Consider the following 99,923-nt stretch of genomic DNA (forward strand, 5'->3'; position numbering starts at 1 on the left):
CCAACCCCGCTGTCAAATCCGAGCTGTTGCATTATTTGGATCGTTTGAAACATGCGGCTTGATCAAAAATCAGTGAAATTTATGCAATGATTGGGTTTACCTTCGGCCTGAACCCCGCCAGTGGTCCCGGGTTGATTTTTGAAACCCTTCCCGTCGCCTTCTCGCAAATGCCAATCGGGCGCCTATTCAGCATTCTGTTCTTCTTCTCACTGTCGTGCGCGGCCATTACCACAATGATCGGCTTTGTGGAATCGCTTATTTCTTTCCTGATGGATGAGTGGAATATTTCCCGTCGCCGGGCAGCGATCATTGTTTTTTCTGCAATAGCCCTGTTAAGCATGCTATCTATTTTCTCATACAACACTTTCTCTCATTTTAAGGTTTATGGAAGGGACTTCAACGCCCTTACAGATGTGCTCGTCAACAACATTTTGCTGCCACTTGGCGGACTATTAATTGTGATTTTTTCAGCCTGGTTTATATCGCGCCGGACCTTGCTGGATCAAATCAAGCTGGGGCCTATTGGTTTTCGGTTGTGGCTTTTTGCGGCGCGCTTTGTAGCGCCTATAGCAATAATTATTATCGCTGCCTTCAGCCTGACCGAGTAAGGATGCTCGGCCGAGGAACAGAAACACAACCATAAAATATTTCGATGGCGCAAAAAAACAAGGAGGACATTCAATAAAACAATAATAAGCCTAAAGGGAATAAAATCGCGCAACAGATTTACATTGCGACTTCAGGAGGTTGCCTTGAATCAAAGGGGGAGAAGTTCAAAGCAGAATCGCAATTTCATTCGAAACTGAAAGCGCAGTCTCACAAAGCATTCGATCACGTCTATCTTCGGGAGAGCAAAGTAATGAAACACGTAAAATTTCCGCTGTTATTGACCACCGTCCCTATCTGGGCATTTGCCGCGGCCTACACCAATGCGGAGACGACAGAGACCAAACTGACAGACAGCGGGCCAACCACCATCGAAGAAATCGCGGTGGTAGGAAGCCGCCGCGACGGCCGCTCTGTCCTCGACGCGCCCGTACCGGTGGACGTTATCGGTGACGCCGAGATGAAGTCCCAGGGCAGCAGCGATATGCTGGACGTGCTCACCAACGTGGTGCCGTCCTACAACGTCAGCCGCGAACCCATCAGCGACGCCGGCACCCTGGTGCGGCCTGCCAACCTGCGCGGCATGCCCGCTGACAACACCCTGGTGCTGGTGAACGGCAAGCGCCGCCACCGCGGGGCGGTGATCGGCGAATTTGTTGCCGGTGTCAACAAGGGCGCCCAGGGTATGGATATCTCACCACTGCCCGGCATCGCCATGAAACAGGTCGAGGTCCTGCGCGACGGCGCCGCCGCCCAGTACGGCTCGGACGCCATCGCCGGCGTGCTGAATTTCGTGTTGGCAGACGACCCGGAAGCGCGGCAGATTCAGGTTCGGAGCGGCCAGTATTTCGAGGGCGATGGCGCAATCAGCGAAATCTCCGGACTGTTTGGCTCCCACCTGGGCCAAGACGGCTTCGCCACCCTCGCCTTTGAGATCAAGGATACCGAAGCTACCAGCCGCGGCATCCAGGATCCCGGCGCCCAGGCGCTGGTGCATGCAGGCAACACCAGCGTTCCCGACCCGGTTGTCGTCTGGGGCACTCCGGAAATTACCGACGACTACAAGATCTTCGTCAACTCCGCCATGGAGGTGGGGAACAGCAGTGAAATCTACGCCTTCGGCAACTTCGCCACCCGCGATACCGACGGCAGCTTCTTCTACCGCCATCCGCAAGGCCGGAGCGGCGTTTATACATTCACGGATGGCAAGGGAACCGCTACCCCCGATGACGACGAACCCGCTCTGCTGGTGGCCGACCTGACCCCGGACGACAGTGAGGGGTGCCCAACCATTCACTTGACCGGCGTGGATAATGTCCTCAACGACCCCGTCTACCAGGACCAGGTGGCCAACAACCCGAACTGCTTTGCCTTCAATGAGATATATCCCGGTGGGTTTACCCCACGTTTTGGCGGCACGGTAACCGACTCCAGCTTCGCCGCCGGTATTCGCGGTGAGTGGTCTAACGGCATGACCTATGACTTCAGTGCTTCCGCCGGTCGCAGCAAGCTCGATTACACGATCTACAACTCCGTCAATGCCTCCTATGGCCCCAACAGCCCCTCAAGCTTCGATCTCGGCAGCCAAATCCAGTTCGAACGTATGGCAAACGCCGATTTCAGCTACCCGGTGGCCATCAGCGGCCTGGCCTCGGATCTCAACGTGGCCTTCGGTTTGCAGTACCACAAGGAGCAGTTTGAAATCATCGCCGGCCAGACCGAATCCTTCGCGCCCGGTGGCTTTGAGGACCAGGGCTTCTCGATCGGTTCCAATGGCTTTCAGGGTTTCTCCGACGACGTCGCCGGCACCTTCAACCGCGACAGCTACGCCGGCTATCTGGATCTCGAAGCCGATATAACCGATAACTTCCTGCTGTCCGGCGCCATGCGCTTCGAAGAGTTCGACGATTTCGGCAGCACCTTTGACGGCAAGATCGCCGCTCGCCTGGACCTGACCGACTGGATGAGCCTGCGCGCAGCGGCCAGCACCGGCTTCAAGGCGCCCACGGTCGGCCAGAGCAGTTTGCGCCGCGCTTCGACCAGTTTCGCGGACGGCCAGCTCATCGAAGCACTGGTAGTACCGCCCACCAATGCGGTGGCGCAGTTCAAGGGCGGCGAGCAGCTGCAACCCGAGGAATCCACCAGCCTGAGCATCGGCACGGTGATCTCCGCCGGGTTCATGGACCTCACCATCGACTACTTCAATATCAAAGTGGATGACCGTATCGCACTGACCAATACCAGTATCACGGAAGATGACCGCGCCGCGCTGCTCGCCATGGGGAACGCCGAAGCCCAGACCATCAGCGAGATCCAGTTCTTTGTGAACGACTTCGATACCGAAACACAGGGCGTGGACATTGTCGCCTCGGCACCGTTTGAATCGAGCGCGGGCTTCACGGACTTCACCCTGGCTTACAACTGGACCGATACCAAGGTTGTCAACCGCGGCCAGACCGTCAGCGAGGCGCGCGCCGAGGAACTGGAGGACTTCCTGCCGGAGCATCGGGCCACCTTCACCATCAACCACAGCTTCGGTATGTGGAACGCGATGGTGCGCACCAACTACTACGGCGAAACCCTGGAGTTATTGTTCAACGATGAAACGCTGCCCGTGAGGACCGACCCGATCGTACTGGTGGACGCCGAGGTCAGTGCACAGCTCAACGATACCTTCCAGGTCGGTGTCGGTGCCAAAAACCTGTTTGACACCTATCCCGACAAGCACGAGTACGGCGATCAGCCCGGCTTCCTCGGCGCCGTCTACCCGCTGAATTCCCCCGCGGGCTTGAACGGCGGCTTCTACTACGTGCGCCTGGACGCGCAATTCTAACCAACCCCTGGGATTGACAGAGTGCCGAATAGCGCCCTGTCAATCCGCTCCAGCCCAAATACGGACTTTCCACCGCAAAGCCCATTTGGCTGTAATACATCCGATATGAGCACATATCCTTGTATGCGCAGCTCGTAGTTATCGATCAGAAAAATTGCAGATGCCTCAAGGGGACGAGGCCTAGACAAAAAGAATTCCCCACTACGCTCAATCAGTATTCGCTGGAGAAATATCGCAGGCTTTGATTTCCTTTTCCAACCAATCGTAAATTCTACTCAGCGCTGTCAAATAGCCTGTATCTCTAGACCAAACCAGATAATAGGCACCTTCGCTTTCAACACAGGTTTTGAAGGGGCATGCTAACGTGCCATTTGCAAGATAATCCGACAACAGGATTTCCGGGATCAATGCCAGTCCCATGCCACATTGTGCGGCCTTAATAGCGATTTCGAACCGGTCGATCATCATGCCTGTCAAATAATCAAATTCCACATCCTGGGACCTGAGCCAGCGCTCCCATGCGTCCGGCCTGATAGTGAGGTGTATGAGAGGAACATCCAAAACAGTTTCCGGGTTTCCTAACGGGTGTTTTTTTAGAAACTCCGCCGAGCATACTGGTATCAATTTTTCCCTCATCAAAAACCTGGTTTCGGCATTATTCCAGCGATCGCTGCCAAAATGTATGGCAACGTCGATGTTTTCCTTATGGAAGTCAAAGGGCTCTGTGTATGTAGTTAAATTAATCTTTATATCCGGGTTTTCCTCAAGAAATCCAGATAGCCTGGGTACCAGCCAGCTTCCTCCCAAGGAAGGCAAAATCGCCAAATTAAGTGTATTTCTTTCCGGACTGGCTCTTAGGTTTATGGATGCGTTAGCTATCAAGAGGAGCGCTTCCCGAATGGCTTTCGCATACCGCTCTCCCGCATCAGTAATGCGGACGGTTTTCCGGTCGCGGACAAATAACTCATGTTCCAACTGGGATTCAAGACATTTGATCTGCCTGCTTACGGCACTTTGACTCAAGCAGAGCTCTTCCGCGGCAGCAGAAAAACTGCCCCTCCTGGCGGCAGCCTCAAATATGCTGAGCATACTGAGAGAGGGCAGAAGTCGTTTGGGTGCAAGCATGTCTGGGTCCTGTAGTGGCCTATCAGTAGATATGCGCAGTAGATATGCAATTATTTCTAATATAATGTGTAACTGTTCACATTATAATCAAATGAAATTGGATTAAGGAAAAGCAATCTCGTCAAATGACCGATATTTATGATTAGTCACAATTTGCAAAAGTAATGCACTCTTTTACTTTACGTCATCAAATGATTGCAGTCGTGAACAGTTTCACTGATTTATTCATACCGCCAGCTCCCATAAAGCCATCGGCTTTAACCTTCCCGCTGGTTCGCTGCGCCATTTCTCGCCCCGAGCCGGCTCACTCCGAGGGTATTGCAATGATCGAACTCGAAATTAACGCCGAAAACTACGACCTTACCGACGATCTGAAAAAACACATCGAAGAGAAGTTCGGTGGACTGGACGAGTATTTGAACACCCTCGAGCGAGCGCGTATTGCCGTGTCCTGGGAGGGGGGCGAGAACGAACAGAGCAGGGTCAGCACCCAGGTATGGGGCCCCGGACACCAGTTCGATGCTTCCGACATCGACTGGCAGGCAATAACGGCAATTGACAAGGCCCACCACAAACTGCTGAAGCAGATACGCCGCGAGCACAGCAGGGAAATCTCCGAACGCAATCGCCGGTAAGGCCGGTCGTCCCACTGGCATAGAAGTCAGCGAGGGCCAAAGCCTTAAGGGATCACTTCAAGTGGAGCCCGCACAGGGAACATGGCTATTTTCTGCAACCCCGCCGCCGGTGAACAGAAAACAAAAAGGGCCGCCTGACGGCAGCCCTTTGCGAATATGGTGGGTCGTGCTGGACTCGAACCAGCGACCAATTGGTTAAAAGCCAACTGCTCTACCAACTGAGCTAACGACCCTTTGATCCCTCGATGTGAGGAGCTGCGTATCTTACGGATCTATTTCGAAAAAACAATACCTGGCAACAAAAAAATCTAAAGAATTTAATGGCTTAGCCCCGAGCTGATGCTGCGGGCCAAGCCGGCATTTTCAGCCGGCGTAGACCGTGGGGTCCGTCAGCCCCGCCTCCGCAAAACCGGCGGCGCGCAGGCGGCAGCTGTCGCAGCGGCCGCAGGCGGCGCCGTCTGCCCGCGCCTGGTAGCAGGACACCGTCAGACTGTAGTCCACGCCCAGTTCGGTACCCCGGCGCACGATATCCGCCTTGCTCATCTGCATCAGCGGCGCGCGTATGCGCAGCTTGTGGCCCTCAACACCGGCGCGGGTAGCCAGGTTGGCCATACGCTCGAAGGCCTCGATGTACTCCGGGCGGCAGTCCGGATAGCCGGAATAGTCCACCGCGTTGACTCCCACAAAGATATCCTGTGCCCCCAGCACTTCCGCCCACCCCAGGGCGATGGACAGGAATACGGTGTTGCGCGCAGGCACATAGGTCACCGGAATGCCGCCGGTCTCCTCTTCCGGTACGTCGATGCTGTCGTCGGTCAGTGCCGAACCGCCAATGGAGCGCAGATCCAGCGCGACCACCTTGTGTTCGCGAGCCTCCAGATCGGCGGCGACCCGCTGGGCCGCCAGCAACTCGGCGCTGTGGCGCTGGCCGTAATCGAAGCCCAGGGCATAGCATTCGTAGCCCTCGGCTTTGGCCATGGCCAGTATGGTGGCGGAGTCGAGGCCGCCGGACAGCAGGATTACGGCTTTTTTTGCGGTCATTTGCACGTCCAGTTTGAATCAGTCATTAGCGGGCCCGCAGCCCGCATGCGGAGCTGGAGCTTCGCGCACCCGGTCACACCCCGGGGATATCTCCCCACAGCAGCTTGTGCAGCTGCAGCTGCAGACGCACCGGCAGGCCGTCGTCCAGAATCCACTCCGCCAATTGCCGCGGCTGCAGCTGTCCATAGCTGGGGGAGAAGAGCACCTCACCGACCCGCTCGGGCAGGCGATACTGATCCAGGGTGAACTTGGCCCAGTCGTAGTCGGTGCGGTCGCAGATCACAAACTTGATCTGGTCGCGGCCGGTCAGCACGGCGAGGTTCTCCATGCGGTTGCGGTGCTGTTCGCCGGAGGCCGGGGTCTTCAAATCCACCACCCGCGAGACCCGCGGGTCCACCTGCTCCACCGGCATGGCGCCACTGGTCTCCAGGGAAACCTCGTAGCCGGCATCGCACAGGGCTTTCAGCAGTGGCAGGCAATTGGGCTGGGCCAGCGGCTCACCGCCGGTCACGCACACATGGCGCGCCGGATGGCCCTGTACCCTTTGCAATATTTCCGCCAGCGTCATCCGCTCGCCGCCGTAGAAAGCGTATTCCGAGTCGCAGTAGCTGCAGCGCAGTGGACAACCGGTCAGGCGCACGAATACCGTGGGCAGGCCGGACTCCCGAGCCTCTCCTTGCAGGGAATAGAAGATCTCGCTGATACGCAGTGACTCCGCGCGCTCTGATTCCGCACGAAAGTGCAATGACTCATTGCTCAGATCGGTCATATTCACCCAGCCATAAACAACAAAGCCCGGGCGACGAATGCCGTCCGGGCGCGGGATCATAGTTTTTTTCTGGCCAAAAAACCAGCGGCGACAGGGTTGGGGTAACTACCACACTGATCGCGGCCAGCGGCCGCTCCTACAGGGAAGCCGGGGTCTCGAGTATCAGAAATTATCTTCCAGATACTTCTTGGCCAGGCCGGCGGCGCGGGCGTCGCTGTCTGCCACCTGCTGCAGCAGTTCCTTGGCGCGACTGTTATCGCCCAATTGGTGGTAAACAGTACCCAGCTTATAGCGCCCGTCCCAGACTTTGCTGGATTTGGGATAGCTGTCCAGCAGGGCCACGAACCATTGGCGCGCCTCTTCCAGGTCTCCCTGTACCAGGGCGATCTCGCCCAGCCAGTAATTGGCATTGGGGGCGTAGCGCCCCTCGGGATAATCCTGCAGCAGGCGCTTGAATTCCGTACGGGCCCCATCGTAGTTGCCATCGCGGGCCAGGCCGAAACTGGCTTGGTAGCGGTCGCGCTCGTCCTCGCTGGCTTCCGGCGCGGCGGTGGCCGTAGCCGCGGCTGCGCCGCCGTTGCTATCTTCCGGTGCGTCGCTGCCCTCCTCCGGAGCCTTCTGTGAGGGTTCCGTTCCGGCCAGCCGGGCAATGCGCCGGTCCAGGTCCATATAGTCTTCGGTTCGCTGCTGGCGCAGACGCTTGACCTCGTGCCTCAGTTCCTCCACCGCGCCGCGGAGTTCCTGGACCTCCTGCTGCAGCACCTGCATCTGGTAGTAGGCGTCAGCCTGGGGATTCGTCTGCGCGCGCGGGCGCTGGACGGAAACCGGCGCGGCGCGCGCTGCCTGGTCGTCCCGATAAACAGGCGCCGATCTCTGCGAACTGTCGCTGGACAGGTCGACGATCGGCGCCTGGGAGAATACGGGCGATGCCGCAGCCAGGGCGGCTGCGGCAATCGCGATACGTCTAATGGTAAAAGCCATTGGCATCCATTTGAACGATTAGTTGATCACAACGCGACGGTTCATCGCGCGGGAACTCTCGCTGGAACCGGTCTGCGCCGGACGCTCTTCACCGTAGCTGATCACTTCCAGGGTGGAGGGATCGACACCCTGCAGTACCAGGAAGTCACGCACGGCGTTGGCGCGGCGCTCACCCAGAGCCAGGTTGTACTCGCGGGTGCCCAGTTCGTCAGCGTGACCTTCCAGGCGAACGGTGCCGCTGGTGTTGCCGCGCATACGGTCGGCGTGCTGAATCAGCAGCTCCCGGGTAGACGGCTTCAGCAGGGACTGGTCAAAGTCAAAGTAGACGACGTTGTCCAGGGGCACCGCTGTTTCCGCTGCGGGGGCTTCCTCCACCACCGGCGGCGGGGTCGGTTGTGCCACCTCTTGTGCAGTGTCCTCGGTGTCGGTGCTGGAACAGCCCGCCATTACCGCCAGAACGCAGGCCAAACCCAGGCCAGTTTTTACTGATTTCAACATAAGCAACTCCGCTTTTAGTGTTATCGAAAAATTCCGTAAGACTTTAATATTGTCTGATTTCCACACCCGCCGAAAGCACCGCCAGTGGTGGCATTGAACGGGCGCCCCTTACCAATCTAAAGAAAGTCAATCGAAGTAAGGCGACCACGCCGGTTCGCGAACATCTCCGCTCTGGGACGGGAGGCTGTACTTCACCCCGGCATCCAGCGACACCGCCGCCAGGATACCCTTGTCCCCCCGCTTGGTGGCGTACATCAGCATAGCGCCGTTGGGCGCGATGCTGGGGGATTCGTCCAGACGCGTCTCGGTGAGAACACGCATTCTGCCGGTATTGATATCCATTGTCGCAATGGTGAATACACCTCTGTTGCGATGGACCATTACCAGCGTTTTCCCATCCGGAGATACCCGCGGCCTTGCGTTGTAGTCGCCGTCGAAGGTTAAGCGGTCTACTTGACCGGTGGCAAGAGTCAATTGGTAAATTTGTGGCTTACCTCCCCTATCCGAGGTGAAAACCAGGGATTTTCCGTCCGGCATCCAGTTCGGCTCGGTGTCGATGGAGAAGTGTCGCGTCATCCGGGTGAACTTGCCACTGCTCAGATCCAGCACATAGATCTCCGGATTGCCGTCCTTGGAGAGCACCATGGCCAGCTTGCTTCCATCCGGCGACCAGGTGGGCGAGCTGTTGAGGCCCTTGAAGTTGGTCAACTGCTGGCGGGCTCCGGTACGCAGGTTCTCGCGGAAGATCGCCGGCCGGCCGGTCTCGAAGGACACATAGGCCACCTCCTGGCCATCCGGCGACCACATGGGCGACATCACCGGGGCACTGAAGCGGCGGACCTCCCGCGCACGGGCGCCGTCGATATCCGCCTGCATCAGCGCGTAACTGGGCTGGCCGCCGCGGGTGTTCTGCTGTACGTAGATCATCTGCGTGGAGAAGGCACCGCGGATACCGGTGATTGCCTCGAAAATCTCGTCCGCCGCGCGGTGGGCGATATCCCGCAGTTGGCGGCTGCCGCCGCTCACCTGCTTGGTGAACATCTTGTTCTGGCCGAAGATATTCACCAGATCGAAGGTCAGCAGGTAGCCGGCCGCCTGGGGCTCTATTCGGCCGGTCACCACGTATTCGGTACCCAGAACCCGCCAGTCACGGAAAGACACCTCATCCGCGGACTTGGGGAAGGAGAGCATGTCCTCTTTCGGTACCGGCGCAAACAGCCCGCTGCGGCGCAGGTCCGCGGCGACGATGTCGGAGATATCCTCCGGCAGCACGCCGGTACCGGACCAGCTGAACGGGGAAACGGCAATCGGCGTGGGGTCGTCGATACCGCTGGTGATATCCACCACCAGCTGGGCACGGGCGCCCAGGCTGAGCGATGCGGCGACCAGGGCGACGAGAACCGGGAGTAGCGTAGCGAGTTTTTTAATCATTGGCGCAGATCTTCGACTCTAAAGTTCAACAGGGTTGTACGCACTTCGCGTTCGAAAAGGGCGGGCTCCTTGCGGGCCAGTTCGGCCACCTCGGGAAACACCTCCACCTTACGGATGGCGGTGAGCACCGAGCGGTCCAGCGCCGCATTGCCGCTGCCTTCCACGATGTTGGCCGCCACCACGCGGCCGGTGGGTACAAAGTTTATTTGTACCACGGTGAGCATGCCATTGCGCGCACTGGGCGGGCGGCTCCACACAGATTCGATGCGCATCTGGATGGCCTGGGCCACAGACATGACCGCCTGGGTGTCCTCGGTGGCCTCCAGCAGCTCCTCTTCTTCCTCCAGCGCCTCGTCAAAGGCGCTCCGGCGCTCGCGCTCGATTTGCTCCTTGCGCTCTTTCTCGCGGCGGGCCTTTTCTTCCGCCTCCTTCTTCTTGCGCTCCTGCTCCGCTTTCTTCTTTTTCTCCGCCTCTTTCTTCTTTCTTTCGGTTTCCGCGCGGCGCTTTTTCTCCGCTTCCGCCTGTCGCTGGCGCTCCAGTTCGCGCTGGCGGCGCTTCTGTTCCAGATCCACCTTGGGCGGTGTCTTCTTCTGGGTGACCTTGGGCTCGATGGTCACCAGTTTCGCCTGCACGAACTGGGGCATGGGCTTGCGTTCGGGCCTGCTGGTCGCCTCCCAACCATAGGTGACCACGGCGATCAGCGTCCCGTGCAACAGGAGGCTGATCACAATCGCCAGCGAATAGGAGCCTCGCATATCCCGGCTTACTCCTGCGGCGGCTCGGTGACCAGGCCGACACTGGGCGCACCGGCCTGCTGCAATTGGGTCATGGTACCGACAATCAGGCCGTATTTGGCGTCGGTGTCGCCCCACACCAGCACCGGAGTCTTGGGCTTCTGGCGCAATACCTTGGCTACGGTGTCGCGGATCTCCGCCAGCGGTTTAGCCTCTTTTTCATCTTTGCCCAGATTCAGGTAATAGGTGCCATCGGCGCGCACCGAGACAATCAAAGGCTCGTCGTCGGTGTCCTCGATCGGCGCCGACGGGGCGTCGGGCAGGTCCACCTTGACCCCCTGCATCAGCAGCGGCGCGGTCACCATAAACACCACCAGCAGCACCAGCATTACGTCGATATAGGGAACGACGTTGATCTCGGAGACCAGTTTTTTCCTGGGTGCCTTGCGAGCAACACTCATAGATGCATCCCGTCTAGCTGGAGTGCACTTTGCGGTGCAGGATGGAGGAGAATTCCTCGGCGAAGGTCTCGTAACTGGACAGCAGCCACTCCGCTTTGGCGGCGTAGCGGTTGTAGGCCAGCACCGCGGGGATCGCCGCGAACAGACCCATGGCGGTGGCCACCAGGGCCTCACTGATGCCGGGCGCCACCGTGGCGATAGTGGCCTGGTGCATGGTGGCCAGGCCCCGGAAAGAATTCATGATGCCCCATACGGTGCCGAACAGGCCGATATAGGGGCTCACCGAGCCCACGCTGGCGAGAAACGGCAGGTTCATCTCCAGGCGCTCCTGCTCCCGGGACATCGCAACGCGCATGGCCCGCTCGGAGCCGTCCATCACCGCCTCCGGGCCGCTGCGGCCCTGTTGGCGCAGGCGGGTGAACTCGGTAAAGCCGGCGCGGAAAATCGACTCCAGGCCGTGCATCCGCCCTTTCTCCGCGCGGGCGTTGCCCTCGCGGAACAGCTGGTTGAGGTCCGCTCCGGACCAGAAACGCCGCTCGAAGCCGGACAAGGCGCTCTTGGCGCGGGACAGGTAGAGACCGCGCTGCACGATCATGACCCAGGAGACCACCGAGGCCAGCAGCAATAGCAACATCACCAGCTGTACCAGCGGACTGGCGGTTAGTATCAGTCCCCACAGGGAAAGTTGTTCACCGGCGTTCATCTTTTAACTAGCTGCCTTTAATGCTGAATAAATGGTTTCGGGTAATGCGCAAGGTTTGCGGTTGTCATCGGCCACGCAGGCGACTTTGACCACACCGGCGCAAATAATTTCATTCCCGCGGTAAATTTCTTGCTCGAAGGTCACCGCGGCGCGCCCCAGTTTGCCAATCGAGGCGGTGGCCCGCAACGCGTCGTCCAGCTGTGCTGAACGGCGGTACTGGATCTCCGCCGAGTGCACCACCAGCAACAGGCCCTGTTGCGGCATCGCGGGCTTATCATAGCCGAGCGAGCGCATGAATTCTGTGCGCGCGCGCTCCATATACTTCAAATAATTCACGTAGTAGACGATTCCACCCGCGTCTGTGTCTTCTATATAGACGCGGATGGGGATGCTGAATGGCTCTTTCACCCCTGCCCCTTTGCTGTTCTGAAACTCCGATCGCGGCCAGTGGCCGCGATCGATCTGTCCGACTAAACCCCTCGATCCGGCTTCGGCACGCCGAAATGCTCGTAGGCCAATGCGGTGACCACCCGCCCCCGCGGAGTACGGGTGATATAGCCCTGCTGGATCAGGAAGGGCTCCAGCACATCCTCGATGGTGTCCCGCTCCTCGCTGATCGCCGCCGCCAGGCTGTCCACTCCCACCGGGCCGCCGTCAAACTTCTCGATCATCGCCAGCAGCATGCGCCGGTCCAGGTGGTCGAAGCCGCGCGCATCCACGTTGAGCATGTTCAGCGCCAGGTCCGCGATCTCCACACCGACGCTGCCGTCGCCCTTCACCTCCGCGTAGTCGCGCACCCGGCGCAGCAGGCGGTTGGCAATCCGCGGCGTGCCGCGGGAACGGCGGGCCACTTCCAGCGCCCCGCCCTCATCCATTTCCACCCCCATCAGGCGCGCGGAGCGGCGCACGATGCTGGTGAGATCCTCCACGCTGTAGAACTCCAGCCGCTGCACTATGCCGAAGCGGTCGCGCAGTGGCGAGGTGAGCAAACCCGCGCGGGTGGTGGCGCCCACCAAGGTGAAAGGTGGCAGGTCCAGCTTGATCGAGCGCGCCGCCGGGCCCTCACCGATCATGATATCCAGCTGGTAGTCCTCCATTGCCGGGTAGAGCACCTCCTCCACATGGGGGCTGAGGCGGTGGATCTCGTCGATAAACAGCACATCCCCCGGCTCCAGGTTGGTCATCAGCGCGGCCAGGTCGCCGGCTTTCTCCAGTACCGGCCCGGAGGTGGTCTTGATGGCCACGCCCATCTCCGCGGCGATGATGTTCGCCAGGGTGGTCTTGCCCAGCCCCGGCGGACCGAATACCAGGGTGTGGTCCAGGGCCTCGCCGCGCAGTTTGGCGGCCTGGATAAAGATCTCCATCTGCTCGCGCACCACCGGCTGGCCCACGTAGTCGGCCAGGGATTTTGGGCGCACGGCGCGGTCGTGCTGGTCCTCTTGGCCAGTGGGGCCTATGGGTTCGGGGGCGATCAGGCGGTCGGCTTCAATCATTTTCCAGCTCCAAAAATCGATCGCGGCCAACGGCCGCTCCTACAATCCGATTGCCCTGCACTCGCCACTCTCCACTTATCACGCCGGCGCCATACTTTTGAGGGCCAGGCGGATCAGGGTGGCGCTGTCGGCGTCCGGCTGCTCCTTGCAGGCCCTGGCCACCATTTTTGTGGCCTCGGTGGGCTTGTAACCCAGTGCCGCCAGGGCGCTCTCAGCCTCGCCGGCACAATCGACTTTCGGTGCGCTGGCGGCCATCAGCGGGATATCGTTGGCGTCGCCGACCTGGGGCGCCAGCTTGTCGCGCAGCTCGATCACCAGTCGCTCCGCGGTTTTCCGGCCCACTCCGGGCACCTTGACCAGCGCGCCGATATTGTCCTCCGCCACGCAGCGCGCCAGGGCGTGGCCATCGAGACCGGACAAGATCGCCAGCGCCATCTTCGGGCCCACCCCGTTGACCTTGATCAGGGTGCGGAACAACTGGCGATCCCCTTCGCGGATAAAGCCGTACAGCTGCTGCGCGGTTTCCGATACCGCCAGGTGGGTGTGCAGTTGCACCGCCTGCCCAAGGGGCGGCAGTTCGAAAATCGTGGTCATGGGCGCAAGCACTTCGTAGCCCACTCCCTGCACGTCCACCAGCAACTGCGGCGGCTGCACTGCGGCGAGGGTGCCGCTCAGTCTTCCGATCATGGGTTGTCACTTCCTTAAGAAATCGTCAGGCGGCCGCGGCGAAAGCGCCCGCGGGTGCCGCCGGCGGCCTGAACCAGGGCCTGCGTGGTGTGCATATGGCAGAGGGCCACCGCCAGGGCGTCGGCGGCATCCTCCTGCGGCGAGGCCGGCAACTGCAGCAGGGTTTTCACCATATGCTGTACCTGCAGCTTGTCCGCGGCGCCGTTGCCGACGATCGCCTGCTTTACCTTGCGCGCCTCGTATTCCGCCACCGGCAGGTCCGCGCAGGTGGCGGCCACGATCGCCGCGCCGCGGGCCTGGCCCAGTTTGAGAGCGGAGCCGGCGCTCTTGGACATAAACACGTTTTCGATGGCCATCTGCGTCGGCGCGTACTGCTGCACTATCTGGCTCACGGCGTCGAAGATCAGCTTGAGCCGTTCCGGCAGCGGGCCATCCGGCAGGCGGATCACACCGCTGGCCACGTAGCAGCCGCGGCCGCGCTGGGTATCGATCAGGCCGTAGCCGGTTTTGCGCGAGCCGGGGTCTATGCCCAGAATTCGGGTCAAGCGGCTCTCCAGTTGGTATCTGTATGTTTATATAGTGGCGGGAGTTTCCCAAGGTGGGGGGAAGGCGTCAAGGATACAGAGGGAAGATAACAGAGGACGGAAGACAAAACGGGCCTGCGGCTCGGCCCCCTCCCCCAGCCCCTCCCCCGCGAGCGGGAGAGGGGAGCCAGGAAGTGGGAAGCTATTAAGCCAATTGCTCCATCACCTCGGCGGGGATATCGGCATTGGTATAGACGTTCTGCACATCGTCCAGATCCTCCAGCATATCCACCAGGGCCATTACCTTCTCCGCGCCTTCTTTGTCCATCGGCACGGTGGTAGAGGGAATCATGGCGATCTCGGCGTTGTCCGGCTTCAAGCCCGCCTCTGTGAGCGCGTCCTTCACCGGCATATAGTCCTGGAATTCGGTGGTGACTTCGATGCTGCCGTCGTCGTTGGTCTCGATATCCTCGGCACCGGCCTCCAGCGCAGCCTCCATCAGCGCGTCCTCATCGACGCCCGGCTCGTAGTACATCTGGCCCTTGCGCGAGAAAAGGTAGGCCACAGAGCCGTCGGTGCCCAGGTTGCCACCGCGCTTGGAGAAGGCGTGGCGCACTTCCGCCACAGTGCGGTTGCGATTGTCGGTCAGGCACTCCACCAGCACGGCGACGCCGCCGACGCCGTAACCTTCGTAGGTCACCGCCTCGTAATTGTCACCCTCGGCATTGCCGGCACCGCGGGCGATGGCCTTGTCGATGGTGTCGCGCTTCATGTTGTTACTGAGCGCCTTGTCGATGGTGGCGCGCAGGGTGGGGTTGTCTTCCGGGTTGCCGCCGGCCTTCGCGGCCACGGTCAGCTCGCGAATGATCTTGGTGAAAACCTTACCGCGCTTGGCGTCCTGGGCCGCTTTGCGGTGTTTGATGTTGGCCCATTTACTATGTCCCGCCATCTATCTCTCCGGTATTGCTCCGTTGTGACTCAATGTATTTTTGTCGTCACCCCGACACCGGAATGACGACAGTGCAGTTAACCGACCTGCTCTTCCTTCTGGCGCAGGCGGATGTTCAGCTCGCGCAGCTGCTTGGCTTCCACCGTGCCCGGGGCATCGGTCATCACGTCGGCCGCGCTCTGGGTTTTGGGGAAGGCGATGACGTCACGAATAGAGTCGCTTCCGGTCATCAGCATCACCAGTCGGTCGAGACCAAATGCCAGGCCGCCGTGGGGCGGTGCGCCGTACTTGAGGGCGTCGAGCAGGAAACCGAACTTCTCGCGCTGCTCTTTTTCGTCGATGCCCAGGGTGTCGAACACCGCCTGCTGCATGGACTGGTCGTGGATACGGATGGAGCCTCCGCCCAGCTCGGTGCCGTTGAGCACCATGTCGTAAGCGCGGGAAAGGGCGTCCAGCGGTGCTTTTTCCAACTCCTCCGGGGTGCACGAGGGTGCGGTGAAGGGATGGTGCAGGGAAGTGAGGCTACCGCCGTCCTCTTCCTCGAACATGGGGAAGTCCACCACCCACAGGGGCGCCCACTCGCGGGTGTACAGGTCCAGGTCTTCGCCCAGTTTGCAGCGCAGCGCGCCCAAGGCCTCGGAAACCACTTTGCGGCTGTCGGCGCCGAAGAAAATCAGGTCGCCGTTCTTCGCTTCGAGCCGCTCGAGGATCGCGGCGCGCACACTCTCCGGCAGGAACTTGACGATGGGCGACTGCAGGCCGTTCTCCAGGTCCGACTTGTCGTTGACCTTGATATAAGCCAGGCCCTTGGCACCGTAGATGCCGACGAACTTGCCGTAGTCGTCGATCTGCTTGCGGGTGAGTTTGTCGTTGCCGCCGGGCACCTTCAGGGCGGCCACACGGCCCTTGGGATCGTTGGCCGGGCCGGAGAACACCTTGAACTCCACCTCGGTCATCAGGTCCTTGATCTCCACCAGTTCCAGCGGGATGCGCAGGTCCGGCTTATCGGAGCCGTATTTAAGGATTGCCTCCCAGTGAGACATGCGCGGGAACTCGCCCAGGTCCACTTCTTTCAATTCCTTGAACAGGCTGCGGATCATGCCCTCGGTGATGGACATGATTTCGCCCTCGTCGAGGAAGGCGGTCTCGATATCGATCTGGGTGAATTCCGGCTGGCGGTCCGCGCGCAGGTCCTCGTCGCGGAAGCACTTGGCGATCTGGTAGTAGCGGTCGAAACCGGAAACCATCAGCAGCTGCTTGAACAGCTGCGGCGACTGCGGCAGGGCGAAGAACTTGCCCTCGTGGGTGCGGCTCGGCACCAGGTAATCCCGCGCGCCCTCGGGGGTGGCGCGGGTCAGGATCGGGGTTTCGATATCCAGGAAACCCTCGCCGTCCAGGTAGTTGCGCACGGCGGTGGTGAGCTTGGAGCGAAAACGCAGATTGCGCTGCATCTCATTGCGGCGCAGGTCCAGGTAGCGGTATTTGAGGCGCACGTCCTCGCCCACCGCGGTGTGCTCGTCCAACTGGAACGGCGGGGTCTCAGCGCTGTTGAGGATTTCCAGCGCGGTGCCATAGATCTCCACTTCGCCGGTATTCATATTCGGGTTTACCGTCTCCGGCGAGCGCGCGCGCACGCGGCCGGTCACCTTGAGCACGTACTCGCTGCGTACCCGGTCCGCCTGCTCGAAGTGGGCGCCCGCATCCGGGTCGAACACCACCTGCACTATGCCATCGCGGTCGCGCAGGTCGATAAAGATCACCCCGCCGTGGTCGCGGCGGCGGTCCACCCAACCACACAGGGTTACTTCGCGGTCTATATCCGCGGAACGAAGGGCGCCACAGTAGTCGGTGCGCATGGAGTCAAATTCCCGTAGTCGATTATTGGATTGTCAATTTAGCCCGGGGCTGGCTCAACTGGCCCCGGCGGCGGGTTTGTCCGCCTTTGCCCCGCTCTTTGCCCCACCCTCCTTGGGCTTGGCCGCGTCTCCGGCCAGGTTCTTCTTCTTTCCGCCGGTCTTGAAGTCGGTTTCGTACCAGCCGCCGCCCTTGAGGCGGAAGCCGGCCGCTGAGATCTTCTTGCGAAGCGTGGCCTCGCTGCAGGCGGGGCAGTCCGTCAGAGGGGCGTCACTCATGCGCTGCAGGGCCTCCATCTGGTGGCCGCAGGCGCTGCACTGGTATTCGTAGATCGGCATTGCTGGGTACCTGAAATACAAGGGGGCGCAGATTATACATGAGCGCCCCGGGGGGAAGAAGCTGTGCCGGCAGGCGCCTGCCCGGGGCCCAGGGGGCCAAACCGGGGGACAAAAACGTGAAAAAAGCACTGTTTTTCCCGCATTTTCCCGTGCGCGCAAAAAAAAACCATATATACTTCCCGGCAGTACCCCGCTGTACGAACACATTTTCACTGGAAAAACACCATAGAAGGAAGCTACTCATGGCCGCCAAGAAAAAAGCAGCTAAGAAAGCCCCCGCGAAGAAAACCGCAGCGAAAAAGGCACCCGCCAAGAAGGCCGCTCCGGCCAAGAAAGTCTCTGCGGTAAAGGAAAAGTACACCAAAACCCAGATCCTCAACCAGATCGCCGAGAACACCGAACTGACCCGCAAGCAGGTCCAGTCCGTTCTGGATGAGCTGACCAACGTGATCGAGGCCCACGTGAAGAAGCGCTCCGTGGGCGAGTTCGCCCTGCCCGGCCTGCTGAAAATCACCACCGTGAAGAAGCCGGCCAAGAAGGCCCGCAAGGGTATCAACCCCTTCACCGGCGAGGAGACCACGTTCAAGGCCAAGCCCGCCAGCATCCAGGTGAAGGTGCGGCCGCTGAAGAAGCTGAAGGAAATGGCCGAGTCCTGATGCCGTCAAAACCCCGCTCCAGCGGGGTTTTTTGTAGGGGCGCCCCCTGTATTCGCCCCTGTCGACGCCCCACCCTCGGCGAACACAAGGTTCGCCCCTACCAAGCTCCCCCCTCCCCGGCGTAAAATGGCCAGCCCGAAAAGCAATACAAACTGAATCATCTTATGCGCGCATCCCTCTACCTGATCGCCACCCAGAAAGAAACTCCCAACGACGCCGTGGTCATCAGCCACCAGCTGATGCTGCGCGCCGGTATGATCCGCCGCCTGTCCTCCGGTCTCTACACCTGGCTGCCCACCGGCCTGCGGGTGCTGCGCAAGGTGGAGCGCATCGTGCGCGAGGAGATGGACCGCGCCGGCGCGCTGGAGGTGGTGATGCCGGTGGTGCAGCCGGCGGAGCTGTGGGAGGAGTCCGGCCGCTGGCAGCAGTACGGCCCGGAATTGCTGCGCATCAAGGACCGCCACGACAATCCCTTCTGCCTGGGCCCGACCCACGAGGAGGTAATCACCGACGTGGTCCGCAACGAGATCAACAGCTACAAGCAGCTGCCGGTCAACTTCTACCAGGTGCAGACCAAGTTCCGCGACGAGATACGCCCGCGCTTCGGCGTGATGCGCGCGCGCGAGTTCACCATGAAGGATGCCTACTCCTTCCACCTGAACGTCGACTCCCTGCAGGAGACCTACGACGTGATGCACGCTGCCTACTGCCGCATCTTCGACCGTATCGGCCTCGACTACCGCCCCGTACTCGCGGACACCGGCTCCATCGGCGGCTCCCACTCCCACGAATTCCACGTGCTGGCCGAGAGCGGCGAGGACGATATCGCCTTCTCCACCGAGAGCCGCTACGCCGCCAATGTGGAACTGGCGGAGGCTACCGCACCCGCGGGCGAGCGCCCGACGGGGACCAGGAGCATGGAAGAAGTGCACACCCCGGGGCAGAAGACCATCGCCGCAGTGAGTGAATTCCTGCGGTCGGACCCGGCGCACTCGATCAAGACGCTGATAGTGCTGGGCGAATGCCCAGAGGGCCCGGAAGAAAGTGACAGAGCTCCCCTGGTAGCTCTGGTCCTCAGGGGCGATCACGCGCTGAATGAACTGAAAGCGGAAAAACTGCCGGGGGTCGCCGGCCCGCTGCAGTTTGCGCCGGAGGCACGCATCGCCGAGGAACTCGGCTGCGGCGTCGGCTCCCTGGGTCCGGTGGGAATGAAGATCGAAACCATCGTCGATCGCTCCGCCGCGCATCTGGCGGACTTCATCTGCGGCGCCAACAGAGACGACTATCACTACACTGGGGTCAACTGGGGCCGCGACGTGGAGCTCGGCCGTATCGAGGACCTGCGCAATGTGGTCGCCGGCGATCCCAGCCCGGATGGCCGGGGCCAGCTCGAGATCAAGCGCGGCATCGAGGTGGGCCACATCTTCCAGCTCGGCGACAAATACAGCCGCGCGATGAACGCCACGGTACTGGACGAGAACGGCAAGGAGCAAGTGCTAGTCATGGGCTGCTACGGCATCGGTGTATCCCGTATCGTGGCCGCAGCCATCGAGCAGAACCATGACGACGCCGGCATCATCTGGCCCGACGCCATCGCCCCCTTCCAACTGGCGATAGTGCCGATCAATATGCACAAGAGCGATGTGGTCAGAGAAAAGTGCGAACATCTGTACGAGTCCCTGCGCGATAAAGGTGTGGACGTGCTGCTGATGGATGAACCCAAGGCGCGCCTCGGCGCCATGCTCGCCGACGTGGAACTGCTGGGTATTCCGCATCGCATCGTCATCGGCGACCGCGGCCTGGAGAAGGGCGTGGTGGAGTACAAGGGTCGCCGCGACGCCGAGAGCCAGGAGTTTGCGGAATCGCAGTTGGAGGAAGTGCTGCTGAAACTGATAGGACACTAAGTCCCGCTCAATCGTCATCCCGGGCTTGGCCCGGGATCCAGTGCGAAGGTGCGGAAGAAGCATTGTGCCCAGACTCTGGATACCGGCCTGCGCCGGTACGACGATTGTCCCGGGACCGACCGGCAATCCGCAGTTGCCGCTGCCCTTCCTTCCCGCCTTTCCGTAAAATCTCCCGTCATGATAAGAAAAAGCCTGACCACACTGCTGCTCAGCCTCATATTTGCCGGCGCCCAGGCCCAGGTGAAGGTTCCGGAAATAGACCCGGAGCTGCGCCTCGCCCTGAAAGAGGCGATCACCCAGGCGGACAGCTTCACCGATCGCTTCGACGCGGAGGTCTGGCTGATGTCCAAGTCCCAACCGCTGGCCCGCTATATCAAAGACCCCAAGGAGCGCATGCACGTGCTCAAGGCGGTGCACCGCGAGGCCACCCTCGCCGGGCTGCGCCCGGAGATCGTGCTGGCGGTGATCCAGATCGAAAGCGCCTTCGATCCCTACGCGGTGTCGCGGGTGGGCGCCCAAGGCATGATGCAGGTGATGCCCTTCTGGAAAAAGGAAATCGGCCGCCCCGACGACAACCTGATCGATATGGACACCAACCTGCGCTACGGCTGCACCATCCTCAAGCACTATATCGGCAAGGCCAAGGGCAACCTGGCCAACGCCCTCGCCTATTACAACGGCAGCTACGGCCGCCACACCTATTCCAGCAAGGTGCTGGATGCCTGGGCGTCCAGATGGCGGTAGCCAGAGGACGGAAGACAGACTGATGACCGCCAGCTTTATTTTTTTTACCGGCAGCGCCTGCGCACTGCTGTTACTGGCGGCGGCAAAGCTGGCGATCAGCTACCGCCACCAGCCCGCGGGGCGCTGGCTGCTGGTCCTGATTATTGGAGTTTTCTTCTACCTGCTGCGCCCGGTGTTGCCGGACCGCGGGCCGCTGATGGACGTTCTGGTCGACCTCCCCACCGAACTGATCCCCGGCGCCTTCTGGCTGTTCGCCTTCGCACTGTGCAGCGAGTGCGAGCGCTTTCCGCGCTGGGGCTGGGCCCTGATCGCGATGAGTCTGGCGGTCGGCCTCGCCGCCGCCCACCTGGACGCCGGGCACTGGCCGGCGTTGCGCCACTGGCTGTACCTGCTCAAGCAGCCACTGCAACTCGGCCTGCTCGGCGCCGGCTTGGTTGCACTGTTGCGCCAGTACCAGTCGGACCTGGTGGAATCGCGGCGCAACCTGCGCGCGGTGCTGCTGATCACCATCGGCTGCTACATGCTGGTCGTGGTCTGCGCCGAATTCCTGTTCTCCTACCAGCCGATTCCCGCCGGTGTGCCAACACTGCACGCGGTGCTGGCGAGCGGACTTGCCCTGGCCGCCTGCCTGTGGCTGCTGGCGCTATCCCCAGGAGCCCTGAGCGAATCCCTGCCGCAAGCCGCAGAATCCGAAATAGAAGAGGAGCTACCCGAAAAGGAATCGCAACCGCTGGACGAGCAACAGCGCCAACTGCTGGAAAAACTGCAGTCCCATATGCGAAACGGCGGCTACCGACACACGGGCCTGACCATCCGCGAGCTGGCGGAACAACTCGGCACCCAGGAGTATATGCTTCGCGCACTGATCAACCGCCACCTGGGTCACCGCAATTTCAACGAGTATCTGAACCGGTTTCGCATCGACGAGGCGAGCCGGCGCCTGGCGGACCCGAAGCAGGCGCACCTCCCCGTCCTCACCATTGCATTGGATATCGGCTACCGCTCCCTGAGCCCGTTCAACGCCGCCTTCAAACGCCGCCACAACCAGACGCCGACCGAGTACCGGCGCCAGCAGCTGCCAATCTGAAAAACCCTGAACCTCTGAATATCGTCATTCCGGCGACTCGCAGCGACACTCACGCCGAAATCCGAAACACGTTGATTTCTCCAGGCTCCGGCCGTCACCGGAGTGACGAATTGAACTTGTTCAGAGGTTCCTTATTAACCCGGCAAACCTATTTGGTTGCCGGGTTAATAACAGGATTCGACAGAATTTAACAGAAAACAATCGTAGTTTTCTCGATCGTCTTTATTTATTGTTATCGGCAGCCATTGCACACCGCCATTTTCAATCAAGAAACATGTTACAGAGGCCGGCTCTGGAAGTAACCGGGACCTGGCCATCGAATATTTAAGATTCTGTAGAGTCAATCCAAAGGCTTTACGTGGATACTGGGTTAGGAGGGGGAAGTGAAATCGCGCACCTATCTTAAGCTTTGCTTGCTCTTCGTTTGTGTCTCATCGCTCGCTATTGAAGCAAGGGCCGTCGCGGAGTCGCCGAAAAGTATTCCCGGACGGCTCATAGGAAGCTTTTCTTCGACCGACAACGGCGCTGGCTCTTACCGCATCCCGATCAAAGTGCCGCCGGGTATTGCCGGAATGGCGCCTTCGGTTTCGATTGCCTATTCAAGCCAAAACGGAAATGATGTTGCAGGGATGGGATGGTCTGTCCGAGGCGTGTCAGCGATATCGCGCTGTCCGGCCAATAGGGAGGTCGATGGTTTTAAAGGTGCTATTAATTACGACGACAACGATCGGTATTGCCTTGACGGTCAGCGGCTGATCGCTGTGAAAGGCGCATATGGACAACACCTCTCCGAATACCGCACTGAACTTGAAACGTGGGAGCGTATCGTTGCCTACTACGATAAGGATGGAACGAAGGCATGTGGTTCCGGGCCATGCTACTTTGTGCTTACGGCAAAGAATGGAGTGCGGCATATCTACGGCCAAGCTTCTGCGCGAATTCTGGCGGTGGGGAAAAGCGATGTTCGTGTTTGGGCCCTGCATCGTAGCGTCGATCTAAACGGAAATGCCATTTCCTTTTCGTATGCCGCCGATCCGTTGGGCGGCAATAAGTCACGAGGGGCGTACTACATCAGTCGAATCGACTATACGGGAAACAAGCAAGCGAAGGTCGCGCCAAACAGAGCCGTCGTATTCGAGTATGAACGACGCCCTGACACGATCACGCACTATGTCGGCGGGGCGCCGATAACGAAGGCTGCGAGGCTTGCCTACATTCACACCTATCTTGGTTCCTCTCTCATCAAGGAATATCGCTTCGTTTATGACAAGCGCGATGCTGGTCGCAGCCTTTTGGTTAGTGTCAGCGAATGTAATGGGGCAGGAATCGCTGCCAGTTCCAGTTGTTTGACGCCTACGCGTTTCGGTTGGCAGCGCAGCGCGGCGCGCTTTGCCAGCAAGACGACGGCTTTGAGCGACGAGTTTGGTAAGAATCAAGGGTGGTCGTCTTCGCGCGGAATGCGCTTCCTGAGTGATGTCAACGGCGATGGGCGGACTGACATCGTTGGATTCAAAGATGGGGTTAAGGTCGCTCTGTCTGACGGAAAGCGTTACAAGAGTGCTACCACATGGTCGTCGGACTTCGATCAGCATACTAAATGGGATGTGAAGACGACCCCACGAATGTTGGCGGACGTCAATGGTGACGGGATGAGTGATGTCGTGGGGTTTGGATTGGACGGAGTACACGTTGCCCTCTCTACCCGAACCAGGTTCGATTCGACGCTTTGGCAACAAAAACCGTATCCGTATTTTTGCCGTGACTGCGGCAAAGGATGGCTCCCGAAAGACACGCCGCGAATGATCGCAGACGTCAATGGTGACGGACGCGGTGATCTCGTTGGGTTCGGAATCGACGGCGTCTACGTGGCATTGTCCCTGGGAAACAAGTTTCAGGATAAGCCGCAGCGCTGGACCACCCAATTCGGCCGCGACAGTGCACCGGGGTGGGGGGCGCAAACGCCGAGGTTGCTGGTAGACATAAACGGTGATCGAATGGCCGATATCGTCGGTTTTGGACAGAAAGGCGTTTACATTGCACTTTCAACCGGCGATCGCGGCAACAGCTTTGTGACCCCAAAGTGGGCGAGCCAGCCCATGGCGGCCTACGGCACAGATCAAGGTTGGTCCAATAATAACGTGCGGTCGTTGGCTGACGTAAATGGCGACGGACTGACAGATATCGTCGGCATCAATCATTCCGGTGTATTCGTCTCGTTGTCCACCGGTCAAAGCTTCCTTCCGCAACCGCAATCGCCGTGGCCCGAAAGCTTCAAGTTCCCCAGTGCATCCTGGTCGGTGGCGAGCACGCCCTTGCAGATGATCGATGTCAATGCTGACGGCCATGCCGATCTCGTGGGCTTCGGCGCCGATGCCGTGGTCGTGGCGCTCTCCAACGGTAGTGGGTTTTCAACCGCGAATTGGGATCGACACTCATTGCCTGGCTTTGGGGGGCCCGATTGGGGGGCGCAGACGCCACGGATGCTGGCTGATGTCAATGGGGACGGTTTGACCGACGTACTTGGGTTCGGGCTCAATGGCGTCCAAGTCGGCTTGGCTTCCGGACCCTACCCAGACCTGATGAATAGCGTTACGAACGGGTTTGGTTTGTCGCTCCAAATGACTTACAAACCGATCAGCGATCCCTCAGTGTATTCATTCGATGCCGAGCAACACCAAAGCGCCAACGCTCCTGGTGTGATCAACGCCTCGATGCATTCCGCGAATTTCTATCCGATAGCGGGTGTGGCTGCAAGCACGGTGGCGCCCCGTAACGTGTGGGGCGGGCGCAGTCAGGTCGTTGCCTTGTATCGTGAACGCAACGATGAAACTTTAAGTCAATTCCCCATAGACTACGCATACGACTACCACTACAGCCACGCGCGGGTCGATGTCGGCGGGCACGGCTGGTTGGGTTACAAGAAAGTAACGCATACCAATGAACAAACGGGCGCGGTCACGGTGCGCACCTACCATCAAGACTTTCCACTCACGCATCGGCTCATCGAGCGGCAAGAACTCTGCGGCCAGAGCGAGCACTACGATCCGAAATGCACGGCTTCGGCATCACCGCTCGGCGTAACCAACGCGGACTACGAGGTGGTTACTACCGCGACAGGCACTTCGCCAAGCAAGCCAAAGGTTTATGACGTTCGGTTGCAAACGTCGCGGGTCGACCATTTCAGCTACGGGAAGTACAACTTTTCGATCGGCGAACAGCATGAATACGACGACTTTGGCAATCGGATCCGGCACAGCTATCTTGGCTACGTTGATCAAACTGGAAAGGATCGCACCGCCGACGACAATGTATATACCCTGCTAAGCTACGTGCCGCCGGGTAAGGATTGGAAACTCAATTACGTCGAATACATCAAGAAGTCCAAGCAGTCCGAGTCGGATCCGATCGGCCGCTTCTCTGCCGAAGCAGATATCTCGTTGACGCGCTACCAATACAGCGACGATGGGCGGATGAATCTTACGAGCAAGGGACGCTGGGACGACACCAACGACGTATTTCTTGCCCACAGTTTTGGCTATGACGCATTTGGAAATCGAACCTCATCGATGGATCCGGCAGGCGGGCGTCACGACATTACATTCGAATCGAAATACCACACTTATCCGGCCACCATCAAGTGGCCGGTAGTAGAAAGCGGTGCCGGACTGTGTGATCAGAACACGCGGCTGTGCGAGCATTACGCATACGATGCCAGGATCGGAAAAAAGATCGGCGAAATCGATAGAAACGGCAATACGACTGTCACTTGCTACGACGATTTCGGCAGCCAGACGCTCATTCAGGGACCCATTCCAGAGAAACCGAATGGCATCCGGTCGGACGTGAATTGCCTGGCGGACTATCCCTACTTGGTAGCGGGCGCGCCGTTCGTCGAGCCGATTCGATCGGCCAAAGTGGTCTCGCTTCAGCGTGCAGATACACACCTGGTGGACGGCGGCATCGTGCGGCAACGCGATTCACTACAGCAATGGCCCACGGGCGACACCCGGAAGTGGTTATCTCAACAACAGTGGCTCGATCCCCTTGGCCGTACGTATCGAACCGGCACGCAGACCCCAGGCGGCCTGGTCTATGTCGATTACAAGCTGGATTCAGACGGGCGAAAGGTCAAACAGTCGCTCCCCTACTACAAGGACAATGCCCAGCCAACATGGGCACATAGCACCTACGACATTTATGGTCGTCCGTTGCAGCAGACGCGCCCCATCTACGCTGATGGCGCCGACCGTAACACCGTGATGAGCTATGAATACCAAGGCACGTCAGACGGTTTGCACACAACGGTGATACGAGCCGCCGAGCAGTCCGGTAAGTACGCCCAGCAGTTTGCGTATGCGTACTTTAACGGTAGCCGCAAGGTGGTTTCCATGGTGGTGCCCAGCGAAGATAACGCCCAGACGAGCTATTGGTACGATCGGCTCGGGCGTCCATTATCCGCAACCGACCCCAAGACGCGCGACAATCCCAAGGGATTGACCAGCACGACGAGCTACGACTCGCTTGGGCGTCACAAAACGACATCCAACCCGGCCCATGGACAGGCCACGTTTCGCTACGACACGCAAGGACGCCTGATTCACAAGATCGATGCCAACGGTCAATTCACCTTTACGCACGACGCTGTAGGGCGCATGACCTCGAAGCTTCGACCTGACGGTTATAAGGTCGCATTCACTTTCGATCGTTCGCAGGCCGAACGTGCCAATGCTTTGGGACGGCGTACGGCAGAAACGCTCATCTCGCCAAACGGGAAAGTGGTTAACCGCTACGATCACCAGTTCGACGTATACGGAAATAAGCGCCAGACAACAGTCACGATCTCCGGTGAAGCGAAAGCATACGACGTTGCGCGCGTCTACTCGCCAGCAGGCAAAGTGACCCATTACACCTACCCCGATGGCGCAATGCAGGTATTGTCGTATGACGTCGGTCAACTTGACAATCTTTCACTTGACGGCAAGCCCTTCGCTCGCTTTTCGGACTATACGGCTTCGGGCGTCCCAACCGCTGTGACCTATGGCAACGGCGTCGTCAACCGTTACCAGGTGTCCGATACGGCGCAATTGCTAAGACAGACGGTTGCGCAGGAAGATAGCTCTGCGCTGTTGGATGTGAAATACCAGTGGAATGGGTTGGCGCAATTGACGGCGATCGACGATTTGCTGGAAGACGATGTGAATCGTAGCGAGACGTTCGGATACACGGACCTGAGGCTGACCTCATCGAACGCACCAGGCACCTATGGCAGTAAAACGTTCCGCTACGACCCCTCGGGTAATCTCACTCTGAAGGACGGCGTGACCTTTCACTACAAGGGCTATGCGGTGCAAAGCGGCACCAAGGATGGAGAGAGCATCTTCAAAGCCGAATACGATCCGGTCGGCAACCTAACGACAAAGGAAGTTTCCGGTCGCACATGGCGCTACCAATACAACGCCGAGAACCGCCTGACGAAAGCCTGGCTGGAAGGCAAACCAGCATCCGTGCAAGTGCAACTTGGCTATGATTTCGCCGGGAACCGTGTGAACAAAATTGCCGAGGATGGCACGCGCTATGTGTACATCGACAACGCGTATGTGATTGAGCGCACCCCCGGAGGAGCCGTCCGAACCACCAAGTATGTCCGGGGACCGCAAGGTCCGATCGCCACGGTTATGACCGACAGCCTTGTCTACCACCACAGGAATCACCTTGACAGCACGGTGTTAACAAGCGATGAGACCGGAAGGGCCCTGAAGCGGTTCTCCTACCTGCCGTTCGGCGCATTGGTTGGTTCCACCGCACAAGCGGGATTCGACTTCACAGGCAAACGGCTTGATGCCGACACCGGTCTCTACTATTTCGGCGCGCGCTACTACGACGCGACCTTGGGTCGTTTCATTACCTCGGATTCCGGTTTGGGTGCCCCGAAGACACGGCCGGGCGCCTTCAATCGCTACGCCTACGTGTTGAACAGCCCAAGCAACTACAACGATCCAACCGGAAATTGGGCGTGCCCGAAACCTGTGGCGGGCGTCGTTGGTGGCGTATTGGGCGCAGGGACAGCGGTCGCCGGGGCCTTTGCGACGTGGGTGGACATCGGACAAACAGAGAAGAGCGGTGTGAATGGCGACTGGGCGAGCGTTTTCCTCGGTATCGGCGGTGTATTGTTTGAAACGGGTGGTGGGGCAGCATTGTTCTATGGTGGTTGCCACTGGCTGAACAAGCATTTGCTCAATCCGCCGACGGACGAAAACATCCAGCTCGAGAACCTGGGGGACGCGATCGAAAATATGTATCAGGGTGCCGGGCTTCGTATAACGCAGCTTGAGGAAGAGGTGCATAACCTTGGAAATGAGATCGACGACCTCAAAAATGAATTGCATACTCGTACTACGGAACTCGACGACGCGATTCGTGGAAAAAAACGCTACAGAAATAAATACAGGAAGTTAAACAAGGAGTTAGAAGAGTTCAAACGCAACAACCACACAGGGGACGATTGCAGTTGCTTTGCGGCCGGAACCCAAATTGCCACGGCGACAGGCTTACGTGCCATCGAGTCAATCCGCCCGGGCGATCAGGTGTGGTCATGGAATCGCGATACGCATCTGCGCGAACTGAAACCGGTCGTCAAGCTAGTCCGCGCCCCGCGGTCCAAGCCACTGATGCGGATCGGCGTCGGCAACGGTAGTGTCGAGGCAACGCCAAGCCATCCGTTTTGGAGCACCACGCAGAAAACATGGATCAGGGCAGAAAAACTCAGTGTGGGCGATCACTTGCTGAATGCCGACGGACGCGAAATTACGGTTTCGGAAATCGGCACCCGGGTCGGTGAGTTCAAAGTCTACAACTTCGAGGTTGCCGACAATCACAGCTATTTCGTGTCGGAAGCCGAGGTGCTGGTTCACAACAGCTCCTGTATCGGTGAGCACGACGGACTTGGCGGCAAAACCGACTACGGTACGGGCGAAACGGCCGAGGTTGGCGCCGATCAAATGACAGCTGATGCAACGCGCGAAGCAAGCAGTGCCGTTCAAACAGGTGTTAAGGCGTCAACGGCGACGACTGAAACGGCCGAGACCACCACTGAGGGGTCCACGGCAGTGGAGGAGACCCTCGAGTTGTTGTTGTTGATTGAACTGTAAACGATAGGAGGTGGACAATGAGTCACTTTATACACGAGTCAAGCTGGAAAGCCGTTGGCGGGAGTGATATTCCGCCAGGACGGCTGACGATATTTCTCGCCAATGGAACCGATGACACGCTTAATTTTGAAACAAACGAGGTGCAGGCGGGAGACGCGCGCTTTCCCGCAAACATCGAAGCCTCGTCGAGCGCGATCGCCAACGTTTGGTCGACAACCATGCCAGGCGCAACGAGCGGTGCCGCCACATGGGCGCTTGCGAACGGCGCCCGCCTCCAACTGCGTTGGGATCTTCCGCAGTACGGCAAGGATCGAGTAGAACTCAGCCTGGAAGGCAGCGATAGCTACGCCTGTGCGTGGCAGGTGGGCACCAATGAAACCAATCGTATAAGCGGCATAGCGGTCGCACTGAACAAATTGGGAGGATAAAAAGGTGACGCACAATGTAGTGTTGACGAATTCGGCGGACGTGGAAAGCGAATGGTGCGGGACGGACATTTGGGGGTGTCACGCGGGAATCACTTTGGTCAACAAGACCGGCAACCGGCTCAGCTTGGGAGATAACGGCTTTACCAACAAAAGTGCAGGCTGGTGTGAAAACCCGCCGTCGTCACTAGATAGTGGCGATCGCTATTACTTCAAGGCCACGCTGTATCCTCCGGGCTTTTGGGGGATCAAAGGCTATTTCACTTATCAAATGAACGATGCGAGCAACACCAAATACAATTTCCACTGGCATCAACCAACCATTGGCGGTTGGGGATATACCGAGAAGTTTGAAGGCGCTGCTTCAGGTAGCTATCGTTCTCACGTGAACTGGGATCCCGAACACAACATCACTCATTTTAATCTATATGTGACGATTACACTTGAGCGGGCTTGACACCGTCCCAATAGCCCTTTGATCGCCAATGAGCGGGGACGTGCTTTGTTAAGGATTTTAGCGTTTTCCACGGTGTTGGCGTCCATGGATGAGAAAGGCAGCGCCAGCGAAGGCAGGACCGGTTCAAACTGCTGGCTGTGATACAGCGATGATGCCACGGTGAAGTCCATCGGCCAGCGAATCGCCGATCGTACCGGGCTCCCGTTGGAGAACGCGGAGTCATTCCGGGTGATGCACTGCGGCAAGGAACGGGAATACCGCCCGCATTTCGACGCCTAGACCTGGGGGCCAGCGGTGTTGTAGGCGCGGCGGCCAGCGGCTGGTAACCGCACTGGTCTGCCTCAATGAAGCCCCTTCAGGCGGTGCAACTGCCTTTCCCAGACTGGGGTTGACGTTAAACCCAAACCGGAGCGCATGTTGGTGTTTCGGTGTACAACGACCGACACCAGCAAACCTTATCCCCTGAGCCTTCATGCCTGCCACTGAAGGTAAAAAATGGGCGTTCAATATGTGGTTTCGCGTAGAATCCATTTGACAGCTTTTCCGACGGGAGCGGCATCTAAGGTTTGCACCAGTGTCTTTCACCGCATCCTGCAAGGGGACTAACGGTCGCTGGCGCGCCTTACAATAGAGTCCGGTGTTTAATACCGTTACTTTAAGTGGTTTTGGGCTCCTGTAGGGCGGATAAGCGAAGCGCATCCGCAGCTCCAGCTAATCAGCCATTCTCAGCCACCAGGGATGGCGCCGGCAACAACACGGGGGATACCGGCAAGCGGATGGCGACCTGCAAGCCCTGTCCCGGTACGGAATGGGCTTGCAGGGTGCCGCCATGCGCTTCGGCCACGCGGCGGGTGAAATAATAGCCCAAGCCGCTGCCTTTTTTGCCGAGAGAAGTGCTGGCCCGGTAATAGGGTACTCCCAACTGTTTCAGTTCGTCGCTGCTCAGGCCCTCGCCTTGATCTTCGACCTGAATAAACAGTCCGCCATCATCCACCCTGGCCGACACCGTTACCTGGCTGTCCTGTGGCGTATAGCGCAAGGCATTGCCGACAAGATTGCCCACGGCCATTTCGATCATGTCTCTGTCCAGGGTATAAACGGCATCCTCCGGCAACACCAATAGTGTCACCCGTTCGCTCGTGGTTTCTCCCAGCATGTGTATCACACGTTCCAGCAGGGGGCGGAGGCGGCAGGGTACGGGTGCCAGGGCCAATGCCTTATGCTGGTCCAGCACTTCGGCGGCCAGGAAGTTATCCACCAGCCCGGAAAGCGTGCCGGTCCAGGTGCGGATTTTCTCCAGTCGAGCGCTATCGTCCGATCCGATATTTTGTAACTTGAACTGCAACATCTGCGCGGCGCGATCGATGGCCGCCAGGGGGTTGCGGAATTCGTGCGAGAGCATGGCGACAAAGCGGCGCTGTTCCTCCACCCGCTGGCTGGAAAAAAAAGCCTCCTTCTCGGCCCGGGCTTTGCCGCGTTGAATCTGGCGCAGCCGCAATGCCAAGCCCAGACTCATTACCAGCACATGCACGAAGGTTGCGTATTCATAGGCGTTGCTCGTCAGGGGATGGTAGGGAATCCAAGCCATAGTGGTGCCTATCGCCAACAGACTGCCGATGATGCTGGTGATAAAGGCAAAGAAGTAGAGCAGCAATTCAGCCTGTCGCTGCTGCCACCACAATACAACCAACAGCACCAGATTGAGGAGCGCAATGAATATGCCGATCTGCATCACCAGCGGCGCCACCAGCCGATAATAGGGTGTGGCGACAAAAGGTAGCGAACAACATCCGACCAGACCGGCGATCAGGTAAACACGGGCAATACGCGGGAAATGTTTTTTCAGGTCGAGCAGGTATACCCATAACAGCGTGATGGTGACCAGTACCCCCATGGTCCCAAAACCGGTCAACAGGTCGTTCAGCCAGGGCACGGACGAGGGAAACAGTACGGCTACATAACCATTGGTGCTCAGGAAGGCCAGGAAGAGTATGGCCACATAGCTGGCGTAAGCCAGCATGCCACCGTCCCGCAACCAGATGCCCAGCAGTAGATAGAGCACGATGGTAATGCAGAGAACCCCGAAATAGACACCGTGGTAAAGATTGGAACGGGTCTCCTGGGCGGTAAAAGCGTCCGGTCGCAGCAGTTCGGCCGTAAAATTGATCGAACTCGTGGACTGCACCCGGATATAAACCGTGACGACCGTGTCCGATAGTTCCAGCGGAACATTGAACAGACGGGTTTGCAACGGGCGATCGGCATACTTTGCATGATCACCCAGATGGTAACTGCGCAGGCTTCCATCCCGGTCGTTCACCCAGACGTCCACATTATTCAGATAGGGTTCGCCCAACGACAATATCCAGTGTCGCGCCGCGTCGGCATTACGGGCCAGACGGAAACGAAACCAGTGCGCGTCGCTGCTGTATCCGTCACTCAGGTGAATATCCTGTTTTGAAAACCCCACCTGCCCGACCTGCCTGACTTGCGCATAGGTAAGTTTTCCGGAGGCATCGACATAGCTGTCAATATAGCCGGACAGTGATGCATGCCGGGTGTCGGCGGTCAATTGCAAGGGTGCGGATTCTGCAGCGTAGCCTGCCGTTGCGCATAATAAGGACAGCACAAGTGGACAGGCGATAAAACGGAGTAGACGGATGGTGCCAGAATAAATCGACATGTCGCGGGTGCAACAGTCGAAGAAATGGCGAAGAAACACAGTGATCAACCCTTCACGCCGCATTCACCCGTGAAGGTATAGCCGCTGCCATAGCTGGAACGGATTGGAATTTCCAGCCCCAGTCGGGCCTGGAGTTTACGTCGCAAACGGCTGACGCAGTTATCCAGATTGCGCATGTTTGACAGCGTGTTGGGTTTGCCGAAGGCCTCCAGCAGCGCTTCGCGGCTGGTCGGAACACCCGGTGCCCGCATAACGCAACCCAGGAGTATCGACTCACTATGCGTTAACTCGATGTGCTCGCCACCCGGTACGGACAAGCGCCAGCTTTTCAAATTCAGCAGCCAGTCGGCCTGTATTGTTTCCTTTGCTTCAGCCTGTTGAGGCAAGCGGCGCAATACACTGCGGCAAGTGGCTTCAATGACCTCAAGCGATGCGGCTTTAACCAAATAGGCATCCGCCCCGCTTTCCAGCCCCGTTACCTGGGTGGCCTGGCTATCCAGGCCCGTCAACATAACGATGCCCGCCGTGCTGCGTGCCCGCAGCCACTGCAATGCCTGCAGGCCGTCCATTCCCGGAAGGCAGATATCCAGAATCACCAGATCGAAAGCCCTGGCGGACCAGGCCCGGAAAAGCGATTCCGCACTGGCAAAACCCTGGACCTGAAACGGGTGGAGCGTCAGGAATTCGACCAAGTCATCGCGCAGGTCATCTTCATCCTCAACGACGGCGATACGGGGTTGTGTGTATTGCACAAAGTGATTCATTGTCACGCTGAGCTTTTTATTTTCTATAACCCGTTAATAAGTTAACAGGATTTGACAGACTTTGACAGAAAACAATCGTAGCCCTGACTTATTGTCCTTATTTATTGTTACCGGCGACTAGCCTGGCGCCACAGCCCGCGCAGACCGCCATTCTCATAAAGAAGAAAGCCGAATGCGGTTGCAACGCCAGACGGGACGACGAGAAAAAAAACAGGCCACAACAATGAACCGCACCTACAAAGTCATATGGAATACAAGCCGCAACACCTGGATGGCCGCCGGCGAACTCGCCAAGGCGCAGGGTAAAAGCAAGAGCGCCATATCCAGCACATCATCCCCGTCCGCCCCCCGCATCGGCACGCTGTTGCTGGCGGCCGGGCTGTCCGTCCCCGCGCTGCCGGCCCTGGCCGAAGAACTGCCCGGCAGCGGCACCATCAGCGCCGGCAGCGGCAGCATCAGCAGCGACGGCACCGACATGATGGTGACCCAGTCCAGCGAGCGCATGTCGGTCAACTGGCTGAGCTTTTCCATCGGCGAGGGCAACTCGGTCACCTTCGACCAGCCCTCCACCTCGTCAATCGCCCTCAACCGCGTGACCGGCTCCGATGTCTCCACTATCCAGGGCGCGCTGAACGCCAACGGCCGGGTATTCCTGATCAACCCCAACGGCGTGTTATTCAACCCCACGGCACAGGTCAATGTCGGCGGCCTGGTGGCCTCCACCCTCGAGTTGAGTGACGAGGACTTTCTCGCCGGGCACCACACTTTCGAGGGCGACAGCACGGCCGCGATCACCAACGAAGGCACCATCCGCGCCGCCCAGGGTGGGGCGGTGGCACTGGTGGCCGCGCGCATCGTCAACGAGGGCGCTATCGAGGCCCCCGGCGGCACCGTGGCGCTGGGTTCCGGCAGCCGCGTTACCCTCGATCTGGGCGGCCCGGTCAAGCTGCAGGTGGAAAAGGGTGCACTGGATGGCCTGATCGAACAGGGCGGCGCCATCCGGGCCGGCGGCGGCCAGGTCTACCTGACCGCCAAGGCAGCAGATGGCCTGGCTTCCAGCGTGATCAACCACACCGGCGTCACCGAGGCGCGTACCCTGGCCAGTGGTGAGAACGGCGAGATCGTTCTGCTTGGCGATATGGACAATGGCGAAGTCAATGTGGCGGGCACCCTCGACGCCTCCGCCCCGGATGGCGGCGACGGCGGCTTTATCGAAACCTCCGCGGCCAAGGTGCGCGTGGCCGACGGCACCGCCATCACCACCCTGGCGGCGGACGGCGCCACCGGCACCTGGCTGATCGACCCCAAGGACTACACCATCGCCGCATCGGGCGGCGATATCACCGGCGCAACGCTGTCCAGCCAGCTCGGCAGCAGCGGCGTCATGATCGAAAGCGTGAACGGCGCCGCCGACGGCAACGGCGATATTTTCGTCAACGATACCGTCAGTTGGTCGGCCAACGCCCTGGTCCTGCGGGCTGATCGCAATATCGAAATCAACGCGGAAATGAACGCCTCCGACAGCGCCGGGCTGGCACTGGAATACAACCGGGCCGGCGGTGGCGGCGATTATTTCGTTAACGCGCCCGTCAATCTCGCCTCGAGCGGGAATTTCTCCACCAAGGACGGCAGCGCGGACAGCGTCCAGTACATCATTATCACCGACCTGGGGGAGCAGGGCAGCACCGAGGCCGACCTGCAGGGGATGAGCAACAATCCTTCCTTCAATTATGTGCTGGGTGCGGATATCGACGCCGGCGATACCGCAGGCTGGAATGCCGGCGCGGGGTTCGAGCCGGTGGGCACGGGCACTGCCGGGAATGCGTTTACCGGCCGTTTCGACGGCCTCGGCCACACCATCAGCGATCTGACTATTAACCGCCCGGACACCAATCAGGTCGGCTTGTTCGGCGTCACCAGAGGCGCGACCCTTCGCAATGTCGGGCTTGTTGGCGGCAGCGTGACGGGGGGGGCTTTCGATGTCGGCGGGCTGGTGGGGGTGAACGGGAACTCGTCCAGCATCAGCAACGCCTACACCACCGGCAGAGTGACGGGGGATGCCAATGTCGGCGGGCTGGTGGGGAGTAACAACGGCTCCAGCATCAGCAACGCCTACACCACCGGCAGCGTGATGGGGAATGTCGAGTTTGTCGGCGGGCTGGTGGGGCTGAACGATGACTCCTCCATCATCAACGCTTACGCCACCGGCAACGTGACAGGGGCTTTCGGTGTCGGCGGGCTGGTGGGGTGGAACAACGCCTCCACCATTAGTAATGCCTACGTCACCGGCAGCGTGACGGGCGATAACGATGTCGGCGGGTTAATGGGGCGTAACGGCCCCGGCTCCACGGTCACGGATTCCTACTGGAATACGGACACCAGCAATCAGTCCTTCGGCATTGGTTCTGACCCGGACAATCAGACCGTGACCGGCCTGACCACGGCGCAAATGTTGAACGCCGCCAGTTTCGACGGCTTCGATTTCACCACCACCTGGAGCATCAAGGAAGGCCAGACCAGCCCCTATATCGCCTCCCACACGCGGCATTCCGTTTTGCTGAGTGACAGTGAGGCCTATTTATCGGTGAAGACATTGGATGAATTGCAGGCGATGAACAGCGACCTGTCCGGCAATTATGTGTTGTTCAACGATATTGACGCCGGCGATACCGCAGGCTGGAACGCCGGCGCGGGGTTCGAGCCGGTGGGCACGGGCACTTCCGGGAGTGAGTTTACCGGCCGCTTCGACGGCCTCGGCCACAACATCGGCGATCTAACCATCAATCGCGACAGCACCACTGGTGTCGGCCTGTTCGGCTTCACCAGCGGCGCGACCCTTCGCAATGTCGGGCTTGTTGGCGGCAGCGTGACGGGGCAGACCAATGTCGGCGCGTTGGTGGGGCGAAGCTCCTCCTCCACCATCAGCAACGCCTACGCCACCGGCAGTGTGACGGGGCGTTTCTATGTCGGCGGGTTGGTGGGGATGAACTTCCAATCCAGCATCAGCAACGCCTACGCCACCGGCAGCGTGTCGAGCCTATTTTTGGGTGCCGGCGGGTTAGTGGGGTGGAACAAATCCTCCGCCATCAGCAACGCCTACGCCACCAATAGTGTGAAAGGCAATGACTTTGTCGGCGGGCTGGTGGGGGAGAACGAGGACCACTCCACTATCAGCAACGCCTACGCCACCGGCAGCGTGACAGGAGATACCAGTGTCGGCGGATTGATAGGGGATAACGACTTCTCCTCCTTGGTAAGCAATTCCTACTGGAATACGGAGACCAGCGGGCAGTCCGCCGGCATTGGCGCTGACGATAACAATCAGACGGTGACCGGCCTGACCACAGCGGATATGTTGAACGCCGCCAATTTCGGTGGATTCGATTTCGCCGCTAGCTGGAGCATCAAGGAGGGCCAGACCAGCCCCTATATCACCGCCAATGCCCGGCATTCCGTTTTGCTGAGTGACGGTGCGGCCTATTTATCGGTGAAGACACTGGATGAATTGCAGGCTATGAACAGCGACCTGTCCGGCAATTATGTGTTGTTCAACGATATCGACGCCGGCGACACCGCAAGCTGGAACGCCGGCCAGGGGTTTGCCCCGGTGGGCACTGCTTCTTTTATTGGGGAGAATCCGTTTACCGGCCGTTTCGACGGCCTCGGCCATACCATTAGCGATCTGACCATCGCTGCTAGCGACGACATTGGCGTCGGTCTCTTCGGCGCTACCGACGGCGCGACCCTCCGCAATGTCGGGCTCGTTGGCGGCAACGTGACGGGGAATGGCTGGGTTGGCAGCCTGGTGGGGTGGAACCTTTCCTCCACCATCAGCAACGCCTATGCCACCGGCAGCGTGACGGGAGCTACCGATGTCGGCGGACTGGTGGGATTGAACGACGGCTCCACCATCAGCAACGCCTACGCCACCGGTTGGGTGGCGGGGACGGGGTTCGATCCGGATACCAGTGGCCGGGTTGGCGGGCTGGTGGGGCAGAACACAAATGCCTCCGAAATCCGCGACGCCTACGCCACCGGCACCGTGGAGGGGGCTGGCGAGATCGGCGGGCTGGTGGGACTGAACGACTCCTCCACCATCAGCGGTGCCTATGCCACCGGCACCTTACGGGGGTTGCGCGATCTCGGCGGGCTGGTGGGGCGGAGCATCTCCTCCGGCATCAGCAATGCCTACGCCACCGGCAGTGTGGGAGTGGAGAGTGTGAGTATCAATGTCGGCGGACTGGTGGGGGTAAACGACGGCTCCACTATCAGCAACGCCTACGCCACCGGTAGTGTGAAAGGCGTTGAAGTTGTCGGCGGGCTGGTGGGGGAGAACGTCGACTCCACGGTAACGAATTCCTACTGGAATACGGAGACCAGCGAACACGCCTCCGGCATTGGCACTGACAACAACGGTCAGACCGTGACCGGCCTGACCACGGCGGACATGTTGAATGCCGCCAATTTCGGTGGCTTCGATTTCGCCGCTACCTGGAGCATCAAGGAGGGCCAAACCAGCCCCTATATCACCTCCCACACGCGGCACTCGGTTTTGCTAAGTGATGGCGCGGCCTATTTGTCGGTGAAAACACTGGATGAATTGCAGGCCATGAACAGCGACTTGGCCGGCAACTATGTGCTGTTCAATGATATCGAGGCCGGCGAGACTGCAAGCTGGAACGCCGGCGAGGGATTCGACCCGGTGGGCACCGCCGACGCGTTTAATGAATTTACCGGTCGTTTCGACGGCCTCGACCACACCATCAGCGATCTGACCATCGATCGCCCCGATACCGATTCTGTCGGCCTGTTCGGTGCTATCAACGGCGCGATCCTCCGCAATATCGGGCTCGTTGGCGGCAGCGTGACGGGGAATGGCCGGGTCGGCGGGCTGGTGGGGCAAAGCAGCTTCTCCTCCAGCATCAGCAACGTCTATACCACCGGTAATGTGTCGGGGCGTAGAGATACCGGCGGACTGGTGGGGAGGAACTTCGAATCCGACATCAGTAATTCCTACACCACCGGCAGCGTGACGGGCACAGGCACAGGTTTGGAGACCGGTAGCAGTATCGGCGGTCTGGTGGGGTCGAACAAATCTTCCACCATCAGCGACGCATACGCCACCGGCAGCGTGTCGGGGAATAGTATCCATGTCGGCGGGCTGGTAGGGGAGAACGACGACTCCACCATCGACAACGCCTATGCCACCGGCAGCGTGTCCGGGCTTAGTCAGGTTGGCGGCCTGGTGGGGCTGAACTATTACTCCAACGACTCCTCCACCATCAGCAATGCCTACGCCACCGGCAGCGTGACGGCCGAAGATGTCGACAACCTATTTGCGAATAGCAGGGCCGGGGGGCTGGTGGGGGAGAACCGGGGCTCCGGCATCATCAACGCCTACGCCACCGGCAACGTGACGGGGAATCTACGAAGTGTCGGTGGTCTGGTGGGGTTGAACACCGGCTCCTCCACCATCAGCAACACCTACGCCACCGGCAGCGTGGCGGGGAGCAGCAATGTCGGCGGGCTGGTGGGCTCGAACGACTCCTCCACGATAGCGAATTCCTACTGGAATGCGCAGACCAGCAGTCAGTCCTCAGGCATCGGCTCTGACAACAACGGTCAGCCAACGACCGGCCTGAGCACGGCGGAAATGCTGAACGCCGGCAACTTCGGCTTTGATTTCGACAATACCTGGAGCATCAAGGAGGGCCAGACCAGCCCCTATATCACCTCCCACACGCGGCATTCGGTTTTGCTGAGTGACGGCGCGGCCTATTTATCGGTGAAGACACTGGATGAATTGCAGGCCATGAACAGCGATCTGGCCGGCAACTACGTGCTGTTCAATGATATCGACGCCGGCGATACCGCAAGCTGGAACGGCGAGACGGGGTTCGATCCTGTGGGCAATGACGGGAATGCGTTTACCGGCCGTTTTGACGGGCTGGGCCACACCGTCAGCGATCTGACCATCGATCGCCCCGACACCGATTATGTCGGCCTGTTCGGATATACCAGCGGCGCGACCCTGCGCAATGTCGGGCTCGTTGGTGGCAGCGTGACGGGTAAAGATTTTGTCGGCGGACTGGCGGGGCGGAACGGCAGATCGTCCAGCATCAGCAACGCCTACACTACCGGTAGCGTGGTGGGGAGTGGCGACTATGTCGGCGGACTGGCGGGGATTAACTCCAACTCCACCATCAGCAACGCTTACGCCACCGGCAGCGTGAGGGGCGGAGGCAAGAATATCGGCGGGCTGGCGGGGGGTAACGTCGTCTCCACCATCAGCAACGCCTACGCCTCCGGCAGCGTGACGGGCGATAGCGGTGTCGGTGGGCTGGTGGGGCGGAACGACCAGGCCGCTATCAGCAACGCCTACGCCAACGGCAGCGTGTCGGGTAACACCAAGGTCGGCGGGCTGGTGGGGGACAGGAGCCTCATCTTGACCTCGGTCAGGGATTCCTACTGGAATACGGAGACCAGCGGCCAGGGGTCGAGCGCGGGCGGAACCGGCCTGACCACGGCGGAGATGCAAAATCCCTTCACTTTCATCGATGCGGGTTGGGATTTCGAGACTGTCTGGGGCAAGTCCAGTAACAGCGATACGCCTGAAAACAGCGGCTATATGATGCTGCGCGAGGTCGGTGTCAGCAGCGACGCGCTGTATGACGATTACGTCAAACTGTCCGGCAACACCTCCAAGACCTATGGTGACGCCAACCCGGCGCTCGCCGGCATTACGCTGGACGGCCTTGGAACGGACAATGTCTCGCTCGAATGGGACAGCGCCATCACGAATACCACCGATGCCGGAACCTATGCCTATTCCGGCGCTGGTGTCCTCGATGTCACCACCGTTTCTGCAAACGGTGTTTACGTGGATTACGGCGCGGGCAACCTGACTATCGACAAGGCGGCTTTGACCGTCACTGCCAATGACGCCGGCAAGACCTACGACGGCCAGGCCTTCAACGGCGGCAACGGCGTCACCTACGCCGGGTTCGTGGCGAATGAAGACGAGAGCGTGCTCGGCGGCAGCCTCAGCTTTGGCGGCACAGCGCAAAACGCCGTGAATGCCGGCAGCTACACCCTCATCGCCGCCGGCCTGTCGTCGGACAACTACGTCATCGATTATGCCAACGGAACCCTGACGGTAAACCAGGCAACCATCGCCAACATCACCGGTATCACCGCTGAGCACAAGACCTACGACGGCACCACCGATGCGACACTCGATGCGTCCGGCGCAGGCTTCACCGGCATCGTCTCCGGCGACACGCTCACCGTCGCCACGGCCACCGGCGCCTTCGCCGACAAGAATGCCGGCAGCGGCAAGACGGTGAATATAAGCGGTCTGACCCTGGGCGGTGATGACGCGGGCAACTACAGGCTCGACAGCGACACCGCCACCACCACTGCGGATATCGACAAGGCGACCATCGCCAACATCACCGGTATCACCGCTGGGGACAAGATCTATGACGGCACCACCGACGCGACACTCGTTGCATCGAGGGTCGGCTTCGACGGCATGGTCTCCGGCGATACGCTTATCATCGACGTCGACGCGGCCACCGGCACCTTCGCCGACAAGAATGCCGGTAGCGGCAAAACGGTGAATATCACTGGCCTGATCCTGGGTGGCGATGACGCGGGCAACTACACACTTGCCGGCGACACCACCACCACTGCCGATATCAACAAGGCGACCATCGCCAATATCACCGGTATCACCGCTGAGGACAAGACCTACGACGGCACCACCGACGCGACACTCGATGCGTCCGGCGCGGGCTTCACCGGCATCATCTCCGGCGACACCCTCACCGTCGCCACGGCCACCGGCGCCTTCGCCGACAAGAACGTCGGTAGTGGCAAGACGGTCACGATCGGCGGCCTGACCCTGGGCGGCGACGATGCGGGCAACTACACACTTGCCGACGACGCTTCCACCACCGCCGCCGATATCGACAGGGCCGCACTTTCCATCACCGCCAATGACGCAGACAAGAGCTATGACGGCCAGGCGTTCACCGGCGGCAATGGCGTGAGCTACGCCGGGTTCGTGGCGGGCGAAGACGAGCGCGTACTCGGTGGCGGCCTCAGCTTTGGCGGCACGGCACAAGGCGCGGTGGATGCGGGCACCTATACCCTTACCGCATCCGGCTTTACCTCGGACAACTATGACATCGCCTACAACAACGGCACCTTGACCGTAAGCAGCTCGGTGTCGGCACCGGCGGACGCGATTATCAAGCAGACACTGGAGTTCGCCTCCAGCGCCGTGTTACCGCATGACGTCCGCAAGATTTTTGTCGACGGCACCGGTATCCGGGTATGGGGGAGCGAGTTCGATGATGGAGAGGAAGACCAATGAGCCACACTGCAACCCGAAAACCATTATCAGTCTCCCTCCTGATCCTGCTGGGGCTGGCGCCGCTGGGTGCACAAGCGGCACCACCGGACGCCGGCCGCATTATGCGGGACACTCTGTCCGTGACCCCTTACGAACCGCTGGGGCCCTCGGTATCGTTTGAGCTGGATGTCGCACCGCTCGAAGAAAGTGAACAAGGTGGCGCGCGGGTGCGTGTGACGCGTATCGAACTCAGCGGCCACAGCGTGTTTGACGAAGCCACCCTGCAAGCCGTGGTGGCCGATGCATTGACAACCGAGCAGGATCTGGCGGGACTGCGCGGCATCGCCAACCGCCTCACCCGCTACTACCGCGACCGGGGCTACCCTTTCGCCCGCGCCATTCTGCCGCCGCAGACCCTGCAGGACGGCGTCCTCAGGATCACCCTGCTCGAAGGCCGCTATGGCGCCGTGCGCGGAGACGGCGCCCTGGCCGCACAGGCACAGCCCTGGCTGGACACCCTGCAATCGGGCGACGTGATCGCCGCCGATCCGCTGGAACGCACCACCCTGCTGCTGGGCGACCTGCCCGGTATCGAGACGGTGCCGGTGATGCGCCCCGGCGATACCCTCGGCAGCGGCGACCTGGCTGTGAAAGTCACCCCCGGCGAGCAGCTGCAAACCACCTTCGGCACCGACAACCACGGCAGCCGTACCTCCGGCGAAGGCCGCGCCCATATCGGTGTATTGGCCAATCGGCTGTTCACGCTGGGGGACGAACTGAATGTCACCGCACTCTATAGCGAGGAAGATCTCTGGCTGGGCCGGGTCGCCTATTCCCTGCCGCTGGGCCATAGCGGGCTGCGGGGTGAACTCGCCTATGCGCGTACCGAATACAACCTGCGCGAACCCTTCACCGGTTTCACCGGCACGGCGGATATCGGCAGCGCCCGCCTGAGCTACCCCTTTATCCGCAGCCACCAGGGCAATCTCACGGCCTCCCTGTCCTACCGCTACAAAACGCTGGATGACCGGCTGCTTGACGTCAGCTACCAGCGCAGGGATAGCGACAGCGGCTCCATCGCCCTGCAATTCGATCGCCGCGACACCCTCGGCGGCGGTGGCATCAGCTACGGCGAAATCGGCATCACCAGCGGCGACCTGAGCAACGATACCAATGGAACCACCGAAGGCGGATTCAGCTACCTTGGCCTGGATCTGTCACGCCTGCAGAGCCTGCCCGGATCGTTTTCGCTATGGGCGAACGCCCGGGTCCAGTGGGCGGACACCCAGCTCGACTCCTCGGAGGCGATGAGCCTCGGCGGCGCCAACGGCGTGCGCGCCTATCCGCAGGGAGAAGTCTCCGGCAGCCGCGCCTGGCTGGCGCGGCTGGAAACCCGCTACCACGCCGCGGCGCAAGTCACCCCCTACCTGTTCTACGACCACGGCCGGCGTGCCGGATATCTCGACGAGCCGGGCGAGCGCCTGGCCGGCGGCGGCCTCGGCCTGCGCTACAGCGGCGCGGCCTGGAGCCTGGACGCCGCAATGGCGTTCCAGACCACCGGCGAGACGGCAACGGAGGACGAGCAGCGGGACCCGCGTTTCTGGCTCCAGGCGACTTATAGGCTCTGAACACGATATATGAAGTTTTGCAGTAACTACCCTCCCCTCTCCCGCTTGCGGGGGAGGGGCCGGGGGAGGGGGCGCTGACCGGCTCCCCCTCTCCCTACCCAAAGGGGGAGAGGGGACTGTCGGGGTGATCAGTGCCATTGGGCCCTGAACCCTACTGCCCACAGGGTGAGGGTGGCGAGCCCTCGCCCGGATAAAAAACCCCGCTGTTTGAAATCCGTCAGGGATTTTTCACTTTCCGCAAGCACTCCTGCCAACAATCCTCCAGACTCTGGCGCTGCCCCTTGTAGGAGCGGCCGCTGGCCGCGACAAATTTGCCTGGAACAAATTTGGACGCCGGAGGCGCCCGAAGGGTGAGTGTCAGGGATGGCGCGCGAATCAGCGACTGTGAAATACACCACCACCGATCGCGACCAGCGGCCGCTCCTACAGGGGAAAGTCCCGGCAGAAAAATAACAAGGTGAGACTATGGAATTCCTGTGGGATCTGGCCCGGGACTGGGCCGTGCACTTCCAGCGTGACCTCTTCCGCTACCTGCTGGCCACCACCTGCGTCAGCCTGGCGGTGAGCTGGCTGTTTCGCCGTTGGATGGACCGGCGCCGCATTCAAAGACGCCGCGCCGGCTGGCGGGACATCCGCAGGGAATTCAGCTACTCCATGCTCACCCTGTGCGTCTTCGCCACCATGGGCGTGATCACCGGCATTCTCTACGACTGGGGAGTGGTGCAGCTCTACCGCGACAGGAGCCTGTATCCGCTGTGGTGGAACCTGGCCAGCCTGCCGCTGGTGATACTACTGCACGATGCCTATTTCTATTGGGCGCACCGCGCCATGCACCACCCCAAGCTGTTCAGACACTTCCACCGCCTGCACCACCTGTCGCGCACCCCCACACCCTGGGCCGCCTACAGCTTTTCCGTGGGCGAGGCCTTCCTGATGGCGATATTCTCGCCGCTGGCAATGATACTGCTGCCGCTGCACTTGCTCGTCTGGTTGTCGTTTCTCTTTATCATGATTTTCCGCAACGCCATGCTGCACGCCAGCTGCGAATTCCATCCGCGGGGCTGGGTGGACGGCCCCCTCGACCTGCTCACCACCACCACCCACCACGACCTGCACCACCAACGCTTCCATGGCAATTACGGTTTCTATTTCACCTGGTGGGATCGCTGGATGGGCACCGAACTCAGGAATTACAAACAGGCGTTCCGCCAAGCAGCTGGAAGAGAGATAGAAGACAGCGGCGAAGCGGCGCCGGTTTAATAATTGCGGCTGATCGGCAGATAACCGCATGCTTATGCGCGGCCCTCCGGGCCGCGCTTTTTTAAATGGGCGATTCGCCTTTGGCCATATTTTCCAGCAGGCCGGTCACCCGGTCCACATCGGCCGACGTCGTGGACCAGTTGCTGAAAGCCGCGCGCACGGCATCCGTTCCCTGCCATCGCCCCGGGGTCACAAACACAGTGCCGGTGGCGTTCACTCTCTTCAGCCAGCCGGTCAGGTCATCGACATTGGCGGGGCGAAACACCACCACATTCAGCTTGCAGGGCGTCAGCAGTTCGTAGTCCGGCGAAGCCTCCAGCCAGTCGGCCAGCCGCGCCGCCTGTTGGCAGTTGCCGGCCACCATCTCCTCGACGCCGGCCCTGCCGTAGGCCTGCAGGCTGAACCAGATCGGCAGGGCGCGAAAGCGCCTCGAGTTTTCCACCCCGCGATTCATAAAGCTCGGCAGGGCACTGTCGTTCACCAAGTAGGGAGAGGATACCGAGAGCACCTGCTCCAGCAGGCGTGTGTGAGGCGTCAGGAAAATGCCGCTGTCGTAGGGGACGTTGAGCCACTTGTGGCCGTCACAGGTAATCGAATCGGCGCGTTCGAGGCCGTCCGTCCAGTTTCGCTTGTCTTCCAACAGCCGCGAAAAAATCCCGAAGGCGCCGTCCACGTGCAGCCAGGCACGATGCTTCTGGCAGAGATCGGCGATCGCGGACAGATCGTCGAAATCGGTACCCGTCACGGTGCCGGCACTGGCCAGGACGATTTTCCCCGGACTGCCGCTGGCGGACAGGGCGTACTCCAGCGCGGAAAGGCTCATCTTTTCCGAATCCGGTTCACAGGCGACGGACATCAGGCTGTCCCTGCCCAACCCCGCAATCGCCAACCCCTTCAGGCTGCTGGCGTGGGGACAGGCGGAAAACACGTGGATGAGCGTACCGGCCAGGCCCGAGGCCGCCACATCGATCCCCTGGGCCTCACCGGCAAACTGGCGACCGCAGAGTATCCCGAGCAGATTGGCGCTGGTGGCGCCGCTGGTAAGGCTGCCGCTGAACGTCTCGGGCAGCTGGAACAGCTGGCGCAGCCAGTCGAGCACCTGCACCTCCACCGCAGGGGCGATGGAATCGCCGGCGATCGAAAGATTCTGGTCGGTGACGCTGCTCAGCCAGTCTCCCAGCAACGCGGCCGGGGTCGCGCCGCCGGTGACGAATCCCCAATAGCGGGGACCCGCCGAGGCCGACAGGTAGGGGAGTAATTCTTCGCGAAAATGGTCGAGCGTCTTTTCACTTCCCACCCCCTGCTCCGGCAACAGGCCGGATGGCAGATCGGGAGGCGCGACACAGGCAGACGGCCGTTCCGTCAGGGAGTCCACGAAATCCAGACTGGTGTCCAACGCCCGCTCCAGCAGGCCGGCCAGATCCGATGATTCGCTGTCCATCAGGGACATCCTCTTCTCCCTTTTCATCGGCCGCGAATAAATCGCGGCGCGTTTGTCAGTCCTGGAACAACAACTCCAGCGGATAGCCGGTAAACGGCTTGGTTTTCTCCATCACCAGACGGGACATCATGTGCGAGATGGCCGCATCCTCGTCGGTCAGTCCCGGACACACGGTTGAAGCCGGCGGCGTCCGGGCACACGAAGTGCAGCATATAATCGAACTCGCAGGACATCTATACGCAGGGCCGCTGAAGCGGCCTCAGGATATTGTAATATTTTAATACGGCGTTCCTGTTACGTCCAAACCGATTTTCCATACCCGTCCTTCACCGGTGATATATAGAGTTTTACCATCGTCACCGCCAAATGCCGCATTGGTTACCTTGGCATCCACGCTGATGGTTGCCAACTGGCTGCCATTGGGGCCGAATACTCTCAGGCGTTGAGCATTATATTCGGCAATATAAATGTTTCCGTGACAATCGACAGTCATGCCGTCGGGTACCATCAATCCCTGGACAAGGTCAGTGCCAGGGAACACCTGGCCATTGATGATGGGATAGGTCCGCAACACGCTGGAATTGCCGTTGACGTAAAGCACGTCGTTTTCCGGTGACAGCGCAACGCCGTTCGGGTTGTTTAACGAACCATCGATCAGGCTCACCTCGCCGTTCACATCAATGCGGTATACTCCCGTGACAGGCTGACCGCCTGCTGCGGGATCGTGTTGAAAATCGGGGTCGGTAAAGTAAATAGTTCCGTCATTGGCGATCGCCAGATCATTTGGCGAATTAAAGACGTTGCCATTATAGGTTGACGCCACCGCTGTGCGATTTCCAGTAGTGAATTCGTATCGGGAAATGCCGCTGTACTTGTGGGTGGCGGCAACAATATCGCCCTGCGCATCAACCGCCAACCCATTACTGCCGCTGTCGGCGATCTGAGTTGTCATCACACCCGCAGTAGTCAGCTTCTGAATGCGTGAAGGAAAACCGGCGGAGAAGGTAAAGTCGGAAAAATACAGCGCGCCGTCAATCCACACAGCGCCTTCGTACAAGCTGGCTTCAGTGCGTGTCGAATTGGCACCTTCGACGGCCGTGGCGGCCAGGAACCCTGAAGGCGGCTCCCCGCAAGCCAGGCCGCCGGAACTGGAACTCGAAGAACTGCTCGAGGACGAGCTGGAACTACCACTGCCGGTGGTTCCAAAGCCGATATGGCCGTTGCAGTGCAGCCACTCACTGTTGGAGCCGCCACCACACTGGTTGTTGGCCCAGACACCAGTGTTGACGCTCTGGTTTTCCGCCTGGCGGGTCTCATCGTTCACCTGGATGTAGTCCACCTGAACATCCCGGCCGCCGGCATCGTTATCGAACTCGACCTGGATCTCGCCGGTGGCGTCACCACGATAGACGTAGTCCTGGTAGCCGGTGCTCAGGATCCAGTTCGCGACCGTCGAACCGCCCACTACCAGGTTGATATGCTCGCTGCCGGCGGTGCCGCGGGCGCGAACCGTGATGCCGCCGCTGCTGCTGGAACCGCTGCCCGAGGACGACGAAGAAGACGAGCTGGAGCTGGACGAGCCACTGCCCGAGGAGCCGGACGAGCTGCTACTGGAAGACGAGTTGGAGCTTGAGGCGCTGCTGCTCGAAGACGAGGAACTACTGCTCGAACTCGATGAACTGCTGGAAGACGAACTGGAACTACCGGATGGTGGGTTGTCGCACCCGATGGGCGCATCCGCGACTACGACGTCGTCCATCCAAACATCGGCATTATTGTTGCTGAAACTATGCCAGCCAAACATGACGTAATTAAACTTGCCGTCCAACCACCGCGTATTTCCGCCTACACCGCCGTTGTTCCAGTCGTCAATTGAGTCGATGACATGGACCAATTGCCCGTCAACCCAGGCACGCAACTCGTGATACGGGCGATCGCCGCCCAGCATCCCGACTTCGACGCAGTGCCATTCATTGGCGGTGATTTCAGGGCCGCTGAACCACTGGCTTTGCGGCGGGGAAATGTCGTCACTGGGAACCTCGTTGGTGCCGAGGTGGCCTTTGATCTGGCCGAATCGTATTTCATCGTTGGCATCGGGCGTTGCCTTGATTCCCATAATGTGTTCGTGATTGTCACCGGCTTCGTTGCCGAGTTTCTTGCTCATGTAAACCCGGGCACGCAGGTAAACGGTATCGGTGCCCGGCGGAAGCGCGCGCACGATCTGCGCCGGGGCGGCACCGCCCTTGAAATGAACAGACTTGGTGCCGCTGAAAGCCCGCGTGTCATCCACCAGGGCGTACCGCGGCTGGCTGATGTTGTTGCTGTTGTTGAATACCCAGCCTATAAAGTTGTCCCAACCGGCCGGTTGCTCGTCAACGGCGTCCAGTTCAAAGCTGGAATTAAAGAAGCTCCCACCTGACGAAGAACCCGAACTGCTGCTCGATGAGCTGCTGGAGGACGAACTGCTGGACGATGAACTGGAACTGCCCGAACTGCTGCTAGATGAAGAGCTGCCGGATGAGGCACCATCCGGCTCGGTGCCCCAGACCAGGCTGCCGTTGCGGTAGAGCGTTATCCGATCCCAGTTGGCATAGGCCGTCTTGGTCGGATCGAATGAGTAATCGTCGGACTCGTCGAAGCTGGTCCAATTGTCCTTGGCCAAGCGGTTCTGGATATCGCCGGTATTGCCGCCCGCGGCGATGCTGCCGCCGCTGAAACTGAGTTCGAGGTAATTATCCGCACCCGTCACTGCCGGAATGGAATGGAAGGAACCCGAGATGTTGCTGCAGCCAATCTGCGACCAGTCACACCAGTGGTTCTGCGGCCGGCCGCCTTCATTGGTGTACCAATAGCGGACGGTCAACTCGCTCAAGGGCACCGAACTGGAACTCTCGTTGACGATTCGCAGGTGCGGCTTGATCTGGTTATCGCCGGCGCTGGTGTCGGCGGCCCTGTACTGAACCACCAGGTTCTGAGCCAATGCCTGGCCTGCCAACAATGACCAGGAAAGCAGCATGCATACTCCAATGAATGATTTCATTTAATCTTCTCCGTAAAGGTCGGAACTGAAATAAGCTCGTCGGCCGCGGTGAAGCAACAGGCGTGTGACCCAAACGGGGAGAGGGAAAAAGAAAAACAAGACGGGAAATACTACACACCGCTTTTGCGACAGACATCACCTGCCAAAACAGCTATAAAATGCGGATATTTACCGGCAGTGCTCCCCTGCGGAGGCTACCGGCTATTTTCTCTGTCATCGCTCCCAACCGTCTCTTCTTATATTTGTCACCTGATCCGCATTGCGGAGTCAGAGACAAACCTGCTGCTTGCCATATTGGACAGAATTGTCAGCGATAAGGGGGGCGCTGTCGTCCGGCTTTGCATCGAAGCGAATATTTTTACCAGGTTTGTGCGCAGACAACACAATCCTTTACTTATTAACCAGGACGAATTTGTGCTGGCAAGGTACTTGGGGCCTGTTCACACCAAATTCGACAGCCGCGTTGCCATCCTGTACAGGCCCTAATTGCTGCGGCCGGCCCTGGACGACGGACTGCGCCGCGCAATACCGCTACCGGGAGAAATGGCGGTCAGTCCCGGAACAGCAGTTCCAGCGGGTAACCGGTAAAAGGCTTGGTCTTCTCGATCACCAGGTGGGAGGTCATGCGCGAGATGGCCGCCTCTTCGTCGGCCAGCAGTTGCTCGGAGACGCGGTTGAAGTCGGCGGCGTCCGGGCACACGAAGTGCAGCATATAGTCGAATTCGCCGGACATTTTCACACAGGAGACGATCTGCGGAATGTCGTTGATGGTGCGGCGGAAGCTCTCGCTGGTACGCGCGTCCTGGCGCTTGAGCGCCACGTTCACGTAGAACTCCGCGTGGCGCACCTTGTCCAGGTTCACCTCGGCGAGGAACTCGCGGATATAGCGCTCGCCGGTCAGGCGCTTGACCCGCGCCAGGCAGGCGCTCTCGGAAAGCCCTATCTGCTCGCTCAGGTTCAGGTTACTGATGCGCGCGTTGGTCTGCAGCGCCTGCAAAATACGCAAATTGTGCCGGTCGATCTTCACGGATTGATTCTTGTATCGGGAAAAGGGGCTAAGGATAGCGGTATTCGGCCGCGGCTGGAACTCCGCACTGGCAGCCACCAAATCACTAACTCATCGTCATTCCGACGCAGGCCGGAATCCAGAGCCCTGTTCGGAGTCCTGGATTCCCGCCTGCGCCGGAATGACGAATGTGAAGGTAGCGGCGGTCAGCCCGCCTGGCGGCTGCCGCTGGCGACAAAGCGCTCGATGCGGTCCAGCGCGCGGTTCAGCGAAGCCTCGTCCGCGGCCAGGGTCAGGCGCACATGGTTTTTGGCGCTGGCGCCGAAGGCGGAACCGGGCAGCACCGAGACACGCTCGGCATCGAGCAGGGACTCGGCGAAGGCCCGGCTGCTCCCCCCATTTTGGGAAAGCGCCACCCGGGATACATCCATCATCACGAACATGCCGGCGTCCGGCACAGTGCAGCTGAGCCCCGGCATGCGGCCAATGCGCTCGACGATCAGGTCGCGGCGCACGAGGTAAGCGTCGCGCATCTGCTTGACGAAGTAAGTATCGAACTCCAGCGCGAAGGCGGCGGTCTCCTGGATAAACTGCGGGCAGCCGAAAATGGTGGCGCCGGCAAATTCGGCGAGGCGCTCCACCAGCGGCCCGCGGGCCACCGCCCAGCCCAGGCGCCAGCCGCTCATGGCGTGGGATTTGGACAGGCCGTCGATCACCACGATGTTGTCCAGGTGCTCGGCGGCGGTGCGCAGGGAGGTGTGGCGGCGGGCGAAGGTGATCATGGAGTACATCTCATCGCACACCAGCCAGATATTGCGCGCGCGACAGTAGGCGGCCAGCTCCCGCAGCTGCTCCGGGGTGGCCATGGCGCCGGTGGGGTTGCCCGGAGTGTTGATCATCACTGCGCGGGTGTTCTCTCCGATAGCCCGCTTGATGGCCTCGACGTCGAAAGCGAAATGGGTTTCCGCCGGGCAAGGGACCGGCTTTACCTTCAGGCGCAGGGAATCGCAGATGGGCACATAGCCGATATACATGGGCTCGGGTATCACGATCTCCTCGCCCGGGTTCAGCAGACAGGCCAGTACGCTGTAGATGGCATTGGTGCCGCCGGGGAAGACCACCACATCATCGGGGCTGCAGGGGTGCGGCGAAACCTTGCTTTCGATATCGGCGATGGCGCGGCGCAGTACCGGCTCGCCGGCGGCGGGGGAGTAATGGGTGCGGCCGACACCGAGGCGGGCGCGGGCGAAATCGAGGATGGGTTCCGGGGTGTCGAAGTTGGGGTCGCCCACGCAGAGGAAGATTACGTCCTCGCCCTTGCCCGCCAGTTCGCGGGCGCGGTCGCTGACCGCCCACACGTCGGCGTCGGCTCGGTTGAGGGCTTCGCTCTGGATACTGAAACGGGGGCTGAACATCTTCTCTATCCGGTTGTTGTCGATCCTTCTAAGGTAACAACCGCGAGAGTAATCGATGCCGCGATAGCGGCGGGGATTTCGCATTCCCGCGCCATTTGGTCCGGCTTTGCCGCAGAAAATTCGGTGACATGGCGGGCCCGAGGCCCGCTTGCGGAGCTGGAGCTCCGTGGTCCCGGGTCCCGGCCATTAAAACCGGTAATTGATGTTCAACCCGCCAATGGTATCCGACGGCCCCACCACCACATTGCCGCTCACTTGGAATTTATCCGTCAGGTTGAGACCCACCAGAGCACCGGCGCCGTTGGCGAAGAAGCCTTCATTGCGGCTGTCGTAGGCGGCCATATACGCGCTGTTGAAGGGGATGGACTTGATGCCGATACCCACGTCGTCGGTTTCGTCGCCGTCGTTGTACTCCAGCCAGACCTCCCCGAACCAGCGCCAGTCGGCCTCCTCCGGCGCGTTGTAAAAGAAGCCGCCGCGATAACGGACATAATCGCGCTCCTGGCCGCGCACGCGCAGGCCAATGGGGTCCAGGGTGGCGCCGTCGCTGCCGATATAAGTGAGGTCCAGGTTGGTGGATTCGCTGAAACTGTCCACATTTATCCGGGTCCAGGCCACCGAGACAAAGGGGCCTATATGACAGGGCAGCGCCAGCACACTGTCGTAGCCTGCGCGGGCGAACAGACTGACCCCGTCACCATCGGTGTCCCCCGACACCTCGCTTTGAAGCCCCCTCAGATAGACGGTACGGTCGACGTCCCAGTAATCGATATCGCTGTAGGTGACGCCGCCATCGACAAAAAAGCGTTCGTTGTCCCAGCGGGCGAAAGCGCTGAAGTTAAGATTGCGCGACTCCAGCTGGAGGCCGTGGGGACTGTAGTCGCTCTCGCCATAGGAAAGCCCCAGGGCCCACTCGAAGCAGTCGCTGCCGGCGAAGCTGAAGCCGAGAAAGCCGTTCCAGGCATTCTCCCCGCGATTGCGCGCCGGCCCGTAGCCAAGGTTCGCGTGTCCCCAGGCGCCGCCGAAGAACAGGGTGGTCTCGGGATCGCGGAAGCGCTGCGCGGTCATGTGGTGGTCGATGTTCGACTGGTGGACGCGGGTGTTCTGGTAGCCCAAGTCCGGCAGGATCGCGAAGCCCACCGGCGCGCTCAGCACGGAATAGTAGTAGTCCCCAAGCAACTGCTGTCCGGCCAGGGTGAGATTCAAGCCGTCGTTGAACAGCAGTCGGTCCGCATCCGGCGCGCTGCCGGTCTGGCTGTACACCGGGTCCGGGTTGGCGCAGCCGCCGGCGGCAAAGCAGGTGGAGTCCTGGTCGATGTCGGCGAAGCCGAACAGTCCCGGTCTGTCCAGCGCCAGCGCGATGATGCCCTCCATATCCAGGATCAGCACGTCGCCGATGGCATTGATCTGTCGGCGCAGCGACTCGTTGAACAGCGTGGTGCCGATATTGGCTGTGCTTACCGCCGCGGGCCCCATGTCGTTCATCAGGGGGGTGTCCCCTATCCGCAGCACGTTGGACACAACCACATAGTCGGCGCCGGCGCTTTTCAGCTCCGCAGCGGCGGTGGCGAGAAAGTTCGCGGAGCGCAGCATTCGGGCCGGGGTGATGTTGCCGGCGAGGGTGGCGTCGACGATATCATTGGCGCCGCCATTCAGAAAAAAGAGGCGGTCGCGGGGAATAGAGGTCGTATTGCCGGAGATCTTGGCGGCGACGTTCTGTGGAAGATAGCCCTGCCCGGTGGCGAAGGGCACGCCGGTGAGAGTGATATTGTTGCTGGGGTCGTCCACCAGCGCCTGCAGCGCCGCGGGGTTGCCGAACGCCGCCGTCGCCAGGGCCACTTCCGCCGGGGAGAGGTAGGGGCTCTCTCCGGCCGCCGGATCGCAGACGCCGTCGGGGCCGCAGCGGGTGGAATCCGGCAGGATGGTAGTCAGTTCGTTGTGATCCGCCACCGTGGTGTTCGGAAACAGCTGGCGAAAGCGCTGTGGTCCCACCAGGTCCAGCAGCACATCCGCGGTATGGTTGCCGCCCACTGCCCAGTTGCTGCCGTTGGCCAGTACCGAGGCGGCTATCTGCGCCCGCTGCTGCTCCGGGGTTCCCGGCGCCGGCGCGCAGGGGATGGCGCCGCCGAAGGCCGGGCCCAGCCCGAAACAGGAGGGACTGAGCGGCGCCAGCCCGAACCGCTGTGCCATAAAACTCACCGCCGGCTGCCGTGGGAATATCCCATCCGGGTCCGCGCTGGTGAAAATGCCCGCGTTGCCGCTGTCGGAAAAGTCATCGCCGAACACCACGATACTGTTGTAGAGATCCTCGGTGATATGGTCGGCAAAGCTGGCGGATGCGGCGGTGAACGCCACGGCCAGGGCCAGGGACTTGGCAGTGAAACCCATTGCGCACTCCGTTGCTTAGGCTTGAAGTGCGTCAAGTATAGACAGGCGGGTTCAGCTCACTGGATGGGCGTCCGCGGCTTCAACGAAACCGGCTGTGGTAGGCGGACACCCGCTCGATAAACCGCTCGCGGATATCCGGGTCCCGCAGGCGCCCGGCCTCCTCCATCGGCAGGTCGGGGAAGTGCTCGCGGAGCCGCCCGGCGAACAATCCCGCCCCCGGTTCCCCGGCCGCACCACCTGCGGACCCATGGCGCGGCGTCGAAACCAGGCCGCAACTGGGGGAGCGCTCCATCAGGATAAAACCGCTCAACTGGCGGACCTGCTCCGTCACGCTGTCCGCGTAATCCAGCAGCGCCCGGGTGAAATCCCTGCCCCCTACTCCCAGGGCCCGCAGCCCGCGGTCGCTGGCCACCAGGTGGATCGGCGGGCGCGGCACGCCCAGGCCCGCGGCCACCTCGGGGCAGAAGGGCCGGTAGTCGAAGTGGCGCCCCAGCAGCTCGGTGCACACCCGGCTCAGCTTGTGGCCGCCGTCGTAGCGCACCCGCTCGCCGAGCAGACAGAGGCTGATGCCCACGGGAATTTTCAGCGAAGTCTCCATAGCACCGTTATAATGCCAGACCTTCCGAAAAAGCAGCGAAAAAGTCACAAGGCCGTTCATGATCCCAGCACTGCGCGAAGTCGACGAAGTACAGGCGCTCTACCTGCAGTTTTTGCAGGCGCTGGGGGAAGCCGGATTCCGCGGCGACCTCAGCCCCTGCTACGCCAGCCGCACGGTGCTGGCCACCGACAACTCCATCTACCAGGTGCTGCCCCAGGCGGTGGTTTACCCGCGGGATACCCGCGACCTGCAGTTGATCATGGAACTGGCCGAGCGCGAGGAATTCCACCAGGTGGTGCTCTCCCCCCGCGGCGGTGGCACCGGCACCAACGGTCAGTCGCTCACCGACGGTCTGGTGGTGGACGTCTCCCGGCACATGAACCGAATCCTCGAGATCAATCCCGGAGAGCGCTGGGTGCGGGTGCAAGCAGGGGTGGTCAAGGACCAGCTGAACGCGGCGCTGGCGCCTCACGGCCTCTTCTTCGCCCCGGAGCTTTCCACCAGCAACCGCGCCACCATCGGCGGCATGATCAATACCGACGCCTCCGGTCAGGGCTCCTGCGTCTACGGCAAGACCCGCGACCACGTACTGGAACTGTCCACGGTGCTGATGGGCGGCGGACTCTGGCAATCGGCGCCGCTCGGCGACGAGCAGTTGCGGGAAACCAGCGCGCGGGAGGACCGCGTCGGCAGGGTGCACCGGGTATGCGATCAGATCGCCTGGGACAAAGCTGAGCTGATCGAGCGGAAGTTTCCCAAACTCAACCGCTGCCTCACCGGCTACGATCTGGCTCACATCCGGAAAAACGACACTTTCGACCTGAACAGCGTACTCTGCGGCTCCGAGGGCACCCTGGGCTTTATTGTCGAAGCAAAACTCAATGTGCTGCCGATTCCCAAATGCGCGGCGCTGGTCAACCTGAAATACGACCACTTCCAGGACGCCCTGCGCGATGCCACCGAACTGATGCGCGCCGGCCCCACTTCCATCGAAACGGTGGACAGCAAGGTATTGCAGCTGGCGATGGAGGATATCGTCTGGCACAGCGTCAGCGAGTTTTTCCCACCCCCCTCGAAGGGAGAAGAGCAGCGGCCGGTCAGGGGCATCAACCTGGTGGAATACACCGCGGATTCCGAGGAGGAACTGGACAGCGCCCTGGAAAGATTCACCGCGCAGATCGACGCCCTTATCGGCCAGCCGGGCAAGAGCTTCGGCTACTCCATCGCCCGCGGCCACGCCGAAGTCAGCCGAATCTGGGGCATGCGCAAACGCGCGGTGGGCTTGTTGGGCAACGTGCAGGGAGAGAAAAGGCCGATCCCCTTCGTGGAGGACACCGCGGTGCCGCCGGAGCACTTGGCCGACTTTATCGCCGAGTTCCGCGCGGTGCTCGATGACGCCGGACTCAGCTACGGCATGTTCGGCCACGTGGATGCCGGCGTATTGCACGTGCGCCCGGCCATCGACATGAAGGACCCGGAACAGGCGGCACTGGTGCGCCCGATCACCGACAAGGTGGCCGCACTCACGCAGAAGTATCACGGCCTGCTGTGGGGCGAGCACGGCAAAGGGGTCCGTTCGGAATACGCGCCGGCGTTCTTTGGCGAACTCTACCCGGAGCTGCAGAAGATCAAGGCCGCCTTCGACCCGCGCAACCAGTTGAACCCGGGCAAGATCGCCACCCCCAGCCGCGTCTCCGCCCTGCTGAAAATCGACGAAGTCGTCACCCGCGGCGAACTGGACCGCGCCATCCCCGTCCAGGTTTGGGACGGCTACAGCGAGGGGGTCCACTGCAACGGCAACGGTGCCTGTTTCAATTGGAATCCCGACGACCCCATGTGCCCTTCCTACAAGGCCACCCGCGAGCGCATCCACTCCCCCAAGGGCCGCGCGATGCTGATGAAAGAGTGGCTGCGCCAGTTGAGTGCGAAGGGAGTGGACCCGGTTGAAGCAGCCCGCCGGTTCCGCGAGCAATCCTTCTTTGTCGGCCTGCCGGGGCGCATCAAAAACACCCTGGCCAGGGCCCGCGGCGAGTACGACTTCAACCACGAGGTGAACGAGGCCATGCAGGGCTGCCTGGCCTGCAAATCCTGCGCCGGCCAGTGCCCGGTGAAAGTGGACGTACCGGAGTTCCGCAGCAAATTCCTCGAGCTCTACTACAGCCGCTACCTGCGCCCGCTGAAAGACTACTTCGTCGGCGGTCTGGAATTCGTGATGCCGCAACTGGCGCGGGTGCCGCAGCTGTACAACTGGCCGCTCAAACTGAAACCGGTGCGCTGGCTGCTGGAACGCGGCCTGGGCCTGGCGGACAGCCCGCTGCTGGCGCGCAAGAGCCTGCACAAGGCCATGAATGAACTGGGCGTGCCCTACGCCGCCCCCGACTGCCTGGCGGCCATGGGCCCCGCACAACGGGAGCGCGCGGTGATCGTTGTACAGGACGCCTTCACCAGCTACTTCGACGCCGAAGTGGTCGCGGACACACTGCGCCTGCTCAAGCAACTGGATTTCTTCCCTCTGGTGGCCCCCTTCCGCGCCAACGGCAAGCCGCTGCACGTGCACGGTTTCCTGCGCCAGTTCCAGAGAGTAGCCCTGGCCAACAGCGAGATGCTCGCGGAACTGGCCACCAGCGGCGTACCGCTGGTGGGTGTGGACCCGTCCATGACCCTCACCTACCGCGGGGAATACGGCAAACTGCTGGGGGAACGCGCGCCGAAAGTGCAGTTGCTGCAGGAATGGCTGGCGAGCCAGCGCGAACACCTGCAGCGGCAGCGGCACCGCCTGCGCCCCGCCAGCTTCCACCTGCTGCCCCACTGCACCGAACAGACCATCGCCACCGCCTCCCTGCGCGACTGGCAAAGCGTTTTCACCGCCCTGGGGCTGGAACTGCACACCGAGAACCTGGGCTGCTGCGGCATGGCCGGCACCTATGGCCACGAGACCGGGCACAAAGAGACCTCGCAGGTCATCTTCCAGCAGTCCTGGGCCCCCCGACTCTCCGGCGACACCGGCCCCCTGCTGGCCAGTGGCTACTCCTGCCGCTGCCAGGCCAAGCGCTTCGCAGGTGTGACCCTGCGCCATCCTTTGCAGGGAGTGCTGGCACAGTTGCAGGGTTAGGCCTGATACTGGAAATTATCGGGACAATTTTGGCCGCCAGGAATAGTGCGAATCATTCGGGATTCCCGGTATCGTGTAGGAGCGGCCGCTGGCCGCGATCGGTATCAGCTACGAAGCGAGACTGATCGCGGCCAACGGCGGATGGCCGCCCCGCCGCTCCTACAGAAAAGCGAAAAAGCGGGATTTGCGCCCTTATGTACAGGACCTCACTCAAATTGCTGCTCTGCGCCACGCTGCTGGCGCCGGGCGTTACTTTGGCGGACTCCGCGCCTGAGCTGGTCGAGGAGGCAGAGGAATACGCCCTGGAAGGCGATTTCGACGCCGCTCTCCCCCTGTATGAAAAAGCCATCGCCGCCCTCGCCTCCCAGCCCCGCAAACAGCAGCAGTTGCGCTACCGCTACGGCATAGTGCTGAACGCCCTGGGCGGGCAGGCGCGCCCGGAGCTCTATCCCCTGGCCCGGGCCCAGTTCGAGGCGGTGCTCAACTATATAGAAGAAGGCGCCTCCCTGGAGCACTCCGCCGCCCGGGTGCGCTCCGCCCTGGCCCACACCTACCACCAGCAGGCCGCCAGCGAAGAGATGCCCGCCAAGGTACTGCTGCTGCGCAACGCCTACAGCCTCTACAGCACCGCCGCACAGGACCTGGCGCAGGAGCGGCAGTGGCACAACCTGGCCATCACCTACTTCAACCTGGGACAGGTATGCGAATGGCAGGGCAACCTGGAGGAGGCCATCGACTGGCTGGAAAAAGCCGTGGTTCTGGACGCCCGGCACGGTTTTGCCGACCTGGAAGAGGACCAGCAGTACCTGACCGCCCTGCGCCAGCAGGCAAATCCCACCCCGGTATCCGATACCACCGCCCTCTGAGCGGCCCGCAGCGCTGCGGGTCCCGCGGGCTGTCGCCCTATCTACTCCTCCCATAGAAGCCTGCCACCCGAGAACGTGACTGGCCAACCACAAATAATTCAGCAACCGGATTGTGCCCCGGCCCGCACAAATAGGAGCAATATCCTTTTTTCCGCGGCCGAAAATCGAAGGAAAATCTTACTGTCGCCCAAGGGCCCGCTGACTGGAACAGATCACCCAAGCCATTAGACTGATTTGTTACAAGAAAAAGTGTGAGCCGATATTTGCAGGAATAATTTTTTGCACTTCCGCAAACAGATGAGAACAAAAGGCTAAAAAGCGGTGAAAAGTTACCTCCTGTTCTAATAGATTATTTTTTATACAAAAAAGGTTGATATGCCTTCACCAAACCGTAATATAGCGCCCACTGATTAATTATTGATCAGTTATTTCCAAAAACACTTGGAAATTCTACAAGCACTTTTGGGCTTGTGACCAACTGACTTCTGGAGGTATCGGGAAGTGATCAATCAGACTCTGCGCAACGCCGTATTCTTTACCATCGCGATTTTCGCGGCAACTCTCACCGTGCCGGCCTTTGCAGCCAGCAATAAAACCATGACCGTGGATGCAACCGCCTACAACTCCGTGTCCGGACAAACCGACGGAGACCCCTGGGTAGCGGCCTGGAACAACCGCCTGAAGCCCGGCCAGAAAGTGATTGCAGTGTCCCGCGACCTGGAAAAGCGTGGCCTGACCAACGGCGCCAAAGTCAAGATCGAAGGTCTTTCCGGTACCTACACCGTGCGCGACCGCATGAACAAGCGCTTTAGGAACCGCATCGATGTTTGGATGGGCAAAGACACCAGGAAAGCCCGCAGATGGGGCAAGAGAAAGCTGAAAATCTCCTTGGTCCGCTAAGCAACCGACCGAGTATCAATAACCGCGGGTACAACCGCGGCCCTTTACGCCCCGCCCAGCGGGGCTTTTTTTATTGTGGAAACCAGGCACTGACGTAGGGTGCGCCGTGCGCACCGCGAAGCCAATATCCCGCACAGCACGCACTACGGTTCAGTCTCCGCGACGATGCCAGGCAATTCCCGGCAGTCACTGTTTTCGATATAGAAGGTACTCGGCTGACGGCCCTCGTTGTAGCGGTGCTCCAGGTGGCCCTCCCTGAACACAATCAGGTATTCCGACTTCACCCAGCCGCTCTCCGTCAGGGACTCGCTGAGCCACAGCAAAGCCGGCTCGTTCTCGTAACAGCGGCCGTAGAACATCCGCGTTTTCTCCACCACCCGCTTGCTCTCGTAGTCGGCGTACTGACCGGGATAGGTGTAGCGGTCAGTGTAGCGGTCAGTCCCCGCTTCGGCACTAATACCCTCATCTCCGTTAGCGGAAATCTTCTGGATGTAGATGGAGGTATTTTCGTCGCAGTTCACACAGCTGCGACCGGACAGAATGGCGTAACCGCGCAACTCGGAGATCAGTCTGGCCTCGTAGAGGTCGGTTTCCAGCGCGCGCTGACCGGAGAGCTGGATTTCGTCGGCCCCGGCCCGGGAGGCCAGCAATAGAAAGGACAGAAACAGAAAAGGTACCGCTTTCATCGGGAAGGCAACCGGCAACTGGATGGCACCGCCGGGGGCAATCTCTCCGTAGGGGCCCCGCGGCGGCACCGCGATTGGGTTGTGTGCTGTCACACTGTCGCGATTCCCTTCTACCAATAACCATAGCAGGGAAATCGCGTACCCGGATTACCGATTGCGACTCCGGATATTGTCCCGTGAGCAATATCCGGATTTGCCCAGAAGGGCCCTGGGGAACCTCTGAAAAACGTAGCTAGCGGTCACCGCAGGGCGCCGTCAGGCGCACGCGCAGCCGTTTTTCAGAGATGCCCTAGCTCTCTTCCACCGGCCCGACAAAGGTCTCCACCCCCTCCTCGCGCAGCGCATCCAGGGCCTCGTCCAGCGCTTCCTGTTCCGTCTCGAAAGCGTCTTCCCATACGGTGGAGTTGTCCTGCTCGTCGACAATTTCCAGCAGCCAGCCGCCCTCGCCATCCTCGTAGATATCGATCTGGACGGTGAGGTTGCCGTCGCTGTAGGAACGGCTAAGTGTCGATTCTTTCGGTACGAAGTCGTCTTCCATGGAATTAGCCTCGCAGTGGCTGAAGGGGGGAGCCGCAGACTTTGACAACTTGTGGCCCAGTGGTCAATAAACTTTTTGGCAAGCGGGAGAAATATACGCAAAACAGGCACTTTCCGCTAAAATGCCCGGCCAATTATTAGGAACCCCTGAACATCGTCATCCGGCGACTCGCTTGAGTGACGAAATGGGCTCATTCAGGGGTTCTTAGTGCTCCGGATTTACGCTCCGGCCCGCAATGAGGAAGTTACATGAACCAGACCGTTGTCTGCGCGCTCTACAAGTTCGTCACCCTGGACGACTTCGAATCCCTGCGCCAACCCCTGCTCGAACGGATGCTGAAACACCGCGTGCGCGGCACCCTACTGCTCGCCCGCGAGGGCGTCAACGGCACCGTTGCCGGCACCCGTGAGGGCATAGATGCCCTGCTCGCCCACCTCAGGAACGATCCGCGCCTGGCGGAACTGGAGTACAAGGAGTCCTACACCGACACCCCGCCTTTCCTGCGTTCCAAGGTAAAGCTGAAGCGGGAGATCGTCACCATGGGCGTGGAGGACATAGACCCGCGACGCAGCGTGGGTACCTACGTCGATCCCGCGGACTGGAATGCGTTGATCAGCGATCCGGAGGTGCTGCTGATCGACACCCGCAACGATTACGAGGTACAGGTGGGCACCTTCGAACAGGCGGTCAACCCGCAGACCACCAGTTTCCGCGAATTCCCCGAATATGTGCGGGAGAACCTGGACCCGGAGAAGCACAAAAAGGTCGCCATGTTCTGCACCGGCGGTATCCGCTGCGAGAAGTCCACTGCCTACCTGAAAGAACAGGGTTTCGAGGAGGTCTACCACCTGCGCGGCGGCATCCTCAAATACCTGGAGGAAGTCCCCAAAGAGAAGAGCCTGTGGCGCGGCGAGTGCTTCGTGTTCGACGAGCGGGTCACCGTGAACCACGACCTGCAGCGGGGCAACTACGACCAGTGCAACGCCTGCCGCATGCCGGTGACCGAAGAGGAAAAACAATCCGCGCAATTCGAACAGGGGGTCAGCTGCCCGCACTGCTTCCATAAAGTCTCAGAAGCGGACCGGGCGCGTTTTCGTGAGCGGGAAAAACAGATCCGGCTGGCCCGAAAACGCGGCGAGCAGCACCTGGGCCAGGAGGCCCGCGAAGCCACCGCCGCGCGGCGGCGCGAAAAGCACGAAGAGCGCCGCCGGCAGGCAGTCTCCAGCAAGGCCTGATCAGGCGCTTATCGGCTCGTCATAACCGGCGCATGCAGTCCAGTGGCGCCGGGACGAAGCGCATTGCAGAGGCATCCCTATCTCTTTACCTCCCGCAGCCAGCTGATCGCCTCCGCTTCCAGAATAAACTGAGCCAAGCAGAACCCCCGCGCCGCCGCCTCGCTGTCGATCACGGCCCTGGCATTGAAGGCGCGGTTGTGCAGAACCGCCGCCCGCGTGTACTCCGACACTGGGTGCTCGGCGAGAAAGCGGCCAAAGCGCTTCTGTTCCGCACCGGTCATCACATTGGTGACTTTGCGAACATCCACCAGGACTCGCAGCGGCTGCAGGTGGGAATATTTGCCGAACACCTGCTCGGCAGCCGCCAGGGTGTCGGCCAGGGCCATGCGGCCAAAGTAACACACGCGGACGATACGATTGTTGCTGTTGTAGCGCACTTGAAAGCTCATGGAATCAACGGCTCCTGGGAGTAGCGCCTGCGGGGGCATGGCGCCTTATTTTTCACTAACCATATAAGGAAAAAAGCGCCAGAAAAACGTTAATAAGGGTCAGCGCAACCCCAGTCCAACAGCCACCTCTCCGCCTCCGCCCCGACGATAAACGGACGTATCCTGTGACCCAGCATCCGGGCCTCCTTGGCGATCACCCGCGAGGAGTAGAAGCCCTTTGTGCAGGGCGCCCATAGCAGAGCGGCCCAGCACCGGGTGCTCGCCAGGTAGCGGCCGAAGAAGCAGGCCCGGACCACCCGGGTGGCGGCGTTGTAATGGATCTGGAAGCTCATTCTGCACAGGCGCGAGGCACTAATACCCTCTCAGCCAAAGAGGCATTGATGGCATCGGATTCCTTTAACTGAAAGTGAATATACCGAACCCCATTCCAATAAAATAATATTTACTGAAAACTTATTTCACACTTTGAGAAAAATTCGGCAGGGGCGCTGAATTTGCCGTAGGCGGTGTAGGAGCGGCCGTTGGCCGCGATCGATGGTGGTCTATTTCACAGATCGATCGCGGCCAACGGCCGCTCCCACAAGGGGAGCTGCTTAAAGGGGAGCTGCTTAGCTGACTTCTATCTCCGGCATCCCCTCTTCCCCGGCATTGAGCCAGATCTGCGCCGCCGCGCGGCGGGCAATCTCCCGGTAGTGGCCTGCGATCTCCCCTTCCGGTTCCGCCGCCACTGTGGGCGAACCACCGTCGGTGCCCTCGCGAATGGACATCGCCAGCGGCAGTTGCCCCAGCAGGCGGGTGTGGTAGCCAGCGGCGATGCGCTCGCCGCCGCCGCTGCCAAAGATCGGCTCGCTGTGACCGCAACGGGAGCAGGTATGCAGAGCCATGTTCTCCACAATGCCCAGCACCGGCACAGATACCTTGCGGAACATCTCCACCCCCTTGATCGCATCCTTCAGCGCCAGGTCCTGGGGAGTGGTCACGATCACCGCGCCGGCCAGGGCCGCCTTCTGTGCCAGGGTCAGTTGGATATCACCGGTGCCCGGGGGCATATCCACGATCAAATAGTCCAGTTCGCCCCACAGGGTCTGGGTGAGGATTTGGTTGAGGGCGCCGCTGGCCATGGGCCCGCGCCACACCGCGGGCGTATCCTCGGTCATCAGGTAGCCCAGGGACATGGTTTCCAGCCCCTGTGCCGGCACCGGCAGGAAGAACTTCTGCTCCCGCACCTCCGGACGCACACCCTCGGTACCGAGCATGGTGGGCAGGCTGGGGCCGTAGATATCCGCATCCAGCAAGCCAACGCTGGCGCCCTCGGCAGCCAGGGCCAGGGCCAGGTTCACCGCGGTGGTGGACTTGCCCACCCCGCCCTTGCCGGAGGCCACGGCGACGATATTCTTCACCTTCTGTAAGGGTTCCGGAACGTCCGGGGCTGGGGTGGCCGGAATCTCGCCGAACAGTTCGAACTGCAGCTGGCTGCCGCCCAGCGCTCCGCCCTTCAGCAGTGGCGCACAGGACTCGCGCACCCGCTCGTGCCAGTGCTCCTCCAGGCTGGCGCAGGGATAGCCGAGGGTGAGGCCCACAAGCACCGCATCCCCGTCGAAGCCCACTTCGATCTCCGCATCCAACTCGTCCAGCGGCAGCCCGGTGGCCGGATCGTGCAACTGGCCCAGGCACTCCGCCAAGCGCTCAAGCTCCCCCTGCACCTCTTCGGACAGTTCCTCGTGATCGTGATGATGATCGCTCACTGTGCTTCCCTCTCTGAGAATTGTCGATGGGCGGCATTGTGGAGGATGAACCGTACCAAGGCCAGCCAGGCCTTCAGCTCCCCTCTCCCGCTAGCGGGAGAGGGGTTGGGGGAGAGTACGTGGGCCTTCGGCCCGCGTGCGGAGCTGGAGCTCCGCGGTCCCGGGAGAGGGAAAAATCTGCTATATTCCCCGCCCTTCCATCGACCTCAAAGCACACGGATTTCCCCATGCCGCAACCGCGCAACATACTCGTCACCAGCGCACTCCCCTACGCCAATGGCTCCCTGCATCTGGGCCATGTGCTCGAATATATCCAGACCGACATCTGGGCGCGTTTCCAGCGCGCGCGCGGCCATCATTGCCTGTACATGTGCGCCGACGACGCCCACGGCACCGCCATCATGCTCAAGGCCGAACAGCTGGGGCTCACCCCGGAACAGCACATCGCCAATATGCAGGCGGAGCACGAGCGCGACTTCGCCGATTTCCTGATCGGCGTGGACAACTACCACTCCACCCACTCGGAGGAGAACCGCGAGCTGTCGGCGATGATCTACCGGCGCCTGCAAGAGAACGGCCATATCGACTCCCGTACCATCACCCAGGCATTCGACCCGGAGAAACAGCTGTTTCTCGCCGACCGCTATATCAAGGGCACCTGCCCGCGCTGCAGCACTCCGGACCAGTACGGCGACAACTGCGAAGCCTGCGGCGCCACCTACAGCCCCACCGAACTGATCGATCCGGTGTCCGCCATCTCCGGCGCCACGCCAGTGGAAAAGGAGTCCGAGCACTTCTTCTTCACCCTGCCCGCCTTCACCAACTTCCTGCGCGAGTGGACCCGCTCCGGCACCCTGCAGGACGAGATGGCCAACAAACTGGCGGAGTGGCTGGACGAAGGCCTGCAGGAGTGGGATATCTCCCGCGACGCCCCCTACTTCGGCTTCGAAATCCCCGACGCCCCGGGCAAATATTTCTACGTGTGGCTGGACGCACCCATCGGCTATATGGCCAGCCTGAAAAACTACTGCGACAAAAACGGCCTGGACTGGCAGGAGTACTGGAAAAAAGACAGCACCGCCGAGGTGTACCACTTTATCGGCAAGGACATCGTCAACTTCCACGCGCTCTTCTGGCCGGCAATGCTGGATTCCGCGGACTTCCGCACACCCACCAAAGTGTGCGTGCACGGCTTCCTCACCGTAAACGGCAAGAAGATGTCCAAATCCCGCGGCACCTTTATCAATGCGCGCAACTATCTCGACCACCTGAATCCGGAATACCTGCGCTACTACTTCGCCGCCAAACTCACCGGCGGCGTGGACGACCTGGACCTGAACCTGGATGACTTTATCGCCCGGGTGAACTCCGACCTGGTAGGCAAGGTTGTGAATATCGCCTCGCGCACCGCCAAGTTCGTGGGCAAAGGCGGCGGCGTGCTGGTGGAACAACTGGCGGACGAAAAACTCTGGCAGCAGTTCGTCGATGCCGAACCGCGCATCGCCGACTTTTACGAAAACCGCGAATACGCCCGCGCCATGCGCGAGATCATGGCGCTGGCCGACGCCGCCAACGCCTGGATTGCCGACAAGGCGCCCTGGTCCCTGGCCAAGGACGAAAGCAAAGCGGAGGAGGTGCTGGCCATCTGCTCCCAGGGCGTGAATATGTTCCGCGCGCTGATCACCTGGCTGGCCCCGGTGTTGCCGCAGACCGCGGAAAAAGCCGCGCAGTTCCTGAATAGCGAACTCAAGTGGGCCACCGCCACCACGCCGCTGGCCAACCACAGCATCGGCGAATTCAAGCCGCTGATGCAGCGGGTGGAAAAAACCCAGGTGGACGCGGTGATGGAAGCGGCGAAGGAATCCCTGGCGCAGCTGCAGGCGGAAACCAAGCCGGTCAGTGGCCCCCTTGCGGAAGACCCGATCGCCCCGGAAATCCAGTTCGACGATTTCGCCAAAGTGGACCTGCGCATCGCGCTGATCGCCAAGGCCGAGCACGTGGAGGGCGCCGGCAAACTGCTCAAACTCACCCTGGACCTGGGCGGCGAAACCCGCCAGGTCTTCTCCGGCATCAAGAGCGCCTACAAACCGGAAGACCTGCAGGGCAAACTCACCGTGATGGTGGCCAACCTGGCGCCGAGAAAAATGCGCTTCGGCATCAGCGAAGGCATGGTCCTCGCCGCCGGCCCCGGCGGCAAGGACCTGTGGCTGCTCGAACCCCACCCCGGCGCCGTGCCCGGTATGCGGGTGATGTAACCCGGGACCGCGGAGCTGTTTATTGGCGCTGAAGGCTCCAGCTCCGCTTGCGGGCCGCAGGCCCGCCCCATTGTAGGAGCGGCGGGGCGGCCATCCGCCGCTGGCCGCGATAGCGGGGCTGCGCCCCGCAATGCCGAGCTAGAGCTCGGCGTTCCCAGCGAACCCCGTCGAAAACCACTTCCGAAACCGACCGGCAATCACCGCCGGCCTATCCTACCGTGTGCGGCCCCAACCAAACCCGGAAACCGCACGATGAAAAACGCCCCCCTTGCCCAGCGTATCGATCAGATCGACTGGCAGCGGGTAACCGCCAACCTGGACAGCGACGGCTGGGCACTGGCGGACCAACTCCTTACCGCGGAGGAATGCGACAGCCTCGCGGCCCTGTACCCGCAGAACGAACATTTCCGCAGCCGCGTCGTAATGGCCAACCACAACTTCGGCCGCGGCGAGTACAAGTACTTCGCCTATCCCCTACCCGCGCTGGTCGCCGATCTGCGCACCGCCCTCTACCGGCCCCTGGCCGCCGTAGCCAACCGCTGGAACGAATACCTGAGCATCGACACCCGCTACCCCGAAGAACACGGTCGCTATCTCGAACAGTGCCATCGCGCCGGCCAGAGCCGCCCCACGCCGCTGCTGCTGCAATACGGCGAGGGGGACTTCAACTGCCTGCACCAGGATTTATACGGCGAACAGGTATTCCCGCTGCAGGCCGCCTTCCTGCTCTGCGAACCGGAAATGGATTTCAGCGGCGGTGAATTCGTACTCACCGAACAGCGCCCGCGCATGCAGTCCCGAGCCCAGGTAGTTCCGCTGCGCAAGGGCGACGCGGTGATCTTCGCCGTACACCAGCGTCCGCAGAAGGGCAGCCGCGGCTACTACCGGGTCAACATGCGCCACGGCGTCAGCCGCCTGCGCGGTGGCCGGCGGCCTACTGCTGGTATCATCTTCCACGACGCCACCTAACATGTATTTTCACCCAACAACGATATAATGACTGTCAATCCATCCCGACAATGAGCGCAATGCCATGATCAAGGACATAGAGGCCCACAGCCGGGAAATCGCCGAACTCTGCCAGCGCTATGGAGTTCGGCGACTCGCCGTATTCGGGTCCGCCGCCACCGGCCATACGCACCCCGGCAGTGATGTGGATCTCCTCGTCGAGTTCGACCTGGATTCCACTGCCGACTATGCGGACCGCTTCTTCGGCCTGCAGGAATCCCTACAACAGCTCTTCGGCAAGCCCGTGGACCTGGTAGTGGAAAGCGCAGTCAGGAATCCCTACTTCCGCCAATCCATCGAAGAAACGCAAGAGCTTCTATATGCCGCTTAAGGCCAAGAAATATCTTTACGATGCGCAATGCAACCTCCTCATTCACGGCTATGCGGATATCGATGACCGACTTGTTTGGAATATCGTTGAAACCAAATTACCCACCCTCAAACATGAGGTCAGCAACCTACTTCAAGGCGAATAAATGCGCGGCGTATTTCTCGACACACTCACCATGAAACTGGAGGAACTCGACACCTCCGCTTTGGAAAACGTCCTCGACCACTGGGATTTCCACGAGACCACCGCCCCGGACGAAACCGCCGGGCGCATCGCGGATGCCGAGGTGGTCATCACCAACAAGGCAGTTCTCGACCGCCAGCTGATCGAAAACGCACCCAAGCTGAAACTCATCTGCGTCTGCGCCACCGGCACCAATAATATCGACCTGGACGCAGCCAAGGAGCGCAATATCCCCGTGCGCAACGTGCAGGGTTACGCCGGCGCCTCGCTGACACAGCACACCCTGGCGCTGCTGCTGGCACTGTCCACCCGCTGGCACCAATACCACGCGGACGTGCAAAACGGCCTCTGGAGCCGCTCCCCCATCTTCTGCATGCTCAATCACCCGGTAATGGAACTGGCGGGCAAAAACCTGGGGATCATCGGCTACGGCGACCTCGGGCAGGGATTCGCCAAACTGGCGCGGGCCCTGGATATGAACATCCTGATAGCGGAATCTCTCGCTCCCCGACAACAGGGCCGCGAACAGGAAGGCCGCGTGCCACTGGAAAAACTGCTGGCGGAATCCGACGCAATCAGCCTGCACTGCCCCCTCACCGAACAGACAGATCAGTTGGTCAATAAAGAATTTCTCGCGGCGATGAAGCCCGGCGCCTTCCTGATCAACACCGCCCGCGGCGGCCTGGTGGACGAAGTGGCACTGGCCGGGGCACTGCGCAGCGGCCACTTGGGCGGCGCGGCGCTGGATGTGCTGAGCGTGGAACCACCACCCGCGAACCACCCCCTGCTGGCGAAGGATATCCCCAACCTGATCATCACCCCGCACAACGCCTGGATCAGCCGCGAGAGCCGGCAGCGCCTGCTGGACGGGGTGGTGGATAATATTCGCGAATGGCGCGACGCGCGGTAGCGTAGTAGCCAGTAATTGACCGCTGCGTCAGCCGAAGGTGGATAGGAAGTCGCCCTCAAATCCCATCTTTCGTGGTATTTGGCCGTCGCGACTATAGGATACCCATACACCAACCTCTGAAGCAGGAGAGTGTTATGGCAACTGCAAAACCCCTTAATTCCGGCCGGGATAAGCTGCGTCAAGCCTCCCACCTCGCCGGCGAGGCGGCTACCGATACAGCAGCGCAGCTGAGGGAGCGCGCCATGTCTTCGGTACAGACGAGTAAACAACGCGCTGCGGAGCTTGAGAAAAAATGGGAATCCTCGGTCAAGCGGCACCCTGTTCTCAGTGTCGGTGGTGCCTTCGTCGCAGGATGGGTCATTGCAAAACTGTTTAAGTAGAGCAATCCACACCATCTCTGCGGGGGAACCTGGCCAATGGCGCGCGCTACAAAGTCTGAACCTTCTGAGGAAACTCCCGAGCCGGCTGCGCAAAGTCGCAGCCGGGATCGCTTCACTCAGCCACCGGGGGATGAAGAGGAAACAGAAGCAGGTGTACTGGCGCAAGCCGATGCCACCCTGGCGCTGCTGTCTGCATGGCTCGTCAATTTGCAGACACTGGCGCGGCTGGAATTCAGCCGTACGCTTGCAGCCGGCAAACGGATCATTGCCCTGCAACTGCTGCTCTTGCCACTGGTTCTGGCCTTTGTATTGAGTCTCTGTGCCGGTGCCGGCCTGATCGGCTACTACTACTCGCAATCGGTTTACGTCGGGTTTGCCGCCTTCTTGTTGGCGCAGGTTTTAATTCTGACCGGAATGCTCCTGTATCAGCGAAAGTTGAGTTCCATGATGGGATTCAGCGAGACCAAACGGCAAGCGAAAGAAGCGATAAACGATGTCTCTGAGCTCTTTAAGTAAGGATATTCAGCACTGCAGCCAGGACATGGATCAGCAGCGTCTTTACGCCAGACAACTGCTGAACCGGCAAAAAAACGAGTTTTGCCAGCGACTGGAGAAAATTCCGCTCCCGCTCGCCATCGGGCTGGCGCTGGTCGGTGGATTTCTCTCCGAGCGGATTTTTCACTATCCGACCTCGTCCCAGATGTTCCATCTGTTTCTAACGTGGCGGGCGCTGTAATCCGTTTTGGGCACGGTTCCTCCCCCGCGCGCGACGTCCCCCCCAGGCCCGCTATTTGACCGCGGCGGCGCCTCAGTTAAAGTTGGGGGGTAGCAACTAATTTCGCCCACCATGACTCTCAGCCGCCAAGCTCCGCGCACACACTTGCCGCCGCCTCTCGCGGAACCCGCCCCCGTCGCCAGCGAGGAGGCCGCCGAACGCCTGGCCGCTTTTATCCGCCGTCATCCCCGCCTGTTGATCCTGACCGGCGCCGGTGTCAGTACCGATTCCGGCATTCCGGATTACCGCGATCAGGACGGTGCCTGGAAACGCAAGCAGCCGGTGCAGCACGGGGATTTCATGGGCAGCGCCAGTACCCGCCAGCGCTATTGGGGGCGCAGCCTGGTGGGCTGGCCGGTGATGCGCCACTCCAGGCCGAATCCGGCACACCTGCACTTGGCCGAACTGGAGCGGCGGGAGCACGCCGAATTGCTCGTCACCCAAAATGTGGACCGGCTGCACCAGCGCGCGGGCAGCCGACGGGTGATCGATCTGCACGGCCGCGCCGACCAGGTTATCTGCATGAATTGCGACTACCGCTGCGACCGGCAGGCGGTGCACGACCGCTGCTACGCGCTGAATCCGGACTTCCAGCGCTATCAGGCCGCAACAGCGCCGGACGGAGACTCCGACCTGGAAGTGGATTTCAGTAGTTTCCGCATCGCCGACTGCCCGCACTGCGGCGGCATCCTCAAACCGGATGTAGTCTTCTTCGGCGACAACGTACCCAAAAGCCGCGTGCAGCAGGCGCTGGACGCCCTGCAGGCCAGCGATGGACTACTGGTCATCGGCTCCTCGCTGATGGTGTATTCCGGTTACCGCTTCTGCCGCTACGGGCGGGAATGGAAGAAACCCATGGCCGCGCTAACCCTGGGCAGGACCCGCGCGGACGACATCATCGACCTCAAGCTGAACGCCCGCATCGGCGAGACCCTGGCCGCAACCCTGGCACTGCTGTAGGCGTGTCGTGAAACCACTCCCGGAAATCCCCCTGTAGGAGCGGCCGTTGGCCGCGATCGGCCTCGATCTTTAGTCGAGTGGCGACCCCGCCACCAGTGGTCTTATCGGTCCCCAAAAGACCACCAGCCACAAGGCCTGTCCCTGGCCATTTCTTGAATCTGATACTGTTCGCGGCCAGCGGCCGCTCCTACAGCAGATTCACGGTGTACCGCACTCACGAACTCTCATCATCCCCGATCTTATCCTGGGTGCGGTTTTCAAAATCGCTCGAATCGTGCCGCTCATGCAGCTGCTCGGACGGCTCCCCCCAAGTGCGGTTGACCATGCGCCCGCGCTGCACCGCCGGGCGCTGCGCTATCTCATCGGTCCAGCGCACCACGTTTTTGTAGCTCTGCGCATCGAGGAACTCCGCCGCATCGTACGCCGCGTTCCTCACCAGGGCGCCATACCAGGGCCAGATCGCCATATCGGCGATAGTGTATTCGCGCCCGGCCACATAGGGATGATCGGCCAGCTGCCGGTCCAGCACATCCAACTGGCGTTTTACCTCCATGGTGTAGCGGTTGATCGGGTATTCGTATTTCTCCGGCGCATAGGCGTAGAAGTGGCCAAAGCCGCCGCCCACAAAGGGCCCACTGCCCATCTGCCAGAAGAGCCAGTTCAGGCACTCGGTGCGCTGGGCCGGCGTATGGGGCAGGAAGGCGCCGAACTTTTCCGCCAGGTAGAGCAGAATGGAGCCGGACTCGAACACCCGGATCGGCGGCGTCGTGCTGCGATCCACCAGGGCGGGGATCTTGGAATTCGGATTGATTTCCACAAAGCCGCTGCCGAACTGCTCCCCCTCGTTGATGCGGATCAGATGCGCATCGTATTCAGCGCCATCGAACCCCAACGCCAGCAGCTCCTCGAGCATAATCGTCGCCTTGACGCCGTTGGGCGTGGCCAGGGAATACAGCTGAAGTGGGTGCTCACCCACCGGCAATTCCCTGTCGTGGGTGGGCCCGGCAATGGGGCGATTGATACTGGCGAAAGCGCCGCCGCTTTCAGAATCCCATTTCCAGACTCTGGGCGGGGTATAAGTGTTATCCGACATACATTGGCTCCGCTGTGCGGTTTATCAAAACAGAACTTTCGGGTGCAGGTTATCGGAAGCACCGGCGACCGTCATTACCCAAAGCTGGCGGAAGATTGCCGTGAGCTGCCGCAATTCACACCGGAGCGGCCACCAGGACAATCGGCTCCACCATCCCTTGGCGCTTTGCAGCCCGAGCCCCGCGGCTTTACGATAACCAGCCCCGATAATCACCTATAACGAAAAACCCATGCGCCAATTCCCGCTTCTCCTTCCAGCCCTGCTTCTCCTCCTGAACACAGTTGCACACGCCTCCTGCCTGGAGGAAAAACCCCTGAAACAACTGGACACCCGCTACGAACAAGCCCTGCGCAACGGCGACACAGCCTTTCTCTCGCAACTGCTCAAAGACCAATTTATCTGGGTACACAGCCTCGCATCGCAGACAGAAAGCAAAAGCGACCTGCTCACCCGCGTAGGCGACAAAAACTACCAACAACCGGTAGCCCGCACCTCCAAAGAAGTATCCGTACTCAACGCCGGCAACACCGCCGTGATCACCGGCTACACCACCGTGGAACAACGCAACGACGACAACAGCACCCGCGCCGCCCGCTACCACTTTATGCGCACCTATATCCTGGAAAACGGGCAATGCCGCTTGCTGGCCAGCAAGACCGGCAAAGTCTGGAGCAGCGAAACCGGCCCCCTGTAGAGCCCCTAGTCCCACTGTCCCTGTAGGAGCCTGCTTGCAGGCGAACAGCCACGGAGCACCGATCTTTTCGCCTGCAAGCAGGCTCCTACAGGCGCGCTGCAGCCCCGTAGGATGGGCACAAATCGGCAGGACTGCCGATTTGGACGCCGAAGGCGCCCGGGAAGCGGGTGAGCGCCATGGCCAGCGCGAACCCAAGCGCAGCGTGCCCATCAAAAACCCACACCCCCACACTCCAGCCCGCTAACCAGCGAACAACCCACAACACCCTCGTCGTTCCGGCGACTCGCCAGAGCAGCGAAGCTCACGCCGGAACCCAGGCGCCACAGCACTGGATACCACCGCATCAACTCCGACATAACCTCTCCCCACCGGCACAACGAAAACAAAAACCCAATTCCAAACAAAACACCCACAACTTCTACAATAAATCCACAGAAACCCACGCAACCCGCGCAAAGTAAAACCGCAGGAACACCCCTTGCCCGAACGATATTCACTGGACATCGGCTCCCTGGACACCCGCCTAAACTGGCTCCGCGCCGGCGTACTCGGCGCCAACGACGGCATCATCTCCATCGCCGGCCTCGTAATCGGCGTGGCCGGCGCCACCGCCGATTCCAGTGACATCGTAATGGCGGGTCTCGCCGGCCTGGTCGCCGGCGCTCTTTCCATGGCCGGCGGCGAATACGTCTCCGTCTCCACCCAGCGGGATACTGAAGCCACCCTGGTGGAACGGGAGCGCCTCTCCCTCTCCGATCCCCGCGCCGCCGAAGACGGTCTCACCGCCAGCCTCCGCGCCAAGGGACTCTCCCCCGAAACCGCCCGCGCCGCGGCCCGCGAACTTTCCGCCAGGGACCCGCTGCGCGCCCACACCGAAGCCGAACTCGGCCTGGACCCCACCCGCCTAACCAGCCCCTGGCAGGCCGCTCTCGCCTCCTTTATCGCCTTCGCCTGCGGCGCCCTGCTCCCCCTGCTCACCATCACCCTCCTCCCCGCCCGCACCCGTATCGCCGGCTGCGCCCTGGCGGTTGTCGCCGCCCTCGCCATCACCGGCCACACCGGCGCGAGACTAGGCGGCGCCCCGCGCTTGCCGGCGATGTGGCGGACGGTGGGAGTGGGAGCGGCGACCATGGTGGCCACTTATCTGGTGGGGAAAGGGTTTGGGGTGGTGGTTGGTTAGTAAATCTCTGAATAAGTGTATTCGTCACTCTGGCGAAAGCCGGAGCCTAGAAAAGGGTGGGTGCTTGGAAATGGGGCTATCACCCCTCCCGACTTACCCCACCAGCCTCCAGCGCCTCAATCAGATCCCGATACTCCTGCCACAAATGCCTGACGTAAAGCTGCCACTCAATATCCAGGCGCTCCCACGCCTCGATGACGCCCCAGCCATGCGGGAGGTATTCCATCCGCTCCAGCACAAAGGCGGCAGCGATCCGTTCGCTGGTACTGGCGCCATCGCCGCCCTTGTCGAGCAGACTCCGGGCGACTTGCAGTATTTTGTTCAGCGGGTGGGGCAGTTGATCGATTTGCCGATAGATGGATTGCATGGCTTGTGTCATAAGAACCTACAATTCACATTTGCCTCGAAATTACCACCACCCCGCCATTGCCTCCAATATCGAGGCAATGAAAGCCTCCATCCACTCACCCGCGTAGATAAATAAATGCCCAACTTTCATACTTCCCACAGATAACCTGGCCCGAGGACCGCCCCTCTCCTTTCGTCTCGAATTTTGAGACATGCCGTTCTGCCTCTACTGTCGGGGCAAATGTTCGGCTCATCCCTGTACAGTCCCAAATACGACGACCTTCGAGAATGGTTGAAAAGGGCCAGGGGTGAGTCTGGGCTATCGCAAAGAGCACTTTCAGAGAGGCTCGGACTTCACCACTCCATAGTCGGTAAACTGGAATCCGGTGATCGCAAGTTTGAGCTTTACGAATTTATAAGTTACTGCGAAGCGATAAATGTAGATCCCGAAGAGGCTTTCAAGTTCGCTTTAAATTCGCACAAAAAGTCTAAAGAAATATTCATGTTAGAGTTTCAGCTACCAAGTTGACATCGCCGTCATCTACAGAGCCCTGCTCCGGCTGCTCACCATCAAATCGCCCCGCAACTGCATCACCGGCTACGTTCTGGCGACAATATCCGCGCTAGGCCCGGCGGCGCCTCGCGCTGGCCGGAGATGAGGTGGACCGTAGGGGTTAGAGTGGTGACCATGGTGGCCATCTATTGGGTTGGAAAGGGATTTGGAATGGTGGCAGGTTAGAGCGAGGATTGTCGCCTCTCTCGACCTGCCACAATGCTATCCAGTGTCCCAATCAGGCGCCTATACTCCTGCGGTGGCCAGAATCAAATTTACTGGAAAAAAATTTACCAATCCCTGTAAATTTCTTTTGATTTGTTTACCATAGGGCCTCCAAATAAGGAGGTTTACGAATGGAGTACGATCACGGAGTTCGTGTCACCCCTTTGGCTCATGAAATGAGCCCTCTTGAACGGGGAATTATGGAGTATCAACTCCAAGTCGAGCAGTATCACAAAGATAAGGCAAAAGTATGTAGCTCAGATGGGGAACGTTTTGCCAATGGAGAAGAGCTAGCGAAACGACGGGAATTCCTGGATAGCCGACGGCGGGACCTTGTAACTCAAGCAAAAGTCCAAGCGGGACTGGATAAATATCGGAAAAATGCCCGGCAGGAAGATAATGAGTGGATTTATGACGAAGAGCATCATCCCACAGGCCTACTGGTGCAATTTATGGAGAGCGAAGGGGACGTAAAACCGGCGAACAACTGCGAGGCACACCACATCATTCCCGGTAGAGGGTGGCGCACTGTATATCAAGTGGAAGCCAGATTAAAGCTGCATGACTGCAATATAGGGGTAAATGACCCGATAAACGGGGTTTGGCTACCCGCAAAGATCGAAGATATTCCCCACTTTATGCTGTCACTAAAGCGCGCCCTACCCCACGGCCCGTTACATACCAAGCAGTACGAAGCCTGGACCAATAGCCAAATGCAAGGGGCACATGATGAAACCACCGCAAGAATGGCCCTCAGCAACATGCGTAGAATGCTTCTAAACGGTTTCGATTACAAGGAGCTAATAAATACCATGACTCAAAAAAGCAAAAAGCGTTTGGGACTATGACTTATTATCGAATTAAAGCAGACAAAGATACTTACGGATGGTTTGAGTTGGACATGGATAAGGTATTAAGGGCCTTGGGGCGAAAGACCTTCTCCAACTTCACCAAAACAGATGCATCCATCATTGACAAATGGGAAGATTTCGACGCACGTTTTGATCCTCCCGATGGTGAGGTTGTCGTCAGCGCCCGGCCCGACATCACGAGCTGGGGTAGCACTTGCCGCTTAGTGTTAAATGAGAAGGCTTTTGGTGTGCTGAAGCGCTTGCTATCCCCTTACGGCGAGTTCTTGATCACCCCTTGCGAAGGCCAACGGTACAGGATCTTTAACTGTCGCACTACCAAACCGGCTGACGAATCCAAAAGCCAAAAGGAGATGATGAACGGGCTGCAAACCGGCCTTATCAACCTCGATTTTGATCCGACGGACATTGCCGGCGCTCCCGTATTCAAAACGGATTATGACCTTTTTGGCTCCCTTTACTGCGATGAACAATTCAAGAGTCTCGTCGAGGAAAATAGTTTAACAGGCATCACACTGCGGGAAGACCTGGCTACAAGCCCGCTATTATAGCCACTCCTGTCCCCAACCAGGTAAGCAACCAAAGTAGAGCACCAAGCGGAAAAACGAAAGCGTCTGACATTTCAATCGGTACGTTAATGATGTCGATTCAAGCTGTAAAAAAGGAAACTTCTCGACTTAACCAGTTATTAACATCAGAAACATTGAGAGATGGTGCAGACATTCAGGATTTGCTTCTTTCTTATGAGGAAGCAGAATCTGAGCTTGAAAAGCTGTACATAAAAAAACAGAAATTCACAAAGAATTATCCGGATTACGAGCCCCTCTGATACGACAGACTTCTATACACGCGCCGTCTTAGAGCACGATGTGCCGGCAAATCCACCGCGCTCCACACACCAGCTTGGAGAGAGAGCCCATCCCCCAAAAATTGTTCAGTCAAAAGATTCAACCTGGAATCCGCAAGCATGAAAGTCTATAAGTTAGTCAACGATTATACGTCATACCAAATGCTGCAACTTGATACGATTCAAATTGTAGAGCAATTGAGCAGAGAGGACTTGATTCGTCAGATACGAAAAATGACCAGCTCTAACAATTCTTCTCTTATTGCTATTTGGGGTAAGGTTAAATCCACCTTCGCACCTATGACGGATACTCAGGCAGTGAAAATTCCTGACATTTCCGTGTGGAAGGGGGCCGGCCTGGTATTCTCCGGCCGCGCTCATGCCTACTTCAAATTAATGTTAGAGCCATTTGGCGAATTCTTGCCCGTAAATATTGAAGGGGATGACTTCTATCTTTTCCATCTTATGGAGGAAGGCAAAGTAGACCTTAATAATAGCTCACGCAAAAATGACGAATTCGGAGAACCGGAGACAGTTACAGAACTGAAATTTGATAGTGAAAATATAGAAGATAAACTCCTTTTCAAATCGAAATATGAGCTCTACATTTCTTCATTTTGCAACCAAACATTTAAAGATTTATATGAAAACTATGGTATGGAAGGCCTTATTTTCGAAGATAATTTAGCGAGGATTTATTAAATCATCACAGACTACATCTGCGCCAGACTCGACGCTGCCCCGCGCAGGCCAATGATATGGAATCAGAAACACCAAATGTGTGGGGAAGACGAGGTAATGATGGCATCGGCGGAGCAGATCATGGAAATACCCCACGTGCATGGGGAAGACACATCCATCACCGCCTGCATGGCCTCGGCCATAGAAACACCACATGCGAAGGGAAGACGGAGGCCCTGAAAAGTGACTTAGAAACCCACGTGCGTGGCGAAGACCAAGGTCTGGAAGTGCTATCAAGCCGGCCTAGAAACACCCCCTTAGGCGTGAGGAAAACCACGCCGGCCTCGACCTCGCGGCCATAGCGCTTGGAAACACCTCCACGGGCGTGGGGAAAACCGATCATCATAAACCACCGCAACCAGCTAACGGGAAACACCCCCACGGGCGTGGGGAAAACGTTTTGTTGCTGGCGATAGATACCGGGGTGCTGGAAACACCCCCACGGCGTGGGGAAAACGGCTTGCCGGACTGTATAGCCCGCACTACCTCAGAAACACCCCCACGGGCGTGGGGAAAACCAGCAATTTGTGACCGCACTTCCGCGCGTATGGGAAACACCCCCACGGGCGTGGGGAAAACTGGCGAAAAAAGCCCGTGCGGCACCGTACATGAGAAACACCCCCACGGGCGTGGGGAAAACAGTTCAACCTGCACAAAACGCTACCCCACCAGGGAAACACCCCCACGGGCGTGGGGAAAACTACCTCATTGTCCGGGTCCCACTCCCTGCGATAGAAACACCCCCACGGGCGTGGGGAAAACAAACAGATAGACCCGTGTCTGAACCACAGGCTAGAAACACCCCCACGGGCGTGGGGAAAACGCTTCCTCGCCGATCAAAGTCTCTCCCGTCAGAGAAACACCCCCACGGGCGTGGGGAAAACATGAACTAACTATCAAATCTAAAGCGGGCGACGGAAACACCCCCACGGGCGTGGGGAAAACGTTTTTGTACCCAGTAGGCGTAGCCTTCCACTGGAAACACCCCCACGGGCGTGGGGAAAACAAGCAAAAATCTTACAACCACAAACGGCATATAGAAACACCCCCACGGGCGTGGGGAAAACCGGATCATATGGCTGAGATTGGGCTTATGACCGGAAACACCCCCACGGGCGTGGGGAAAACGCCAGGCGAAATTAGTTTCTGAATCTCCGTAGAGAAACACCCCCACGGGCGTGGGGAAAACCGCCATGTGCTTCCCGACAAACCTCTTGCACCCAGAAACACCCCCACGGGCGTGGGGAAAACGTTCGCACAATAAAATCGACAGACACTACCTGAGAAACACCCCCACGGGCGTGGGGAAAACGGCCGGTACGTGGAGGACTGGGAATACGAAGCAGAAACACCCCCACGGGCGTGGGGAAAACTAGAGGGGCTTTTTACGATCGTCCTGCGCACGGGAAACACCCCCACGGGCGTGGGGAAAACGCGGACCATAGTCCGGTTATGACTTGGCTACTGGAAACACCCCCACGGGCGTGGGGAAAACTCGATGTATTGCAAAATGTCGTCGCCGTGACTAGAAACACCCCCACGGGCGTGGGGAAAACTGATCCCTGGAATGACGGCGCAGCCTTTATCAGGAAACACCCCCACGGGCGTGGGGAAAACTGCAACATATTGTTAAAGAGCAGCCCCTAAAACACAAGATCTATGAATTATTGAGTTTTTAGGGTTTCGATGACTAACTGCAGGCCACTGATGCTGGTCAGTGCTTTTCGAGTAGGCCCGATAGTTCTCACTTCATAGCCTGGGGGCCTTGGTAGTGATCGGAAAATGACCACGCCGGAGCTGACCGGGCAATATTTGTACAAATAATAAACAACCGTGTTCGCTACCGAGTCCTTAACTCCCGACACGAAAACATTTGGTCTTGGCTCAATAAACCACAACTTCATCCGCCCCCGGACTGCCGGAGGCAAATCATTTGCGATTACGACGAGCACGCTTCTCTCCTAGAATTTCTGGAATATCCAAGGCCAATTTAGCCAAAAGATCCATATCTATGACTCGATCACGAAATGCTTCCGAAACCTTGTGCTTGTTGTATTGCCCGGCCATTTCCCTTGTCAGATAAAATGCCAGGTCTATACACAAATTTTCTTTGTACAGATCCGCGAGATCATAAATAAATGGAAGCGGACTTCCAGAGTGAATAAAACCAATGTGCGGAGAGTAACCCATGCTATGGGCCGCTGAGCAGAGAATGCCGTACAGGGCTGCGTTACATGCGGTGAGAATACGGTTTGTAGTATCACTAGCCTCGAATTTCCCGGGAACAAATTTTCTACCCTTCCATCCCACCTGATAGTTCGTGGCTTTTGACTGGTAAAGGGCACGGACACGGCTTCCCTCCATTCCCATCATTTCCTTTAGACTCTTTCCCTCCAAGTTTGCGTCAGGAAAACGGCGGGCAAACATGCGGCGAGCGACTTCGACGGATCTTTCAGGATCTGCAGACTGTTCAATCTGGTGTCTCAGGTTGCGAGTATCCGCTGTCGGCAAGAAACCCGCCGCATAAAACAGCAGACTGTCTTCTCCCACCCAACACACAGCACAGTTGGCCGCTGTAGCGGTTTTGATGGCATCATGGGTTACCGTAGATCCGGGCCCCAGCAGTAATGCATTGAGAGTGGCTACGGGTAGTGGCACCACATTTTTTTCTGAATCAATCCATTTGATGCTACTGTCATCAATTTCCAGCCTGCCCCGCTCCAGATAAAGGAATGGGTATTTATCCTTTACCTGGGGCAGGGAGTCACGGGTGACCTTGACGAACAGGCGCTGTCCAGAGGCCATGGGCTACTCCACCGGTAACACGGTTACCCGCCGGTCGCGGTACAGCTTGTGCTCGCCAAACTGCAAGGGCACATCGTTGAGAGCCAGCACTTCCCCGTCATGCTCCCCCTGAAGTACCTGAAATACCGACTGTCGGTTCTTGGACGTCGCCAATTCTCTGGTCTTGTCCATCGCCTGCGCTGCGTCACCGTGGATGCCCTGAGCGATAAACTCGGTGGGAACACAGTTCTTGCGGCCCAGGTACAGATCCCACACCGGGTTTTGCAAGGCTGCTTCCACGGTGGTCAACTCATCTTTCGGCCCTTGGAGGATGACAGCAAACGCCATGTCCTGGAGGTAGTAGCGGTATGTCATTTTGGTGCCACCACCTACGGCTTTTGTGCCTTCGCTGGTTTTTGGGATCAGCAGTGTCTGCCAGGGGTCACTGTCGTCATAACCACTGCCCACCATCTGAAAATCCCTCATCAGCGGTTGCCGGGGCAAAGGTTTCCCGAGCCTGTCGGCAAGCACATAGGCCACTACCTGCATGTCTCGGTCTGCCCAGCGCGCCAGCCATTCAGTCTGCTCACCGCCTGCACCCAAGGCACAGCAGAGCAGGCCCAGTACCCCAGACTTGGTCGGAAAGTCCAGGCTATCGCGTCGCCCGAACTTGGAGTCGTGCCCCCAAGACTGGAGGGGGGCCTCCAGCCACAGCAGCAGATAAGGGTCACTCATGGCACACCTCACTGCACATGGCTTTGCAGAGATTCCACCAGAGCGTCGATACTGAAATCTTCGTCTTCACCCCAGTCATAGGCGGCCAGCTTGCCAAACAGGGAACCGGCCAGTTTTTCTTTCTTCTCCAGATAGTTCTTTAAGTTTTCAATGCTTGGTTGTAAGTAGCCACCTTCACAGGCTTTGACCGATGTCTCGAAAGGCACCTGCAAACGCTGCCCTTTGCGTACCATTACACGGGCAAACTCCCACGGGCTGGCACCAGACTGGGTGGTCTGTCGGGCATTGGGCACGGCGACAAACAAGGCTTTGGTAAATGCCTCAATGGCTTTTTTCAGATCAAACTCGCCCATAGTCTGCGCCAACTGGCCAAGATCCAGGCTGATATAGCGGTAATAGGTGGCCGAATTGAACTCCAGGCTACCCATGTGGGCGGAGCCGGGCTCATCCTGACGGTCGTCCAGCGCAGTGAAGAATTCCACTTCGTTGCTGACCTTATGGGTGGAAATGGCATGGGAGAAGGATGCTGCCGCTTCCACATTCATTTCGGCAGCCTTGGCCACCATGCGGCCAAACAGGGCGATATCCAACGCATCCTCCGCCGGATTCAGCGCTTTCTTTGCCACCTTGGCCAGCTCCTTATCCTTGATCTTACTATCGTCAAATCCCCTTTCAGCAGCATAGGCAGCAAAGGCCGCCGCTTCGGTCTCGCTGACAAACAGCAAGGTATCATCGATCAACTGAGCGGCGATTTTTGTACCACAGACTGCGGCTTGCTCTTCATTGGCTCCAGCTTCCCGACACGCCTTTACGAAGATCTCTTCCGCTTTCTTGGTGCGAATACCCAGTTTGATGCCGAATTCCTGCATAGCCAGGCGAACCTGCCGCTTCCAGCACTGGGAGCTGACCCGCGCACGGGGGACCCCGCCGACGATGGCGGACTTGGGCGCACCCACGTCATCGCGGTTCAAGCAGGTTACCGGGAAGGATTGCAGAATGTGGTACTCAATACGGGTGTTAGTATAAGCGTTGGTCATAATGATCTTCCTGAATTAAGCAAAGGGATTATCGGTAATTGGAACAATCTGCAACAAACCACAGCCATAGGCGCGGGCGCGGCCTATACCCTGGGTGAAGCTGGCAGTGAAACGGGCTTTGTCGGTAATACGTAGCATGCCCTGCACATGGGCCTGGGCAATTGTGACCTGGCGCTGCTGCTTATCCTTGAATTGCAGAACTTCGATCTTGTCCACCTGCAAATTCCTGATGGTCACGTCAAAGCCCCAACTGGCTGTAGCGCGCTCTGCGAACCACTCGGCCACTGCTTCGCGGCCACGTACCGGCACCAGCTTACGACTGGCGCTGTCACGCCGGGTGGGGTTGACGATCACCTTGAATCGATACAGGTCATATTCCAGAAAGTTCTCGGGAATCGGCTTGCTGTGCACCTCGCCGTACCGGCCGTCCACCGCCACCATGGGCTCACGGTTGGCCAGCATAAGAATCTTTCGGCCCCGGTAATCACCGCCCTGATCGGCGTAGAGAATACCGCTGACGATACTCGCCTGTTTTTCTCCCGCATCGCGCACATCATCATAGAGGCTGTACACCACCCGATGCAGAGAGTAGGCATCGGTGATGCGCAGGGCCCTGACCGAGCGGCGATCCAGATGCAGCACGCTGGCAACCATGTTCATGCTTCGGCCTCCTCTTGCACCGCCTGAACCGGTTGGCCGTAAAACTCCTGCGCCCACTGGGTTTTGGTTCTTTGACCGAAGTAGCGCAACTGCCGGAGCAGGCGCCCATAATCGAGCGGCTGGCCGACTTTGCTGTCAATCAAAGTCAGCACCGGGCGCAGAATGCGGCAGACCTCGGCCCGTTCATCGCAGGCGAGAAGGCGGCGCAAGCGGGCTTTGGCCTGATCACTTTCCCGATCATTGTCGTAGCAAGCCAGAATGGCCTTGCCCAGCGTCAGACTGCCGTTGTGCCCGGCCTTGGATTTGGCTATGGCAGCGGCAGTGGTCACGAAAGGCAGACGCTCATACTCCTTTTCCAGATCCACTCCCAGGGAACCCAGCAGCTCCCAACTCTGGTACTCGGTGGCAGGATTGTCGGCGCGACGCAAACGAGCGGCCATCCCTTTATCCTTCTTGCAACGGTCTATCACCGCATCCACAAAGCGCTGTTCACGGCTGCTAGGGTTGCCGGCATCCACAGGCTGCTGTTCAACTTGCATGGTTCTCAAACCTCCTGGTTCAAATATTTGCTGTTATTGGGCCGGCACTTGGCCCAGGCATCCAGTTGCCGCGCGGTCTCGCGGGGGCAGAATTTGTCGTAGGCTTGCTGGATATAATCCGCAAAGCGTTGACGTAATTTTCTACGCTGCACACCAGCCTCATCGGTCTGATCGCAGTGATCAACCAGGTTCTGAAACTCCCGCTCGCAGAGTTGCCAGAATAGATGCTTAGCTTGTGATGCCGCCTTTCCAGCATGAGTGTTTTCTTTCTTCTTCCCGTTATCCGCTTTCAGCGATTTAAAGTACGAAAAGACCTTACTCCAAAGAATATTGGAAAGAGACTCAAGATCGGACATTTCCCTCTTAAGTTGATCAATCCATGGCTTACCCAGTGCCGCTCCATGCAACCAGACTATTGACTCGACGAAATCGTCACTCTGCTTAACAGACTGATCGCCTGAGTTCACACTGACCTTCAAGCCGCCGGCCCAAACAGCAAACTGCAGAAAATGCTCCCGCCCTCTTTCAATGCCTATTCTTAAGGCGAGGCAGTCAAATCCTTGCGTTTTATTTCCGTCAATAAAAGACAGAAGCCCTTCAAGTTCACGCCAAGGCCTCTTTTCTGGATCAACATACTTTGTTTTTATGTCGCTTCCTGACCGATCTAGAATCAAACCAGATTCAAACCAACCATTCTTTGTGCTCGGATAATTGAGCCCGTCCATGTAATAGATGCCATTCCCAGCCAGTAGTGAAAAGCGACTCATAGCAACCAAAGTTGCCATGTATGAACTCTTGTACTGATTTGCAATCTCGCAACCTTCCGATGATGGCAACTCCTCCCAAATCGGCTTACCAATACCTTGCGGCCAAACCGCTGCCTTTCTCACATCACTTTCAGTTAAGGTATTTATCCAAATGTCTGACAAAATCGATCCAGTTAATAAAAAACTATGCAAGTAGCCAGTCCAACCACCCATACTAGGCCCAGCCGGTGCACTGTAGCGATTTCCCATTAGCTTCCCATGAAGAGAATCCATATCCCCCTCTACTCGTTTTCCTCCAAATGCGAAATTCATTATTGATACGACGAAAATAGCCTTGTCAGCATCTGAAAGATTTCTCTCGACCAGGGTATGGGAAAGAACCGTATTATTTGAGCTTGGTAAATCTGGATAAAACCCCGCACCAAGGCTCTTTGGCTCCCCATTCAGTTCTGCTTCTTTTTTCTTTGCGCCGGAGGTAGCCGAGTTAACTTTCAACTCAGTTCGCTTTTCTATCAAATCAGCTACCTTTGGCATCTGCAAGAACGGCTTTTCGCCATACAGATAAAAGCGTTCATGCCATTCATCCAGATAAGCCAAACAACGCTCGGCCAGTCTTTGTACGCCTAGCGCCCTCCACTCTACCTCGTCTTCTGGTGTAGACGCCGCCTGGGCGATGGCCAACAGCAGCTTGAGCAAGGCGATTTTCTGCACCGGGTTACCGCCCAGGCTACGATACTCGGGATTACTGAATATCAACCGCAGACTGACGCGGCCGTGGTCGACCACCGGTATCCAGGGTTCGTCAATCAGGTTGAAACGGTTTTCCATAGTCATTTTCCTAGTCTTTGATGACCCGGTAACCTAGGTTACCGCGGTACTCCAGGGTATGGGTATCGTGAATATCAACGTGCTCTATGCCTCGCAGGCAGTCGGTTTTATCCACCAGCGCCACGCGCAGCACACTCTCGTCATCTGGCCAGTCCGGGTTGCCCAGATAGAAGCAGTGATGCAAACCAAAACGCTTTAGCGTATCCATCGGCGAAGGCTTGGGAGCATCCTGAATCCGTACCGACACCACCTGTCGCATCAGCGTTGCACTGCGTTTTCGCCATTGTTTCTTGCTCAGGCTGTCCCTCCGCAACGGTAATTCCACTTTTTCCCCATTGAGCAATGTCAGGGTTGCGGTATTCCCTTCGCGGTTTCTGGAAATGGCACGCAACATCAAAACCTCGTAGTTTTCCGCCTCGCTGTAACGGGTTTGTGCCTTGCTTTCCGGCAGGGTATTTCCCCCTTCTGCCAGCGTCACTCTGGCCAGTTGGCGCATGGCATCGCGCCCTGCGCGGCGAGAAGTGCCTTCTTCCAGTTCGGACAGCCAGCGGCTCATCGCCCCCTGTTCCTTACGACTGCCATAGGAGCGTTCGATCAGACCACGGATATCATCCGGCAGATTGACATACGCCACACCTTGCCAGACCTCCAGGCTGCGACACAGTACATAAGGGCTGTAGACAAAGGCGCTGGGGCCAAAATGCTTTTGCGGTGCTTCGATGGCCTCATCCAGATTCGGGGCCAATAACCAGGCTTCCGACTCCGCCTTGTCACAGCGAGGGGTATCGTTGTGGCGCCACAGGCGACCCAGGCGTTGCAGCAGCATGTCGGTCGGTGCGAAACGGGAAACCATAAAGTCGGCGTCGATATCCAAAGACTGCTCCAGCACCTGGGTACCCACCAGAACCCGGCCCTGCTGATGACGCTTGTCCCAGCCGGCCTTGCCGTAGAGATTGACCCATTTTTCTTCGATGCGCTGGCGATCATCTGCGGTAAAACGCGAATGCAGCAGGCCACAGGCAACGCCAAGTTCCGCGGCACGGGCAGCCAAATCTAGATACCGCTGTTGCGCCTCCTTCACGGTATTTTCAATCCACAATACCTGCTGCCCCTGTTCGGCCCGCAGCAACGCCTGCTCCACGGCCAGCGATTCATCTGCGCGCAGGAAAATCCTAACCTTGCGGATTTCACCGGCAGGTACACTGACCTCATGCGCGGTTTCACCGCCATGGCCGGGGCTGGCAGTAATCAACGGATAAGCCATTGCGGTTGTTTGGCGACCCAGCAGTTGCTGGCGGCGTTCCTGACTGAGCGTCGCGCTGAGAATGATCACCGTGCAGCGCAACTCCCTCAGCAGCTTCACAAGGGCATCGAGCAAGGTGCCGGTATAAGCGTCATAGGTATGCACTTCGTCGAGAATCACCACCTTGCCCGCCAGCCCAAAGGCGCGGACAAAGCCGTGTTTGACATTCATGGCCGCCATCAGGGCCTGATCGATAGTGCCTACGGCAAAAGGTGCCAACAGTCCCCGCTTGGCCTGGTTGAACCAGGCACCGCCTGGGCGGCCTTCTTCCCCCAAGTCGGTATCAAACAGCCAAGCGTTGGCGTGCAGCAGCAAGGAGCGGTGTTGACAATCATCCGCCAGCACCTTTTCCAGAAAACCCTGAAAGCGCTCGAAAATCTTGTTGGAGGTCAACTGGGTTGGCAACGCAAAATAAATACCGCTTGCCTGCCCTGTCGATAGCATCTTGTAGGCCGCGTACAGAGAGGCCTCCGTTTTGCCCAGCCCCATGGGGGCTTCCAACACATAGACGCCCGGCATGGAAGCCTGTTCGATAAGAAGCGACTGGGCTTCTCTGGGTGAGAAGCCGAATACCTCTTCGAAGCCCAAACCTGTTCTGTAGCTGGCCGGAACAAAGCCCGCATCATCCAGCGCCTTACCAATATTTTCCTCCCAGGGCACTTGCGGATCTTCAAAATACTGGCCAGAGCCAATCCAGTCCGCCACCGAGGTCAGACCGGCCAGCAGCCGGGCTTGCGCAACGGATTCCACTTGAGGCCATGATTCCCCCAAAGCCTCCTGCAGTGCCTGCACCAGCTTTTCCCGCTCTGCTTGCCAAGCCTTTCCCCCAAACTTGTCGTCGGTAGCCCGAAGACCGGCTACATTGGGCGAAAAACCATGATGTTGACCAAGAATTTCCGGCACGTATTCTGGCGCTCCCAGCAATTTGGCCGTCAGCTGGCTAACGCCGGCATGCCCACCCCATTCTCGTTCCAAGTCAGGGGTAAACCCTGGAATCAACTCTTCTGAACAGGCCCGCATTATCTTGTTGTAGAAAGTCGGGCTGACCTTCCCGGTGTCGTGCCCTCCAGCGGCCATTGGTGCCCCCGCCGGGAAAAGGCTTTGGAGCATTTTGGGAAAACGGCGAATCAACTCCCTGGCAACTTCCCCCACAATCTGACAATGATTGAAAACAGACCGCCCCTTTACAGTCTCTCCGCGACTGTTGAGAAATGTCTTGGCCGGGCATAACCTGAATTGACGTACAGGAATGGGCACCCCCGGGCTCCGTTTTTTAACACTCAGCACTCCGGCAACCTCTCCCCACCAATAGCGATAACACTCATGGTTAAAACTCCCCTCTTTCTGTCCCGGACTATCGATTAACCCGCTCTCGGAGGCAATTCTGTTCAAATCTACAGGTCAACCCATTTGACATTCCTATCCGCTACTCCCCCGGTTCCCGCTAAAAAAGCCACTCCTTAACGTCCTCGTAGTTGACAAGTACCAACTGCTGCGCCTCCGGCCTCCCGTCCAGCATCTTGGTATTTACCTGCATCTCCTTGAGCAGGTAGCTGGCCAGGGCGGCGCGGGTTTGCAGGCGGAGCTGGCCGCCCTCCATGTTGTAGTCGTGTTCCAGTACGGCTTTCTGTTCGGCGGAGAGGCGCAGGTCCGGTTGCAGGATGAGGGTGATTTGTGTGTTCCAGGCGGTGTCGCCTTTGGCGCTGCGGGGGGACTTGTCGAGCAGTTCCGGCTCGCCGTGGAACCGGCTTAGGACGAAATCCCGATATTGCTGATTCTTTTCACACCAGGCGCGCAGGTGCCAGCGCAGGCCGGTGTTGACGAAGGTGTGGGGGGCTATGATGCGGCCCTCCCGGTCCGGATTGGCGATGGAGCCGTAGTCCACTTCCACCCTGCGCTGTTCGCGGATGGCTTTGACCAGTGGGCGCATCAGTTGTGGGGTGACGTTGCGAGCGGGGTGCCGGAGCACCAGGTTGGGCAGTTGGCAGGAGGGGCGGGTGGGCAGCGAGCGGGCGCTGAGGCCGGCCATCCAGTTGAGGTACTCGGCCACGTCGGTGCCGATATAGTGGCGCTGGAAGTCCGGGCTCGGAACATTCGCTTTGTCGCTGTGGCGGTATTCGAGGAGGTTGTGCGGGTGGGCTTCGCGGTAGCGGTTGATCTCGCTGCTGGCGTATGGACGGCTGATGCCGAAGAACTCGCACAGATGGGTGGTGGTGAGGCGCCCTTCCCAGTAGGCGATAAGTTCGATCAGCCAGAAGCGGCGCTGTTGGATTTCGTCCATGATTGGCCGGTGCCCGCGCAGAACAGCCGGGAAGGCGTGAGCTGCTTTGTTATTGTTTGTGACTTCCTTCTCGGTTTGAACCTTTTTACGCCAGCGGGTCCGGGAGGTCAACTGGTAGTGGGGGTTGTTGCTTTGCCGGTGTCTTCGACTGGAGGGGAAGCAGGTGTTTCGTGCGGCGCTTTTCTTGCGAGTCGGGGATAAGAATCAGGATTTACCAGGATGGCCTGTGCTGGGGGCCCTCTCCCCCGGCCCCTCTCCCCGAGGGGAGAGGGGAGAGGGGAGCTGAGGCTGCCGCCACCGGCTCCGACAGGCCAACTGCCAGCAAGGGATTGTTGCTTTCCTGGTCTCTTCGACTGGGGGAAGTTGCTCTTTCGTGTGGGGCTTTCGCTCATACCGGAATATGGCAATCGAGTCCGCCGTTAAGCTCCAACTGCCAAGAAGGCTGGACAGCCGGCAACAGCGGCGGTACAAACGATAGGTCGCCGCCACTCAGCAGGATTCCGAACATGAAACTGACCCCGGAGCTGATCGAAGAGCTGGAAGTCCTCACCCTGTTCAACCTCAACACCACCCAGGAAGGTATCAAGGTGCACTCCACCGCCGCGTCCGGTGCCATCGCGGCCACCCGGCGCCTGCACGACAAGGGCCTGATCACCCAGGCCGACGGCGGCTATCTCACCGGTCTGGGCCACGACGCCGCCGAGCACGCCCAAACGCTCATAACCATTCTCACCACCGAGCCGACCGCCGCCGGTCCGGAGCCGCGCTAGCGGTGCGAGCGGTTTGTGCCCCGCCCGGACGGTCCGGCGCTTTTGGCTCCCGGTCATCCGGCTGGTACATCGCGGCCGCGCGCTCATCAGCTTCCTGAGCCCCCCCGAGCGCGGGAAGGCGCTCCCATGTGCTCCAATAGGCTCTCACCGCAAGGTGTAGTCGGCGCGGTCGCCTTTCCGGGCGGCTCCTGCCTAGTCCACCTTTCCCATACCGGTAGAAGCGCTGATCCTCCCGCAGCACAGGTCCGGTCTTCGACTTCCCGCAAGGCCGCTCAGTGCAAGCAGCACTTTTTGTGCTTCCTGCCACTGCCACATGGGCAGGGATCATTGCGACCCACCTTGGGTGCCGCGACGGCGGGCTCGCGGGCGGGTAGCGGTGCCTGCGCGCTGCGCCGGGCCAGCCAATAGGCGTGCAGGGTGCACGCGGCGGCTTCGACACTGCCGGCCAGCCGGCGCTGGAACCCGCGGTCCTGGTCTGGGAGATTCTGGAAATTCTCCGGGCTGGAGAAGGCCGTGATTATGCCCAGCTCATCCTGTTCCGCCTGCGGCAGCTTTTGCCACGCGGATGCCGAGATCGCCAGTGCGCGCGTATAGCCGGCACACCAGTCCTCCACTAAATAGCGACCCCGCGCCTCCACCTCCACTGGCAGGAAGATAGCGCGGTAGTCGTCGGGGCGCTCCATCAGCGTATCCGCGATATGGTTCCTATGCCTGAGCAGCAGCGCCAGAAAGCGCCGCATATCACCGCCAGACTCCCACTCCGGTTCCAGGCCGGCGCCGCCCCAGAGTAGTGGAAACCAACGGCTGGGCACCACCGCCTCGGGGCCGGAGACGATGGCGGTGAGAAAGCCGTCCAGCTCGCTGATACTGGCAACGGATTTGCTGTTGCCGTAGTGACGCAGCATACGCGCGAGAAAATCCAGCTCCTCCGCGCAGAGGGCGTCGGAATCCGGCATTTGCGTGGAGCCGGGATCATCTTCGCCGCCGCTGACATCACCGTGAGCACTCACAGTGCAGTCCGCTTCACCCTCGACTCCACCGTAGGGGTTGGGATAATCGCCCCGGGGCGTACCGGGAAAATCCGCCGTGGCCAGACCGCGGGTGAAGCGGTAAAGGCCATCCGCCAGAAAGCGCGGAACCGGATAAAAGGTTTCCTGAACGCCTTCGGGGTTTTTCGCGCGCTTGAACATCTGGTTGATATGCATCCCCAGGCCACAAGCCTCCTCCCGATCGAAACGGTCGATACCGTACTGCTCGAAGGACTCTTTGGCCCACTGCTCCGCATCGGTTACATGGCCGTTGACACTGAGATCCGTATTCCGGTAGCAGTGCACTTTCAGCGGGCTGTGCAGAAACTTTTCGAATACCTTACGTGCCTGCGCCTTTTCGATAAAACCGCTCTCGCGCATATGATGTACCAGTTGTTCCGACCAGTGCTTTTCCAGTGCGGCCCAAAACTCTTTTAGCGAGGCGCGCCCCTCAAAAGGTATCAGAATCGTATAGCGGCTGTGGGCCTCCACCGCGATGGCGGTGTAGAGACCGGAGCCGGGTTTGTTTTCGATCACATGGCACTGCCAGCTTACCGTCTTGCTATCGGTCACCAGCGGCTGGGTGCCGATACGCTTGCCATCCGGGCTGGGCATGCGCGGAATCTCGCGGCCCAGCCACTTCTCCAGGGCTTTGGTTGCGGAAATCACTACGGTGAGGGGTTGCTCTGAACTCAATGCGTCACTCCAGTCTGTACAATCATTCCGCTCAATTTCGGATGCCGAGCGCATGCCAGTAGGGGGCAAAACTCGCTTCCACCGCCTCCGCTATCAGCGCGGTGAAATCCGCGCGGTCTCCGGTGGCGTGCAGCTTGTCCAGCGCCTGGTAGTAGCGCAGCCGCTGCTCAACGGTGATCACGCAGGGTGGAAAGCCGGCTTTCATCAGTTCCAGGTTCATTAGCAGCCGCGATGTCCTGCCGTTGCCGTCCACGAACGGATGTATGCCGACAAATTCTGCGTGCACCCACGCAGCACGCTCGACCGGATGCAGAGACGCGGCCTGCTTCTGATGCCATCCGACGAAATCGCGCATCCGCTCCGGAACCAATGTGTGGTCCGGCGGAATATGGTTGGCACCGGCGATGGTGACGTTGATATTGCGGTAGCGCCCGGCATTTTCGTCGTCGATATTTTTCAGAATCAGCTGGTGAATATTGCGGATCTGCCACTCGGAAAGTGGTTCGTTTTTCTGGATAACATCTTCCACATACAAGATGGCATCGCGGTGATTGATTGCCTCGAAATGCTCCCGCATGGACTTGCCGCCAACGGTGACACCTTCCAGTACCACCTTGGTTTCCATCAAAGTGAGCGTATTACCCTCTATGGCATTGGAGTGATACGTCCAGCGCAGCACTAGATCATCGTGCAAGTTTCTGACCGCGGCCGACGGCAGGGGGCGATAGGTGTCCAGCTTTGCTTTTAATTGATCCAGTTTATCGAACACAGACATTTACCCTCCAATTGTCATTGCATTGAGCGTTTTTGTTATGATCCCCACCCGCTTACTTCTTTCGAGAGCCAGCCTCCCCAAAATACTTCCCGATCAGGCCGCGTGTACGGAAATGGTCAACCCGAACGCCTTGAGTATCGCGCGCAGGGTGGAAAACTTGGGGTTGCCGCTGCTGGAAAGGGTGCGGTACAGGGTCTCGCGGGAGAGGCCGGTGCGCCGAGACAGTTCACTCATGCCGCCGATGGCGGTGGCGGCGTGGCGCAGGGCCATCAGCAGCACCTGCTCGTCCTCGTCCTCCATGGCGGCATCCAGGTAGGCGGCGATGTCCTCGGGGGTTTTTAGTTCGGTGGCCGGATCGTAGGGGACCGATTTTTGCAATTTATCCATGCCAATAGTCTCTCCAGTAGCTTTTGGCTGCCTCTATATCCCCATTCGTCGTAGGGTATACGCCCCTGAAAGTCGCGATATTTGCGGATTTCCTTCTCGGGCAAGCTTATTATCCTTGCCGGCAATGTCAAGTCTAGGCTACAGGTGCCGAGGTCGGCAGTCAGAGACATCCAAGCTCATTGCGTTGAGCGCCTGATCCAATTTTGACCATTTCGAGGATATCCTCGAAATGGTCTGCGACCTGCCGGACAGTTCGGTTTCGGTGCAACCGGCCCAATTGAAAGCAGTTTGTGGCATTGACCTCCCTGAACTATCAACGGAGAGGGCAGGCAAACATCTGAAAGCAGCAGTCGCAACGCCGATGTCGTGTTGAAGGCACTCCGGCGCTCACCCATAATAGCGGCCCTGCGCGGCGCCCCCTCCCCCAGCCCCTCCCCCGCAAGCGGGAGAGGGGAGCATAGGTGCCTGCTAGGCTTTGCCAGTGCCACCCCAACCCCCGGAGAACCATGAGCGAATTCGTCGTCATCCTGCTCAGCACCATTCTGGTCAACAACTATGTGTTGGTGCAGTTCCTGGGCCTGTGTCCTTTTATGGGGGTCTCCAACAAGCTGGAGACGGCCGTGGGCATGGCGGGGGCGACCACTTTTGTGCTGACGCTGGCGTCCATCTGCTCCTACCTGGTGAACACTTACCTGCTGGAACCCTTCGGCATCGAATACCTGCGCACCATCTCCTTTATATTGGTGATCGCGGTGGTGGTGCAGTTCGCGCGCATGTTTATCGAGAAGACCAGCCCGCTTATGTATCGGGTGCTGGGGGTCTTCCTGCCGCTGATCACCACCAATTGCGCGGTTCTCGGGGTCGCGCTGCAGAACACTATCAAGGCGCACACCTTTGTGCAGTCCACCCTCTACGGCTTCGGCGCGGCGGTGGGCTTTTCCCTGGTGCTGATCCTGTTTTCCTCCATGCGCGAGCGGCTGGCCGCCGCGGATGTGCCGCTGCCGTTCAAGGGCGCGGCCATCGGCATGGTCACCGCCGGGCTGATGTCATTGGCATTTATGGGCTTTAGCGGATTGGTCTGATGTGGCAGTGGCTCCCTGAAATCTCCACCCCCCTGCTGGTGCTCGGCGGCATGTCGCTGGCCTTCGGCGCACTGCTGGGCTTTGCCGCGGTGCGTTTCAAGGTGGAGGGGGACCCGTTGGTGGACCAGGTGGACGAGTTGCTGCCGCAGACCCAGTGCGGCCAGTGCGGCTATCCCGGTTGCCGGCCCTACGCCGAGGCGATAGTGCACGGCGATGCGATCAACAAGTGCCCCCCCGGCGGCCAGGCCACCATCAATGAGCTGGCCAACCTGCTGGATATGGAGCCCGTGCCCCTGGACGCGGAACACGGCACGGAAAAAACAGTGGAGATGGTGGCGTTTATCCGCGAGGCGGAGTGCATTGGCTGCACCAAGTGCATCCAAGCCTGCCCGGTGGACGCCATTGCCGGTGCTGCCAAATATATGCACACGGTGATCGTGGACGAGTGCACCGGCTGCGACCTGTGCGTGGACCCCTGCCCGGTGGACTGTATCGATATGGTGCCGCGGGAGGCTTCCCTCGCCGACTGGCACCCGGAGAAACCCGAGGAGGGGATCGACCTGATCGCCAGCGACCGCCCGCAGCGCGGCACCCGGTCCGGAAACGACGCCGGAAACAAGAGGGACGCAGCTTGAGCCCGGTGCAGGAAACAGAATCCGCCCGCGAGCGCCGCGCCGCCCGTGAGGCGCAGTTGATCGCCAGCGACCAGGCGCGGGAGAAGGCACGCGCGCTGAAGCTTTACGATTTTCCCGGCGGGGTTCACCCGCCGGAGAACAAGCACCAATCCACCGGCGAACCCATCGGCAGCATTCCGCTGGCGGAGGATTTAGTTGTACCGCTGAACCAGCATGTGGGCGGCACCGCGATTCCGCTGGTGAAGCTGGGCGAATACGTGATGAAGGGCCAGAAGATCGCCGAGGCGGACGGCCTGATCAGCTGCCCGGTGCACGCGCCTACATCCGGCAAGGTAATGGCGATAGAGCCCTGCGCGGTGCCCCACCCCTCCGGCATGCCGGCGGACAGTATCGTGATCCGCACCGACGGCGAGGAGCGCTGGTGCGAGCTGATTCCCTGCGAGGATTTCCGCGGTGAGGAGCCGGTGGACCTGCTGGAAAAGATTCGCGAATGCGGCATCGCCGGTATGGGCGGTTCCGGCTTCCCCACCGAGGTCAAGCTGGACCCCCACGGCGGCGCCGAGATCGATACGCTGCTGATCAATGGCGCCGAGTGCGAGCCCTATATCACCGCCGACGATATGCTGATGCGCGAGCGCGCGGAGGAAATTATCGCCGGGGTGAAGATCCTCGCCTATATACTCGACGAGCCTGAGCGGGTGCTGATCGGCATCGAGGACAACAAGCCCGAGGCCATCATGGCGATGCGCGCGGCCGCCGAAGACAGCCGCATCGATATCGTGGTCCTGCCCACCAAATATCCCTCCGGCGGCGAGAAGCAGCTGATCCAGATACTCACCGGGCGCGAGGTGCCCAATCGGGGCCTGCCCGCCAACATCGGGGTTATCTGCCAGAACGTCGGCACCGCCCGCGCGGTGTACCGGGCAATACGTTTCGGCGAACCGTTGATCAGCCGGGTGACCACGGTGGTGGGCCAGGCACTGCAGCGACAGCGCAATATCGAGGTGCCCCTGGGCACCCCCATCCGCCATATTCTCAAGCACCACGGCGCCCACCACGGGCTGATGCAGCGCATCGTGATCGGCGGCCCCATGATGGGCTACACCATCAACGACGACCGTACGCCGGTGATCAAGACCACCAACTGCATCCTGGTGCCCACGGATGAGGAACTGCCGCCGGCGCCGCCGGCCCAGGCGTGTATCCGCTGCGGCTTCTGCGCCGAGGTGTGCCCCGCTTCGCTGCTGCCGCAACAGCTGTACTGGTATGCGCGGGTGGACGACCGGGAAAAGCTGCAGGCCTACAACCTGTTCGACTGTATCGAGTGCGGCGCCTGTTCCTATGTGTGCCCCAGCACCATTCCGCTGGTGCAGTATTACCGCGCCGCCAAGGGCGATATCCGCATCGCCGAGGCGGAAAAGGAAAAATCCGATCGCGCCCGCGAGCGTTTCGAGTTCCGCAAGCTGCGCCTGGAAAAAGCCGAGAAGGAAAAGGAAGCCAAGCGCGAGGAGCGCCGCAAAGCCGCGGAACTGGCGCGCAAGCAGCGGGAAGAGAATACTGGCTCCCCGGAAGCCAAATCTGCACAGCAGGAGGCCGATGTGGTGGCCGCCGCGCTGGCGCGGGTGAAAGCCAAACAGGCCTCTCCGGAACAACAACTGGCCCGCGCCCAGCGCGCACTCAGCAGTGCCGAGCAGCGGGTGGAGCGCATGCAGAAAAAACTCGAGGCCGCGGAAGAGAGCCAGCGCGGCCAATTGGCGGCGCAACTGAAGGAGGCGGAAATCCGCCTGCGGGAAGCGCAACAGAAACTGGCCCAGGCCGAAGAAAAGGCCGGCGCGGCGCCGGCGGAAAGCGCGGAGAAGAGCAAGGCGCAGAGCGCCATCGAAAAAGCCAAGGCCGCCGCCGCGGCCCGCGCCAGTATGAGCGATGCGGATAAACTGGCGGCGGATATCGACGCCCTCAAGGCGCGTGTGAAAAAGTCCGAAACGCGGCTGGAAAAAGCGCGCGCGGAGGGTGATGCCAACGTGGACGCGTTTGAAACCGCGCTGGAAAAACTGCAGAAAAAACTGGAAGAAAAGATGCGTGAGCAGAAGGCTGCGGGGGATCAGACATGAATGACACTGACTTAAGCGTTGTTTCTTCTGTAGGATGGGCAAAGCGAAGCGTGCCCATCGTTCGCGGCGTTGATGGGCACGAGCCCGCCATGGATGGCGGGAATGCAGGAAATGCATGGAGCAATTTTCTGCCTTCGCTTTGTCCATCCTACGAAAATACCATTTCCCGGCTTAAGTCAGTGCCATTCGGATCAGAAATAATGCACTTGCCTTGTAGGAGCCTGCTTGCAGGCGAATTGGGCCCTATCCGATTCCGGAGGCATTTCCTCTGTGGGAGCCTGCCCTGCAGGCGATTATCACGAGCCCGGAGAACCCGCGCCATATCGCCAGCGGGGCTGGCTCCCACAGGGCTGGTGGTCACCGTCGAGTCCCGAGTCCCGAGCCCCGAGTCCCGATCATGGCACTGATGCGCGCCACCTCCCCCCACGCCCTCTCCGGCGAGAGCACCACCAAGGTCATGCTGCAGGTGGCCGCGGCCACCGTTCCCGGGGTGCTGGCGCTGGTGATTTATTTCGGCATCGGCGTGCTGATCAATATCCTGCTGTGCACCGCCACCGCGCTGGCCTGCGAGGCGGCGGTGATGAAGCTGCGCAGCCGCCCGGTGGCTTTCTATCTCAAGGACGGCAGTGCCTTTGTCACCGCGCTGCTGCTGGGCATAGCCCTGCCGCCCTACTGCGTCTGGTGGCTGCCGGTGGTGGGCACCTTCACGGCAATCGTGCTGGCCAAGCACCTGTACGGCGGCATGGGCTACAACCCGTTCAACCCGGCCATGGTGGGCTACGTGGTGCTGCTGATCAGCTTCCCGGTGGCCATGACCCGCTGGGTGGGGCCCGCGGAACTCATCTATGGCGCGCCCGGTATCGACGAGGCCTTAGGCCTGGTGTTCGGTTTCGGCGGCTACAACGTGGACGGCTACACCCGCGCCACGCCGCTGGAAGTGGTGCGCCTCAACGAATCGGTGCTGCTCTCCCGGCTGTACGAGATGGAGCCGGTGTTCAACAAGGGTACGCTTGCCGGGCTCGGCTGGGAGACGGTGAATTTCGGTTTCCTGTTGGGCGGCCTCTTCCTGCTGTTCCGGCGCATCATCACCTGGCACGCGCCGGTGGCCATGCTCGCCACCCTGGCGCTGCTGTCGCTGCTGTTCTACGACAGCGGCAGTTCCCTCTCCGAGGGCTCGCCGATGCTGCACCTGTTTTCCGGGGCCACCATGCTCGGGGCGTTTTTTATCATTACCGACCCGATCAGCGGTGCCACCAGTAACAGGGGGCGGTTGATTTTCGGCGCCGGCGTGGGGCTTCTCACTTATGTGATCCGCGCCTGGGGCACTTACCCGGACGCGGTGGCTTTCGCGGTGCTGCTGATGAATTTCGCCGCGCCCACCATCGACAACTACACGGTGCCGCGCACCTATGGCCACAAGGCGCCGCGGCGGGCCACTGAGTTGGAGGAGCGGTGATGCTGAAGCGATCCGTACTCGGCAACGGCCTGATCCTGGCGCTGTTCGCGCTGATCACCGCCGGCACCCTGGCGGTGACCCAGATCGTCACCCGCGAGCCCATCGAGCGGGCGATCCGCCAAGCCGCGGCCAAGGCGCTGCTGGAAATTATTCCCCTCGAGCGCCACAGCAACGACCTGCTGCTGGATACCTACCCGATCCCCAAACGCTACTGGGAAATGCTGGACCTGCCCAATGGCGGCGATATCAATCTGGCGCGGGAGGACGACGGCAGCATCTTCGCGGTGATCATTCCCACGGTGGCGCCGGACGGCTACTCCGGCCCTATCCGGTTGCTGGTGGGTGTAAACCGGGACGGCACCGTCGCCGGGGTGCGCGTCACCAGCCACAGTGAAACCCCGGGGCTGGGGGACAAGGTGGACCTGAAAAAGAGCGACTGGATACTGTCGTTCAACGACAAGTCGCTGCAGGACCCGCCGCGGGACCAGTGGAAAGTACAGAAAGACGGCGGCGCCTTCGATCAGTTTACCGGCGCCACCATCACCCCGCGGGCGGTGGTAACCCAGGTGCGCACAGTGCTGGACTTCGTCGCCGAGCACCGTGAGGAGATTTTCAACGTGCCGCCGTCCGGGCGCGCGGTGGAAGTGGAGCCGCAGGCGGCCAAACCCGAGCCGGAGAGCGAATGATGGCAAACCCCGAATACGGAGAGATCACCCGCAACGGCCTGTGGAGCAACAACCCGGCGCTGGTGCAACTGCTGGGCCTGTGCCCGCTGCTGGCGGTGACCGGCTCGGTGGTGAACGCCATCGGCCTGGGACTGGCCACCACCGGCGTGCTCATCTGCTCCAATCTGGCGGTATCCCTGGTGCGCCGGCAGATGCCGGAAGCGGTTCGCCTGCCCGCCTCGGTGATGATTATCGCCACCTTCGTCACCTGCGCCGAGCTGCTGATGAAGGCCTTTACCTACGAGCTCTATCTGGTGTTGGGGATTTTTATTCCGCTGATCGTCACCAACTGCACCATCCTCGGCCGCGCCGACGCCTTCGCCAGCAAAAACCCGGTGCTGCCCTCGCTGGTGGACGGTTTTATGATGGGCGTGGGATTTACCGCGGTGCTGATTGTGATCGGCGCCATCCGCGAGGTGCTCGGCCAGGGCACGCTGTTTGCGGATATGGACCTGCTGTTCTGGCCCTCCGCCAAGGAGTGGGTGATCCCAGTACTCGGCGCCGACTACCCGGGCTTCCTGGCCGCGGTGCTGCCTCCCGGCGCCTTCCTGGTGGCGGGCCTGTTGATCGCGGCCAAAAATGCCATCGACGCAGGCATAGAGCGCCGCCGCAGCCAGCAGGTCAGAATCGTGCCCGGCGCCAAGCGGGTACGTACCACCGGCAAAATCACCTGACTCTGTAGGAGCGGCCGTTGGCCGCGATCAGCATCCGCTACGAAGCAACACCGATCGCGGCCAACGGCCGCTCCTACAAGGTCCGTGCCGAACTCCGTCGCTGTAACCTTTTTGGCACAGTCTTCCTCGCCACAGCGGTGGCCATTTCCAACTATTTCGCTAGAATGGGACTCCGATCCGGAATTTGGTCGGCGACCAACAATAAAAACAGGGAATAACACTATGAGTGTGGACAATGGAAAGTCTGAACTGGTCTATCATGGACGCCGCGCCCAGCGCGCGGACAGCCGCCAACGCCGCAAAGCCATCCTCGAGGCTACTCTGCGGCTGATCGTCAGGGAGGGCATCCGCGGTATCCGCCACCGCGCTGTGGCCCGCGAGGCATCAGTACCTCTGGCCGCCACCACCTACTATTTCAAAGACCTGAGCGACCTGATAAGCGACGCCTTCACTTACTTTGTGGAACAGGGGCTGGAGCACACCCGCCAGTTGCAGGAAGACAGCTTCGCCGTCGCCCGCCGCCTGACGCCTGAAGAGCGCGCCACGGGCACCGGGCGCAAGCTGCTGATCCAGCAGTTGACCCGCTTTATCCTCACCCATATCCGAGCCCAGGCCGGCAACCGCGACTACCGTCTGATCGAGCTGGCATTTCGCAATGAGGCGCTGCGCAACGAGCAACTGACCCGCGTCATCCGCATGGCCAACTCGGCCAACGAGTCGCTGATCCAGGAATTCTTCGAACTGCTCGAACTCGCCGATCCCCCGGCGGCGGCGCAGATAGTGCACGGGACCATCCTCAACCTGGAATACCAGATCCTCAGCGGCGCCATCACCCACGACTCGCCGCTGCTGGAACGCTCGGTCACCATGATGATCCGCGGCCTGATCCCCGCCACCCTCCCGGTGACGGAGGCCGCCCGGGCCTGAGCCTCCTCCCCTGTAGTAGGAGCGGGGGGGGGGGGGGGGGGGGGGGGGGGGGGGGGGGGGGGGTGGGGGGGGGGCGGGGGGGGGGGGGCGGGGGGGGGGGGGCGGGGGGGCGGCGGGGCGCGGCCCCAGCAACGCACCGCACGCGGCACCACAACCAACTGAGAGGAAAGGAATA

The 99,923-nt window shown here is 59.8% G+C and carries 84 protein-coding genes, 1 tRNA gene and 1 CRISPR repeat array; of the genes, 41 read left to right on the forward strand and 44 right to left on the reverse strand.

Translation table 11 applies throughout. The features are described from left to right. Positions 1-86 precede the first annotated feature (86 nt). The gene (locus tag FHS09_RS17550) at positions 87-608 is read left to right on the forward strand and encodes an SLC5/6 family protein (protein ID WP_183462315.1); all 522 of its coding nucleotides are present in this window, start codon (positions 87-89) and stop codon (positions 606-608) included. 251 nt (positions 609-859) lie between these two features. Next, positions 860-3,439 carry a TonB-dependent receptor plug domain-containing protein gene (locus FHS09_RS17555; RefSeq protein ID WP_183462317.1) on the forward strand — a complete coding sequence of 860 codons (2,580 nt, stop codon included), beginning with the start codon at positions 860-862 and terminating at the stop codon, positions 3,437-3,439. A 207-nt stretch (positions 3,440-3,646) separates the two neighbouring features. Here FHS09_RS17555 and FHS09_RS17560 read toward each other — a convergent pair whose 3' ends face one another. Next, complete coding sequence (locus FHS09_RS17560; protein WP_183462319.1) at positions 3,647-4,564, reverse strand: LysR substrate-binding domain-containing protein; 918 nt, start codon at positions 4,562-4,564, stop codon at positions 3,647-3,649. Between the two features lie 323 nt (positions 4,565-4,887). On the opposite strand from FHS09_RS17560, the gene hpf reads away from it, so the two are divergent. Further along, entirely contained in the window at positions 4,888-5,199 is a 312-nt protein-coding gene (hpf, locus tag FHS09_RS17565; RefSeq protein WP_183462321.1) for a ribosome hibernation-promoting factor, HPF/YfiA family, read from the forward strand. 157 nt (positions 5,200-5,356) lie between these two features. Here the strand turns inward: hpf and FHS09_RS17570 are convergent. From FHS09_RS17570 to FHS09_RS17645, 16 genes are all read right to left on the reverse strand, one after another. Next, positions 5,357-5,432 (reverse strand) — tRNA-Lys (locus FHS09_RS17570). Positions 5,433-5,562: 130 nt separating this feature from the next. Then, on the reverse strand, positions 5,563-6,240 hold the full coding sequence (gene queC, locus FHS09_RS17575) for a 7-cyano-7-deazaguanine synthase QueC (protein ID WP_183462324.1): 678 nt from the start codon (positions 6,238-6,240) through the stop codon (positions 5,563-5,565). A gap of 73 nt (positions 6,241-6,313) precedes the next feature. Then, positions 6,314-7,009, reverse strand: coding sequence for a 7-carboxy-7-deazaguanine synthase QueE (gene queE / locus FHS09_RS17580; protein WP_183462465.1), 696 nt, complete (start codon positions 7,007-7,009; stop codon positions 6,314-6,316). A 162-nt stretch (positions 7,010-7,171) separates the two neighbouring features. Next, a complete protein-coding gene (ybgF, locus tag FHS09_RS17585; protein ID WP_183462326.1) occupies positions 7,172-7,990 on the reverse strand; it encodes a tol-pal system protein YbgF in 819 nt (272 codons plus the stop codon). Between the two features lie 18 nt (positions 7,991-8,008). Continuing rightward, a complete protein-coding gene (gene pal / locus FHS09_RS17590) occupies positions 8,009-8,488 on the reverse strand; it encodes a peptidoglycan-associated lipoprotein Pal (RefSeq protein WP_183462328.1) in 480 nt (159 codons plus the stop codon). A gap of 126 nt (positions 8,489-8,614) precedes the next feature. Then, positions 8,615-9,919: a Tol-Pal system beta propeller repeat protein TolB gene (gene tolB / locus FHS09_RS17595; RefSeq protein WP_183462330.1), complete on the reverse strand. Its 1,305-nt coding sequence runs from the start codon at positions 9,917-9,919 to the stop codon at positions 8,615-8,617. Continuing rightward, complete coding sequence (gene tolA, locus FHS09_RS17600; RefSeq protein ID WP_183462332.1) at positions 9,916-10,674, reverse strand: cell envelope integrity protein TolA; 759 nt, start codon at positions 10,672-10,674, stop codon at positions 9,916-9,918. The genes tolB and tolA overlap by 4 nt, the downstream gene beginning before the upstream one ends. 8 nt (positions 10,675-10,682) lie before the next feature. Next, positions 10,683-11,114: a protein TolR gene (tolR, locus tag FHS09_RS17605; RefSeq protein WP_183462334.1), complete on the reverse strand. Its 432-nt coding sequence runs from the start codon at positions 11,112-11,114 to the stop codon at positions 10,683-10,685. Between the two features lie 13 nt (positions 11,115-11,127). Further along, entirely contained in the window at positions 11,128-11,817 is a 690-nt protein-coding gene (gene tolQ / locus FHS09_RS17610; protein ID WP_183462336.1) for a protein TolQ, read from the reverse strand. A gap of 3 nt (positions 11,818-11,820) precedes the next feature. Then, positions 11,821-12,225, reverse strand: coding sequence for a tol-pal system-associated acyl-CoA thioesterase (gene ybgC, locus FHS09_RS17615; RefSeq protein ID WP_183462338.1), 405 nt, complete (start codon positions 12,223-12,225; stop codon positions 11,821-11,823). A gap of 62 nt (positions 12,226-12,287) precedes the next feature. Continuing rightward, positions 12,288-13,310 (reverse strand): Holliday junction branch migration DNA helicase RuvB, encoded by a 1,023-nt coding sequence (gene ruvB, locus FHS09_RS17620; RefSeq protein WP_183462340.1) that lies wholly within the window; start codon positions 13,308-13,310, stop codon positions 12,288-12,290. 78 nt (positions 13,311-13,388) lie between these two features. Further along, the gene (ruvA, locus tag FHS09_RS17625) at positions 13,389-13,997 is read right to left on the reverse strand and encodes a Holliday junction branch migration protein RuvA (protein ID WP_183462343.1); all 609 of its coding nucleotides are present in this window, start codon (positions 13,995-13,997) and stop codon (positions 13,389-13,391) included. 14 nt (positions 13,998-14,011) lie between these two features. Continuing rightward, complete coding sequence (gene ruvC, locus FHS09_RS17630; protein ID WP_183462345.1) at positions 14,012-14,542, reverse strand: crossover junction endodeoxyribonuclease RuvC; 531 nt, start codon at positions 14,540-14,542, stop codon at positions 14,012-14,014. A gap of 184 nt (positions 14,543-14,726) precedes the next feature. Beyond that, a complete protein-coding gene (locus tag FHS09_RS17635; protein ID WP_183462347.1) occupies positions 14,727-15,470 on the reverse strand; it encodes a YebC/PmpR family DNA-binding transcriptional regulator in 744 nt (247 codons plus the stop codon). A gap of 77 nt (positions 15,471-15,547) precedes the next feature. Beyond that, positions 15,548-17,326: an aspartate--tRNA ligase gene (gene aspS / locus FHS09_RS17640; RefSeq protein WP_183462349.1), complete on the reverse strand. Its 1,779-nt coding sequence runs from the start codon at positions 17,324-17,326 to the stop codon at positions 15,548-15,550. 54 nt (positions 17,327-17,380) lie between these two features. Next, the gene (locus FHS09_RS17645) at positions 17,381-17,662 is read right to left on the reverse strand and encodes an FmdB family zinc ribbon protein (protein WP_183462351.1); all 282 of its coding nucleotides are present in this window, start codon (positions 17,660-17,662) and stop codon (positions 17,381-17,383) included. Positions 17,663-17,904: 242 nt separating this feature from the next. Between FHS09_RS17645 and FHS09_RS17650 the strand changes: the two genes are divergently transcribed. From FHS09_RS17650 to FHS09_RS17680, 7 genes are all read left to right on the forward strand, one after another. Next, positions 17,905-18,318, forward strand: coding sequence for an HU family DNA-binding protein (locus FHS09_RS17650; protein ID WP_183462353.1), 414 nt, complete (start codon positions 17,905-17,907; stop codon positions 18,316-18,318). A 164-nt stretch (positions 18,319-18,482) separates the two neighbouring features. Continuing rightward, positions 18,483-20,222 carry a proline--tRNA ligase gene (locus FHS09_RS17655; protein ID WP_183462354.1) on the forward strand — a complete coding sequence of 580 codons (1,740 nt, stop codon included), beginning with the start codon at positions 18,483-18,485 and terminating at the stop codon, positions 20,220-20,222. Positions 20,223-20,399: 177 nt separating this feature from the next. Then, the gene (locus FHS09_RS17660) at positions 20,400-20,966 is read left to right on the forward strand and encodes a lytic transglycosylase domain-containing protein (protein WP_183462356.1); all 567 of its coding nucleotides are present in this window, start codon (positions 20,400-20,402) and stop codon (positions 20,964-20,966) included. A 22-nt stretch (positions 20,967-20,988) separates the two neighbouring features. After that, positions 20,989-22,053 carry a helix-turn-helix transcriptional regulator gene (locus FHS09_RS17665; RefSeq protein WP_183462357.1) on the forward strand — a complete coding sequence of 355 codons (1,065 nt, stop codon included), beginning with the start codon at positions 20,989-20,991 and terminating at the stop codon, positions 22,051-22,053. A gap of 383 nt (positions 22,054-22,436) precedes the next feature. After that, on the forward strand, positions 22,437-29,201 hold the full coding sequence (locus FHS09_RS17670) for a polymorphic toxin-type HINT domain-containing protein (protein WP_183462359.1): 6,765 nt from the start codon (positions 22,437-22,439) through the stop codon (positions 29,199-29,201). 17 nt (positions 29,202-29,218) lie between these two features. Continuing rightward, positions 29,219-29,629 carry a hypothetical protein gene (locus FHS09_RS17675; RefSeq protein WP_183462361.1) on the forward strand — a complete coding sequence of 137 codons (411 nt, stop codon included), beginning with the start codon at positions 29,219-29,221 and terminating at the stop codon, positions 29,627-29,629. A 4-nt stretch (positions 29,630-29,633) separates the two neighbouring features. Continuing rightward, positions 29,634-30,083, forward strand: coding sequence for a hypothetical protein (locus FHS09_RS17680; RefSeq protein WP_183462363.1), 450 nt, complete (start codon positions 29,634-29,636; stop codon positions 30,081-30,083). A gap of 715 nt (positions 30,084-30,798) precedes the next feature. Here the strand turns inward: FHS09_RS17680 and FHS09_RS17685 are convergent. Beyond that, a complete protein-coding gene (locus tag FHS09_RS17685) occupies positions 30,799-32,661 on the reverse strand; it encodes a sensor histidine kinase (RefSeq protein ID WP_183462366.1) in 1,863 nt (620 codons plus the stop codon). 149 nt (positions 32,662-32,810) lie between these two features. Continuing rightward, complete coding sequence (locus tag FHS09_RS17690) at positions 32,811-33,518, reverse strand: response regulator (protein WP_183462368.1); 708 nt, start codon at positions 33,516-33,518, stop codon at positions 32,811-32,813. A 235-nt stretch (positions 33,519-33,753) separates the two neighbouring features. On the opposite strand from FHS09_RS17690, the gene FHS09_RS17695 reads away from it, so the two are divergent. From FHS09_RS17695 to FHS09_RS17705, 3 genes are all read left to right on the forward strand, one after another. Further along, a complete protein-coding gene (locus FHS09_RS17695; protein ID WP_183462370.1) occupies positions 33,754-41,910 on the forward strand; it encodes a GLUG motif-containing protein in 8,157 nt (2,718 codons plus the stop codon). Then, the gene (locus tag FHS09_RS17700) at positions 41,907-43,517 is read left to right on the forward strand and encodes a ShlB/FhaC/HecB family hemolysin secretion/activation protein (RefSeq protein WP_183462372.1); all 1,611 of its coding nucleotides are present in this window, start codon (positions 41,907-41,909) and stop codon (positions 43,515-43,517) included. The genes FHS09_RS17695 and FHS09_RS17700 overlap by 4 nt, the downstream gene beginning before the upstream one ends. A 465-nt stretch (positions 43,518-43,982) precedes the next feature. Then, positions 43,983-44,777, forward strand: coding sequence for a sterol desaturase family protein (locus FHS09_RS17705; protein WP_183462374.1), 795 nt, complete (start codon positions 43,983-43,985; stop codon positions 44,775-44,777). Between the two features lie 61 nt (positions 44,778-44,838). Here the strand turns inward: FHS09_RS17705 and FHS09_RS17710 are convergent, their stop codons facing one another. The 6 genes from FHS09_RS17710 to FHS09_RS17745 form a co-directional block, all read right to left on the reverse strand. After that, a complete protein-coding gene (locus FHS09_RS17710; RefSeq protein WP_183462376.1) occupies positions 44,839-46,227 on the reverse strand; it encodes a pyridoxal phosphate-dependent decarboxylase family protein in 1,389 nt (462 codons plus the stop codon). A gap of 268 nt (positions 46,228-46,495) precedes the next feature. Beyond that, positions 46,496-49,258, reverse strand: coding sequence for an SMP-30/gluconolactonase/LRE family protein (locus FHS09_RS17720; protein WP_221192097.1), 2,763 nt, complete (start codon positions 49,256-49,258; stop codon positions 46,496-46,498). 550 nt (positions 49,259-49,808) lie between these two features. Beyond that, entirely contained in the window at positions 49,809-50,285 is a 477-nt protein-coding gene (locus tag FHS09_RS17730; RefSeq protein WP_183462378.1) for an AsnC family transcriptional regulator, read from the reverse strand. A 185-nt stretch (positions 50,286-50,470) separates the two neighbouring features. Beyond that, a complete protein-coding gene (locus FHS09_RS17735; protein ID WP_343057513.1) occupies positions 50,471-51,763 on the reverse strand; it encodes a pyridoxal phosphate-dependent aminotransferase in 1,293 nt (430 codons plus the stop codon). Positions 51,764-51,865: 102 nt separating this feature from the next. Beyond that, complete coding sequence (locus FHS09_RS17740; RefSeq protein ID WP_183462380.1) at positions 51,866-54,067, reverse strand: autotransporter outer membrane beta-barrel domain-containing protein; 2,202 nt, start codon at positions 54,065-54,067, stop codon at positions 51,866-51,868. 79 nt (positions 54,068-54,146) lie between these two features. Further along, positions 54,147-54,665, reverse strand: coding sequence for a 2-thiouracil desulfurase family protein (locus FHS09_RS17745; protein WP_183462381.1), 519 nt, complete (start codon positions 54,663-54,665; stop codon positions 54,147-54,149). Positions 54,666-54,723: 58 nt separating this feature from the next. Here FHS09_RS17745 and ydiJ point away from each other — a divergent pair, with 58 nt between their 5' ends. The 3 genes from ydiJ (at position 54,724) to FHS09_RS17760 (ending at position 59,543) form a co-directional block, all read left to right on the forward strand. Continuing rightward, on the forward strand, positions 54,724-57,777 hold the full coding sequence (ydiJ, locus tag FHS09_RS17750; protein ID WP_183462382.1) for a D-2-hydroxyglutarate dehydrogenase YdiJ: 3,054 nt from the start codon (positions 54,724-54,726) through the stop codon (positions 57,775-57,777). A 194-nt stretch (positions 57,778-57,971) separates the two neighbouring features. Next, positions 57,972-58,643 (forward strand): tetratricopeptide repeat protein, encoded by a 672-nt coding sequence (locus FHS09_RS17755; RefSeq protein WP_183462383.1) that lies wholly within the window; start codon positions 57,972-57,974, stop codon positions 58,641-58,643. A 501-nt stretch (positions 58,644-59,144) separates the two neighbouring features. Then, positions 59,145-59,543: a 3D domain-containing protein gene (locus FHS09_RS17760; protein WP_343057514.1), complete on the forward strand. Its 399-nt coding sequence runs from the start codon at positions 59,145-59,147 to the stop codon at positions 59,541-59,543. A 143-nt stretch (positions 59,544-59,686) separates the two neighbouring features. On the opposite strand, the gene FHS09_RS17765 is transcribed toward FHS09_RS17760, so the two are convergent. Continuing rightward, positions 59,687-60,322, reverse strand: coding sequence for a hypothetical protein (locus tag FHS09_RS17765; protein ID WP_183462384.1), 636 nt, complete (start codon positions 60,320-60,322; stop codon positions 59,687-59,689). 196 nt (positions 60,323-60,518) lie between these two features. Next, on the reverse strand, positions 60,519-60,767 hold the full coding sequence (locus tag FHS09_RS17770) for a hypothetical protein (RefSeq protein ID WP_183462385.1): 249 nt from the start codon (positions 60,765-60,767) through the stop codon (positions 60,519-60,521). A gap of 248 nt (positions 60,768-61,015) precedes the next feature. Between FHS09_RS17770 and trhO the strand changes: the two genes are divergently transcribed. Then, on the forward strand, positions 61,016-62,002 hold the full coding sequence (gene trhO / locus FHS09_RS17775) for an oxygen-dependent tRNA uridine(34) hydroxylase TrhO (protein WP_183462386.1): 987 nt from the start codon (positions 61,016-61,018) through the stop codon (positions 62,000-62,002). Between the two features lie 77 nt (positions 62,003-62,079). On the opposite strand, the gene FHS09_RS17780 is transcribed toward trhO, so the two are convergent. The 3 genes from FHS09_RS17780 to apbC form a co-directional block, all read right to left on the reverse strand. Beyond that, a complete protein-coding gene (locus tag FHS09_RS17780; RefSeq protein ID WP_183462388.1) occupies positions 62,080-62,451 on the reverse strand; it encodes a hypothetical protein in 372 nt (123 codons plus the stop codon). An 89-nt stretch (positions 62,452-62,540) separates the two neighbouring features. Next, complete coding sequence (locus FHS09_RS17785) at positions 62,541-62,783, reverse strand: hypothetical protein (protein WP_183462390.1); 243 nt, start codon at positions 62,781-62,783, stop codon at positions 62,541-62,543. A gap of 276 nt (positions 62,784-63,059) precedes the next feature. Continuing rightward, complete coding sequence (gene apbC, locus FHS09_RS17790; protein ID WP_183462392.1) at positions 63,060-64,196, reverse strand: iron-sulfur cluster carrier protein ApbC; 1,137 nt, start codon at positions 64,194-64,196, stop codon at positions 63,060-63,062. Positions 64,197-64,423: 227 nt separating this feature from the next. On the opposite strand from apbC, the gene metG reads away from it, so the two are divergent. The 9 genes from metG (at position 64,424) to FHS09_RS17835 (ending at position 70,998) form a co-directional block, all read left to right on the forward strand. Next, the gene (gene metG / locus FHS09_RS17795) at positions 64,424-66,451 is read left to right on the forward strand and encodes a methionine--tRNA ligase (RefSeq protein ID WP_183462394.1); all 2,028 of its coding nucleotides are present in this window, start codon (positions 64,424-64,426) and stop codon (positions 66,449-66,451) included. A 252-nt stretch (positions 66,452-66,703) separates the two neighbouring features. Next, positions 66,704-67,420 carry a 2OG-Fe(II) oxygenase gene (locus tag FHS09_RS17800; protein ID WP_183462397.1) on the forward strand — a complete coding sequence of 239 codons (717 nt, stop codon included), beginning with the start codon at positions 66,704-66,706 and terminating at the stop codon, positions 67,418-67,420. Between the two features lie 64 nt (positions 67,421-67,484). After that, entirely contained in the window at positions 67,485-67,790 is a 306-nt protein-coding gene (locus FHS09_RS17805) for a nucleotidyltransferase family protein (protein WP_183462399.1), read from the forward strand. Then, positions 67,780-67,935 (forward strand): HepT-like ribonuclease domain-containing protein, encoded by a 156-nt coding sequence (locus FHS09_RS23430; protein WP_183462401.1) that lies wholly within the window; start codon positions 67,780-67,782, stop codon positions 67,933-67,935. Before FHS09_RS17805 ends, FHS09_RS23430 begins: the two co-directional genes overlap by 11 nt. After that, entirely contained in the window at positions 67,936-68,883 is a 948-nt protein-coding gene (locus tag FHS09_RS17815; RefSeq protein WP_183462403.1) for a D-2-hydroxyacid dehydrogenase, read from the forward strand. Positions 68,884-69,017: 134 nt separating this feature from the next. Continuing rightward, positions 69,018-69,263 (forward strand): hypothetical protein, encoded by a 246-nt coding sequence (locus tag FHS09_RS17820; protein ID WP_183462405.1) that lies wholly within the window; start codon positions 69,018-69,020, stop codon positions 69,261-69,263. Positions 69,264-69,299: 36 nt separating this feature from the next. After that, positions 69,300-69,779 carry a hypothetical protein gene (locus tag FHS09_RS17825; RefSeq protein WP_183462407.1) on the forward strand — a complete coding sequence of 160 codons (480 nt, stop codon included), beginning with the start codon at positions 69,300-69,302 and terminating at the stop codon, positions 69,777-69,779. Between the two features lie 25 nt (positions 69,780-69,804). Continuing rightward, positions 69,805-69,999 (forward strand): hypothetical protein, encoded by a 195-nt coding sequence (locus FHS09_RS17830; RefSeq protein WP_183462409.1) that lies wholly within the window; start codon positions 69,805-69,807, stop codon positions 69,997-69,999. A 111-nt stretch (positions 70,000-70,110) separates the two neighbouring features. Continuing rightward, positions 70,111-70,998 (forward strand): NAD-dependent protein deacetylase, encoded by an 888-nt coding sequence (locus FHS09_RS17835; RefSeq protein WP_183462411.1) that lies wholly within the window; start codon positions 70,111-70,113, stop codon positions 70,996-70,998. A gap of 214 nt (positions 70,999-71,212) precedes the next feature. On the opposite strand, the gene yghU is transcribed toward FHS09_RS17835, so the two are convergent. Continuing rightward, positions 71,213-72,091: a glutathione-dependent disulfide-bond oxidoreductase gene (gene yghU, locus FHS09_RS17840; RefSeq protein WP_183462413.1), complete on the reverse strand. Its 879-nt coding sequence runs from the start codon at positions 72,089-72,091 to the stop codon at positions 71,213-71,215. 229 nt (positions 72,092-72,320) lie between these two features. Between yghU and FHS09_RS17845 the strand changes: the two genes are divergently transcribed. Beyond that, positions 72,321-72,785 (forward strand): nuclear transport factor 2 family protein, encoded by a 465-nt coding sequence (locus FHS09_RS17845; RefSeq protein WP_183462415.1) that lies wholly within the window; start codon positions 72,321-72,323, stop codon positions 72,783-72,785. 478 nt (positions 72,786-73,263) lie between these two features. Beyond that, complete coding sequence (locus FHS09_RS17855; RefSeq protein ID WP_183462418.1) at positions 73,264-73,965, forward strand: VIT1/CCC1 transporter family protein; 702 nt, start codon at positions 73,264-73,266, stop codon at positions 73,963-73,965. Between the two features lie 79 nt (positions 73,966-74,044). Here the strand turns inward: FHS09_RS17855 and FHS09_RS17860 are convergent, their stop codons facing one another. After that, positions 74,045-74,344: a hypothetical protein gene (locus tag FHS09_RS17860; protein WP_183462420.1), complete on the reverse strand. Its 300-nt coding sequence runs from the start codon at positions 74,342-74,344 to the stop codon at positions 74,045-74,047. Positions 74,345-74,554: 210 nt separating this feature from the next. Here FHS09_RS17860 and FHS09_RS17865 point away from each other — a divergent pair, with 210 nt between their 5' ends. The 4 genes from FHS09_RS17865 to FHS09_RS17880 all read left to right on the forward strand — a co-directional run bounded on the left by FHS09_RS17865 (position 74,555) and on the right by FHS09_RS17880 (position 77,509). Further along, the gene (locus tag FHS09_RS17865) at positions 74,555-74,842 is read left to right on the forward strand and encodes a helix-turn-helix domain-containing protein (RefSeq protein ID WP_183462422.1); all 288 of its coding nucleotides are present in this window, start codon (positions 74,555-74,557) and stop codon (positions 74,840-74,842) included. Between the two features lie 380 nt (positions 74,843-75,222). Continuing rightward, on the forward strand, positions 75,223-75,939 hold the full coding sequence (locus FHS09_RS17870; protein WP_183462424.1) for an AHH domain-containing protein: 717 nt from the start codon (positions 75,223-75,225) through the stop codon (positions 75,937-75,939). After that, positions 75,936-76,511 carry a hypothetical protein gene (locus tag FHS09_RS17875; protein ID WP_183462426.1) on the forward strand — a complete coding sequence of 192 codons (576 nt, stop codon included), beginning with the start codon at positions 75,936-75,938 and terminating at the stop codon, positions 76,509-76,511. The genes FHS09_RS17870 and FHS09_RS17875 overlap by 4 nt, the downstream gene beginning before the upstream one ends. A 416-nt stretch (positions 76,512-76,927) precedes the next feature. Further along, positions 76,928-77,509 carry a hypothetical protein gene (locus tag FHS09_RS17880; protein ID WP_183462428.1) on the forward strand — a complete coding sequence of 194 codons (582 nt, stop codon included), beginning with the start codon at positions 76,928-76,930 and terminating at the stop codon, positions 77,507-77,509. Positions 77,510-78,038: 529 nt separating this feature from the next. Next, a CRISPR array of direct repeats spans positions 78,039-79,165; the repeat unit is 28 nt; unit sequence GAAACACCCCCACGGGCGTGGGGAAAAC. 47 nt (positions 79,166-79,212) lie between these two features. On the opposite strand, the gene cas2e is transcribed toward FHS09_RS17880, so the two are convergent. The 9 genes from cas2e to FHS09_RS17925 all read right to left on the reverse strand — a co-directional run bounded on the left by cas2e (position 79,213) and on the right by FHS09_RS17925 (position 88,482). Then, positions 79,213-79,452: a type I-E CRISPR-associated endoribonuclease Cas2e gene (gene cas2e, locus FHS09_RS23435; RefSeq protein ID WP_425487781.1), complete on the reverse strand. Its 240-nt coding sequence runs from the start codon at positions 79,450-79,452 to the stop codon at positions 79,213-79,215. A gap of 25 nt (positions 79,453-79,477) precedes the next feature. Continuing rightward, positions 79,478-80,353, reverse strand: a complete 876-nt coding sequence (cas1e, locus tag FHS09_RS17890) for a type I-E CRISPR-associated endonuclease Cas1e (RefSeq protein ID WP_183462432.1) — start codon at positions 80,351-80,353, stop codon at positions 79,478-79,480. A 3-nt stretch (positions 80,354-80,356) separates the two neighbouring features. Next, positions 80,357-81,067 carry a type I-E CRISPR-associated protein Cas5/CasD gene (cas5e, locus tag FHS09_RS17895; RefSeq protein ID WP_183462434.1) on the reverse strand — a complete coding sequence of 237 codons (711 nt, stop codon included), beginning with the start codon at positions 81,065-81,067 and terminating at the stop codon, positions 80,357-80,359. An 8-nt stretch (positions 81,068-81,075) separates the two neighbouring features. Next, a complete protein-coding gene (gene cas7e / locus FHS09_RS17900) occupies positions 81,076-82,104 on the reverse strand; it encodes a type I-E CRISPR-associated protein Cas7/Cse4/CasC (protein ID WP_183462436.1) in 1,029 nt (342 codons plus the stop codon). A gap of 15 nt (positions 82,105-82,119) precedes the next feature. After that, positions 82,120-82,764, reverse strand: coding sequence for a type I-E CRISPR-associated protein Cas6/Cse3/CasE (cas6e, locus tag FHS09_RS17905; RefSeq protein ID WP_183462438.1), 645 nt, complete (start codon positions 82,762-82,764; stop codon positions 82,120-82,122). Further along, on the reverse strand, positions 82,761-83,303 hold the full coding sequence (gene casB / locus FHS09_RS17910) for a type I-E CRISPR-associated protein Cse2/CasB (protein WP_183462440.1): 543 nt from the start codon (positions 83,301-83,303) through the stop codon (positions 82,761-82,763). The genes cas6e and casB overlap by 4 nt, the downstream gene beginning before the upstream one ends. 5 nt (positions 83,304-83,308) lie before the next feature. Then, a complete protein-coding gene (gene casA, locus FHS09_RS17915; RefSeq protein WP_221192098.1) occupies positions 83,309-84,898 on the reverse strand; it encodes a type I-E CRISPR-associated protein Cse1/CasA in 1,590 nt (529 codons plus the stop codon). A gap of 10 nt (positions 84,899-84,908) precedes the next feature. Further along, positions 84,909-87,458 (reverse strand): CRISPR-associated helicase Cas3', encoded by a 2,550-nt coding sequence (cas3, locus tag FHS09_RS17920; RefSeq protein ID WP_221192099.1) that lies wholly within the window; start codon positions 87,456-87,458, stop codon positions 84,909-84,911. A 187-nt stretch (positions 87,459-87,645) separates the two neighbouring features. Next, positions 87,646-88,482 carry a BrxR family helix-turn-helix transcriptional regulator gene (locus tag FHS09_RS17925; protein ID WP_183462444.1) on the reverse strand — a complete coding sequence of 279 codons (837 nt, stop codon included), beginning with the start codon at positions 88,480-88,482 and terminating at the stop codon, positions 87,646-87,648. 506 nt (positions 88,483-88,988) lie between these two features. Between FHS09_RS17925 and FHS09_RS17930 the strand changes: the two genes are divergently transcribed. Then, entirely contained in the window at positions 88,989-89,252 is a 264-nt protein-coding gene (locus FHS09_RS17930) for a TIGR02647 family protein (protein WP_183462446.1), read from the forward strand. Between the two features lie 272 nt (positions 89,253-89,524). Here the strand turns inward: FHS09_RS17930 and FHS09_RS17935 are convergent, their stop codons facing one another. The 3 genes from FHS09_RS17935 to FHS09_RS17945 all read right to left on the reverse strand — a co-directional run bounded on the left by FHS09_RS17935 (position 89,525) and on the right by FHS09_RS17945 (position 92,138). After that, on the reverse strand, positions 89,525-90,976 hold the full coding sequence (locus FHS09_RS17935) for a UPF0149 family protein (protein WP_183462448.1): 1,452 nt from the start codon (positions 90,974-90,976) through the stop codon (positions 89,525-89,527). A 31-nt stretch (positions 90,977-91,007) separates the two neighbouring features. Then, the gene (locus FHS09_RS17940) at positions 91,008-91,751 is read right to left on the reverse strand and encodes a Fic family protein (RefSeq protein WP_221192100.1); all 744 of its coding nucleotides are present in this window, start codon (positions 91,749-91,751) and stop codon (positions 91,008-91,010) included. A gap of 93 nt (positions 91,752-91,844) precedes the next feature. Further along, positions 91,845-92,138: an addiction module antidote protein gene (locus tag FHS09_RS17945; RefSeq protein WP_183462450.1), complete on the reverse strand. Its 294-nt coding sequence runs from the start codon at positions 92,136-92,138 to the stop codon at positions 91,845-91,847. Between the two features lie 506 nt (positions 92,139-92,644). Here FHS09_RS17945 and rsxA point away from each other — a divergent pair. The 8 genes from rsxA (at position 92,645) to FHS09_RS17985 (ending at position 99,748) form a co-directional block, all read left to right on the forward strand. Continuing rightward, a complete protein-coding gene (gene rsxA, locus FHS09_RS17950; protein ID WP_183462453.1) occupies positions 92,645-93,220 on the forward strand; it encodes an electron transport complex subunit RsxA in 576 nt (191 codons plus the stop codon). Beyond that, positions 93,220-93,855 (forward strand): electron transport complex subunit RsxB, encoded by a 636-nt coding sequence (gene rsxB / locus FHS09_RS17955; protein ID WP_183462455.1) that lies wholly within the window; start codon positions 93,220-93,222, stop codon positions 93,853-93,855. Before rsxA ends, rsxB begins: the two co-directional genes overlap by 1 nt. Positions 93,856-93,911: 56 nt before the next feature. Continuing rightward, positions 93,912-95,966: an electron transport complex subunit RsxC gene (rsxC, locus tag FHS09_RS17960; protein ID WP_221192104.1), complete on the forward strand. Its 2,055-nt coding sequence runs from the start codon at positions 93,912-93,914 to the stop codon at positions 95,964-95,966. 397 nt (positions 95,967-96,363) lie between these two features. After that, positions 96,364-97,422 (forward strand): electron transport complex subunit RsxD, encoded by a 1,059-nt coding sequence (gene rsxD, locus FHS09_RS17965; protein WP_183462457.1) that lies wholly within the window; start codon positions 96,364-96,366, stop codon positions 97,420-97,422. Beyond that, the gene (gene rsxG / locus FHS09_RS17970) at positions 97,422-98,108 is read left to right on the forward strand and encodes an electron transport complex subunit RsxG (protein WP_183462459.1); all 687 of its coding nucleotides are present in this window, start codon (positions 97,422-97,424) and stop codon (positions 98,106-98,108) included. Before rsxD ends, rsxG begins: the two co-directional genes overlap by 1 nt. After that, positions 98,108-98,821, forward strand: coding sequence for an electron transport complex subunit E (locus tag FHS09_RS17975; protein WP_183462479.1), 714 nt, complete (start codon positions 98,108-98,110; stop codon positions 98,819-98,821). The genes rsxG and FHS09_RS17975 overlap by 1 nt, the downstream gene beginning before the upstream one ends. A 17-nt stretch (positions 98,822-98,838) precedes the next feature. After that, positions 98,839-99,039, forward strand: a complete 201-nt coding sequence (locus tag FHS09_RS17980; protein ID WP_183462461.1) for a hypothetical protein — start codon at positions 98,839-98,841, stop codon at positions 99,037-99,039. Positions 99,040-99,043: 4 nt separating this feature from the next. After that, positions 99,044-99,748: a TetR/AcrR family transcriptional regulator gene (locus FHS09_RS17985; RefSeq protein WP_183462463.1), complete on the forward strand. Its 705-nt coding sequence runs from the start codon at positions 99,044-99,046 to the stop codon at positions 99,746-99,748. Positions 99,749-99,923 lie beyond the last annotated feature (175 nt).

The sequence above is a fragment of the Microbulbifer rhizosphaerae genome, from assembly GCF_014191725.1.
Classification (GTDB): domain Bacteria; phylum Pseudomonadota; class Gammaproteobacteria; order Pseudomonadales; family Cellvibrionaceae; genus Microbulbifer; species Microbulbifer rhizosphaerae.

Excerpts from the sequence above, each read along its gene's own strand:
- FHS09_RS17825 (WP_183462407.1), top strand. The coding sequence starts at position 69,300 with ATGGCGCGCGCTACAAAGTCTGAACCTTCTGAGGAAACTCCCGAGCCG.
- FHS09_RS17740 (WP_183462380.1), bottom strand. The coding sequence starts at position 54,067 with ATGGGTTTCACTGCCAAGTCCCTGGCCCTGGCCGTGGCGTTCACCGCC.
- tolB (WP_183462330.1), bottom strand. The coding sequence starts at position 9,919 with ATGATTAAAAAACTCGCTACGCTACTCCCGGTTCTCGTCGCCCTGGTC.
- aspS (WP_183462349.1), bottom strand. The coding sequence starts at position 17,326 with ATGCGCACCGACTACTGTGGCGCCCTTCGTTCCGCGGATATAGACCGC.
- queE (WP_183462465.1), bottom strand. The coding sequence starts at position 7,009 with ATGACCGATCTGAGCAATGAGTCATTGCACTTTCGTGCGGAATCAGAG.
- FHS09_RS17665 (WP_183462357.1), top strand. The coding sequence starts at position 20,989 with ATGACCGCCAGCTTTATTTTTTTTACCGGCAGCGCCTGCGCACTGCTG.
- rsxD (WP_183462457.1), top strand. The coding sequence starts at position 96,364 with ATGGCACTGATGCGCGCCACCTCCCCCCACGCCCTCTCCGGCGAGAGC.
- pal (WP_183462328.1), bottom strand. The coding sequence starts at position 8,488 with ATGTTGAAATCAGTAAAAACTGGCCTGGGTTTGGCCTGCGTTCTGGCG.
- FHS09_RS17555 (WP_183462317.1), top strand. The coding sequence starts at position 860 with ATGAAACACGTAAAATTTCCGCTGTTATTGACCACCGTCCCTATCTGG.
- FHS09_RS17695 (WP_183462370.1), top strand. The coding sequence starts at position 33,754 with ATGAACCGCACCTACAAAGTCATATGGAATACAAGCCGCAACACCTGG.
- FHS09_RS17770 (WP_183462385.1), bottom strand. The coding sequence starts at position 60,767 with ATGGAAGACGACTTCGTACCGAAAGAATCGACACTTAGCCGTTCCTAC.
- tolA (WP_183462332.1), bottom strand. The coding sequence starts at position 10,674 with ATGCGAGGCTCCTATTCGCTGGCGATTGTGATCAGCCTCCTGTTGCAC.
- FHS09_RS17645 (WP_183462351.1), bottom strand. The coding sequence starts at position 17,662 with ATGCCGATCTACGAATACCAGTGCAGCGCCTGCGGCCACCAGATGGAG.
- rsxG (WP_183462459.1), top strand. The coding sequence starts at position 97,422 with ATGCTGAAGCGATCCGTACTCGGCAACGGCCTGATCCTGGCGCTGTTC.
- cas6e (WP_183462438.1), bottom strand. The coding sequence starts at position 82,764 with ATGAACATGGTTGCCAGCGTGCTGCATCTGGATCGCCGCTCGGTCAGG.
- yghU (WP_183462413.1), bottom strand. The coding sequence starts at position 72,091 with ATGTCGGATAACACTTATACCCCGCCCAGAGTCTGGAAATGGGATTCT.
- FHS09_RS17865 (WP_183462422.1), top strand. The coding sequence starts at position 74,555 with ATGTTCGGCTCATCCCTGTACAGTCCCAAATACGACGACCTTCGAGAA.
- FHS09_RS17675 (WP_183462361.1), top strand. The coding sequence starts at position 29,219 with ATGAGTCACTTTATACACGAGTCAAGCTGGAAAGCCGTTGGCGGGAGT.
- FHS09_RS17880 (WP_183462428.1), top strand. The coding sequence starts at position 76,928 with ATGAAAGTCTATAAGTTAGTCAACGATTATACGTCATACCAAATGCTG.
- tolQ (WP_183462336.1), bottom strand. The coding sequence starts at position 11,817 with ATGAACGCCGGTGAACAACTTTCCCTGTGGGGACTGATACTAACCGCC.
- hpf (WP_183462321.1), top strand. The coding sequence starts at position 4,888 with ATGATCGAACTCGAAATTAACGCCGAAAACTACGACCTTACCGACGAT.
- cas1e (WP_183462432.1), bottom strand. The coding sequence starts at position 80,353 with ATGGCCTCTGGACAGCGCCTGTTCGTCAAGGTCACCCGTGACTCCCTG.
- cas5e (WP_183462434.1), bottom strand. The coding sequence starts at position 81,067 with ATGAGTGACCCTTATCTGCTGCTGTGGCTGGAGGCCCCCCTCCAGTCT.
- FHS09_RS17650 (WP_183462353.1), top strand. The coding sequence starts at position 17,905 with ATGGCCGCCAAGAAAAAAGCAGCTAAGAAAGCCCCCGCGAAGAAAACC.
- FHS09_RS23430 (WP_183462401.1), top strand. The coding sequence starts at position 67,780 with ATGCCGCTTAAGGCCAAGAAATATCTTTACGATGCGCAATGCAACCTC.
- ydiJ (WP_183462382.1), top strand. The coding sequence starts at position 54,724 with ATGATCCCAGCACTGCGCGAAGTCGACGAAGTACAGGCGCTCTACCTG.
- FHS09_RS17780 (WP_183462388.1), bottom strand. The coding sequence starts at position 62,451 with ATGAGCTTTCAAGTGCGCTACAACAGCAACAATCGTATCGTCCGCGTG.
- FHS09_RS17845 (WP_183462415.1), top strand. The coding sequence starts at position 72,321 with ATGCGCCAATTCCCGCTTCTCCTTCCAGCCCTGCTTCTCCTCCTGAAC.
- FHS09_RS17945 (WP_183462450.1), bottom strand. The coding sequence starts at position 92,138 with ATGGATAAATTGCAAAAATCGGTCCCCTACGATCCGGCCACCGAACTA.
- FHS09_RS17875 (WP_183462426.1), top strand. The coding sequence starts at position 75,936 with ATGACTTATTATCGAATTAAAGCAGACAAAGATACTTACGGATGGTTT.
- FHS09_RS17745 (WP_183462381.1), bottom strand. The coding sequence starts at position 54,665 with ATGGAGACTTCGCTGAAAATTCCCGTGGGCATCAGCCTCTGTCTGCTC.
- FHS09_RS17755 (WP_183462383.1), top strand. The coding sequence starts at position 57,972 with ATGTACAGGACCTCACTCAAATTGCTGCTCTGCGCCACGCTGCTGGCG.
- metG (WP_183462394.1), top strand. The coding sequence starts at position 64,424 with ATGCCGCAACCGCGCAACATACTCGTCACCAGCGCACTCCCCTACGCC.
- FHS09_RS17635 (WP_183462347.1), bottom strand. The coding sequence starts at position 15,470 with ATGGCGGGACATAGTAAATGGGCCAACATCAAACACCGCAAAGCGGCC.
- FHS09_RS17660 (WP_183462356.1), top strand. The coding sequence starts at position 20,400 with ATGATAAGAAAAAGCCTGACCACACTGCTGCTCAGCCTCATATTTGCC.
- FHS09_RS17930 (WP_183462446.1), top strand. The coding sequence starts at position 88,989 with ATGAAACTGACCCCGGAGCTGATCGAAGAGCTGGAAGTCCTCACCCTG.
- FHS09_RS17550 (WP_183462315.1), top strand. The coding sequence starts at position 87 with ATGATTGGGTTTACCTTCGGCCTGAACCCCGCCAGTGGTCCCGGGTTG.
- FHS09_RS17720 (WP_221192097.1), bottom strand. The coding sequence starts at position 49,258 with ATGAAATCATTCATTGGAGTATGCATGCTGCTTTCCTGGTCATTGTTG.
- ybgF (WP_183462326.1), bottom strand. The coding sequence starts at position 7,990 with ATGGCTTTTACCATTAGACGTATCGCGATTGCCGCAGCCGCCCTGGCT.
- FHS09_RS17815 (WP_183462403.1), top strand. The coding sequence starts at position 67,936 with ATGCGCGGCGTATTTCTCGACACACTCACCATGAAACTGGAGGAACTC.
- FHS09_RS17835 (WP_183462411.1), top strand. The coding sequence starts at position 70,111 with ATGACTCTCAGCCGCCAAGCTCCGCGCACACACTTGCCGCCGCCTCTC.
- cas2e (WP_425487781.1), bottom strand. The coding sequence starts at position 79,452 with ATGAAGTTGTGGTTTATTGAGCCAAGACCAAATGTTTTCGTGTCGGGA.
- FHS09_RS17940 (WP_221192100.1), bottom strand. The coding sequence starts at position 91,751 with ATGTCTGTGTTCGATAAACTGGATCAATTAAAAGCAAAGCTGGACACC.
- FHS09_RS17820 (WP_183462405.1), top strand. The coding sequence starts at position 69,018 with ATGGCAACTGCAAAACCCCTTAATTCCGGCCGGGATAAGCTGCGTCAA.
- rsxA (WP_183462453.1), top strand. The coding sequence starts at position 92,645 with ATGAGCGAATTCGTCGTCATCCTGCTCAGCACCATTCTGGTCAACAAC.
- FHS09_RS17785 (WP_183462390.1), bottom strand. The coding sequence starts at position 62,783 with ATGAGCTTCCAGATCCATTACAACGCCGCCACCCGGGTGGTCCGGGCC.
- FHS09_RS17800 (WP_183462397.1), top strand. The coding sequence starts at position 66,704 with ATGAAAAACGCCCCCCTTGCCCAGCGTATCGATCAGATCGACTGGCAG.
- tolR (WP_183462334.1), bottom strand. The coding sequence starts at position 11,114 with ATGAGTGTTGCTCGCAAGGCACCCAGGAAAAAACTGGTCTCCGAGATC.
- casB (WP_183462440.1), bottom strand. The coding sequence starts at position 83,303 with ATGCAAGTTGAACAGCAGCCTGTGGATGCCGGCAACCCTAGCAGCCGT.
- ruvB (WP_183462340.1), bottom strand. The coding sequence starts at position 13,310 with ATGATTGAAGCCGACCGCCTGATCGCCCCCGAACCCATAGGCCCCACT.
- FHS09_RS17705 (WP_183462374.1), top strand. The coding sequence starts at position 43,983 with ATGGAATTCCTGTGGGATCTGGCCCGGGACTGGGCCGTGCACTTCCAG.
- trhO (WP_183462386.1), top strand. The coding sequence starts at position 61,016 with ATGAACCAGACCGTTGTCTGCGCGCTCTACAAGTTCGTCACCCTGGAC.
- FHS09_RS17860 (WP_183462420.1), bottom strand. The coding sequence starts at position 74,344 with ATGACACAAGCCATGCAATCCATCTATCGGCAAATCGATCAACTGCCC.
- cas7e (WP_183462436.1), bottom strand. The coding sequence starts at position 82,104 with ATGACCAACGCTTATACTAACACCCGTATTGAGTACCACATTCTGCAA.
- ruvA (WP_183462343.1), bottom strand. The coding sequence starts at position 13,997 with ATGATCGGAAGACTGAGCGGCACCCTCGCCGCAGTGCAGCCGCCGCAG.
- FHS09_RS17655 (WP_183462354.1), top strand. The coding sequence starts at position 18,483 with ATGCGCGCATCCCTCTACCTGATCGCCACCCAGAAAGAAACTCCCAAC.
- FHS09_RS17870 (WP_183462424.1), top strand. The coding sequence starts at position 75,223 with ATGGAGTACGATCACGGAGTTCGTGTCACCCCTTTGGCTCATGAAATG.
- FHS09_RS17560 (WP_183462319.1), bottom strand. The coding sequence starts at position 4,564 with ATGCTTGCACCCAAACGACTTCTGCCCTCTCTCAGTATGCTCAGCATA.
- rsxB (WP_183462455.1), top strand. The coding sequence starts at position 93,220 with ATGTGGCAGTGGCTCCCTGAAATCTCCACCCCCCTGCTGGTGCTCGGC.
- FHS09_RS17830 (WP_183462409.1), top strand. The coding sequence starts at position 69,805 with ATGGATCAGCAGCGTCTTTACGCCAGACAACTGCTGAACCGGCAAAAA.
- FHS09_RS17975 (WP_183462479.1), top strand. The coding sequence starts at position 98,108 with ATGGCAAACCCCGAATACGGAGAGATCACCCGCAACGGCCTGTGGAGC.
- FHS09_RS17925 (WP_183462444.1), bottom strand. The coding sequence starts at position 88,482 with ATGGACGAAATCCAACAGCGCCGCTTCTGGCTGATCGAACTTATCGCC.
- FHS09_RS17710 (WP_183462376.1), bottom strand. The coding sequence starts at position 46,227 with ATGTCCCTGATGGACAGCGAATCATCGGATCTGGCCGGCCTGCTGGAG.
- FHS09_RS17805 (WP_183462399.1), top strand. The coding sequence starts at position 67,485 with ATGATCAAGGACATAGAGGCCCACAGCCGGGAAATCGCCGAACTCTGC.
- queC (WP_183462324.1), bottom strand. The coding sequence starts at position 6,240 with ATGACCGCAAAAAAAGCCGTAATCCTGCTGTCCGGCGGCCTCGACTCC.
- FHS09_RS17700 (WP_183462372.1), top strand. The coding sequence starts at position 41,907 with ATGAGCCACACTGCAACCCGAAAACCATTATCAGTCTCCCTCCTGATC.
- casA (WP_221192098.1), bottom strand. The coding sequence starts at position 84,898 with ATGGAAAACCGTTTCAACCTGATTGACGAACCCTGGATACCGGTGGTC.
- FHS09_RS17985 (WP_183462463.1), top strand. The coding sequence starts at position 99,044 with ATGAGTGTGGACAATGGAAAGTCTGAACTGGTCTATCATGGACGCCGC.
- FHS09_RS17735 (WP_343057513.1), bottom strand. The coding sequence starts at position 51,763 with ATGCGAAATCCCCGCCGCTATCGCGGCATCGATTACTCTCGCGGTTGT.